At 71.9% G+C, this 111109-nt stretch carries 107 protein-coding genes and 1 pseudogene (1 of these 108 cut by a window edge); 65 read left to right on the top strand and 43 right to left on the bottom strand.

Going from position 1 to position 111109, the window contains the following annotated elements:
- The 4 genes in view from ACFQQI_RS12945 to ACFQQI_RS12930 are tightly spaced (at most 31 nt apart) and all read left to right on the top strand, a layout consistent with a single transcriptional unit that may run on beyond the window.
- A protein-coding gene (locus ACFQQI_RS12945; protein ID WP_378563630.1) for a carboxymuconolactone decarboxylase family protein crosses the window boundary here: on the top strand, nt 1-191 show its 3' portion. The gene continues 379 nt to the left of window position 1, outside the view; 191 of the gene's 570 nt are visible here — the last part of the coding sequence; the start codon falls outside the window, past its left edge; it ends in the stop codon at nt 189-191.
- Nucleotides 188-529, top strand: a complete 342-nt coding sequence (locus ACFQQI_RS12940) for a DUF6285 domain-containing protein (RefSeq protein ID WP_378563627.1) — start codon at nt 188-190, stop codon at nt 527-529. Before ACFQQI_RS12945 ends, ACFQQI_RS12940 begins: the two co-directional genes overlap by 4 nt.
- Nucleotides 526-1695, top strand: a complete 1170-nt coding sequence (locus ACFQQI_RS12935) for an acyl-CoA dehydrogenase family protein (protein ID WP_378563624.1) — start codon at nt 526-528, stop codon at nt 1693-1695. Before ACFQQI_RS12940 ends, ACFQQI_RS12935 begins: the two co-directional genes overlap by 4 nt.
- Nucleotides 1696-1726: 31 nt before the next feature.
- The gene (locus tag ACFQQI_RS12930) at nt 1727-2626 is read left to right on the top strand and encodes a transglycosylase SLT domain-containing protein (RefSeq protein ID WP_378563621.1); all 900 of its coding nucleotides are present in this window, start codon (nt 1727-1729) and stop codon (nt 2624-2626) included.
- Here ACFQQI_RS12930 and ACFQQI_RS12925 read toward each other — a convergent pair.
- On the bottom strand, nt 2610-3869 hold the full coding sequence (locus ACFQQI_RS12925; RefSeq protein ID WP_378563618.1) for a DUF222 domain-containing protein: 1260 nt from the start codon (nt 3867-3869) through the stop codon (nt 2610-2612). The two genes, ACFQQI_RS12930 and ACFQQI_RS12925, sit on opposite strands and share 17 nt — an antisense overlap.
- Nucleotides 3870-4194: 325 nt before the next feature.
- Nucleotides 4195-5160, bottom strand: a complete 966-nt coding sequence (locus tag ACFQQI_RS12920) for a phosphotransferase family protein (protein WP_378563615.1) — start codon at nt 5158-5160, stop codon at nt 4195-4197.
- A 63-nt stretch (nt 5161-5223) separates the two neighbouring features.
- On the opposite strand from ACFQQI_RS12920, the gene ACFQQI_RS12915 reads away from it, so the two are divergent.
- Nucleotides 5224-6456 carry an MFS transporter gene (locus ACFQQI_RS12915; RefSeq protein WP_378563612.1) on the top strand — a complete coding sequence of 411 codons (1233 nt, stop codon included), beginning with the start codon at nt 5224-5226 and terminating at the stop codon, nt 6454-6456.
- Here the strand turns inward: ACFQQI_RS12915 and ACFQQI_RS12910 are convergent.
- On the bottom strand, nt 6339-6980 hold the full coding sequence (locus ACFQQI_RS12910) for a GNAT family N-acetyltransferase (RefSeq protein ID WP_378563609.1): 642 nt from the start codon (nt 6978-6980) through the stop codon (nt 6339-6341). The genes ACFQQI_RS12915 and ACFQQI_RS12910 overlap by 118 nt on opposite strands.
- Before the next feature lie 60 nt (nt 6981-7040).
- Between ACFQQI_RS12910 and trpS the strand changes: the two genes are divergently transcribed.
- The 4 genes from trpS to ACFQQI_RS12890 are packed head-to-tail and all read left to right on the top strand — an operon-like array spanning nt 7041 to nt 9881.
- Nucleotides 7041-8099: a tryptophan--tRNA ligase gene (gene trpS / locus ACFQQI_RS12905; protein ID WP_378563606.1), complete on the top strand. Its 1059-nt coding sequence runs from the start codon at nt 7041-7043 to the stop codon at nt 8097-8099.
- Between the two features lie 9 nt (nt 8100-8108).
- Entirely contained in the window at nt 8109-8630 is a 522-nt protein-coding gene (locus ACFQQI_RS12900; protein ID WP_378563603.1) for a 2'-5' RNA ligase family protein, read from the top strand.
- Nucleotide 8631: 1 nt separating this feature from the next.
- Nucleotides 8632-9663 (top strand): YihY/virulence factor BrkB family protein, encoded by a 1032-nt coding sequence (locus ACFQQI_RS12895; RefSeq protein ID WP_378563600.1) that lies wholly within the window; start codon nt 8632-8634, stop codon nt 9661-9663.
- Between the two features lie 2 nt (nt 9664-9665).
- A complete protein-coding gene (locus ACFQQI_RS12890) occupies nt 9666-9881 on the top strand; it encodes an SCO4848 family membrane protein (RefSeq protein ID WP_378563597.1) in 216 nt (71 codons plus the stop codon).
- 185 nt (nt 9882-10066) lie between these two features.
- On the opposite strand, the gene ACFQQI_RS12885 is transcribed toward ACFQQI_RS12890, so the two are convergent.
- Genes ACFQQI_RS12885 through ACFQQI_RS12870 form a run of 4 tightly spaced genes read right to left on the bottom strand, consistent with a single transcriptional unit; the run spans nt 10067 to nt 14692 of the window.
- Complete coding sequence (locus ACFQQI_RS12885) at nt 10067-10810, bottom strand: succinate dehydrogenase/fumarate reductase iron-sulfur subunit (protein ID WP_378563594.1); 744 nt, start codon at nt 10808-10810, stop codon at nt 10067-10069.
- Nucleotides 10810-12846: a fumarate reductase/succinate dehydrogenase flavoprotein subunit gene (locus tag ACFQQI_RS12880; protein WP_378563736.1), complete on the bottom strand. Its 2037-nt coding sequence runs from the start codon at nt 12844-12846 to the stop codon at nt 10810-10812. Before ACFQQI_RS12880 ends, ACFQQI_RS12885 begins: the two co-directional genes overlap by 1 nt.
- Before the next feature lie 19 nt (nt 12847-12865).
- Nucleotides 12866-13567: a succinate dehydrogenase cytochrome b subunit gene (locus ACFQQI_RS12875; RefSeq protein WP_378563591.1), complete on the bottom strand. Its 702-nt coding sequence runs from the start codon at nt 13565-13567 to the stop codon at nt 12866-12868.
- A gap of 54 nt (nt 13568-13621) precedes the next feature.
- The gene (locus ACFQQI_RS12870) at nt 13622-14692 is read right to left on the bottom strand and encodes a glycosyltransferase (protein WP_378563588.1); all 1071 of its coding nucleotides are present in this window, start codon (nt 14690-14692) and stop codon (nt 13622-13624) included.
- 115 nt (nt 14693-14807) lie between these two features.
- Here ACFQQI_RS12870 and ACFQQI_RS12865 point away from each other — a divergent pair, with 115 nt between their 5' ends.
- The 5 genes from ACFQQI_RS12865 to ACFQQI_RS12845 all read left to right on the top strand — a co-directional run bounded on the left by ACFQQI_RS12865 (nt 14808) and on the right by ACFQQI_RS12845 (nt 20704).
- Nucleotides 14808-16304: a family 16 glycosylhydrolase gene (locus tag ACFQQI_RS12865; protein WP_378563586.1), complete on the top strand. Its 1497-nt coding sequence runs from the start codon at nt 14808-14810 to the stop codon at nt 16302-16304.
- A 160-nt stretch (nt 16305-16464) separates the two neighbouring features.
- On the top strand, nt 16465-17265 hold the full coding sequence (locus ACFQQI_RS12860; RefSeq protein ID WP_378563583.1) for a hypothetical protein: 801 nt from the start codon (nt 16465-16467) through the stop codon (nt 17263-17265).
- Entirely contained in the window at nt 17266-19116 is a 1851-nt protein-coding gene (locus ACFQQI_RS12855) for a fumarate reductase/succinate dehydrogenase flavoprotein subunit (protein WP_378563581.1), read from the top strand.
- 11 nt (nt 19117-19127) lie between these two features.
- Complete coding sequence (locus ACFQQI_RS12850; RefSeq protein WP_378563579.1) at nt 19128-19904, top strand: succinate dehydrogenase/fumarate reductase iron-sulfur subunit; 777 nt, start codon at nt 19128-19130, stop codon at nt 19902-19904.
- A 548-nt stretch (nt 19905-20452) separates the two neighbouring features.
- Nucleotides 20453-20704 (top strand): hypothetical protein, encoded by a 252-nt coding sequence (locus ACFQQI_RS12845; RefSeq protein ID WP_378563576.1) that lies wholly within the window; start codon nt 20453-20455, stop codon nt 20702-20704.
- A 391-nt stretch (nt 20705-21095) separates the two neighbouring features.
- On the opposite strand, the gene ACFQQI_RS12840 is transcribed toward ACFQQI_RS12845, so the two are convergent.
- The 3 genes from ACFQQI_RS12840 to ACFQQI_RS12830 all read right to left on the bottom strand — a co-directional run bounded on the left by ACFQQI_RS12840 (nt 21096) and on the right by ACFQQI_RS12830 (nt 25876).
- Nucleotides 21096-23873, bottom strand: coding sequence for a putative Ig domain-containing protein (locus tag ACFQQI_RS12840; RefSeq protein WP_378563574.1), 2778 nt, complete (start codon nt 23871-23873; stop codon nt 21096-21098).
- A gap of 315 nt (nt 23874-24188) precedes the next feature.
- Nucleotides 24189-25283 carry a DUF222 domain-containing protein gene (locus ACFQQI_RS12835; RefSeq protein WP_378563572.1) on the bottom strand — a complete coding sequence of 365 codons (1095 nt, stop codon included), beginning with the start codon at nt 25281-25283 and terminating at the stop codon, nt 24189-24191.
- 119 nt (nt 25284-25402) lie between these two features.
- Entirely contained in the window at nt 25403-25876 is a 474-nt protein-coding gene (locus ACFQQI_RS12830; RefSeq protein ID WP_378563569.1) for an SRPBCC family protein, read from the bottom strand.
- 181 nt (nt 25877-26057) lie between these two features.
- Between ACFQQI_RS12830 and ACFQQI_RS12825 the strand changes: the two genes are divergently transcribed.
- On the top strand, nt 26058-26417 hold the full coding sequence (locus tag ACFQQI_RS12825; protein WP_378563565.1) for a metalloregulator ArsR/SmtB family transcription factor: 360 nt from the start codon (nt 26058-26060) through the stop codon (nt 26415-26417).
- A 9-nt stretch (nt 26418-26426) separates the two neighbouring features.
- On the opposite strand, the gene ACFQQI_RS12820 is transcribed toward ACFQQI_RS12825, so the two are convergent.
- On the bottom strand, nt 26427-26600 hold the full coding sequence (locus tag ACFQQI_RS12820; RefSeq protein ID WP_378563561.1) for a hypothetical protein: 174 nt from the start codon (nt 26598-26600) through the stop codon (nt 26427-26429).
- A gap of 219 nt (nt 26601-26819) precedes the next feature.
- Here ACFQQI_RS12820 and ACFQQI_RS12815 point away from each other — a divergent pair, with 219 nt between their 5' ends.
- The 15 genes from ACFQQI_RS12815 (at nt 26820) to ACFQQI_RS12745 (ending at nt 45445) form a co-directional block, all read left to right on the top strand.
- Entirely contained in the window at nt 26820-28379 is a 1560-nt protein-coding gene (locus ACFQQI_RS12815) for a sulfatase (RefSeq protein WP_378563558.1), read from the top strand.
- The gene (locus ACFQQI_RS12810; protein ID WP_378563555.1) at nt 28372-28833 is read left to right on the top strand and encodes a DUF1707 domain-containing protein; all 462 of its coding nucleotides are present in this window, start codon (nt 28372-28374) and stop codon (nt 28831-28833) included. Before ACFQQI_RS12815 ends, ACFQQI_RS12810 begins: the two co-directional genes overlap by 8 nt.
- A gap of 33 nt (nt 28834-28866) precedes the next feature.
- Nucleotides 28867-30513: a methylmalonyl-CoA mutase family protein gene (locus ACFQQI_RS12805; RefSeq protein ID WP_378563552.1), complete on the top strand. Its 1647-nt coding sequence runs from the start codon at nt 28867-28869 to the stop codon at nt 30511-30513.
- A complete protein-coding gene (scpA, locus tag ACFQQI_RS12800) occupies nt 30510-32651 on the top strand; it encodes a methylmalonyl-CoA mutase (RefSeq protein WP_378563549.1) in 2142 nt (713 codons plus the stop codon). Before ACFQQI_RS12805 ends, scpA begins: the two co-directional genes overlap by 4 nt.
- Nucleotides 32651-33625, top strand: a complete 975-nt coding sequence (gene meaB, locus ACFQQI_RS12795) for a methylmalonyl Co-A mutase-associated GTPase MeaB (protein ID WP_378563546.1) — start codon at nt 32651-32653, stop codon at nt 33623-33625. Before scpA ends, meaB begins: the two co-directional genes overlap by 1 nt.
- A gap of 135 nt (nt 33626-33760) precedes the next feature.
- Nucleotides 33761-34864 (top strand): ScyD/ScyE family protein, encoded by a 1104-nt coding sequence (locus tag ACFQQI_RS12790; protein WP_378563543.1) that lies wholly within the window; start codon nt 33761-33763, stop codon nt 34862-34864.
- 144 nt (nt 34865-35008) lie between these two features.
- The gene (locus ACFQQI_RS12785; RefSeq protein WP_378563540.1) at nt 35009-36103 is read left to right on the top strand and encodes a ScyD/ScyE family protein; all 1095 of its coding nucleotides are present in this window, start codon (nt 35009-35011) and stop codon (nt 36101-36103) included.
- 83 nt (nt 36104-36186) lie between these two features.
- On the top strand, nt 36187-37392 hold the full coding sequence (locus ACFQQI_RS12780) for an amidohydrolase (protein ID WP_378563537.1): 1206 nt from the start codon (nt 36187-36189) through the stop codon (nt 37390-37392).
- 133 nt (nt 37393-37525) lie between these two features.
- Nucleotides 37526-38578, top strand: coding sequence for a BMP family protein (locus ACFQQI_RS12775; protein WP_378563534.1), 1053 nt, complete (start codon nt 37526-37528; stop codon nt 38576-38578).
- A gap of 124 nt (nt 38579-38702) precedes the next feature.
- Nucleotides 38703-40244: an ABC transporter ATP-binding protein gene (locus tag ACFQQI_RS12770; protein ID WP_378563531.1), complete on the top strand. Its 1542-nt coding sequence runs from the start codon at nt 38703-38705 to the stop codon at nt 40242-40244.
- Nucleotides 40241-41344: an ABC transporter permease gene (locus ACFQQI_RS12765; RefSeq protein WP_378563528.1), complete on the top strand. Its 1104-nt coding sequence runs from the start codon at nt 40241-40243 to the stop codon at nt 41342-41344. Before ACFQQI_RS12770 ends, ACFQQI_RS12765 begins: the two co-directional genes overlap by 4 nt.
- Entirely contained in the window at nt 41341-42603 is a 1263-nt protein-coding gene (locus ACFQQI_RS12760) for an ABC transporter permease (RefSeq protein ID WP_378563525.1), read from the top strand. The genes ACFQQI_RS12765 and ACFQQI_RS12760 overlap by 4 nt, the downstream gene beginning before the upstream one ends.
- Nucleotides 42603-43016: a cytidine deaminase gene (locus ACFQQI_RS12755; RefSeq protein ID WP_378563522.1), complete on the top strand. Its 414-nt coding sequence runs from the start codon at nt 42603-42605 to the stop codon at nt 43014-43016. Before ACFQQI_RS12760 ends, ACFQQI_RS12755 begins: the two co-directional genes overlap by 1 nt.
- Entirely contained in the window at nt 42988-44163 is a 1176-nt protein-coding gene (locus ACFQQI_RS12750) for a cytochrome P450 (protein ID WP_378563519.1), read from the top strand. Before ACFQQI_RS12755 ends, ACFQQI_RS12750 begins: the two co-directional genes overlap by 29 nt.
- Nucleotides 44156-45445: a thymidine phosphorylase gene (locus tag ACFQQI_RS12745; RefSeq protein ID WP_378563516.1), complete on the top strand. Its 1290-nt coding sequence runs from the start codon at nt 44156-44158 to the stop codon at nt 45443-45445. Before ACFQQI_RS12750 ends, ACFQQI_RS12745 begins: the two co-directional genes overlap by 8 nt.
- 3 nt (nt 45446-45448) lie before the next feature.
- Here the strand turns inward: ACFQQI_RS12745 and ACFQQI_RS12740 are convergent, their stop codons facing one another.
- Nucleotides 45449-45901, bottom strand: coding sequence for a MaoC family dehydratase (locus ACFQQI_RS12740; RefSeq protein WP_378563513.1), 453 nt, complete (start codon nt 45899-45901; stop codon nt 45449-45451).
- A 35-nt stretch (nt 45902-45936) separates the two neighbouring features.
- On the opposite strand from ACFQQI_RS12740, the gene ACFQQI_RS12735 reads away from it, so the two are divergent.
- From ACFQQI_RS12735 to ACFQQI_RS12720, 4 genes are all read left to right on the top strand, one after another.
- Nucleotides 45937-47040, top strand: coding sequence for an adenosine deaminase (locus ACFQQI_RS12735; RefSeq protein ID WP_378563510.1), 1104 nt, complete (start codon nt 45937-45939; stop codon nt 47038-47040).
- Entirely contained in the window at nt 47037-47513 is a 477-nt protein-coding gene (locus tag ACFQQI_RS12730) for a DUF3592 domain-containing protein (RefSeq protein WP_378563507.1), read from the top strand. Before ACFQQI_RS12735 ends, ACFQQI_RS12730 begins: the two co-directional genes overlap by 4 nt.
- A complete protein-coding gene (locus ACFQQI_RS12725) occupies nt 47513-48703 on the top strand; it encodes a cation:proton antiporter (protein WP_378563504.1) in 1191 nt (396 codons plus the stop codon). The genes ACFQQI_RS12730 and ACFQQI_RS12725 overlap by 1 nt, the downstream gene beginning before the upstream one ends.
- 83 nt (nt 48704-48786) lie before the next feature.
- A complete protein-coding gene (locus ACFQQI_RS12720) occupies nt 48787-49170 on the top strand; it encodes a PLDc N-terminal domain-containing protein (protein WP_378563501.1) in 384 nt (127 codons plus the stop codon).
- A gap of 6 nt (nt 49171-49176) precedes the next feature.
- On the opposite strand, the gene ACFQQI_RS12715 is transcribed toward ACFQQI_RS12720, so the two are convergent.
- Genes ACFQQI_RS12715 through deoC form a run of 5 tightly spaced genes read right to left on the bottom strand, consistent with a single transcriptional unit; the run spans nt 49177 to nt 53469 of the window.
- A complete protein-coding gene (locus ACFQQI_RS12715) occupies nt 49177-49578 on the bottom strand; it encodes a hypothetical protein (RefSeq protein WP_378563498.1) in 402 nt (133 codons plus the stop codon).
- The gene (locus ACFQQI_RS12710) at nt 49575-50174 is read right to left on the bottom strand and encodes an ATP-binding protein (protein WP_378563495.1); all 600 of its coding nucleotides are present in this window, start codon (nt 50172-50174) and stop codon (nt 49575-49577) included. The genes ACFQQI_RS12715 and ACFQQI_RS12710 overlap by 4 nt, the downstream gene beginning before the upstream one ends.
- A 17-nt stretch (nt 50175-50191) precedes the next feature.
- Nucleotides 50192-51061, bottom strand: coding sequence for an aldehyde dehydrogenase family protein (locus ACFQQI_RS12705; protein WP_378563492.1), 870 nt, complete (start codon nt 51059-51061; stop codon nt 50192-50194).
- Nucleotides 51058-52488 carry an aldehyde dehydrogenase family protein gene (locus ACFQQI_RS12700; RefSeq protein ID WP_378563489.1) on the bottom strand — a complete coding sequence of 477 codons (1431 nt, stop codon included), beginning with the start codon at nt 52486-52488 and terminating at the stop codon, nt 51058-51060. The genes ACFQQI_RS12705 and ACFQQI_RS12700 overlap by 4 nt, the downstream gene beginning before the upstream one ends.
- Before the next feature lie 6 nt (nt 52489-52494).
- Nucleotides 52495-53469: a deoxyribose-phosphate aldolase gene (gene deoC, locus ACFQQI_RS12695; protein ID WP_378563486.1), complete on the bottom strand. Its 975-nt coding sequence runs from the start codon at nt 53467-53469 to the stop codon at nt 52495-52497.
- 53 nt (nt 53470-53522) lie between these two features.
- Here deoC and ACFQQI_RS12690 point away from each other — a divergent pair, with 53 nt between their 5' ends.
- Entirely contained in the window at nt 53523-54155 is a 633-nt protein-coding gene (locus ACFQQI_RS12690; RefSeq protein WP_378563483.1) for a hypothetical protein, read from the top strand.
- A 9-nt stretch (nt 54156-54164) separates the two neighbouring features.
- Here the strand turns inward: ACFQQI_RS12690 and ACFQQI_RS12685 are convergent, their stop codons facing one another.
- Nucleotides 54165-55805 carry a phospho-sugar mutase gene (locus ACFQQI_RS12685; protein WP_378563479.1) on the bottom strand — a complete coding sequence of 547 codons (1641 nt, stop codon included), beginning with the start codon at nt 55803-55805 and terminating at the stop codon, nt 54165-54167.
- 18 nt (nt 55806-55823) lie between these two features.
- Here ACFQQI_RS12685 and ACFQQI_RS12680 point away from each other — a divergent pair, with 18 nt between their 5' ends.
- Nucleotides 55824-56252, top strand: coding sequence for an SRPBCC family protein (locus ACFQQI_RS12680; RefSeq protein ID WP_378563476.1), 429 nt, complete (start codon nt 55824-55826; stop codon nt 56250-56252).
- On the opposite strand, the gene ACFQQI_RS12675 is transcribed toward ACFQQI_RS12680, so the two are convergent.
- Genes ACFQQI_RS12675 through ACFQQI_RS12655 form a run of 5 tightly spaced genes read right to left on the bottom strand, consistent with a single transcriptional unit; the run spans nt 56137 to nt 59671 of the window.
- Nucleotides 56137-56886, bottom strand: a complete 750-nt coding sequence (locus ACFQQI_RS12675; protein WP_378563473.1) for a lysoplasmalogenase — start codon at nt 56884-56886, stop codon at nt 56137-56139. The genes ACFQQI_RS12680 and ACFQQI_RS12675 overlap by 116 nt on opposite strands.
- Nucleotides 56887-56913: 27 nt before the next feature.
- The gene (locus tag ACFQQI_RS12670) at nt 56914-57369 is read right to left on the bottom strand and encodes a VOC family protein (RefSeq protein ID WP_378563470.1); all 456 of its coding nucleotides are present in this window, start codon (nt 57367-57369) and stop codon (nt 56914-56916) included.
- 42 nt (nt 57370-57411) lie between these two features.
- Complete coding sequence (locus tag ACFQQI_RS12665) at nt 57412-58212, bottom strand: NAD-dependent epimerase/dehydratase family protein (protein ID WP_378563467.1); 801 nt, start codon at nt 58210-58212, stop codon at nt 57412-57414.
- A 2-nt stretch (nt 58213-58214) separates the two neighbouring features.
- On the bottom strand, nt 58215-58859 hold the full coding sequence (locus ACFQQI_RS12660) for a heme oxygenase (biliverdin-producing) (protein ID WP_378563464.1): 645 nt from the start codon (nt 58857-58859) through the stop codon (nt 58215-58217).
- Nucleotides 58859-59671 carry a purine-nucleoside phosphorylase gene (locus tag ACFQQI_RS12655; RefSeq protein WP_378563461.1) on the bottom strand — a complete coding sequence of 271 codons (813 nt, stop codon included), beginning with the start codon at nt 59669-59671 and terminating at the stop codon, nt 58859-58861. The genes ACFQQI_RS12660 and ACFQQI_RS12655 overlap by 1 nt, the downstream gene beginning before the upstream one ends.
- A 55-nt stretch (nt 59672-59726) precedes the next feature.
- Here ACFQQI_RS12655 and ACFQQI_RS12650 point away from each other — a divergent pair, with 55 nt between their 5' ends.
- On the top strand, nt 59727-60116 hold the full coding sequence (locus tag ACFQQI_RS12650; RefSeq protein ID WP_378563458.1) for a VOC family protein: 390 nt from the start codon (nt 59727-59729) through the stop codon (nt 60114-60116).
- Between the two features lie 2 nt (nt 60117-60118).
- Here the strand turns inward: ACFQQI_RS12650 and ACFQQI_RS12645 are convergent, their stop codons facing one another.
- Complete coding sequence (locus ACFQQI_RS12645; protein WP_378563455.1) at nt 60119-60571, bottom strand: gamma-glutamylcyclotransferase; 453 nt, start codon at nt 60569-60571, stop codon at nt 60119-60121.
- 59 nt (nt 60572-60630) lie between these two features.
- Between ACFQQI_RS12645 and lpdA the strand changes: the two genes are divergently transcribed.
- From lpdA to ACFQQI_RS12625, 4 genes are all read left to right on the top strand, one after another.
- Nucleotides 60631-62028: a dihydrolipoyl dehydrogenase gene (gene lpdA / locus ACFQQI_RS12640; protein WP_378563452.1), complete on the top strand. Its 1398-nt coding sequence runs from the start codon at nt 60631-60633 to the stop codon at nt 62026-62028.
- The gene (locus ACFQQI_RS12635; RefSeq protein WP_378563449.1) at nt 62028-63425 is read left to right on the top strand and encodes an NAD(P)H-quinone dehydrogenase; all 1398 of its coding nucleotides are present in this window, start codon (nt 62028-62030) and stop codon (nt 63423-63425) included. The genes lpdA and ACFQQI_RS12635 overlap by 1 nt, the downstream gene beginning before the upstream one ends.
- Nucleotides 63426-63498: 73 nt before the next feature.
- Nucleotides 63499-64683 (top strand): SpoIID/LytB domain-containing protein, encoded by a 1185-nt coding sequence (locus ACFQQI_RS12630; protein ID WP_378563446.1) that lies wholly within the window; start codon nt 63499-63501, stop codon nt 64681-64683.
- Nucleotides 64684-64779: 96 nt separating this feature from the next.
- A complete protein-coding gene (locus tag ACFQQI_RS12625) occupies nt 64780-65997 on the top strand; it encodes a SpoIID/LytB domain-containing protein (RefSeq protein WP_378563443.1) in 1218 nt (405 codons plus the stop codon).
- On the opposite strand, the gene ACFQQI_RS12620 is transcribed toward ACFQQI_RS12625, so the two are convergent.
- From ACFQQI_RS12620 to ACFQQI_RS12605, 4 genes are read right to left on the bottom strand one after another with little or no spacing between them, the layout of a single operon-like run.
- A complete protein-coding gene (locus ACFQQI_RS12620; protein ID WP_378563440.1) occupies nt 65978-67147 on the bottom strand; it encodes a benzoate/H(+) symporter BenE family transporter in 1170 nt (389 codons plus the stop codon). The two genes, ACFQQI_RS12625 and ACFQQI_RS12620, sit on opposite strands and share 20 nt — an antisense overlap.
- A 7-nt stretch (nt 67148-67154) precedes the next feature.
- Nucleotides 67155-70553, bottom strand: coding sequence for a pyruvate carboxylase (locus ACFQQI_RS12615; protein ID WP_378563437.1), 3399 nt, complete (start codon nt 70551-70553; stop codon nt 67155-67157).
- A 19-nt stretch (nt 70554-70572) separates the two neighbouring features.
- Nucleotides 70573-72072, bottom strand: coding sequence for a PH domain-containing protein (locus ACFQQI_RS12610; protein ID WP_378563434.1), 1500 nt, complete (start codon nt 72070-72072; stop codon nt 70573-70575).
- Nucleotides 72069-72569, bottom strand: a complete 501-nt coding sequence (locus tag ACFQQI_RS12605) for a PH domain-containing protein (protein ID WP_378563431.1) — start codon at nt 72567-72569, stop codon at nt 72069-72071. Before ACFQQI_RS12605 ends, ACFQQI_RS12610 begins: the two co-directional genes overlap by 4 nt.
- Before the next feature lie 43 nt (nt 72570-72612).
- On the opposite strand from ACFQQI_RS12605, the gene ACFQQI_RS12600 reads away from it, so the two are divergent.
- Nucleotides 72613-73293 carry a response regulator gene (locus tag ACFQQI_RS12600; protein WP_378563428.1) on the top strand — a complete coding sequence of 227 codons (681 nt, stop codon included), beginning with the start codon at nt 72613-72615 and terminating at the stop codon, nt 73291-73293.
- A gap of 86 nt (nt 73294-73379) precedes the next feature.
- On the top strand, nt 73380-73775 hold the full coding sequence (locus ACFQQI_RS12595; protein ID WP_378563425.1) for a response regulator transcription factor: 396 nt from the start codon (nt 73380-73382) through the stop codon (nt 73773-73775).
- Here ACFQQI_RS12595 and ACFQQI_RS12590 read toward each other — a convergent pair.
- Complete coding sequence (locus ACFQQI_RS12590; RefSeq protein ID WP_378563422.1) at nt 73728-75785, bottom strand: GAF domain-containing protein; 2058 nt, start codon at nt 75783-75785, stop codon at nt 73728-73730. The two genes, ACFQQI_RS12595 and ACFQQI_RS12590, sit on opposite strands and share 48 nt — an antisense overlap.
- 1 nt (nt 75786) lies before the next feature.
- Nucleotides 75787-77094 (bottom strand): ATP-binding protein, encoded by a 1308-nt coding sequence (locus tag ACFQQI_RS12585; protein WP_378563419.1) that lies wholly within the window; start codon nt 77092-77094, stop codon nt 75787-75789.
- A 205-nt stretch (nt 77095-77299) separates the two neighbouring features.
- On the opposite strand from ACFQQI_RS12585, the gene ACFQQI_RS12580 reads away from it, so the two are divergent.
- Both ACFQQI_RS12580 and ACFQQI_RS12575 read left to right on the top strand, forming a co-directional pair.
- Complete coding sequence (locus ACFQQI_RS12580) at nt 77300-78073, top strand: ABC transporter ATP-binding protein (RefSeq protein ID WP_378563416.1); 774 nt, start codon at nt 77300-77302, stop codon at nt 78071-78073.
- A 1-nt stretch (nt 78074) separates the two neighbouring features.
- Nucleotides 78075-80621: an ABC transporter permease gene (locus tag ACFQQI_RS12575; protein ID WP_378563413.1), complete on the top strand. Its 2547-nt coding sequence runs from the start codon at nt 78075-78077 to the stop codon at nt 80619-80621.
- Nucleotides 80622-80775: 154 nt separating this feature from the next.
- Here ACFQQI_RS12575 and ACFQQI_RS12570 read toward each other — a convergent pair whose 3' ends face one another.
- Together ACFQQI_RS12570 and ACFQQI_RS12565 are read right to left on the bottom strand one after the other, a co-directional pair.
- A complete protein-coding gene (locus ACFQQI_RS12570) occupies nt 80776-82581 on the bottom strand; it encodes a biotin carboxylase N-terminal domain-containing protein (protein ID WP_378563410.1) in 1806 nt (601 codons plus the stop codon).
- 130 nt (nt 82582-82711) lie between these two features.
- Complete coding sequence (locus ACFQQI_RS12565) at nt 82712-83902, bottom strand: oxygenase MpaB family protein (protein ID WP_378563407.1); 1191 nt, start codon at nt 83900-83902, stop codon at nt 82712-82714.
- Between the two features lie 57 nt (nt 83903-83959).
- Here ACFQQI_RS12565 and ACFQQI_RS12560 point away from each other — a divergent pair, with 57 nt between their 5' ends.
- The 4 genes from ACFQQI_RS12560 (at nt 83960) to ACFQQI_RS12545 (ending at nt 87977) form a co-directional block, all read left to right on the top strand.
- The gene (locus ACFQQI_RS12560) at nt 83960-84562 is read left to right on the top strand and encodes a TetR/AcrR family transcriptional regulator (protein WP_378563404.1); all 603 of its coding nucleotides are present in this window, start codon (nt 83960-83962) and stop codon (nt 84560-84562) included.
- Nucleotides 84563-84608: 46 nt separating this feature from the next.
- The gene (locus ACFQQI_RS12555; RefSeq protein ID WP_378563401.1) at nt 84609-85781 is read left to right on the top strand and encodes an acyl-CoA dehydrogenase family protein; all 1173 of its coding nucleotides are present in this window, start codon (nt 84609-84611) and stop codon (nt 85779-85781) included.
- An 85-nt stretch (nt 85782-85866) separates the two neighbouring features.
- Nucleotides 85867-87267: an OFA family MFS transporter gene (locus tag ACFQQI_RS12550; protein WP_378563398.1), complete on the top strand. Its 1401-nt coding sequence runs from the start codon at nt 85867-85869 to the stop codon at nt 87265-87267.
- A 125-nt stretch (nt 87268-87392) separates the two neighbouring features.
- Nucleotides 87393-87977, top strand: coding sequence for a GtrA family protein (locus ACFQQI_RS12545; RefSeq protein WP_378563395.1), 585 nt, complete (start codon nt 87393-87395; stop codon nt 87975-87977).
- Here the strand turns inward: ACFQQI_RS12545 and ACFQQI_RS12540 are convergent.
- Both ACFQQI_RS12540 and ACFQQI_RS12535 read right to left on the bottom strand, forming a co-directional pair.
- The gene (locus ACFQQI_RS12540) at nt 87919-88521 is read right to left on the bottom strand and encodes a Maf family protein (RefSeq protein ID WP_378563392.1); all 603 of its coding nucleotides are present in this window, start codon (nt 88519-88521) and stop codon (nt 87919-87921) included. The genes ACFQQI_RS12545 and ACFQQI_RS12540 overlap by 59 nt on opposite strands.
- Nucleotides 88518-89087 (bottom strand): TetR/AcrR family transcriptional regulator, encoded by a 570-nt coding sequence (locus tag ACFQQI_RS12535; protein WP_378563389.1) that lies wholly within the window; start codon nt 89085-89087, stop codon nt 88518-88520. The genes ACFQQI_RS12540 and ACFQQI_RS12535 overlap by 4 nt, the downstream gene beginning before the upstream one ends.
- Before the next feature lie 98 nt (nt 89088-89185).
- Between ACFQQI_RS12535 and ACFQQI_RS12530 the strand changes: the two genes are divergently transcribed.
- The 3 genes from ACFQQI_RS12530 (at nt 89186) to ACFQQI_RS12520 (ending at nt 92744) form a co-directional block, all read left to right on the top strand.
- The gene (locus ACFQQI_RS12530; RefSeq protein WP_378563385.1) at nt 89186-90625 is read left to right on the top strand and encodes an MFS transporter; all 1440 of its coding nucleotides are present in this window, start codon (nt 89186-89188) and stop codon (nt 90623-90625) included.
- A 7-nt stretch (nt 90626-90632) separates the two neighbouring features.
- Nucleotides 90633-91604, top strand: coding sequence for a glycoside hydrolase family 6 protein (locus ACFQQI_RS12525; protein ID WP_378563382.1), 972 nt, complete (start codon nt 90633-90635; stop codon nt 91602-91604).
- A 78-nt stretch (nt 91605-91682) separates the two neighbouring features.
- Complete coding sequence (locus ACFQQI_RS12520) at nt 91683-92744, top strand: response regulator transcription factor (RefSeq protein ID WP_378563379.1); 1062 nt, start codon at nt 91683-91685, stop codon at nt 92742-92744.
- A gap of 123 nt (nt 92745-92867) precedes the next feature.
- Here the strand turns inward: ACFQQI_RS12520 and ACFQQI_RS12515 are convergent, their stop codons facing one another.
- The 4 genes from ACFQQI_RS12515 to ACFQQI_RS12500 form a co-directional block, all read right to left on the bottom strand.
- Nucleotides 92868-93605 carry a hypothetical protein gene (locus ACFQQI_RS12515; RefSeq protein ID WP_378563376.1) on the bottom strand — a complete coding sequence of 246 codons (738 nt, stop codon included), beginning with the start codon at nt 93603-93605 and terminating at the stop codon, nt 92868-92870.
- 32 nt (nt 93606-93637) lie between these two features.
- Complete coding sequence (locus ACFQQI_RS12510; protein WP_378563373.1) at nt 93638-95119, bottom strand: glycosyltransferase family 2 protein; 1482 nt, start codon at nt 95117-95119, stop codon at nt 93638-93640.
- 171 nt (nt 95120-95290) lie between these two features.
- Nucleotides 95291-95515, bottom strand: a complete 225-nt coding sequence (locus tag ACFQQI_RS12505; protein WP_378563370.1) for an acyl-CoA carboxylase subunit epsilon — start codon at nt 95513-95515, stop codon at nt 95291-95293.
- Nucleotides 95515-97158, bottom strand: a complete 1644-nt coding sequence (locus tag ACFQQI_RS12500) for an acyl-CoA carboxylase subunit beta (protein WP_378563367.1) — start codon at nt 97156-97158, stop codon at nt 95515-95517. The genes ACFQQI_RS12505 and ACFQQI_RS12500 overlap by 1 nt, the downstream gene beginning before the upstream one ends.
- A gap of 70 nt (nt 97159-97228) precedes the next feature.
- On the opposite strand from ACFQQI_RS12500, the gene ACFQQI_RS12495 reads away from it, so the two are divergent.
- From ACFQQI_RS12495 to ACFQQI_RS12460, 8 genes are all read left to right on the top strand, one after another.
- A complete protein-coding gene (locus ACFQQI_RS12495; protein WP_378563364.1) occupies nt 97229-98032 on the top strand; it encodes a biotin--[acetyl-CoA-carboxylase] ligase in 804 nt (267 codons plus the stop codon).
- Nucleotides 98033-98058: 26 nt separating this feature from the next.
- A complete protein-coding gene (locus tag ACFQQI_RS12490; RefSeq protein ID WP_378563361.1) occupies nt 98059-98559 on the top strand; it encodes a PH domain-containing protein in 501 nt (166 codons plus the stop codon).
- Complete coding sequence (locus tag ACFQQI_RS12485) at nt 98546-99541, top strand: adenylate/guanylate cyclase domain-containing protein (protein ID WP_378563358.1); 996 nt, start codon at nt 98546-98548, stop codon at nt 99539-99541. Before ACFQQI_RS12490 ends, ACFQQI_RS12485 begins: the two co-directional genes overlap by 14 nt.
- 64 nt (nt 99542-99605) lie before the next feature.
- The gene (locus ACFQQI_RS12480; RefSeq protein ID WP_378563355.1) at nt 99606-99923 is read left to right on the top strand and encodes a winged helix-turn-helix domain-containing protein; all 318 of its coding nucleotides are present in this window, start codon (nt 99606-99608) and stop codon (nt 99921-99923) included.
- 23 nt (nt 99924-99946) lie between these two features.
- Nucleotides 99947-101119 carry a 5-(carboxyamino)imidazole ribonucleotide synthase gene (locus ACFQQI_RS12475; RefSeq protein WP_378563352.1) on the top strand — a complete coding sequence of 391 codons (1173 nt, stop codon included), beginning with the start codon at nt 99947-99949 and terminating at the stop codon, nt 101117-101119.
- The gene (gene purE / locus ACFQQI_RS12470; protein WP_378563349.1) at nt 101028-101636 is read left to right on the top strand and encodes a 5-(carboxyamino)imidazole ribonucleotide mutase; all 609 of its coding nucleotides are present in this window, start codon (nt 101028-101030) and stop codon (nt 101634-101636) included. Before ACFQQI_RS12475 ends, purE begins: the two co-directional genes overlap by 92 nt.
- Before the next feature lie 157 nt (nt 101637-101793).
- Entirely contained in the window at nt 101794-102429 is a 636-nt protein-coding gene (locus ACFQQI_RS12465; RefSeq protein WP_378563346.1) for a DUF6758 family protein, read from the top strand.
- A 32-nt stretch (nt 102430-102461) separates the two neighbouring features.
- Entirely contained in the window at nt 102462-103358 is an 897-nt protein-coding gene (locus tag ACFQQI_RS12460) for a PHP domain-containing protein (protein ID WP_378563343.1), read from the top strand.
- Here ACFQQI_RS12460 and ACFQQI_RS12455 read toward each other — a convergent pair.
- Nucleotides 103327-104097 (bottom strand): SDR family NAD(P)-dependent oxidoreductase, encoded by a 771-nt coding sequence (locus ACFQQI_RS12455; RefSeq protein ID WP_378563340.1) that lies wholly within the window; start codon nt 104095-104097, stop codon nt 103327-103329. The genes ACFQQI_RS12460 and ACFQQI_RS12455 overlap by 32 nt on opposite strands.
- Before the next feature lie 62 nt (nt 104098-104159).
- On the opposite strand from ACFQQI_RS12455, the gene ACFQQI_RS12450 reads away from it, so the two are divergent.
- Complete coding sequence (locus ACFQQI_RS12450; protein WP_378563337.1) at nt 104160-104969, top strand: ParA family protein; 810 nt, start codon at nt 104160-104162, stop codon at nt 104967-104969.
- On the top strand, nt 104966-105640 hold the full coding sequence (locus ACFQQI_RS12445; RefSeq protein ID WP_378563334.1) for a L,D-transpeptidase: 675 nt from the start codon (nt 104966-104968) through the stop codon (nt 105638-105640). Before ACFQQI_RS12450 ends, ACFQQI_RS12445 begins: the two co-directional genes overlap by 4 nt.
- 15 nt (nt 105641-105655) lie before the next feature.
- Here ACFQQI_RS12445 and ACFQQI_RS12440 read toward each other — a convergent pair whose 3' ends face one another.
- Nucleotides 105656-107026: a DEAD/DEAH box helicase gene (locus ACFQQI_RS12440; RefSeq protein ID WP_378563331.1), complete on the bottom strand. Its 1371-nt coding sequence runs from the start codon at nt 107024-107026 to the stop codon at nt 105656-105658.
- Between the two features lie 239 nt (nt 107027-107265).
- Here ACFQQI_RS12440 and ACFQQI_RS12435 point away from each other — a divergent pair, with 239 nt between their 5' ends.
- Nucleotides 107266-107955, top strand: coding sequence for a ferritin-like fold-containing protein (locus ACFQQI_RS12435; RefSeq protein WP_378563328.1), 690 nt, complete (start codon nt 107266-107268; stop codon nt 107953-107955).
- On the opposite strand, the gene ACFQQI_RS12430 is transcribed toward ACFQQI_RS12435, so the two are convergent.
- Genes ACFQQI_RS12430 through ACFQQI_RS12420 form a run of 3 tightly spaced genes read right to left on the bottom strand, consistent with a single transcriptional unit; the run spans nt 107952 to nt 109125 of the window.
- On the bottom strand, nt 107952-108227 hold the full coding sequence (locus ACFQQI_RS12430; RefSeq protein WP_378563325.1) for a hypothetical protein: 276 nt from the start codon (nt 108225-108227) through the stop codon (nt 107952-107954). The two genes, ACFQQI_RS12435 and ACFQQI_RS12430, sit on opposite strands and share 4 nt — an antisense overlap.
- Before the next feature lie 41 nt (nt 108228-108268).
- On the bottom strand, nt 108269-108490 hold the full coding sequence (locus ACFQQI_RS12425) for a DUF3107 domain-containing protein (RefSeq protein ID WP_378563322.1): 222 nt from the start codon (nt 108488-108490) through the stop codon (nt 108269-108271).
- 50 nt (nt 108491-108540) lie between these two features.
- Nucleotides 108541-109125, bottom strand: a complete 585-nt coding sequence (locus ACFQQI_RS12420; protein WP_378563733.1) for a TetR/AcrR family transcriptional regulator — start codon at nt 109123-109125, stop codon at nt 108541-108543.
- A 199-nt stretch (nt 109126-109324) separates the two neighbouring features.
- Between ACFQQI_RS12420 and moeZ the strand changes: the two genes are divergently transcribed.
- On the top strand, nt 109325-110524 hold the full coding sequence (gene moeZ, locus ACFQQI_RS12415; RefSeq protein ID WP_378563319.1) for an adenylyltransferase/sulfurtransferase MoeZ: 1200 nt from the start codon (nt 109325-109327) through the stop codon (nt 110522-110524).
- A gap of 41 nt (nt 110525-110565) precedes the next feature.
- Nucleotides 110566-111109: pseudogene (locus ACFQQI_RS12410) on the top strand (hypothetical protein); the annotation flags it as partial.

The following is a 111109-nucleotide window of genomic DNA, read 5'->3' as shown; positions in this document are numbered from 1 at the left end:
CCGAGCGCGCCGTGCTCGCGTACGCCGACGCGCTGGTCCACGACGGGGGCCGGGTCGCCGACGAGGTCTTCGAGCGGCTGCGCCAGCACCTGACCGACGAGCAGGTCCTCGAGCTCACCTACATCACCGCGCTCTACCAGATGCACGCGGTGATGAGCCGCGCGCTGCGCACCGAGCTCGACGACTCGTGAGCGACGCGTACGACCGGCCGGACCCGGTCGAGCTCGTCGACGCCGTGCGCGAGTTCCTCGACGGTGCCGGCGACGGCGCCCGGGACCGGCTGCACCGGCGGGTGGCGAGCAACGTGCTGGCCACGGTGAGCCGCCAGCTCGCCGCCGCGCCCGCCGACGAGGCCGCGCACGCCGACCGGCTGGCGGCGCTCGGCGTACGCGACAACCGCGAGCTCGCCGTACTCGCAGCTCGGCTCGACGAGGACGCCCCCCTCTACGCAGAGCTCACGGCCGCCCTCGCCACCTGGGCACGGGCGAAGGTCGCCGTCAGCAACCCGCGCTACCTGGAGGAAGCATGAGCACCGAGCTGCGCGCCCGTGTCAAGGAGTTCATGGTCGACCTGGTCGAGCCGGCCGAGCCGGTGCTCGACGCCGGCGGCCCGGAGGCGGCCCGGGTGCTCGCGGACCTGCAGCAGCAGGCGAAGGACGCCGGCCTGTGGGCGATCGGCCATCCGGAGCACCTCGGGGGCGGCGGCCTGCCGTTCCTCGACTACGTGCACGTCAACGAGGTGCAGGGGCGCAGCGAGTACGGCCAGCTCGCGCTCGGCACGTTCACCCTCCAGGACTCGCTGATGCTCGACCGCCACGCCAGCGACGAGTGGCGCCACCGATACCTCGAGCCGATCGTGCGCGGTGAGTTCTGGCCGAGCTTCGCGATGACCGAGCCGGGCGTGGCCGGCTCCGACCCGACGCTGCTGCGGACGAGCGCGGTCGTCGACGGCGACGAGTGGGTCATCAACGGCCGCAAGTGGTTCACGACGGGCGCGCAGCAGGCGCGCTTCACCACCGTCATGGTGCGCACCGAGACCGAGGCGCCGGTGCACGAGTCGTTCTCGCTGATCATCGTGCCGACCGACCACCCCGGCTACCGGATCGTCCGCGACACTCCCGTGCTCGGCATGGCCTCCGACCACTGCGAGGTCGCGTACGACGACGTACGGGTGCCCCTCGGCAACACGCTCGGGCCGCGCGGAGCCGGCTTCCGGATCGCCCAGGAGCGCCTCGGCCCCGGCCGGATCTTCCACGCGATGCGCTGGCTCGGCCAGGCCCAGCGCGCCTTCGACCTGATGTGCCGGCGCCTCAACGAGCGCGAGGCGCACGGCTCGCGCCTGGCCGACAAGCAGCTGATGCAGCAGCACGTCTTCGACTCGTGGACCGACATCCAGTCCGCCCGCCTGATGACGCTGGCCGCCGCCCGCCGGATGGACGCCGGAGACCAGGCCCGCGTGGAGATCGGCGCCCTCAAGGTCGCCGGCGCACGCACCCTGCACCGCGTCGTCGACCGCGCCCTCCAGGTCCACGGCGCCGAGGGGCTCACCGACGACACCCCGCTCAGCCGGATGTACCGCAACGCCCGCCTCGCGCGCTTCTACGACGGCCCCGACGAGGTGCACGTGCAGTCCGTCGCCAAGCGCCTGCTGCGCAGCTACGACGGCGGCGAGGGGTGGGACTTCGGCGAGCGCTGACACGGCTTGGGCTCTGGTGCAGGATGGGCTGATGGCCCAGCTCGGTGACGCCAGCCGCGCGGCTCGACGAGCCGCGACGCTCGCGCTGGCCGCGTGCCTGCTCACGTCCTGCGCCGGCTCGGAGCCGCGGGAGGCGGAGCCCCGGTCGCGGGCGTCGGAGGCAACGCCGTCTACGCCGGCGTCCCCGACGCCGACGACGGACAAGGCCTCGACCCTCGCCGACCGGCTCGAGGGTGCCGCGGCGACCATCAGGGACCGTGAGGCGACGAGGGCCGACGTCCGGCGCGCGGCGGAGTTCCACCAGCTGGCCGTCCGTGCGCTGGTGACCGCCCGAACCGCCTTCGTCCGAAGGGTCGTCGCCCGCCTCGACCCGTCGACGGCCCGAGACGTCCGCAGCGACCTCCGGGCCGGCTCGCTCCTCTACTCGATGACCGAGCCGCAACCCCGCCTGCCGCGCTGGCGGATCGTCGCCCCACCGCCGCCGTCGGAGCTGCGCGGATACTACCGGCAGGCGCAGCGCCGTACCGGAGTGCCGTGGAACTACCTCGCCGCCATCCACCTGGTCGAGACCCGGATGGGCCGCATCCGCGGCACCAGCACGGCGGGTGCGCAGGGACCGATGCAGTTCCTGCCGTCGACGTGGAAGATCTACGGGGCCGGAGGCGACATCAACGACCCGCAGGACGCGATCCTCGCCGCCGCCCGGCTCCTGAGGAGCAACGGGGCTCCGGGCGACATGGCCGAGGCGCTGTGGCACTACAACCCGTCCGACAACTACGTCGGCGCGGTGTCGGCCTACGCGCGCACGATGCAGCGATCGGAGATCACCTATCGCGGCTACTGGCACTGGCGCGTGCTGTACCGCCACGTGCGCGCGACCTACGTGCTGCCTGTGGGGTATCCGGTGAAACGGCCTATTGCCGTCGAGTGAATCTGACGTCGCCGTTGGGGAGTCGTTCGGTCTGGTAGCGGTGGTCGTGGGCGGTGTGGTGGTGGCGGTTGCAGAGGAGTTGGGCGTTGTCGAGGTCGGTGGTGCCGCCGTGGGTCCAGGGGAGCCGGTGGTGGGCTTCGCACCAGGTGCCGGGGATGTCGCAGCCTTCCTCACGGCAGGTGACATCGCGGAGCAGCAGCGCCTTGCGTTGGGCGGGGCTGAACAGTCGGCGGGTGCGGCCGAGGTCGAGGACCTCGGAGTCGGCGCCGAGGACGGCGGGGATGAGCTGGGCGGTGCAGGCGAGGCGTCGGGCCTGGGCAGCGGTGATCCGGCTCGGCTGGTCGGCGCCGGGGACGTGGCCGGTGCCGAGGAGGTCCGCGGTGGCTAGTTCCTTGCGGAGGTCCTCGAGGTCGATGGTGACGATGAGGGTGGTGGCGTCCCCGCCGTGGATCGGGAGCCGGGTGGGGTCGAGGGCCTCGAGGAGCTGGCAGAACGCCTGCCCGAGCCGACGCGGGTACGACAGCCGCTCGACCGGGTCACCGTCTTGGGGGCGCTGGCTCTTGCGGGGGTTGGTGTGCGCCTGGAGGTAGGCGGCGAGCCGGTCGGCGGTGGCGTCGGGCACGATCGCGGCGAGGCGGGTGGTGCCGTCGCCGCGGCGACGCAGGCTGAGCCGAGTCCTGGGCTGGGCGTGGGCCTCGAGGTCGGCCAGCCGCCGGGCTTCGGCGGCCTCGGCGATCTCGGGGGCGATCACGTCGAGGATCCGGGCGCCGAGCCGGGCCAGCGGGCGGGGCCCGAAGTCCGCGGCGTGTCCGACCAGGGTCTCCTCGGCCGACGCGAGGATGTCGGCCGGCACGTCGCCGGGCAGGGCGGCCAGGGCGCGGGCGATGACCTGGGCCTGGGCGAGGGTGGCGTCCCCGGCGCGGAGCGCGCCGCCGAGGACCGACCAGCGCCGGTCGACCGCGACGGCGAGGGCGAGGTCGGCGCGGGCGTCCTCGTGCCGGAGATGGGTCTGGGTCGCGAGCCACTCCGCGGACGTGTGGGCGGCGGTGGTCTCGGCGACGTCGCCGGCGTCGGCGTCGGCGAGGATCCGCAGCCGCAGCTCGGCCACCCGGGACTCGGTGCGCACGAGCTCGCGCAGCGCGGCCGCCTTCTCCGTCGTGGTCATGAAGGTCGGGTTCACGTCCGCGACTGTCTTGAGCGCCTCCTCGATGGAGGCGACCGCGGCGAGGACCGGGTGGGTCATCGACGACCTCCTCGGAGTGGGCACGACCTGTCATGGACTGGTCGTCGCTCCTGGAGGCCCGGTCTGCCCGGACTATCACGTCACCCTCGCGACTGGCGCTCATCCCCGATGCCCTGGACCCCGATCCGGTGGTCGGCGTCGTGGATGTAACGCTTGCGCCGAGCCTAGCATCTCGTGCTTAAATAGGAAAGAGTGTTCGAAGACTTGCTCTACCTCGGGGTGCCGACCCGCAGCCTCGCCGGCAACGGCAACTCCGCGCCAGCCGTACCGCCTTTGCTGCAAGACCGCGTCGACGCGAGCGGGCCCGCAGGGTGCTGGCAAGAGCTCAGCCGAGCAGCAGCATCACGTCGTACTCCGCCTCGGCGACCCGGCGCCCGACGGCGGCGAGCTCGACCGACCGCTCGGCGCCGGTGAGGTGGCGGCTGCCCTGGAAGAGGCAGATGACGCCCCAGCGCAGGCAGCCCATCACCTGCCACCAGCGCAGCCGGTCGGCGTCGACGGGGTCGCCGCCGGCGTCGACGTACGACGAGAGGAGCGAGGAGACCGATCCGCAGCCGGCGACCTCGGGCGCGTGCCCGAAGCGCCAGGCGCGCAGCGTCAGCCAGGCGAGGTCCTCGACGGGGTCGCCGAGGTGGGCGAGCTCCCAGTCGAGCACGGCCTCGACACCGGACGAGGAGACGATCAGGTTGCCGAGCCGGAAGTCGCCGTGCACCAGGCGCGGCGGGACGGGGGAGGGCCGGTGCCGGCGGAGCCAGGCTGCTGCGTACTCCAGGATCGGGTGGGGGTCCGGCTGGTCGGCGAGGATCCCGGTCCAGGAGTCGAGCTGGTCCTCGGTGGGCAGGGTGGGCAGCGCGGCCGGGGAGACCGTGTGCACGGCGGCGAGGATGCGGCCGCACTCGGCGGCGAACCCGTCCCGCACCGAGGCGAGCGCGGGGTCGCGCAGGATGCGCTGCGGCACCGACTCGCCGGCGACGTGCGACATCAGCACGTAGCCGTCGGCCAGCGGGCCGGGGCCACGGCCGTGGGCCAGCACGGCCGGGCTGGGTACGCCGTGCGCGCCGGCCACCTCCATCAGCGCCGCCTCGCGGAGCAGGGCGTCGCCGTCGAGGGAGCCGGGGGTGTTGAGCCGGAGCACCAGCGGCGACGAGGAGGGACGTGACAGGAGCCACGTCTCCCGGGACGCGCCGGCGGGGAGCCGCTGCGCCTCGCTCACGTCGTCGACGAGGCCGCCGGTGGCCGATCGGACCGCGGCCAGCAGGTCAGTCGCCTGGTCGGTCGGAGCAGTCGGCACGACAAGCACACTAGGCCAGTCAGGAATAGGGCACGAGGGTCGACCGGTTGCAGACTCGTGCCCGTGACGACGACCGCCCCGACCCCTGCCGCCGCGGACCAGTCGCCGGTCGGAACCCGTCACTACACGCTGGCGGTCCTCGCGCTCGCCCTCGGCGGCTTCGCGATCGGGACCACCGAGTTCGTCACCATGGGCCTGCTCCCGCAGGTCGCGGAGGGCGTGGGCGTCTCGATCCCGCACGCCGGCTCCTTCATCTCCGCCTACGCGCTGGGCGCCGTGGTCGGCGCGCCCCTGATCGCGATCTTCGGCGCGCGGCTCCCGCGACGCGCGCTGCTGGTCGGCCTGATGGCGGCGTACGCCGCGTTCAACGCGCTCAGCGCGGCTGCCGACAGCTTCGGTGTGCTGTTCGTCGCACGGTTCCTCGACGGGCTCCCGCACGGTGCCTACTTCGGCGTCGCCTCCCTGGTCGCGGCCGACCTCGCCGCCCCCGGACGCCGCGGCCGCGCGGTGGCGAGCGTGATGCTCGGCCTCTCGGTCGCGAACGTCGTCGGCGTGCCCGCCGCGACGTGGCTGGGCCAGCAGGTCGGCTGGCGCGCGGCGTACCTCGCGGCGGCCGGCCTCGCGCTCCTCACCGTGGTGATGGTGCTCGCAGTGGTGCCGCGGGTGCCCGGCAACCCCGAGGCCACCGGGCGCCGCGAGATGACCTTCTTCCGCAACGGCCAGGCGATGCTCACCCTGCTCGCGGGCGCGGTCGGCTTCGGTGGCCTGTTCGCGGTCTACTCCTACATCGCGCCGATCGTCACCGAGGTGAGCGGCCTGCCCGAGTCGGCGGTGCCGGTCTTCACCGCGGCGTTCGGCGTGGGCATGGTCGCCGGCACCTGGGTCGCCGGCCGGCTCGGCGAGTGGTCGGTGTTCCGGACCCTGATCGGGTCGGGCGTCGCGTCCGGGATCGTGATGCTGGCGGTGTGGGCGGCCGCGCCGTACGGCTGGTGGCTGCTGCCGATGGTCTTCCTGACCACGGCGACCGGCTCGGTGCTGGTCGTCAACCTGCAGCTGCGGCTGATGGCGGTCTCCGGCGAGGCGCAGACGCTCGGTGCTGCGATGAACCACTCGTCGCTCAACATCGCCAACGCGCTCGGCGCGTGGCTGGGCGGCCTCGTGATCGCCGCCGGCTACGGCTACCGCGCGCCGGCCCTCGTCGGCGCGCTGCTCTCGGTGGCCGGTATCGCGGTGCTGCTGTGGTCGGCCGCGGCCCACCGCCGCAGCGAGGAGCGCTCCTCCGGCAGCAGGTCGTAACCGACCAGGTCGACGGTCCGCCCGTCCCCGGTGCGTGCGGCGCGCCGCTGGACGCCGGTGCGCCGCATCCCGAGCGACTCGAGCACCCGGAGCGACGCCGCGTTGCCGGTGGCGGCGTACGCCGAGAGCCGGGCCAGGCCGAGCGTGTCGAACGCGTGGTCGACGACCAGCGCGCCGGCACGGGTCGTGAGGCGCCGCCCGCGGGCGTCCGGATGGGTCCAGTAGCCGAGCTCCGGGTCGTCGAAGCGGAAGATCCCGACCGCCCCGAGCAGGACGTCGTCGTGCCGCAGCGTGAACGCCCAGGCGTCGCCACCGTCGGCCCAGCCCCGCAGCACTCCGGCGTACGAGAAGCCCAGGCGCCACGCCGTACGCCGTGCCGCCCAGTCGCCCACCGGGACCCACCAGCCGACGCTGGTCGCCGTGCCGTCGCGGAACGCGGCGTCCAGCGCGGCCGCGAGGGCCACCTCGTCAGGCGCGGGCCCGCGCTCGACCTCGGCCCGACCCGGGCCCACCACTCGGAGCATGGTCCGAACCCTCCCAACCCCGCGCCCGTCGCCGCAATCGGATAGGCGAGAATGACCGCCATGTCCACCACGACCGCTCCCGAGGTCGCCGCGTCGGCGCAGGGCACGTCCACGTCCCGCCCGCGCGTGCTCTCCGGCATCCAGCCGACGGCCGACTCGTTCCACTTCGGCAACTACCTCGGCGCCCTGCGGCAGTGGGTGGACCTGCAGGAGGAGTACCAGCCCTTCTTCTTCATCGCGGACCTGCACGCGATCACGGTCGAGCAGGACCCGAAGGTGCTGCGGGAGCGCACCCTGCGCGCGGCCGCGCAGCTGCTCGCGATGGGCATCGACCCCGACCGCTCCGCGATCTTCGTGCAGTCGCAGGTGCCCGAGCACGCCCAGCTCGGCTGGGTGCTCCAGTGCCTGACCGGCTTCGGCGAGGCGCGCCGGATGACCCAGTTCAAGGACAAGTCCGCGAAGGGCGGCGAGGGCGCCGCCAGCGTCGGCCTCTTCACCTACCCGGTGCTCCAGGCGGCCGACATCCTGCTCTACCGGCCCCACTACGTGCCGGTCGGCGAGGACCAGCGTCAGCACCTCGAGCTGACCCGCGACCTCGCCCAGCGCTTCAACAGCCGCTACAAGAAGACGTTCCGCCTCCCGGAGCCGTACATCCTCAAGGCGACCGCGAAGATCACCGACCTGCAGGACCCGACCGCGAAGATGTCGAAGTCGGCCTCCTCGCCGTCCGGCATCGTCGAGATGCTCGACGACCCCAAGGTCTCCGCGAAGAAGATCCGCTCGGCGGTCACCGACTCCGGCTCGGAGATCAGGTTCGACCCGGAGACCAAGCCGGGCGTGAGCAACCTGCTCACGATCTACTCCGCGCTCACCGCGAAGCCGATCGTCGACCTCGAGGCGGAGTACGCCGGCCGCGGCTACGGCGACCTGAAGAAGGACCTCGCCGAGGTGGTGGTCGACTTCGTCACGCCGTTCCGCTCCCGCACGCTGGAGCTGCTCGAGGACCAGACCTATCTCTCCGACGTGCTCCGCCGCGGGGCAGAGCAGGCCCGGGCTGTGGCCACCGGGACGCTGCGCGACGTGTACCAGCGGGTCGGCTTCGTGGCGGCGGGCCAGTAGGGTCCGAGGATGCCGACGATTGGAGTGGCGGTCGCGATCCCGGAGCCCTGGGCGACCGAGCTGCAGGACTACCGGACCGCGGTCGGTGACACCACGGCGGCCATGATCCCGACCCACATCACGCTGGTGCCGCCGACGGAGATCGCCGCCGACGACCTCGCCGGCATCGAGGACCACCTGGCGAAGGCCGCCGCCGGGTTCGGCAGCTTCCTGGTCCACCTGCGCGGCACCGGCACGTTCCGGCCGATCTCGCCGGTGGTCTTCGTGACGCTGGCGGAGGGCATCTCGCACTGCGAGCGACTCGCCGACGCCGTACGCAGCGGACCGCTCGACGTCGAGCTCGAGCACCCGTACCACCCGCACGTGACCATCGCCCACCACCTCGAGGACGCGCTGCTCGACCGGGCCTTCGCGGAGCTCGCCGACTTCGAGTGCGAGTTCCAGGTCGGCGAGTTCCACCTGTACGTGCACGACGAGGAGATCGGCTGGCAGCCGACCCGGCAGTTCGCGCTGGCGACCGCGGAGTCCTGAGGTGCCGGCTCTCGGGGAGCGGGTGGCACGGGTCCGGCGACGGAGCCCGCTGGTCGACCACGCCGTCCGGACGCAGGAGCACTACTCGGGCGTCAACGCGGGGCAGCAGGCAGGGGCCGTCACCTACTTCGCGTTCCTGTCGTTCTTCCCGATCCTGGCCCTCGCGTTCTTCGTGGTCGGCTGGCTCGCGAAGGTCTGGGACAACGCCGACGAGAACCTCACCAAGGCGCTCGACGCCGTGATCCCGGGACTGATCGGCACCGGCGAGAACCAGGTGCAGATCAGCGACATCGAGCGCGCCGCGAGCACCGTCGGGCTGATCGGTGCCCTCGTGCTGCTCTACTCCGGTCTCGGCTGGGTGGCCGCGATGCGCAGCGCGCTGGTGATCGTCTTCGAGGTCCCGGCCAAGGAGCAGCTCGGCTTCGTGCGCGGCAAGCTCCGCGACCTCCTGACGCTGGTGCTCATCGGCGTGATCCTGCTGGTCTCGGTGGGCGTGGCCGGCCTGGTCGGCGGCTTCTCCAGCGACCTGCTCGCCTGGCTCGACCTCGACGAGGAGCTCGGCGGCCTGGTCCGGGTCCTCACCGTCGTGCTCGGCTTCGGCGCGAACATGCTGCTGTTCTTCGCGATGTTCCGGCTGCTGGCCAAGCCGCACACCCCGCGTCGGTCGCTGTGGTCCGGAGCCCTGCTGGGCGCGATCGCGTTCGAGGTGCTCAAGCAGGTGTCGGGGCTGCTGATCCGGCTCACCCAGGGAAGCCCTGCCTTCCAGGCGTTCGGCATCGCGCTGATCGTGCTGGTGTGGATCAGCTACTTCTCCCAGGTGGTCCTGTACGCCGCCTCCTGGGCGCACACCTCCCGCGCCGCCCGTGCCGCCCGGCCCGTCCCCGTCGCGGCTCCCGTCGCCGGGCCGCCGTCGCCGCCGCTGCGTCGTACCGACGAGGTCGAGCACGCCTGGGCCGCGCCGTATGCCGCCGGCGCGGCCACCATGCTCGGCCTCGTGGCCGTGGTCCGCAGGCTCACCGGAAGGAGCAGCTGAGAGTGGGACGCAAGACGGGGTGGTTCCTGGTCGCGATGGCGGCGTGGAACTTCCTGACCTGGACGATGTTCGCGCGCAACCTGTACGACGCGCACGCCTCGGGCGAGGACCGCGCGCAGGGCTACTGGATCGCCCACACCGGCCTGATCGTCGTGAACATGTGCCTGGGCGTCGTCTTCGCGGTGCTGGGGGTCAGGGTCCTTCGACGTCGAGCTTGACCGGTGGTCGGGCTCGACCGGTGGTCGAGCTTGTCGAGACCCCCGAAGCATGCGCAGGGCGGTGACCCACAGGGGTCACCGCCCGTCTCGCACCTCACCGGGCCTCGACACGCGGGTCGCGACTTCGCAAGCTCAGTCGCGCCGCTCGCTCGACCACCATCAGCGGGTCCGCTGGCGCGTCCTCGCTAGTGCCCGTGGCGCAGGGCGGCGTGCAGGTCCCAGTTGAGGCGGGAGATCACGTCGAGCGGGATCTCCTTGGGGCAGGCCGCCGTGCACTCGCCGATGTTGGTGCAGCCGCCGAAGCCCTCGGCGTCGTGCTGGGCGACCATGCCGACGACGCGGGAGTCGCGCTCGGGCTGGCCCTGCGGCAGCTCGCCGAGGTGGGTGACCTTCGCGCCCATGAAGAGCGAGGCGGAGCCGTTCGGGCAGGCGGCGACGCACGCGCCGCAGCCGATGCAGGTCGCCACGTTGAACGCACGGAGCGCGTCGTCGCGGGGGACCGGCACGGAGTGCGCCTCCGGTGCGGAGCCGGTGTTGACCGAGATGAAGCCGCCCGCCTGGATGATCCGGTCGAACGCGCCGCGGTCGACGACGAGGTCCTTGATCACCGGGAACGCGTCGGCGCGCCACGGCTCGATGACGATCTCGTCGCCGTCCTTGAAGGAGCGCATGTGCAGCTGGCAGGTCGTGGTGACCTCCGGGCCGTGCGCCTGGCCGTTGATCATCAGGCCGCACATGCCGCAGATGCCCTCGCGGCAGTCGGAGTCGAACGCGACCGGGTCCTCGCCCCTGGCGATGAGGTCCTCGTTGAGGACGTCGAGCATCTCGAGGAAGGACATGTCCTCCGAGACACCGTCCAGCTCGTAGGTGTGCATCGCGCCCTTGGTCGCGGCATCCGGCTGGCGCCAGATCTTCAGGGTCACCTTCATTACTTGTAGCTCCGCTGCTTCATCTCGATGGCGGTGTAGACGAGGTCTTCCTTGTGCAGGACGGGCATGCCCATCCCGTCGTCGGAGTCGGGGTCGCCCGCGAACTCCCAGGCCGCGACGTACGCGAACTGGTCGTCGTGGCGCAGGGCCTCGCCGTCCTCGGTCTGCGACTCGCCGCGGAAGTGGCCGCCGCAGGACTCGCGGCGGTTGAGGGCGTCGATGCACATGAGCTCGCCGAGCTCGAGGAAGTCGGCCACCCGGCCGGCCTTCTCCAGGGACTGGTTGAGGCTCTCGGCGGTGCCGAGCACCTTCACGTTGCGCCAGAAGTCGTCGCGCAGGGTGCGGATCAGGTCGATGGCCTTCTTCAGGCCGTCCTCGGTCCGCTCCATGCCGCAGTACTCCCACATGATGTTGCCGAGCTCGCGGTGGTAGGAGTCGACGCTGCGGGTGCCGTTGGTGGACAGGAAGTGGTCGACGCGCGACTGCACCGACTGCCTGGCCTCGACGACGGCCGGGTGCGACTCGTCGATCTTCTCGAACGGCCCGTCCACGAGGTAGTCGCGGATAGTGTGCGGCAGCACGAAGTAGCCGTCGGCCAGGCCCTGCATCAGCGCGGAGGCGCCGAGGCGGTTGGCGCCGTGGTCGGAGAAGTTCGCCTCGCCGGTCACGAACAGGCCCGGGATCGAGGACTGCAGGTCGTAGTCGACCCACAGGCCGCCCATCACGTAGTGGACGGCGGGGTAGATCCGCATCGGCGTCTCGTAGGGGTTCTCGCCGGTGATGCGGGCGTACATGTCGAAGAGGTTGTCGTACTTCTCCTCGATGCCGTCCCGGCCCAGCCGCTCGATGGCGGCGCTGAAGTCGAGGTAGACACCGCGGCGTACGCCGTCGACCTCCGGGCCGACGCCGCGACCCTCGTCGCACACGTTCTTCGCGGCGCGCGAGGCGATGTCGCGGGGGACCAGGTTGCCGAAGGACGGGTAGATCCGCTCCAGGTAGTAGTCGCGGTCCGCCTCGGGGATCTCGCGCGGGTCCTTGTCGCAGTCCGCCCGGTTCTTCGGCACCCAGATCCGGCCGTCGTTGCGCAGCGACTCCGACATCAGCGTCAGCTTCGACTGGTGCGCGCCGGTGACCGGGATGCAGGTCGGGTGGATCTGCGTGTAGCAGGGGTTGGCCATGTAGGCGCCCTTGCGGTGCGCACGCCACGACGCGGTGACGTTGGAGCCCATCGCGTTGGTGGAGAGGAAGAAGACGTTGCCGTAGCCGCCGCTCGCCAGGACGACGACGTCGGCGAGGTGGGTCTGGATCTCCCCGGTGACCAGGTCGCGGGCGATGATGCCGCGGGCCTTGCCGTCGACCACGATCAGCTCGAGCATCTCGTGGCGGGTGTACTGCTTGACCGTGCCGGCCGCGACCTGTCGCTCCATGGCCTGGTAGGCGCCGATCAGCAGCTGCTGGCCCGTCTGGCCGCGGGCGTAGAACGTGCGGGACACCTGGACGCCGCCGAACGAGCGGTTGTCGAGGAGGCCGCCGTACTCGCGGGCGAAGGGGACGCCCTGCGCGACGCACTGGTCGATGATGTTCGTGCTGACCTCGGCCAGGCGGTAGACGTTCGACTCGCGCGAGCGGTAGTCGCCGCCCTTGACGGTGTCGTAGAAGAGCCGGTGGACGGAGTCGCCGTCCTCCTTGTAGTTCTTCGCGGCGTTGATGCCGCCCTGCGCCGCGATCGAGTGCGCGCGACGCGGGGAGTCCTGGTAGCAGAAGGACTTCACGTTGTAGCCGGCCTCGCCGAGCGTGGCGGCCGCGGAGCCGCCGGCCAGGCCGGTGCCGACGATGATGATGTCGAGCTTGCGGCGGTTGGCCGGGTTGACCAGGCGGGCCTCGAACTTGCGCGTCTGCCAGCGCTCGTCGATCGGGCCGTCGGGCGCCTTGGTGTCGAAGATCGGCTCGCCGGGGGTGTAGTAGCCGACCGCGTCGTCGCCGTGCTCGGCGGGTGCGTCGTGGGAGGGGTCACCCGTGAGGGTGGTGTCAGGCATGTCGGTCATCTGCGGGCCCTTACTTGGTGATGACGCCGGCGAGGACGAAGATCGGGACGAGGGAGAATCCGCCGGCGATCACGACCGCGAGGATCCAGCCGATCGACTTCGCGTTGCGCCGGGCGCGCGCGTTGTTGGTCAGGCCCAGGGTCTGGGCGGCGCTCCACGTGCCGTGGTGCAGGTGCATGCCGAGCGCGAACATCGCGAGCAGGTAGATGACGGTCATCCACCACGTGTCGAAGGTGTCGACGAGCAGGTTGTACGGGTCGTTGGTCTCGCCGCCGGCCACGTTGACCTTGACGATCGTGAAGTTCAGCAGGTGCCACACCAGGAACAGCAGGATGGTCAGGCCGCCCCAGCGCATCCAGCGCGAGGAGAACGACGAGGCGATGTTCTTCTTCACGACGTACTTCTGCCGGCGGGCGCTGTTGGCGCGGCGCCACAGCTTCGCCGCGGCGTAGACGTGCACGACCAGCGCGAGGATCAGCGCGGCGCGCATGATCCAGAGGAAGCCCTCGTAGGGGAGCATCGGCTCGCCGAGCGTGCGCAGGTGGTGGGCGTACTCGTTGTAGGCATCGTGGCCCGCGAAGGCCTTCAGGTTGCCGTACATGTGCGCGAGCACGTACAGGATGAAGAGAAGGCCGCTCGCGGCCATCAGGAGCTTGAGTGTGATGGTCGAGCGCGACGCCCGCGCACCCGTCACCAAGGTCGTCGTTGCCACAAGGGGCCACGCTACCCCCGGTTCACCGGCACCTACCCGGCAGGCCGGTGTGACTTATAGCGCGTTACCGGCCGGTGTTGGCCGGCCGCCGAGGCCTTGCGGGTAGTGGAGGTCGACGAGCTCGTCGACGGCGTCGCTCCACGAGCGCGTCGCCAGCTCGCGGCCGCGGGCGCCGAGCAGTCCCCGGCTGCGGTCGGCGGCGAGCGCCTCGACCGCGCGGCGGAAGCCGCGCTGGTCGGCCGGGTCGTGGAGCAGCCCGGTCTCGAGATGGCGTACGACGTCCGGAGCGCCGCCCGCGCGGGGTGCGACGACGGGGACGCCGGCGGCGGACGCCTCCCGCAGCGCGTGGCAGCAGGTCTCGCGGGTCTCCGGGTGCACGAGAAGGTCGAAGGTCGGCAGCACCGCGGCGAGGTCGCCGGTGCCGAGCTCCCCGGTGAACTTCGCGTCGGGCAGCCGGCGCTCCAGCCAGCCGCGCTGAGGCCCGTCGCCGACCACCACCGGCCGGATGCCGGGGACGTCGGCGAGTCCCGCCAGGCGGCGTACGTCGTGCCGGTTGCGGAGGCTGCCGACGTAGCCCACGACGACCAGCGGGCGCGGTCGCGACCGCGCCTTCGACCAGCGCTCGTGCAGCCAGGCGTCGCGCAGGGCGGGGGTGAACGCCGCGGTGTCGACGCCCGGCTCCCAGAGGGTCGCGCTGCTGCCGAGCTCGGCGACCCGGTCGAGCATCCACCGGGAGGTGACGACGACGCCGGACGCGCGCTGGGCGACGCGCGAGCGCCAGTGGTCGGCGGTGACGTCGAGCAGGGGCGACTGCTCGACCACCAGCGCCGGGACGCCGAGCCGCTCGGCGTACTTGAGCGCCTTGGTGCCGAGCGTGCGCGGGGACGTGACGTGCACGACGTCGGGCCGGAACGCCTCGAGCGCGTCCCGCACCTGGCGGCCAGGCTTGTCGAGCCCGCGCACCCGGGCGACCGGGCAGCCCCGGTACGTCGTGAGGCCGGGCCCCGGCGCGATCAGCTGGACCCGGTGCCCCGTGTCGACGAGGCGGTCGGCGACGGCCTTGACCGTCGTGGTGGTGCCGTCGACGGCCGGGAAGAACGTCTCGGTCACGATGGAGATCCGCATGGAACCAGCGTGACCGGGCAGGGTGTCCGGACCGCTGCGTCGAGGTTGATGTCGCGTGAACCCGATTTCGCCCGGTCGGCACAATGGCGAGGACCGGCCTTCCCGAGAGGACCTCATGCAACGTTGGATCGTGGTGATCGCCGCGGCTGCCGTCGTGGTCGCCGCGGCCGTGCTCAGCGTGGTCACGATCGTGGCGGACGGGTCACCTCCCACGGGCGCCGGACCGGAGGCGACGCACACCCAGGTGCGGGTGGCGGTGCCGCAGACGCGGATGCCGGGCGAGGTCTTCCGCGTCCGGGGGGTCGCCAGCGTCGAAGGAGCGTCGCTCTCCGGCCTGACGGTGCACCTGCAGCGCCAGGACGAGACCGGCGCGTGGTCGGACGTGGGCGAGGTGCAGACGGGGCCGCAGGGGCGCTACGCCTTCCCGGAGGCGACGCTGGACGAGTTCGGGGGCACCTCGACCTTCCGCACGTACGTCGACCCCGGACTCAGCGCCGAGCCGGTCAACTCCTCGTCGGTCCAGGTGCGGTTCGTCCCGCAGACGGTCCGCATCGACGTGCAGCCCCGGCTGATCGCGCCGGGCGTCGACCCGGAGCCGCTGTCGGTGGCCGCCGCGCGCGCGCTGGTGACCGTCACGCCGGCGCGTGCCAACCGGCCGATCGACGTCTACGTGCGTGCCGCCGGGACCCAGGACGCCTGGCAGCCGATGACGTCGCTCAAGACCGACGACTCCGGCCAGGCCTTCTTCCGGGCCTGGGGCGCGCAGGAGTTCCGCGCGGTCGCGCCGGCCTGGCACGGCGTGGCGGAGGCGGCCAGCCTGTCGGCGGGGCTGGCCGACACGCCCGCCGCCGTACCGACGTTCGTCGACGAGTTCGACGCCTTCGACCCGGCGAAGTGGGTCGACCGGCCCGGCCAGGACGTGTACGGCGCCGGGACCGACACCATGTGCGCCAAGGCGTCGCCGGCGGCCAGGAGCGTCGCGAACGGCGTCCTCGCCCTCGGCGTGCTGCCCGACCCGGAGGAGACGAAGCCGTGCACGATCGGCGACCCCGCCTACGGTGAGCTCCGGCACCTCCTCCAGGGACACGTCCAGACGACGACGTTCACGCAGTCCCGCGGGTGGTTCGTCGCCCGGGCGAAGTTCCAGGCGGCGCCGGCCGGGAGCTATGCGGCGTTCTGGCTCAGTGCCGAGGGCTACGGCCGCGGCCAGGCCGAGACGGACATCGCGGAGTTCACCGGCAGCACCATCTGGGGCGACAGCATCACGGCGGACTGGGACGCCGCCGACGGCACGTTCCGGTCCAGCCCGCAGCGGTTCGCCTACCCCGAGCCCCTGGCGGGGGCGGAGTACCCGATCCCGCCCGACCTCCAGAGCCCCAACGGCGCCTTCCACGTGTACGCCGTGCACTGGACCCACCTCGGCTACGACTTCTACTACGACGGCAACCTGGTCGCCTCGCTGCAGGACCAGAGCGCGTACAAGCCGAGCCGTGTGGTGCTGAGCAACCTCGTGCGGGACTGGAACCAGGACCGCCTCCGCGACGTGTCGGACCCGGAGAAGCAGGCGGAGCAGGTCGCCTACTTCGACTGGGTGGCCGTCTACCAGGACTGACCGGTCCGGGAGCCCGGTCCGCTGGAACCTGTTCTCGAAATCTTCGGTGTGGCCCCTTTCACTGTGGGCAGGGACTGTGCAGACTGCACAGGCACCCGACCCACCGGAGGTGGCGATGGCGTCGACCGACGCGCGAGAGACAGCAGCAGGATCGACAGGTGTGGCAGCTCCGTCAGGGGTGAACGGGCCGACCCGGGCCCGGATCGGGGTGAAGACCCTCCGCACCGACCGGTGGTGGCTCTACCCGTCGGCGACGTTCGTGGTCTTCGCCGCGTTCATCGTCTACGCGACCTGGCGGGCCTTCGCGGGGGACAACTACTTCTCGGAGCCGTACCTCTCGCCGTTCTACTCGCCGTGCCTGACCGACTCGTGCGTCGAGGGCTCGTCGGACTTCGGGCAGCCGTTCAGCTGGTGGAACCTCTCGCCGGCGCTGCTCATCCTGATCTTCCCGCTCGGCTTCCGGCTGACCTGCTACTACTACCGGAAGGCCTACTACCGGGCGTTCTGGCTCTCCCCGCCGGCCTGCGCGGTCGCGGAGCCGCACACGAAGTACACCGGCGAGACCCGCTTCCCGCTGATCCTCCAGAACATCCACCGCTGGTTCTGGTACTTCGCCGTCGTGGTCGCGTGCGTCCTCACCTTCGACGTGGTGCTGGCGTTCCGGCCGGCCGAGGGCGAGCCCGACGGCATCCACATGGGCCTCGGCACCGTGCTGATGCTCATCAACGTGGTGCTGATCTGGCTCTACACGCTCTCGTGCCACTCGTGCCGCCACATCACCGGCGGTCGGCTGAGGCACTTCTCGAAGCATCCCGTGCGCTACCGGATGTGGACGTTCGTCTCCCGGCTCAACGCCCGGCACGCGGCGTACGCCTGGTACTCCCTGTTCTCCGTCGCGCTGGTCGACCTCTACATCTACCTGCTCGCGACCGGCGCCTTCGACGACCCGAGGTTCTTCTAGATGACGAGTGACTCCCGGCACCCGATGACCGGCAACGAGATGTCCGGCAGCAGCGAGGGCGGCATGGAGCGCCACCAGTACGACGTGGTCGTGGTCGGCGCGGGCGGCGCGGGCCTCCGGGCCGCGATCGCCGCCCACGAGGCGGGCGCGCGCACCGCCGTCGTCTGCAAGTCCCTGCTCGGCAAGGCCCACACGGTCATGGCCGAGGGCGGCATCGCCGCCGCGATGGGCAACCGCTGGCCCGAGGACAACTGGGAGGTGCACTTCCGCGACACCATGCGTGGCGGGAAGATGCTCAACAACTGGCGGATGGCCCAGCTCCACGCGCAGGAGGCGCCCGAGCGGGTGCAGGAGCTCGAGGACTGGGGCGCGCTCTTCGACCGCACCGACGACGGGCTGATCTCGCAGCGCGACTTCGGCGGCCACAGGTACGCCAGACTCGCGCACGTCGGCGACCGCACCGGCCTCGAGATGATCCGGACCCTCCAGCAGCGCACGGTCCAGCTCGGCATCGACGTGTTCATGGAGTGCACGGTCACCGAGCTGCTGAAGGACAGCGACCGGATCTCCGGTGCCTTCGGCTACTGGCGTGAGACCGGCCGCTTCATCACCTTCGAGGCGCCGACCGTCATCCTCGCGACCGGCGGCATCGGCAAGTCCTTCAAGGTCACGTCGAACTCGTGGGAGTACACCGGCGACGGCCACGCGCTCGCGCTGCGCGCCGGTGCGGCGCTGATCAACATGGAGTTCGTCCAGTTCCACCCGACCGGCATGGTGTGGCCGCCGTCGGTGAAGGGGCTGCTGGTCACCGAGTCGGTGCGCGGCGACGGCGGGATCCTGCGCAACTCCGAGGGCAAGCGGTTCATGTTCGACTACATCCCGGAGTTCTTCCGGGCGGAGACGGCCGACACCGAGGAGGAGGCCGACCGCTGGTACGACGACAAGAAGAACAACCGCCGGCCTCCCGAGCTGCTGCCGCGTGACGAGGTCGCCCGGGCCATCAACTCCGAGATCAAGGCCGGCCGCGGCTCACCGCACGGCGGCATCTTCCTCGACATCGCGTCCCGGCGTACGCCGGAGTTCATCCGCAAGCGGCTGCCGTCGATGTACCACCAGTTCAAGGAGCTGGCCGACGTCGACATCACCCAGGAGCCGATGGAGATCGGCCCGACCTGCCACTACGTGATGGGCGGGGTCGAGGTGGACGCCGACACCCAGGAGAGCGCGGTCACCGGCTTGTACGCCGTGGGGGAGTGCTCGGGCGGGATGCACGGCTCCAACCGGCTCGGCGGCAACTCGCTCGGCGACCTGCTGGTCTTCGGCAAGCGCGCGGGCGAGGCGGCCGCGACGTACGCCGCCGGACTCCCGGCGCGGCCGGTGATCCGTGAGGACGACGTGAAGACCGCCCAGGCCAGTGCGCTGGCACCTTTCGAGGTGGAGGGCGGCGAGAACCCCTACACGATCCAGCAGGACCTGCAGCAGTCGATGAACGACCTGGTCGGCATCATCCGCACCGGCGCCGAGCTCGAGGAGTCGCTGCGCGAGATCGAGGCCCTCAAGGTGCGGGCGACGGCGATGGTCGTGGAGGGGCACCGGCAGTACAACCCGGGCTGGCACCTCTCGATCGACCTGCGCAACATGCTGCTCGTCTCGGAGGCGATCGCGAAGGCGGCGCTGGCCCGCGAGGAGTCGCGGGGCGGCCACACCCGCGACGACTTCCCGAAGACCGACAACGAGGTCTGGGGCACGAAGAACCTCGTCGTCACCCTCGACGGCGACGGCACCGGCGTGGACCTGTCCGAGAAGCCGCTCCCGGTGATGCCGGACGAGCTCAAGAAGTACTTCGACTGAGAGGCACTGACGTGGGCTACACGCTGAAGATGCGGATCTGGCGCGGCGACCAGTCGGGCGGCGACCTCGGTGACTACGACGTCGAGGTGTCCGAGGGCGAGGTCGTGCTCGACGCCCTGCACCGGGTGCAGGCCACCCAGGCCGGCGACCTCGCGATCCGGTGGAACTGCAAAGCCGGCAAGTGCGGGTCCTGCTCCGCCGAGGTCAACGGCCGACCGAAGCTGCTGTGCATGACCCGGCTGTCGGACTTCGACCCGAGCGAGACGATCACGGTCACCCCGATGCGCACGTTCCCGGTGATCCGCGACCTCGTCACCGACGTGTCGTACAACTACGAGAAGGCCAAGGAGCTCCCGTACGCCGAGCTCGGCCCCCGCGACGCCGACGGCAAGCGCAGGATGGCGCAGATCGACGTCGAGCGCGGGCAGGAGTTCCGCAAGTGCATCGAGTGCTTCCTGTGCCAGAACACCTGCCACGTCGTCCGTGACCACGAGGAGAACAAGCCGGCCTTCGCCGGACCCCGCTTCTTCCTGCGGTACGCCGAGCTCGACATGCACCCGCTCGACACCCACGACCGCCGCAAGCTCGCGCAGGAGGCCGCGGGCATCGGGATGTGCAACATCACCAAGTGCTGCACGGAGGTCTGCCCGGAGGGCATCAAGATCACCGACAACGCGATCATCCCGATGAAGGAGCGGGTCGCGGACCGCAAGTACGACCCGCTCGTCTGGCTCGGCAACAAGATCGGCCTCCGCAACAAGGACAACGACGGGCGGTCCGAGCCGTAGGCCGAGCCGGGGTCCGAGCTCGGCAGTGAAGGTACGAGCTCCGCGATCAGGCCGCGGAGCGTCGCGGCTCCGCGCCTCGTCCCCGTGCTCCCCACGCCGGCGCGGAGGCCCGTTCGAGACTGCCGACGGGCAGCAGCAACCAGTGCCGGCCGGCGCAGACCACCTTCGCGATCTCCACGGGCCCGTCGGTGCTCTCGACGACATCGCGCCAGTGCACCTCTGCCAACGCACCGCACTCCGGACACCAGGTCATGTCCATCTCGCACCCCCGAGGTCTCGTTCACAGGAAGAGCAGGGCACGTCGCCTCAGATACGGAGTCCCCGGTGAGCGAGGATCTCGTCATGGCACCGCTGGGCGCTCTCTGCCTGGTCATCCAGTTCACCTTCGACGGGATCGGAGCCGTTGCGGCTGCCCCGCGGGCGTCAGTAGATTCGAGGCCCGAAATCCATTGCTGCGCCGGTGTGCGCGTGCCCGGGGGCTCGGCCGACCCCGACCCTCGTCGTTTCCAAGCGCAGGACGGCGTCGCCATCCAGTCAGGGGCACCACGATGACCGACACCCTCAATCGCCCGGGTTCCACGCGCCGGGTGGCGCCCGTCCAGTACGTCTCACTGGCCGTCGGCGGCGTCGCCCTGGTGTTGAGCGCCTTCACCTTCGCCTCGGTGCAGGCTCAGGCCGACGACAGCGAGGAGTTCGAGAAGGAGATCCGGGCCCGGCTGCTGTGCCTGGAGCTTGACGGACCCAATGACTGCGGGGTCGACGGACTCGACTACCAACGCCTGCTCCGGGAGCAGGAGTGATCGGCGGGCGCTGACGCGCCTGCCCGCTCCGCGACCGAGCTCCACCCCGGCGGCGCCCGGCCGACTCGGTCGGGATCGGACGGCCGAGCCCGTGCTCGGCGCTGCGGATCCACCACTCGTCACAGGTCGAGCCGGGGGTACTCCTCAAGGTAGAACGCCTCGAACTCCTCCTCGCGCGACCGACGTGCCGGCGACCCGGCCTCCACGGTGTCGAGGGGAGGAACACTGCTCACAACATGTACCTCGCAGCGGCGTTGCCCAAGGATGACATCGCGGCCCACCTCATCGGAAGCGGGTACATGCAAGAGCGGTGGTCGCGCGCAGTGCAAGTCAGTCGGGAGATGGCAGGACTCCCGAGACCCGAACGCGGCCGACTCTGAGGTCGCAGCAGTCAGGGGTGAAGGCGCTTGACCCGGATCGTGAACGGCGCGCTGACGGGTGCGGCCGGGTTGCCGAGGTAGCGAACGACGGCGCGCACCTGCCGGTACTTCGGCCTCGGCTGCGCCGCGGGCGTGGGCGTGCCCGTGGTCGGAGGCTTCGGCGGGGTGGCGCCCGGCGCCTTCGGCTTCACGACGAGCTTGGTGATCTGCGCCGGCGTGAGTCGCACGATGCCGTCGACCGCGTGGGCGCTGACCCTGCGGTCGCCGACCTGGACCCGGACGGTTCCCGTCACTGCGGCGCCGTCGACGAGGATGCGAAGGCGCACCCGGTGCTCGGGGCGCCGGTCGACCGGCTCCATCCGGATGTCCACGTCCGGCTTGACGGGGGCCGGCTTGACGGGGGCCGGGGTGGCCGGGGCCGGGGTGACCGGGGTCGGGGTGACCGGGGTCGGCTGCGGGCCGCCGGGGCCGGGACCAGGGCCGCCAGTGCTGGGAGCCGCGTCGACGGTGACGCTGAACGTGGTCGAGCCGGTGTTGTCGTCGGCGTCGGTGGCGGTGACCTCGACGTTCGACGCCGAGGACGCGGCGGTCGGGGTGCCCGAGACCTGACCGGTGTCCCGGTCCAGGGTGACGCCGGTGGGCAGCGCACCGGTGGTGACCACGTAGGTGTACGGGGCGACACCGCCCGAGGCGTTCAGCGTGAACGGCGTCACCGGGACGCCGACGGTGAAGCGCTTCGCGCCGGGACTGGCCACGGTGACCGGGACGACGACGGCGGAGGTCGGGTCCGAGACGGCGGAGGCGGACCGGTACGCCGCCTTGGTGCCGGTGACGCGAACCGAGAGGTCGGCGCCGACGAGGTCGCCGGTCACGTCGAGCGAAGCGCCGATGGCGTCCTCGATCTCGTCACCGTCGGCGAGCCACTGGTAGGCCAGGTCGACCGGGGCGGGACCCCAGGTGCCGGCGTCCGCGGTCAGGGTGTCGCCGACGACCGGGGTGGTGTCGTCGATCGTGGGGACCGCGGTGGTCAGGCTGCTGAGGTCGGCACGGATCGCGAACGTCGTCGAGCCGGTGTTGCCGTCGGCGTCGGTGACGGTGATCGTGACGTTCGACGCCGTGGTCTCGGCGACCGGGGTGCCGGAGATCTCACCGGTGTCGGGGTCGAGGCCGACCCCGTCGGGGAGCGCGCCGCTGGCGATGTCGTAGCTGTACGGGGCCCGGCCGCCGGAGGCGGCGATGGTGAAGGACGTGAACCGCACCCCGACGTAGAGGTTCTGGTCGCCGGGGTTGGTCACGGTGACGGGGGCGACGACGTCGGCGGTCTGCGCCGACTCGGTCGACGCCTCGTCGTATCCCGCCTTGTGGCCGGTGACGCGCACCGAGATCTTCGTGCCGACCAGCACCGGGGTCACCTCGAGGTCGTTGCTCGTCTCCAGCGCGATCTCCTCGCCGTCGGCGAGCCACTGGTAGCTCAGCGCGACGGGATCAGGACCCCACGGGTCCACGGTCGCGGTCAGGATCTGGCCGACGACGGGCGTGGTGTCGTCGATGGTGGCGGCCCGGGTAGCCAGCGTCCCGAGGTCGACGTCGACGGCGAACGAAGCTGTCGCCGTCGCACTCGCGGAGTCGGTCACCGTCACGTCGACCACGAACGAACCGCCGGAGGCCGGCGTACCGCTCACCTCGCCCGTGCCGCGGTCGAGCGTGATCCCGTCCGGGAATGACCCAGCCGTGACGGCGTACGTGTACGGGCCGACACCGCCGGACGCGGAGATCGTGAACGGCGTGATGGGCGTGTCGAAGACGAAGGTCTTGCTGCCCGGGCTTGCCAGCGTCAGTGGTGCGGCACCGCCGTCGACGACGGCGACGGAGAACGTCGAGTACACGGGGTCGCCGTTGCCGTCGGTTGCTCGGACGGTGACGTTCTCGGCCGCGCGGGTCGAGGTCGGCGTACCGCTGATCTCACCGGTCGATGAGCCGAGCGTGAGCCCGGCGGGCAGACTCCCCGAGCTGATCGCGTACGTGTACGGGGACCGGCCGCCCGCAGCGGTCACCGCCACCGGTTCGATCGGCTGGTCGACCGGGTAGACCTGGGTGCCGGGGTTGCTGAGGGTCACCGCGTCGTTCTGCGCCGAGCTGCGCGGGGACCGGACGGCACGCTGGGTGAAGTCGACGCTGTTGTTGTCGGTGTCGACGCCGTTGGTGCGGCTCAGGGAGCCGCCCGCGGGCGGGTGGCTCGGCGCCGCGGTGGTCTCCGGCACGTTGGCGGTGCCCCAACCGACCAGGTCGACGCGGAGCGGGTCGTTGGTCGGCGACGTACCCGCCGCCGTCGCACCGGTCAGGGCGATGTGGCCGCCGGCCGTGGTCGAGGCCGACATGTCGAAGGTGTACCGCGCGTCCGGCGCAGCGGCGCCGGAGTAGTTCACGCCGGCGACCAGGTAGTAGCCGTGCGTCGGGACCACCGCCGTGAACACCGGGGAGCTCACGGCGTACGTGGCGCCGGTGGCCGACTTGTACTGCACCGTCCCGGTGAAGGTGATCGTCGCATCGGTGGGGTTGTAGAGCTCGACGTACTCGTCGGTCGCCGCCGTGCCGGTGCCGTTGCCGCCCGAGATCTCGTTGATGACGAGGTGCCCGGGCGCCGGATCCGCCGCGGCCGGCGGCGGCGCGGTGACCTGCGCGCCGGTGAACACCAGCGCGAGGCCGAGCGAGACCATGAGCGGGCCGCGGCCCGTGGCGTGATGGGCGCGGGTCACGAGCTCGCGCAGCGAAACGGCAGAGATGTTCACGGGCACACCGCCTCAGACGTGGATGAAGGGAGCCTGCCGAAGATAGGCAAGATGCCGACATCCGATGACCGAATTGCGAGGTCTTGCGCAAACCGTGCAGAACGGCGGGTCCGACCGGTGGGCCGGCCCCGGAACCTCCGAGACTGTGAGGGCGCTACCGTCAGGTTGCGCCTCGACGACGACAGGCTCCGGTACTACTTCGAAGCAGACGAGGGCGGCTACCCCACCTCGGCCGTGCTCACCCGGGAATAGTCCGGCCCACGGGCGCGTCGGGGCTCTCCTCGTTGGTGTTGCCATACCGCGCAGCTCTGTCCGTCACGTGCGTCGGTGGAACCTGACCTTGCCGTGGGGGAGGTGGGTGGTCTGGTAGTCGGGGTGGTGGGCGAGGCCGTGGTGGTAGGGGCAGTTGGGCTTGCCGTCCTCGAGGTTTGTCAGGCCGCCGTGGGCCCATGGGGTGGTTTGGTGGGCGTGCAGTCCGGTGGTGTGGTCGCATGCCTCTGCGGCGCAGCCGCGGTACTGCACGAACATCGCGAGGCGTTGGTGGTCGGTGAACGTACGACGCTTGCGGCCGAGGTCGAGGGGGACGGAGTCGCGGCCGAGGACGACGGGGATGATCCCGGCCTCGCAGGCGAGCCGTCGGGCCATCCCGGGGCTGATCTTGTCGCCGGTGTCGAGGGCGCCGGCCTTCTCCAGGCGTCCCGTCAGGGAGTCTTCGTCGATGAGGACCAGGAGGGTGGCGTTGATGCCGCCGGTGCGCGGGAGCCGCTTGACCGGGTAGCGGGCGGTGTACTCGCAGAACGCCTGCCCCATGGCTTGCGGGGCGGGCCGGCGTTCGACGCCGGCGCCTCGGGTGGCGGCCTGGTGCTTCGGCGCCATGATCGCCATCAGCGCCTTCCGCAGTGCCGCGCCGTGGAAGCGGGGGACGGTGAACGTGCCGCGCGTGCGGCCGCGGTCGTCGTCGCGGAGGGTGAGCTCGCAGGCCTGGGCCGCGGCGGCCTCCTCTTCGGCGAGCAGCCTTGCTTCGTGGGCGTCGGCCTGCTCGGGCGCGATGACCTCGTAGAGGTGTCGGCCGAGGTTGTTCAGGTCCCGGGCGTCGTGGTCACGTGCTTGCTCGAGCAGGTGCCGCTCGGCCTTCTCGAGGACGTCGGCGCCGAGGGTGTCGGGGAGCTTGTCGACCCAGCGGACGATCACCCGGGCCTGCTCGGCGAGCACCTGTCCGGCGGCGAGCGCGTCCCGGGTCAGCGGGTGCTGCTCGAGGGCGTGACCGAACCGCACCGTCGCGTGCGCGGCCGGACGCGTGCTCCTGGTCTGGTGGGCCAGCCAGTTGCCCGCGTTGGAGGCGTCGAGCTCGGCGCGGACATGCGCGACCGCAGCACTGACCCGGTGTCGGGGTGTCGCGATCGCTGTCATGCCATCCAGCCAACGCACCCCCACCGACAACCAGCCCGACCCGCCGGACCGCCTGTGCAAACATCGGTGGGAAGCCGGCCTGTGGACGGAAAGCGGTCCGCGGTCACAGCCGTGGACCGTCAGTCGCCCTTCAGGATGGTCTCGAGTTCGACGAGTGCGCGGTCGGCGTACCCCTTCCACATGCGGCCGAGGACGTGCGTGGTGAGGAGTGCCCGCGCGGCCTTCGTGTGGAAGGTCCAGGCCCACCTGATGCGTGCGCGATCGCCGTCCGGGTCGATCATCCACACGCCGTCGATGGTCGTCACGAACTGCCGGAGCGGGCCTTCGATCTCGTCGAGGACGTAGGCGAACCTGTGGGGTCGCTCGACCGAGGTGAGGGTCTCCCGGAACCGGCCGCTGTCGGCGAGCACGATCGTGCGCGTCTGGCCGACCTTCCCCCAGTCGTCCGGCTCGTCGACCACCTCCGTGACCGGCGGGAACGCGGCGTAGCGGCGGCTGAAGATGTCCTGCAACCGAGCGCCCATCAGCCGATCGAACGCAGCGACCGGCTCGACGGCAACCACCCGCGACGCCTCGACCCGCTGACCGGACACGACAGCAGGCTACGCGTCCGGCTGCCCGACGTCCTCACCCCGGCGCGCGGGTGCACCGGTCAGCCCACGCAGCACCCCTCGGCGTCGGCGCTGTCGGCGACCTCGACGCCGAGGTGGTTGATCGAGTCGCCCCGGCCGGGGGTTCTCGATGAGCACCAGGGCAGTCTGTCAATATCGACGCATGTCGAAGTCTCTGCTCGAGCTGACGCCGGTCCAGGCCGTCGCGTGCTGCTCGCCGGTCACCCGCGAGCCCCTCTCGGCGGAGGCGGCGGAGCGCATCGCGCCGCTGGTCAAGGCGATCGCCGACCCGGTGCGGCTCCGGCTGCTGTCGCTGGTGGCCTCGCATGCCGACGGCGAGGCATGCGTGTGCGACCTCAACGACGCCTTCGAGCTGTCCCAGCCGACGATCAGCCACCACCTCAAGCTCCTGCACGAGGCGGGGCTGCTCGACCGGGAGAAGCGCGGCGTGTGGGTCTACTACCGGATCAACGCCGCCGCGCTCGGCGACCTGGCCGCGCTGCTCGGCGGCGTCAGGTCGTGACCGGCCGGCTCAGTCGAGCAGCGCCACGATCCCCCTCGAGACGACGTACGTCGCGGCGCCCAGTGCGGCCGCCACGACCGCCGTCACGAGCAGGATCGTGACGACCGCGCGCAGCACGGCCCGCCAGCGATTCGGCTCTCCCTCCAGGTCCCGGCCGTGAGGCCGGTGAACGATGCTCGCCATCTTGATCTCTCCCTCCCCGAGTCGAGGATCGATCCGGGATCCAGCGTGTTCCTCGGTTGCTCGCCTGTCTTCGCCTGCTCCGGGTGAGACGCTGGGACGGGCCGGCCGGTTGCCGGTCGACACCCGCGACGACCCCGGCCGGTTCGGCTATGTCGATCGAGTAACCTCACTTCGAATTCGAGTGGCGGTCGAGCGGGAGCCGAGAGGGGGGACGAGCGCGTGGTCACGGGACGTCCGGCGCGGGCGCTGCTGGCGACCCTCGCCGTCAGCGCGCTGGCCGTCGTCGGCATCGACGACCCGTCCCGGGTGCCCGAGTCGGCCCGGGAGGCGCTCACCCCGACGCCGACGCCGGCCTTCACGATGCCGGTGGACGAGCCGAACGTCCTGATGGTCACCGTCGACGACCTCGCCGTCGACGACATGCGCTACCTGCCCCACGTGCGCGAGCTGATGGGGACCGGCGGGGTGGAGTTCGCCGACGGGCTGGCGCCGTCGCCGATGTGCGTGCCGGCCCGCGCCTCGCTGCTCACCGGACAGTACGCCCACAACCACGGCGCGAAGACCGTGCGCGGGCCGTCCGGCGGCTACCAGGCCTTCCACGACCAGGACCAGACGATCGCCAAGGCGCTGAAGGACAGGGGCTACGCGACCCTCTTCGCCGGCAAGTACCTCAACGGCTACGGCAAGAACAAGACCGCGCGCGACGTTCCGCCCGGCTGGACCGACTGGCGGGCGACGCCGGACCCGTCGACGTACCGCTTCTTCGACCAGCGCCTCAACGTCAACGGGACCGTGCAGCGCCAGCAGGGCTACACGACCGACGTGATGACCGACCAGGCCGCGGACATGATCACAGGCGTCCGCCGGGGCAAGCCGTGGTTCGCGTGGGTCAACTACGTCGCGCCCCACGTGGGCTCGCCCGTGCTGCCCGACGACCCCAAGAAGAAGTACGCCGGCACGTCGGCGGCCCGCTTCAAGACGACGGTGCCCGACCCGCAGGACCGGGGTCACTACCGGGACGTCCCGTTGCCGACGACGCTCAGCTCCTTCCAGGACGGGGCACCGGACCTGCCGCCGTGGGCGCCGGCGAACGTCCGCACGTTCGACGACCTGCAGCAGAAGGTGCTCGCGGAGGTCCACCAGCGCCGCATCGAGGCGGCGCGCGGGCTCGACCGGGCGTTCGCCAAGCTTGTCGGGCTGCTCGAGCGGACCAACCAGCTGGACCGGACGCTGGTGATCTTCACGTCCGACAACGGCTACGCGATCGGCAACCACAACCTCAACGGCAAGCTCTACCACTACGAGGAGTCGGTGGGGATCCCGATCTACATGCGCGGGCCGGGGCTGCCGGCGGGCGTGACCGTGCCGACGGCGGTCACCAACCCCGACATCGCCGCCACCATCCTGGCCGCGACCAGGACGGAGCCGCCGCGGCCGCTCGACGGCGTCGACATCCTGCCGTGGATCGACGCGCCCGCGCAGGTGCGCGTGGTGCCGATCGAGGGCTACGAGGTCAGCGGCAGCAGGCGCATCTACTGGGGTGTGCGGGTGGGCGACTGGACCTACGTCCGGTACCGCAAGGGCGGCGCGGAGCTCTACAACCGCACGAGCGACCAGGACGAGGTCTACAACCTGGCACGTGTGAAGGAGTACGCCCCCGTGCGCAAGGCGCTCGCCTCGCTCGCCATGCGCTACCGCGGCTGCGCCGGCGAGAGCTGCCCGAAGGAGTTCTACCCGGCCGACGAGCTGGCCGAGCTGGTGGAGGCGAGCGATGCCTGAGTGCCTCTGGACAGGGTTCCACCTCGACCCGCGCCGGCCCGAGCACGCGCGGATCCGGGCGACCGACGCCGACCGCGGGCACGCGCGCGACCTGCTCGCCGAGGCGTACGCCGACGGTCGGCTCGACCGTGACGAGCTCGACGCGCGCGTCGCGAAGGTCGACGGCCCGGTCACCCTCGGCGCGCTGCTGCACCTGCTCTCCGACCTCGAGCCGGTCCGCTCGGGCGGGCCGGGCGGGCCGGCCGCGCGGACGAGGAGGCCGCAGGCCCGGGAGCTCCTCACGTTCGTGCTGTGCAGCGCGGTGTGCGTGCTGCTGTGGGGGCTGACCGGTCGCGGGTTCTTCTGGCCGCTGTGGGTCGTCGTCTTCACGGGCCTCCCGCCGCTGGCGACGATCGTGCGGGGCCGCCCGGTCGGGGGCGACCGCACCGGGCGCGGGAAAGGTCACACTCAGTAGCAGACGTCCGGGACCGCTCCTATCGTTCGCCCCATGACCGAACGCGTCGAGGGCGGCTTGCACGAGCCCGAGGAGCTGGAGCCCGAGCAGGGCTCGCTGGACCTGGCGGACCCCGACGACACCTGGACGGTGGCCGACTGGGAGGCCCAGGCGGCCGCCGTGCTGCGCAAGTCCCGTCGCCTCGGGGAGGACGACGCCGACGAGCAGGTCTGGGCGAAGCTGACGCGCCGCACCCTGGACGGCATCGAGGTCAGCCCGCTCGGGACGCCGGCGCTGCTCGACGACCTGGAGACCAGCGGCCGGCCCACGCGGCAGGGCGACTGGGACGTCCGGGCGTACGTCGGCGCGCGGGACGCCGCGCGCGCCAACGAGGAGGCGCTCGTCGACCTCGACGGGGGAGTGACGAGCCTCTGGGTGCACGGCCCGGCCGACTACGCGGTCGCCCTCGAAGGCGTGCTGCTCGACCTCGCGCCCGTCATCCTCGACGGCGGCGACCCCGCCGCGTTCCTCTCCTACGTCGCCGACCGGGAGCTCCACCCGGGCACCAACCTCGGCGTACCGGCCGCCGACGCCACCGCCGAGCTGGGCCGGGCCGCGCAGGAGCGCGGCATCCGTGCGTTCGTCGTCGACGCGACCACCGTCCACGACCGCGGCGCGAGCGACGTGCAGGAGCTCGCGTGGTCGATGGCCGAGGCCGCGGCGTACCTGCGCCGGCTGACGGGGGCCGGGCTGACCGTTGACCACGCCGCGGGCCTGGTCGAGTTCCGGTACGCCGCGACCGACGAGCAGTTCCCGACGATCGCCAAGCTCCGTGCGGCCCGACGCCTCTGGGCGCGGGTGCTCGAGCTCAGCGCCGGCTCCGGCGAGCAGGTGCAGCACGCGGTGACCAGCCGCCCGATGATGAGCAAGTACGACCCCTGGGTGAACATGCTCCGCACCACCGTCGCGGCCTTCGCCGCCGGCGTCGGCGGTGCCGACAGCGTGACGGTGCTGCCCTTCGACAGCCCGCTGGGCCGGCCCGACGCGTTCGGGCGCCGGATCGCGCGCAACACCTCGCACCTGCTCATCGACGAGTCGCACGTCGCCCACGTGGCCGACCCCGCGGGCGGGTCGTACGCCGTCGAGAAGCTCACCGACGACCTCGCCCGCGCCGCGTGGGAGCTCTTCGTGCGCCTCGACGAGGGTGCCGACCTCGATGCCGAGATCGCGAGGACCGTCGCGGAGCGCGAGCGCCAGATCGCCACGCGCAAGCGGCCGATCACCGGTCTCACCGAGTTCCCGAACCTCGACGAGGTGCTCCCCGAGCGCGACGGCGAGCCCGACGACGTACGCCGCTACGGCGCGAGCTTCGAGGCGCTGCGCGACGAGCCGGCCGCGACCCCCGTCCACCTCGCCACCATCGGCACCGTCGCCCAGCACACCGCCCGCGCGACGTTCGCGACCAACCTCCTCGCCGCAGGAGGCATCGCGGTCACGACGGCGGGCGGCCGCGTGGTCTGCGTCGCCGGCACCGACGCGGCGTACGACGAGCACGGTGCCGAGACCGCAGCCGAGCTGCGGAGGAACGGCGCCGATTGGGTGATCGTCGCCGGCAAGCCGCGCGACTGGGCCGACGACTCGTGCGCGATGGGCGTGGACGCCCTGGACTTCCTGACCCGGACGAGGGAGAAGCTCGCATGACCGTCCCGAAGAGCACCGTGCCCACGAGCTTCGGCGGCGAGCCATGGATGTCCCCCGAGGGCATCGAGATCAAGCCGATGTACGGCCCCGAGGACATCGCGGGCCTCGACGCCCTCGGCACGCTCCCGGGGCTCAGCCCGTTCCTGCGCGGGCCCTACCCGACGATGTACACGACGCAGCCGTGGACGATCCGGCAGTACGCCGGCTTCTCGACCGCCGAGGAGTCCAACGCCTTCTACCGCCGCAACCTCGCGGCCGGCCAGAAGGGCCTCAGCGTCGCGTTCGACCTCGCGACCCACCGCGGCTACGACTCCGACCACCCGCGGGTGCGCGGCGACGTCGGGATGGCGGGCGTGGCGATCGACTCCATCTACGACGCGCGCACGCTCTTCGACGGCATCCCGCTCGACCAGATGTCGGTGTCGATGACCATGAACGGCGCGGTGCTGCCGGTGCTCGCCCTCTACATCGCGGCGGCCGAGGAGCAGGGGGTGAAGCCGGAGCAGCTCGCGGGGACCATCCAGAACGACATCCTCAAGGAGTTCATGGTCCGCAACACCTACATCTACCCGCCGGCGCCGAGCATGCGGATCATCAGCGACATCTTCCAGTTCACGTCGCAGAAGATGCCGCGGTTCAACTCCATCTCGATCTCCGGGTACCACATCCAGGAGGCCGGGGCGACCAACGACCTCGAGCTCGCCTACACGCTGGCCGACGGCGTCGAGTACATCCGCGCCGGCCTCGACGCCGGCCTGACCATCGACCAGTTCGCGCCCCGGCTCTCCTTCTTCTGGGCGATCGGCATGAACTTCTTCATGGAGGTCGCCAAGATGCGCGCGGCCCGGGCGCTGTGGGCCCGGCTGGTGCGCCAGTTCGACCCGCAGAACCCCAAGTCGCTCTCGCTGCGGACCCACTCCCAGACCTCCGGCTGGTCGCTCACCGCGCAGGACGTCTTCAACAACGTGCAGCGCACGTGCATCGAGGCGATGGCCGCGACGCAGGGCCACACCCAGAGCCTGCACACCAACGCCCTCGACGAGGCGATCGCGCTGCCGACCGACTTCTCGGCGCGGATCGCCCGCAACACCCAGCTGCTCCTGCAGCAGGAGAGCGGCACCACCGGCACCATCGACCCCTGGGCCGGCAGCTACTACGTCGAACGCCTCACCCACGACCTCGCCGAGCGCGCGTGGGCGCACATCCTCGAGGCCGAGCAGGCCGGCGGCATGGCCGCGGCGATCGAGCAGGGCATCCCGAAGATGCGCATCGAGGAGGCCGCCGCCCGCACCCAGGCCCGCATCGACTCGGGCGCGCAGAAGGTCATCGGCGTCAACACCCACCGGCTCGCCGAGGAGGACAAGCTCGACGTCCTCAAGGTCGACAACGACGACGTCTACCGCCAGCAGGTCGCCAAGCTCGAGCGGCTGCGCGCCGAACGCGACGACGACGACGTACGCCGTGCGCTCGAGGCTCTCACCCGGTCGGCAGAGCAGGGGTCGAGCGCCGGGTCGCTCGATGGCAACCTGCTCGCGCTGGCCGTCGACGCCGCCCGCGCGAAGGCGACCGTCGGGGAGATCTCGGAGGCGCTCGAGAAGGTCTACGGCCGGCACCAGGCGGTGATCCGTACGATCAGCGGCGTGTACAGGGACGAGTCGGCCACCGGCGAGGGCGGGACGCTCGTGCAGCAGGTGCTCGACGCGACCGCCGAGTTCGAGGAGGCGGAGGGCCGCCGCCCGCGCATCCTGGTCGCGAAGATGGGCCAGGACGGCCACGACCGCGGCCAGAAGGTCGTGGTCACCGCGTTCGCCGACATGGGCTTCGACGTCGACGTGGGGCCGCTGTTCTCGACCCCCGAGGAGGTCGCGCAGCAGGCGATCGACGCCGACGTGCACATCGTGGGCGTCTCGTCGCTGGCTGCGGGTCACCTCACGCTGCTGCCCGCGCTGCGGAAGGCGCTGGAGGAGCAGGGGCGCCCCGACATCATGGTCGTCATCGGCGGCGTGATCCCGCCCGACGACGTACCGACGCTCCGCGAGATGGGGGCGGCGGCGGTGTTCCTGCCCGGCACGGTCATCGCCGAGTCCGCGCTCGACCTCCTGGCCCGGCTGCGGGAGCAGCTGGACCACGGAGCCTGATGCCCGACGTCGAGTCGCTCCTCGCGGGCATCCGCGAGGGCCGACGCGCCGCCGTCTCGCAGGCGATCACGCTCGTCGAGTCGACCAGCCCGAGGCACCGGGAGCTCGCGCGCGAGCTGCTCACCGCACTGGCGGCCGACGCGCCGACCGACGTCGTGCGGGTCGGCATCTCGGGCGTGCCCGGCGTCGGCAAGTCGACCTTCATCGAGGCGCTCGGCACGAGGCTGACCGCGACGGGGCACCGGGTCGGCGTGCTCGCGGTCGACCCGTCGAGCGTGCGCACCGGTGGCTCGGTGCTCGGCGACAAGACCCGGATGGCACGGCTCGCCAACGACCCGGACGCGTTCGTGCGCCCGTCGCCCAGCGCGGGCACCCTCGGCGGCGTCGCGCGGGCGACCGTGCAGGCGATGGCGGTGCTCGAGGCGTCGGCGTACGACGTGGTGCTCGTCGAGACGGTCGGCGTCGGCCAGTCCGAGGTGACCGTCGCGGGCATGGTCGACACGTTCCTCTTCCTGACCCTCGCCCGCACCGGCGACCAGCTGCAGGGCATCAAGAAGGGCATCCTCGAGCTCGCCGACGTGATCGCGGTCAACAAGGCCGACGGCGACCGCGAGCAGGAGGCGCGGGTCGCGGCGCGCGACCTCTCCGGGGCGCTGCGGCTGGTGCGCGGCCGGGGGGAGTGGGTGCCGCCGGTGGTGACCTGCTCAGCGCTCGAGGGCTCCGGCGTCGACGACGTCTGGCAGCGGGTGCACGGCCACCGCGACCACCTCGGCCCGCAGGGCCTGGCCGACAAGCGGGCGCAGCAGCAGCTCGAGTTCGTGTGGGCGCTGGTCCGCGACGAGCTCGACCAGCGGCTGCGGCACTCGGCCCCGGTCCGCGCGGTGCGCGACGAGGTGCGGGCGGCCGTGCTCGCGGGCGAGCTGCCGGCGACCGTCGCCGCCGACCGGATCCTCGCGGCGTACGACGGCAGCTGACCTCTCCCCGGACGCGGGACACCTCGGGGACGCGATGTCCCGAGGGATCAGGACACCCGGCTCATGCGCCCGGGACTCGCGGACCGGGAGTCTCTCCCACACGAGATCCCACCCGCTCTGGAGAGGCAACACACCATGCGCAAGACCCGCATCCTCGCCGCCACCGCCGTGGCCGGCGCGCTCGCCGCCGGTGGCCTGGCCACGGCACCGTCGGGCGCCGTCACCTCGGCCAAGCCGGCCAAGCCGGAGGTCCTGGCCAAGGGCCTGCTGAGCCCGCTGAGCATCGCCGTCGACAGCACCGACGTCTACGTCACCCAGAACTTCGGCGGCACCCTCCAGCTGCTCCAGCCCGGCGAGAGGCCCGAGACCCTCTACGCCGCCAAGGGTGGCGCCGAGGTCGGCGCCGTCTCGGCCCGGCGCGGCACCGTCACCTTCGCCGTCAGCGAGGCCGACAAGGACGGCAACTACACGGCGACCCGGCTGATGAGGATCGGCGGCAGCGGCAAGGCGCAGCCGGTCGCCAACCTGCTCGCCCACGAGCGGAAGACCAATCCCGACGGCGAGATCACCTACGGCGCCCGCGGCATCACCCCGGACTGCGCCGCCCTGTGGCCGTCCGACGGTCCGCCCGCGACGTACCCCGGCATCGTCGACTCGCACCCGTACGCGACGACCACGCACAAGAGGACGACGTACGTCGCGGACGCGGCGATGAACGCGATCCTCGCGGTCTCCCCGAAGGGCAAGGTCAGCACGGTCGCGGTGCTGCCGGGCGTGCCGACCGAGATCACGGCCGAGCTCGCCGAGGCCCAGAAGCTGCCGCAGTGCGCGGTCGGCCTGGACTACTTCTTCGAGGCGGTCCCGACCGACGTCGAGGTCGGCCCCGACGGCAAGCTCTACGTGACCGCCCTCCCCGGCGGCCCGGAGGACCCGAGCCTCGGTGCGCGTGGCCGGCTCGTCAAGGTCAACCCGAAGAGTGGCAAGGTGACCACCGTGGCCGGTGGCCTCGTCAGCCCGGTGGGCGTGGCCGTCGCCGACAACGGCGACGCGTTCGTCTCGCAGCTGTTCAGCGGCGCGATCGCGCGGATCAAGAAGGGCTCCGGCAAGGCGAAGACCGTCCGTCAGCTCTCGATGACCGGTGACGTCGAGGTCCGGGGCAAGAGGATCTTCGCCACGACCGACGTCCTCCCGCCGGAGGGCAAGAAGCCCAACGGCAAGGTGGTCAGCTTCAAGCGCTGACCCCTCGTGAGCCGAGTGCGGGCCCCGGATGATCGGCCGGGGCCTGCACTACTGCGTCCGCGTGTATATAGCCCATTCGGGCGTTGCGCACTACCTCTGGGCGTAGCCACTGTGGGCCTCTCATCACCGCTCAGGGAGGCATTCATGCGTAGAACCCGGATCGTCGCCGCCTCGGCGACGCTCGCTCTCGCGGCCACGACTGCCGTGCTCATGCCGGCGAGCCAGGCTGCAGCACCCAAGCCGACGACCCTTGCGAAGAAGCTCGTCGCCCCGCTCAGCGCGGCGGTCGACGACGACGGCACGGCGTACGTGACGCAGAACTTCGCGGGCATGCTGACGCGGGTGGCCCCCGGCGAGAAGCCCGAGACCGTCTACGCCAGCAAGGGTGGCAACGAGGTCGGCGGCGTCTCGGTCTTCCACGGCAAGCTCGTGTTCACGGAGACCAAGAGCGACGCCGAGGGCAACCCGCAGAAGTCGTGGGTCAAGTGGATCACCGCGAAGGGCAAGGTCAAGACGCTCGCCAACATCCGCGCCTACGAGAACAAGAAGAACCCCGACAAGGACGTCATCTACGGCGCTCGCGGCATCAGCCCCGAGTGCGAGGCTCAGTGGCCGGTCGAGGAGATCGGTCCCGCGACGTACCCGGGCATCAAGGACTCGCACCCGTACGCGACGTACCAGGTCGACGAGGGGACCGTCTTCGTCGCCGACGCCGGCATGAACGCCGTGCTCGCCATCTCCCCGAAGGGCAAGATCCGCACGGTCGCGGTGAGCCCGCCGGTGGCGGTCAAGATCACGCCCGAGATGGCCGCGGGCTTCGGCGTCCCGGACTGCGCGGTGGGTCTGACCTACTACGGCGAGTCGGTGCCGACCGACGTCCAGAAGGGCGGCAAGGGCAAGCTCGTCTTCACCACCCTGGGTGGCGGCCTCGGCGAGCAGATGCCGCTGGGCGCGGTCTACCGCGTCAAGATGGACGGCGGCAAGGCGAAGCTGGTCGCCGGTGGCATCTTCGGCCCGACGGGCGTGGCGACCGCCGCGAACGGCGACATCTACGTCGCGCAGCTCTTCGGCGGCGAGATCTCGCGGATCAAGAAGGGCACGTCGAAGGTGAAGACCTACGCCAAGGCGAAGATGCCCGCGACGGTCGAGTGGACGCCGGACGGCATCTACGCGACGACCAACGTGCTCGGCCCCGAGGACGCGCCGCCGGCGGGCAAGCTCGTCCGCTACGGCAGCTGAGCCACGCAGCACCGCACGGTGCGGGTCCCGGCCGCTGGTCGGGGCCCGCACCGGCCTGCCCGGTGGACTAACCTCGTGCTGACATGTCCTCTGTCAGTCCGATCCCCGGCGCGCCCTCCGGCGCGGTCATCGACGACGCCGTCTCGGCAGCCGAGGACGAGCTCGTCGTGCTGCGCCGCGACATCCACGCGCACCCCGAGCTGTCCTGGCGCGAGCTGCGCACGACCGCCCTGGTCGCCGAACGGATCCGGCGGGCCGGGTGGCGGGTCACCGAGCTGCCGCGCACGGGCCTCGTCGCCGAGATCGGGGACGCCGGTCCGGTGGTCGCCCTCCGCGCCGACCTCGACGCGCTGCCGGTCCCGGACCTGACCGGTGACCCCTGGGCGAGCACCGTCGAGGGCGTCACCCACGCCTGCGGCCACGACGTGCACACGGCCGCCCTGGTCGGCGCGGCCGTCGCACTCGGCCGCGTGCACGACCTCGGCGGTCTCCCGGGGCGCGTGCGGCTGCTCTTCCAGCCCGCCGAGGAGGTCATGCCCGGCGGGGCACTGTCGCTGATCGAGCTCGGCGCCCTCGACGACGTCGACCGCATCTTCGGCCTGCACTGCGACCCCACGCTCGACGTGGGCAAGGTCGGGCTGCGAGAGGGGCCGATCACCGGCGCCGCCGACCACCTCGACGTGACGCTCACCGGCTCCGGGGGCCACACCTCGCGCCCGCACCTGACCGAGGACCTCACGTTCGCGCTCGGCAAGGTCGTCACCGAGCTCCCGGCGATCCTGTCCCGCCGGCTCGACCCCCGGGCGGGCGTCAGCGTCGTCTGGGGCGTGGTCCGGGCCGGCTCGGCGCACAACGTCATCCCGGCGACCGGCCGGCTCGGCGGAACCGTCCGGATGCTCGACGCGATCGCCTGGTCCGAGGCCGAGAAGCTGGTGCCGCTCCTCGTGGAGCAGATCGTCGCGCCGTACGGCGTGCACGCGCAGGTCGACTACCAGCGGGGCGTGCCCCCGGTGGTCAACGAGCTCAGCTCGATCACGCAGCTCGCGTGGGCCGTGGAGGCGGTGCTGGGACCGGAGGGACACGTGCCGACCCAGCAGAGCCTCGGTGGCGAGGACTTCGGCTGGTACCTCGACCGGGTTCCCGGCGCGATGGGCCGCCTCGGCACGCGTACGCCGGGAGGTCCGACGTACGACCTCCACCAGGGCAACCTCCGCGTCGACGACCGTGCGGTGGGGGTCGGCGCGCGGGTGCTGGCCCAGGTCGCGGTGTCGTCGCTGGCGCGGTCCTGACGCAAAATTGACGCCACGCGGGCATCGACTCGATAACAACTTCGTCAATGCCGTGCTGGAACCGCATCGCGGGCCCTAGTGTCTGACTGTTTTCGCGCCCTGACGGGCGTCCACAGCACACGAAGGAGGCGTCTTGCGGCGCACCACGAAGTTTGCGGCAGTGCTCGCGGCCGGAATCCTGGCCCTGACTGCCTGCGGCAGTGACGACAGCGACAACGGCTCGGCGTCTGACGACGAGAGCGCGGCGCCCACGTCCGACGTGAAGGTCGGCATGGCCTACGACGTCGGCGGTCGCGGCGACCAGTCCTTCAACGACTCCGCGGCGGCCGGTCTCGACCAGGCCAAGGAAGAGTTCGGCATGGAGGCCCAGGAGTCCGAGGCCGAGGACGGCGAGGCCGAGACCGCCCGCGAGGAGCGCCTGCGCACCTTCGCCGACGCCGGCTACGACCCGATCATCGCCGTGGGCTTCGCCTACGCCGCGTCGGTCGCCAAGGTCGCCGAGGAGTACCCCGACGTCCACTTCGCGATCATCGACGACGAGAGCCTCGCCGACGTCCCGAACGTCGCCAGCCTGGTCTTCGCCGAGGAGCAGGGCTCGTTCCTGGTCGGCGCCGCTGCGGCGCTGAAGACCGAGTCCGACCACATCGGCTTCGTCGGTGGCGTCGAGACCCCGCTGATCCAGAAGTTCGAGGCCGGTTACATCGCCGGGGCCGAGGCGGTCAACCCGGACATCAAGGTCGACGTCAAGTACCTCACCCAGGTCCCGGACTTCTCCGGCTTCGCCGACCCGGCCAAGGGCAAGACGGCCGCGCAGGGCATGTACGACAACGGCGCGGACGTCGTCTACCACGCCGCCGGTGGCTCCGGTGGCGGTGTCTTCGAGGCGGCCTCCGAGGCCGGCGCGAAGGCGATCGGTGTCGACTCCGACCAGTTCAACACGGCCGACCCGTCCGTGCAGGACGTCATCATCACGTCGATGCTCAAGAACGTGAACGTCGCGGTCCACGAGTACCTCACGGCCGTGAACGACGGTGACTTCCCCGCGGGCGTCACCCGGTACGACCTCGCGGTCGACGGTGTCGGCTACTCGACCAGCGGTGGTCAGATCGACGACATCACCGACCAGCTCGACGAGTTCAAGCAGCAGATCATCGACGGCGAGATCACGGTCCCGACCGCTCCCTGATCGAGAGCACAACCACGCATCACCTGGCAACGGGTCCGCGGGGCACCAGCCCCGCGGGCCCGTTCCGCGTGCGCGACCTGAGAAGGTAGCGTCACGCCCGAACCTGACAAGGAGGTCAGAGATCGTGCCAACCGAGGCCCCCCTCAGCGCAGCCACCGGCGATCTCGCGGTGCGACTGCGCGGCATCGGCAAGAGATTTCCGGGTGTCATCGCCAACGACGACATCAACATCGACGTGCGCCGGGGCACGATCCACGCCATCGTCGGAGAGAACGGCGCCGGCAAGTCCACGCTGATGAAGATCCTGTACGGCGTCCAGCCGCCCGACTCGGGCACGATCGAGATCAACGGCGCGCAGGTCTCCCTGCACTCTCCGGCCGACGCCATCAAGGCCGGCGTCGGCATGGTGTTCCAGCACTTCATGCTGGCCGACAACCTCACGGTCCTCGAGAACGTCGTCCTCGGCGCCGAGAAGCTCCACGGCATCGGCGCGAAGGCGCGGGCCGAGGTGAAGCGGATCTCCGACGCCTACGGCCTCGGCATCCAGCCCGACCGCCTGGTCGAGGAGCTCGGCGTCGGCGCCCGCCAGCGGGTCGAGATCCTCAAGGTCCTCTACCGCGGCGCACGCATCGTCATCCTCGACGAGCCGACCGCGGTGCTCGTCCCCCAGGAGGTCGACGAGCTGTTCGGCAACCTGCGCGGCCTCAAGGCCGAGGGTCTCAGCGTCATCTTCATCTCCCACAAGCTCGACGAGGTGCTCTCGGTCGCCGACGAGATCACCGTGATCCGGCGCGGCACGACCGTGCAGACCGTCGAGCCGCAGGGCGTCACCGCCCGCCAGCTCGCCGAGCTGATGGTCGGCTCCGAGCTGCCGTCCCCGAGCACCGAGGCGTCCACCGTGACCGACCAGGTGCTGCTCCGCGTCCGCGACCTCGCGCTGCCGAGCGACGAGGGCCGCCCGCTGATCGACTCGATCTCCTTCGAGATCCACCGCGGCGAGGTGCTCGGCATCGCCGGCGTCGAGGGCAACGGCCAGGCCGAGCTCGTCGAGGCGATCATGGGCATGCGCCCGGCCGCGACCGGCCTCATCGAGCTCGCCGGCAACGACCTCTCGAGCCGCTCGACCCGCGAGCGGCGCGAGGACGGCGTCGGCTACATCCCCGAGGACCGCCACCGGCACGGCCTGCTGCTCGACGCCCCCCTGTGGGAGAACCGCATCCTCGGCCACCAGTCCCGTCCGCCGAGCGTCAAGCGCGGCCTGATCGACAAGCGCGGTGCGCGCGCCGACACGCTGCGCATCATCGAGGAGTACGACGTACGCACCCCCGGCCCCGACGTGCTGGCCCGGGCGCTGTCCGGCGGCAACCAGCAGAAGCTGATCGTCGGCCGGGAGATGAGCAGCGAACCGACGCTGCTGATCGCCGCGCACCCGACCCGCGGCGTCGACGTGGGTGCGCAGGCCGCGATCTGGAAGCACATCAAGGACGCGCGCCGCAACGGCCTCGCCGTCCTGCTGATCTCTGCCGACCTCGACGAGCTGATCGGTCTCTCCGACCGCATCGAGGTGATCCTGCGGGGTCGCTTCGTCGGCAGCTTCGACCCGAACGACGTGACCCCCGAGCGGCTCGGCTCCGCGATGACCGGAGCAGGGGAGGAATCCGCATGACCAAGGCACGCCTGACGAGCCTCGGCCTCGGCATCGCGGCCGCGGTGCTCGCGCTGCTGGCCGCCTTCGTGATCACCAGCCTGGTGCTGATCGCCGCCGGCGACCCGGTCGGCGACGTGTGGGGCCAGCTGCTCTCGTGGCCCGAGATGCGCAACTGGGCCAACATCATCAACAACGCCTCGGTGCTGTACCTGTCCGCGCTCGCGGTCGCGGTCGGCTTCCGGATGAACCTGTTCAACATCGGCGTCGACGGCCAGTACCGCGTGGCGGCGTTCACCGCCGCGGTCGTCGCGGGCGAGGCCTGGCTGCCGGGCTACCTCAACACCGCGCTGGCGATCGTCTGCGCGATGGCCGTCGGCGCGATCTGGGCGGGCATCGCGGGTGTCCTGCGTGCCACCCGAGGCGTCAGCGAGGTCATCTCGACGATCATGCTGAACCTCATCGCGACCAGCCTGGTGGCCTACCTCCTGCGCCAGGTCTCCGTGCGCGAGGAGGGCAGCAACGAGATCGGCACCCGCGAGATCCCCGAGGGCAGCCGCATCGGCGGCATCCCGTTCGGCGACTTCGAGATCTACGGCTTCGTCGTCATCGCCGCGCTCGCCGGCCTGGCGTTCTGGTTCGTGCTCAACCGCACCCGCTTCGGCTTCGACCTGCGGGCCACCGGCCGGTCAACGACGGCCGCCGTCGCGAGCGGCATCAGCGTCAAGCGGATGACGATCGCCGCGATGATGATCTCGGGCGCGCTCGCCGGGCTCGTGGGCCTCCCGATCCTCTTCGGAGACTCCTACACCTACGGCTCGACGTTCCAGTCGGGCCTGGGCTTCGCCGGCATCGCGATCGCGCTGCTCGGCCGCAACAACCCGATCGGCATCGCGTTGGGCGCCCTGCTCTGGGCCTACCTCGACGAGCAGTCGAACCCGCTGCAGATCCTCGTCGGCGTCTCGCCCGACATCGTCGCCATCACCCAGGGCGTGATCGTGCTGACCGTCGTCATCTCCTACGAGCTCGTGCGGCGGTACGGCGTGCGGCTCGAGCAGCGGGAGGTCGCGAAGGCCTTGGCTGCCGCCCGCAACGACAAGTCCGAGGGGGTCCCGGCATGACCACCTCGGGCTACACCGAGTCGATCACCGCGGCTCCGCGCGAGCGCCGCCGGCTGCCGCGCTGGTGGTTCGCCGCCGCGCTCGCCGCGGTCCTGCTCGCCCTGTCGATCCTGGAGTCCGTGACCGGCGCCAACGACCTGGTCTCGCGCGGCACCGTCGCCGCGACCCTGATCGCGATCGTCCCGATCATGCTCGCCGGCCTCGGTGGCCTGTGGTCGGAGCGGGCCGGCGTCGTCAACATCGGCCTCGAGGGCATGATGATCCTCGGCACCTGGGGCGCCGGCTACTTCGGCTACCACTACGGCGCCTGGGCCGGTGTCGCCGGGGCCATCGTCATGGGCATGCTCGGCGGCCTCGTGCACGCCGTCGCGACCGTCATCTTCGGCGTCGACCACATCATCTCCGGCGTCGCGATCAACATCATCGCGCTGGGTGCGGTGCAGTACCTCGCCTCGCTGACCTTCGTCGGCCTGCCCGGCGGTGGCCAGACCCAGTCACCGAAGATCCCCGACGTCCAGACGATCAACATCGACTGGATCGGGGATCCACTCGGCGAGCTCGCTGCCAAGGACATCTTCTTCATCTCGCAGCTCGCCGCCACGGCGCAGGCGCTGGTGACCAACCTGTCGCTGCTCGTGGTGCTGGCCATGCTGCTCCTGGTCCTGACCTGGTGGGTGCTGTGGCGCACGTCGTTCGGCCTGCGCCTGCGCTCCTGCGGCGAGAGCCCGTCGGCGGCCGAGTCCCTCGGCGTCCACGTGCTGCGCTACAAGTTCGCGGCTGTGCTCATCTCCGGTGGTCTCGCGGGCCTCGCCGGCGGCTTCCTCGCGATGGTGGCGTCCAGCAACTACCGCGACGGCCAGACCGGTGGTCGCGGCTACATCGGCCTCGCGGCGATGATCTTCGGCAACTGGCGCCCCGGCGGCCTGCTGGCCGGCTCCGGCCTGTTCGGCTACACCGAGACCCTCGGCCTGCGGCAGGGCGGTGACTCCGTGCACGCGCTGCTCCTGGCGCTCGCGGTGCTCGCGATCGCCGCGGCGGTCTGGCAGGCCCGCCAGCAGCAGCAGCAGCGCGCGGCCGTCATCACCGGCCTCGTCGCCGTCGGCCTCGGTGTCCTCTACTTCGTGATCGACGAGGTGCCGGGTGACTTCACGAGCATGACGCCGTACGTCGTGACGCTGCTCGTCCTCGCGTTCGCCTCGCAACGATTGCGGATGCCGGCCGCCGACGGGCAGATCTACCGGAAGGGCAGTGCCGGGTAGTGGGCGCCTCCGCTCCGGACAGCGCCGACGGCTTCGACTGGGATGCGCTCAAGGTGGCCGCCGAGGAGGCGGCCACCCACGCGTACGCGCCGTACTCCCACTTCGCGGTGGGTGCGGCCGCCATGGTCGACGACGGCCGGGTCGTCACGGGCTGCAACGTCGAGAACGCGGCGTACGGCGTGGCGCTGTGCGCGGAGTGCGGGCTCGTCGGCCAGCTGCACATCACCGGTGGCGGGCGACTGACCCACTTCGTCTGCGTCAACGGTGACCGCGAGATCATCATGCCGTGCGGCCGGTGCCGCCAGCTCCTGTTCGAGAACGGTGGTCCCGGGCTGCTCCTGTGGACGGTCTCGGGGCTCAAGACGATGGACGAGGTACTTCCAGATGCGTTCGGTCCCGACGACCTCGATTGACCTGACCGACCCCGACGTCGTCGCCGATCCCTACCCGCACTTCGCCCGCGAGCGGGAGGAGCACGCCGCCACCGGCGGCGTGGCCTGGCACGAGCCGTCGGGCAGCTACCTCACCTTCGCCCACGCGTCGGTCGGCCAGGTGCAGCGCGATCGACGGCTCGGCCGGATCTGGAGGGACAAGGAGCCGCTCGAAAGGCTCGAGCCCTTCAACCTGCTGCACCGCAACCAGATGATGGAGAACGAGCCACCCGAGCACACCCGGCTGCGACGTCCCGTCGCGTCGGCGTTCGCGCGCGGGCACGTCGAGCGGCTGCGGCCGCGCGTCCGCGAGCTCGCGACGTCGCTGCTCGCCGACGTGGACCCCGCCGGCTTCGACGTCATCGCGGCGTACGCCGAGCCGCTGCCCGTGCTCGTCATCGCGGACCTGCTGGGCGTGCCGCGCTCCTACGCGCACGACCTGCGGGACTGGTCGCAGGCGATCGTCCGGATGTACGAGGTCGCGCCGACGCAGCAGACCGTCGACGACGCGGTGCGGGCGGCCACCGACTTCGCCGGCCTCGTGCGCGAACTGGTCGCCGAGCGCCGGGCCGCGCCGGCCGACGACCTGATCACCGACCTGGTCGCGACCGAGCTCACCGAGGACGAGGTCGTCGCCGCGGTGGTGCTGCTGCTCAACGCCGGGCACGAGGCCTCCGTCAACGTCTTCGGCAACGGGCTCGTCGCGATGCTGCGACGCGGGCTGCGCCCCGGGGCCGACGTACCCGCCACCGTCGAGGAGATGCTGCGCTTCGACGCCGCCCTCCAGCTCTTCGATCGCACCGCGACGGAGGACGTCCAGGTCGGTGGCATCGTGGTCGAGCAGGGGCAGAAGATCGCGGCGCTCCTCGGCGCCGCCAACCGCGACCCGGCCGTCTTCGACCAGCCCGACGAGTTCCGCGTCGACCGGACCCCCAACAACCACCTGGCCTTCGGCGTCGGCGTGCACTTCTGCCTCGGGGCCCCGCTCGCACGCATGGAGCTGGCCGAGTCCGTGCCCGTCCTGTTCGACGCCTTCCCAGACCTGGAGCTCTCCGGTGAGCCGGAGAGCCGAGGAACCTTCGTGCTGCGGGGATTCCGCAGCGTGCTCGTGAGAGGAACCCATGCCTGAGAACCACGACGCCGTCGAGGTCATCGCGGCTAAGCGCGACCGTCTCGAGCTGAGCGACAGCCAGATCGACTGGGTGATCGACGCCTACACCCGCGGTGACGTCGCCGACGAGCAGATGGCCGCGCTGGCGATGGCGATCCTGCTCAACGGCATGGACCGGCGCGAGATCTCCCGCTGGACGGCCGCGATGATCGCCTCGGGCGAGCGGATGGACTTCTCGACGCTGTCGCGCCCGACCGCCGACAAGCACTCGACCGGCGGCGTCGGCGACAAGATCACGCTGCCGCTGGCGCCGCTCGTGGCGGCGTGCGGCGTCGCCGTACCCCAGCTGTCCGGGCGCGGCCTCGGCCACACCGGCGGCACGCTCGACAAGCTCGAGTCGATCCCGGGCTGGCGGGCGCTGCTGTCGAACGACGAGATGTTCGCGCAGCTCGAGTCGATCGGTGCGGTGATCTGCGCGGCCGGCGACGGCCTCGCCCCGGCCGACAAGAAGCTCTACGCGCTGCGTGACGTGACCGGCACCGTCGAGGCGATCCCGCTGATCGCGTCGTCGATCATGTCGAAGAAGATCGCCGAGGGCACCGGCGCGCTGGTGCTCGACGTCAAGGTCGGCACCGGCGCCTTCATGAAGTCCGTCGACGCCGCCCGCGAGCTCGCCGAGACCATGGTCGCGCTCGGCCAGGACGCCGGCCTGCACACGGTCGCGCTGCTGACCGACATGTCCACGCCGCTCGGACTCACCGCCGGCAACGCCATCGAGGTGCAGGAGTCGGTCGACGTGCTCGCCGGCGGCGGCCCCGCCGACGTGGTCGAGCTGACCGTGGCGCTGGCCCGCGAGATGCTCGCGGGCGCCGGCCGCGACGACGTCGACCCGGCCGACGCGCTGGCCTCCGGCCGGGCGATGGACGCATGGCGCTCGATGATCTCCGCCCAGGGCGGCGACCCGTCGGCCCCGCTGCCGGTCGCGCGCGAGTCGCACGTCGTCGCCGCGCCCGCCTCGGGCGTGCTGACCCGCCTCGACGCGATGGCGGTCGGCGTGGCCGCGTGGCGCCTCGGCGCGGGCCGGGCCCGCAAGGAGGACCCGGTGCAGGCCGGTGCCGGCGTCGTGTGGCACGCGCGCCCCGGCGACACGGTGACCGAGGGGCAGCCGCTCTTCACGATGCTCACCGACGACGAGCCCCGCTTCGACCGCGCCCTCGCCTCGCTCGACGGCGGCTACGACATCGAGCCAGCGGGTACGCCGTACGAGCCGTTCCCGCTGGTCATCGACCGCATCTCCTGAAGGTCAGGTGAGCAGCAGGACGACGGTCTCGGCGACGCAGGCGGGCTTGTCGACGTCCTCGATCTCGATCGTGTAGCGGATCGTCGCCTGCTTGCCGCTGGGCAGGTCGGCCACGTCGGCGAGGGCGACGTGGGCGCGGATGCGCTTGCCGACCAGCACGGGGTGCGGGAAGCGGACCTTGTTGGTGCCGTAGTTGAGCTTGGCGCCCGGCGTCTCGAAGCTCACCACCTGGCTGCCGAGGTAGGGGACCAGCGACAGGGTCAGGTAGCCGTGGGCGATCGTGCCGCCGAACGGACCCGTCGCGGCCCGCGCGGGATCGACGTGGATCCACTGGTGGTCACCGGTGGCCTCGGCGAACCGGTCCACGCGGTCCTGGTCGATGGTCAGCCAGTCGGACGTGCCGAGCTCGTCGCCCGTGGCGGCCGAGACCTCGTCGAGAGTCGTGAAGACGCGCATGCCCGCCAACGTAGCGGGTCTGGTTGGATTTGCTCATGACGCCCTCCCTCGACCAGGTGCGCCGGGCACCGAAGGTGCTGCTGCACGACCACCTCGACGGCGGACTGCGGCCCCAGACGATCATCGAGCTCGCGGCGGACTGTGGGCACCAGCTGCCCGACGTCGGCGGCGAGATGACCGCGGAGTCGCTGGGACGCTGGTTCGCCGAGGCTGCGGACTCCGGTTCGCTCGAGCGCTATCTCGAGACGTTCGACCACACCGTCGGCGTGATGCAGACCGGTCCGGCGCTCACCCGGGTCGCGCGGGAGTGCGTCGAGGACCTCGCCGCCGACGGTGTGGTGTACGCCGAGATCCGCTACGCGCCCGAGCAGCACGTCGGCACCGGCCTGACGCTCGACGAGGTCGTCGAGGCCGTGCAGACCGGCTTCGACCAGGGCGTCGCCGCCGTGACGTCGGCCGGCGGGCGGATCCTGGTCCGCCAGCTGCTCACCGCGATGCGGCACCAGGCCCGGTCGATGGAGATCGCCGAGCTCGCCGTGGCGTGGCGCGACCGGGGTGTCGCGGGCTTCGACATCGCCGGCGCGGAGGCGGGCTACCCGCCCACCCGGCACCTCGACGCGTTCGAGTACCTCCAGCGGGAGAACTCCCACTTCACGATCCACGCTGGCGAGGCGTTCGGGCTCCCGTCGATCTGGCAGGCCATCCAGTGGTGCGGGGCGGACCGCCTCGGCCACGGCGTACGCATCATCGACGACATCACCGTCGGCGACGACGGATCGGTGGAGCTCGGCCGGCTCGCTGCGTACGTCCGCGACAAGCGCATCCCGCTGGAGATGTGCCCGTGGTCCAACGTGCAGACGGGCGCGGCGGCGTCGATCGCCGAGCACCCGATCGGGCTGCTGAAGAAGCTGCGGTTCCGGGTCACGGTCAACACCGACAACCGGTTGATGAGCAAGACCTCGATGACGCACGAGATGTGGTCGCTCGTCGAGGCCTTCGGCTACGGCCTGCGCGACCTCGAGTGGTTCACCGTCAACGCGATGAAGTCGTCGTTCCTGCCGTTCGACGAGCGGTTCGCGCTGATCCAGGACCACATCAAGCCGGCGTACGCCGCCCTGCGGGAGGAGCCGGTCGCGTGAGGATCCACGAGGTCCCGACCGCCCTGCTGCTCGGCACCGCCGCCGTGCTGCTGGTGGTCGCGGCCGTGCTGGTCCTCAAGGGCCGGGCGGTACGCCGCAGCGCCGAGCGGTTCCGCGGCCGCGCCGTGTCGGCCCGGGCCACCGTCGTCGGGCTCGAGGCCAAGGACCTCAGCCTGGGGACCAGTCCCGACACCCACTACTTCCCGCGCGTCCGCTTCGTGCCCGCCGGCGCGGCCGAGCCGGTCGAGGTGCAGACGCTGACGGCGGTGCCGGCGCCGCCACCGCGGGTGGGCGAGCAGCTCGACGTCGCCTACGACCCCGAGCAGCCCCATCGGGTCGACGTGGCCGCAACGGAGCAGACTGTCGAGGGTGCGGGCCGGACCTGGCTCCTCCTCGCGCGGGCCGTGCTGCTGCTGGCTCTCGGCGTCGCCGCCGCGTGGCTGGTGCTGGTCCTCATCGTCTGGACGTCGTGATGCCGGGCGCGGCCGAGTCGCTCTTCTGGATCGCACTCTGCGCCGTGCTCGCTCCACTGCTGGCCGGGCTGCTGCTCCGCGGCCGGGTGCCCGAGGTCGTGCTGCTGCTCGTGCTCGGCGTGCTGATCGGACCGAACGTGCTCGAGCTCGCCGTCGCCGGCGAGGGCGTCACGATGCTGCGCGAGCTCGGTCTCGGGATGCTCTTCCTGCTAGCCGGCTACGAGATCCAGCTCGGGGAGCTGGTCGGCAGGGGCGGCCGGCGCGCACTCGTCACGTGGCTGGGGTGCTTCGCGGTCGCGCTGCTCCTGATCTTCCTGGTCGGCCTGACCGAGGCCGTCCACGCGGAGGTCGCGGTCGCGATCGCCCTCACCTCGACCGCGCTCGGCACGCTGCTCCCCATCCTCAAGGACGGCGGCCTGCTCGGCACCCGCTTCGGCCGGACGCTGATGAACCACGGCGCCTACGGGGAGCTCGCCCCCGTCGTGGCGATGTCCCTGCTTCTCGGCAGCCGTGGGCTGGTGGCGTCCTCGCTGATCCTCGGCGCGTTCTTCGCGCTCGCGATCGTGCTGCACAGGTTCTCGGCGCGGATCAGCCGGGAGGGCTCGGCCCTGCTCGCCGCCGTACGCCGTGGGGCCGAGTCGTCCGGGCAGACCCAGGTGCGGCTGGTGGTGCTGCTGCTGGTCACGCTCGGCGCGGCCGCCGAGCTGTTCGACCTCGACGTCGTGCTCGGGGCGTTCGCCGCCGGCTTCGTGCTGCGCGGGCTGCTGCCGGAGGGGCACCAGAGCCTGGAGCACAAGCTGGAGGGGCTGGCCTTCGGGTTGCTGATCCCGGTCTTCTTCATCACGTCCGGCATGGCGATCGACCCGCAGGCGGTCGCCGAGGAGCCGGTCGCGCTGGTCGCCTTCGTGGCGCTGATCCTGCTCGTGCGCGGCGGCGGCGTCCTGGTGGCGACCCGCACGCAGCGCGAGGACGGCCGACCGGTGTTCACGGGTCGCGAGAGCACGGCCATGGCGCTCTTCGCCGCGACCGGCCTGCCCATCATCGTCGCCGTCACCTCGGTGGCGGTCAACGCCGGGCAGATGACGACGACCAACGCGTCCGTCCTGGTCGCCGGTGGCGCGCTGACGGTGCTGGTCTGCCCGCTCCTCGGGCAGCGACTGCTGTCGACCGCAGTCACCCGGAACAGGTGAGCCCCCCACCGTCCCGCCAGGTCTAGCGTCGGCGCGACGCCGGGATCAGACCTCGGCAGCGACGCACGTGAGAGAGGACAGCTGTGGACAGCTTCTGGGACTTCTTCTGGTTCACCATCTCCTTCTTCCTGCTCATGGCCTACCTGGTCGTGCTGTTCCAGATCCTCACGGACCTGTTCCGCGACAAGAGCACCAGCGGCTGGATGAAGGCGGTGTGGGTGTTCTTCCTGATCATCTTCCCGCTGATCACCTCGCTGGTGTACCTGATCGCCCGGGGCAAGGACATGACCGAGCGCAACATCCAGTACGCGCGCGCAGCCCAGGCCGACACCGACGCCTACATCCGCTCGGTCTCCGCGGGATCGGGCTCGCCGTCCGACGAGATCGCCCGGGCGAAGGCGCTGCTCGACGCCGGCACCATCGACCAGGCGGAGTACGAGTCGCTCAAGGCGAAGGCGCTCGCCTGACGCCGCTCAGCGCGGCAGCACCGCGAACCAGCGGTGCTTCCAGCCCGACGTGCTGATGGGTGCGAGCACCCCGCGCGCCGGGTCGTAGACCAGCGGCTCCCCGTCGCGCTCGTCGAGGACCAGGACGACGTGGCGGGGCAGCCACCGGCTGCCGAGGTAGACCGGCACCGGCCGGGGCAGCGCGGCGAGGACCTGCGCACGCCGGTAGCGACGCACGCGCCCGCCGAGTCGCCCGGCGATCGCCCACGGCGTCATCCCGAGCGCTCGGGGCCACACGCGGTTGAGCCGGCGGTGCATCGCGAGCACGTCCCGCTCGAAGTTCGGCCACGGCCCCGGCAGCCCCTCCGCCACCACGACGCACGACGGACCGCAGGTGCGGTTGTCGGGCTGCCGTGGCCAGGTGGTCATCGCGAGGCGTCCCGTTCCCGCAGTCTGCTGAGCTCGGCGAAGGCGACGTCGGGCGTCACCGGGCGACAGCCGCGCTCCACCGCGTGCGCCACGACCCGCCGCTGGTCGCGCAGCAGCGCGAGGCCGCGGCGCACCAGCACGAGCGGGGGCTTGCGGCGCTCGCGCAGGTCGCGGGTCAGCCGCCGCCAGAAGGTCACCATCGGGTGCTGGCGCACGCAGTACGCCGCGGCCAGCAGCCCGATGTCGTCGCAGGGGCGGACCACCTCCTGCGCGAAGATCCCCTCGGCCACGAACAGGTCGTGGCCGCCGAGGTCCAGCGTCTGCCAGCCGCAGCGGCCGTTGCGGGGGATGTCGTAGATCGGGACCTCGGCACGTCCGGTCCGGCAGAGCTGGTCGAGCGCGGCCATCGCGTCGTCGAGCAGCCACGACTCCGGGTCGTCCCAGTCGACGATGCCGGAGTTCGCGCCCTCGGTGATGAGCGGGAGGGTGGGGTCGCCGGCGCTCTTGTAGAAGTCGTCGAGCCGGAGCACCGGGAGGCCGATCCGCTCGGCGAGGCGGGACTTGCCTGCCCCCGAGGGGCCGGCAAGGACGATCACACGGGCAGCCAAGGCACCTAGACCCCGATCGGGTGCCAGACGGTCTTGATCTCGAGGAACGCCGTGATCGGCTCGAGACCGGGGTCGAGCGACCAGTCCGGCTCTGCGGCCGGCGCGCGGCGTACCCGCTTGAGGTTGTCGGCCGCCGCGACCTCGAGCTCGGTGGCCAGCGTGGTCTCGCCCGCGATGCCGGTGAGGTCGATGGCGTTGACGTCCATGTGCGCCGCCAGCCACGGAGCGATCGTCGCCGCCGAGCCGGTGAGGATGTTGACCACGCCGCCGGGCACGTCGGAGGTCGCGAGCACCTCGGAGAACGTGACCGCCGGGAGCGGGCGCTCGTACGACGACACGACGACGACGGTGTTGCCGGTGACGATGGCCGGCGCGACGACGCTGACCAGGCCGAGCAGCGAGGAGTGCTGCGGCGCGAGCACCCCGACGACACCGGTCGGCTCGGGCGTCGACAGGTTGAAGAACGGGCCGGCCACCGGGTTGGCGTTGCCGACGACCTGCGTGATCTTGTCGGCCCAGCCGGCGTACCAGACCAGCCGGTCGATGGCCTCGTCGACGACCTTGTCGGCCTTGCCGGCGGCGAGGCCCTCGGACTGGACGACGGCCTGCACGAACTGCGGGCGCCGGTCCTCCATCACCTCGGCGATCCGGTAGAGGATCTGCGCGCGGTTGTACGCCGTGCGGCCGGACCAGCCGACGTACGCCTTGCGCGCGGCCACGACGGCGTCGCGCGCGTCCTTGCGGGAGGCGAGGGAGGCGTTGGCCACGAACTTCCCCTTGCTGTCGGCGACCTCGTAGGAGTGCCCGGACTCCGAGCGCGGGAACGCGCCGCCGATGTAGAGCTTGTAGGTCTTGCGGACGTCGATGCGGCTCATCGCAGGTAGGCCTCCAGACCGTGCCGGCCACCCTCGCGGCCGTAGCCCGACTCCTTGAACCCGCCGAAGGGGCTCGTCGGGTCGAACTTGTTGAACGTGTTGGCCCAGACGACCCCGGCGCGCAGCTGGTTGGCCATGGACAGGATCAGGGAGCCCTTCTCGGTCCAGACGCCGGCCGAGAGGCCGTACGGCGTGTTGTTCGCCTTCTCGACGGCCTCGGACGGCGTGCGGAAGGTCAGCACCGACAGCACCGGTCCGAAGATCTCCTCGCGGGCGATCCGGTGGGCCTGCGAGACGCCGGTGAACAGCGTCGGCGGGAACCAGAAGCCGGTGGTCGGCAGGTCGCAGGCGGGGGACCAGCGGCCGGCGCCCTCGGACTCGCCGATCTCCGACAGCTCACGGATCTTTGCGAGCTGCTCGGCGGAGTTGATGGCGCCGATGTCGGTGTTCTTGTCCAGCGGGTCGCCCACGCGCAGCGTGGACATCCGGCGCTTGAGCTTGGCGAGCAGCTCGTCGGCGACCGACTCCTGGACGAGCAGGCGGGAGCCGGCGCAGCAGACGTGGCCCTGGTTGAAGAAGATGCCGTTGACGATGCCCTCGACGGCCTGGTCGAGCGGCGCGTCGTCGAAGACGACGTTGGCGGCCTTGCCGCCGAGCTCGAGCGTCACCTTCTTGTCGGTGCCGGCGACCGCGCGGGCGATCGCCTTGCCGACGTCGGTGGAGCCGGTGAAGGCGACCTTGTCGACGCCCGCGTGGCCGACCAGCGCCTGGCCGGTCGCACCCGCACCGGTGATGATGTTGACGACGCCCGGCGGGAGGTCGGCCTGCTGGCAGATCTCGGCGAAGAGCAGCGCGGTCAGCGGCGTGGTCTCGGCCGGCTTGAGGACGACCGTGTTGCCGCAGGCGAGGGCCGGGGCGATCTTCCACGCCAGCATCAGCAGCGGGAAGTTCCACGGGATCACCTGGCCGGCGACACCCAGCGGCTGCGGGTCGGCCCCGCGCCCGGCGTACTCGAGCTTGTCGGCCCAGCCGGCGTAGTAGAAGAAGTGCGCGGCGACGGTCGGGACGTCGACGTCGCGCGACTCCTTGATCGGCTTGCCGTTGTCGAGCGACTCCAGCACGGCCAGCTCGCGGCTGCGCTCCTGGATGATGCGGGCGATCCGGTAGAGGTACTTGGCGCGCTCGCGGCCCGGCATCGGCCCCCAGACCTTCTCGTAGGCCTTGCGGGCGGCCTTCACGGCCGTGTCGACGTCGGACTCGTCGGCCTCGGCGACCTCGGCCAGGACCTCCTCGGTCGCCGGGCTGATCGTCTTGAAGCTCTTGCCGTGGCCGTCGACGAACTCGCCGTTGATGAAGAGGCCGTACGACGGCTTGATGTCGACGATGCTCCGGGACTCGGGAGCGGGTGCGTACTCGAATGCGCTCATCAGGGATCAGTCCAGCGTGAAGTAGTCGGGGCCGCTGTAGCGGCCGGTCCTCATCTTGGTGCGCTGCATCAGCAGGTCGTTGAGCAGCGTGGAGGCGCCGAAGCGGAACCAGTCGGGGTCGAGCCAGTCCGGGCCGGCGACCTCGTTGACCATCACGAGGTACTTGATGGCGTCCTTGGCCGTGCGGATGCCGCCCGCGGGCTTCACGCCGATCATGGTGCCGGTCTGCTCGCGGTAGTCGCGGACCGCCTCGAGCATGATCATCGTGACCGGCAGCGTCGCGGCCGGCTGCACCTTGCCCGTGGAGGTCTTGATGAAGTCGGCGCCGGCCATCATGGCGAGCCAGCTCGCCCGGCGTACGTTGTCGTAGGTCTGGAGCTCGCCGGTCTCGAAGATGACCTTCAGGTGCGCGTCGTTGCCGTCGGGCCGCGCGCAGGCCTGCTTGGTCGCGACGATCTCGTCGAAGACCTGCTGGTAGCGGCCGGACAGGAAGGCGCCGCGGTCGATGACCATGTCGATCTCGTCGGCCCCCGCCTCGACCGCGTCGCGGGTGTCGGCCAGCTTGATGTCGAGCGCGGCGCGCCCGCTGGGGAACGCCGTCGCGACCGCGGCGACGTGGACGCCGGAGTCGCCCAGGGTGTCCTTCACGGTCGCGACCATGTCGGGGTAGACGCAGACGGCCGCGACGGACGGGCAGGTCGGGTCGGCCGGGTCGGGGCGCATCGCCTTCGACGCCAGCGCGCGCACCTTGCCGGGCGTGTCCTGGCCCTCCAGCGTGGTCAGGTCGACCATGCGGATCGCGAGGTCGAGCGCGAACTCCTTCGCGCTGGTCTTGATCGAACGCGTCCCGAGGCCGGCCGCGCGGGCCTCGGCGCCGACCTGGTCGACGCCGGGCAGTCCGTGCAGGAACCGCCGCAGCGAGGCCTCCGACCGAGTCGCGTCCTCGAGACCTGGGTCGGGGATGGTGGAAGTACCGCTCACCGACCCAGCATAGGGTTGGCCGAGCCCAGCGACACAACCGGGAAGAGCAGGCGATGACCGAGCAGGACGACGACGCGGTCGTCGAGCGCTTCCAGCCCACCAGCGGGCGCCTCAGCGGCTTCCTCGGGCTGCTTCTCGCGGGCGTCGTGCTCGTCCTCGCGGTCTACGCCTGGGACGGCGGCACGCCGCTCGGCATCGCGATCGCCGCCCTCCTCGGGGGTGTGCTGGTGTGGGCCGCGCTGCTGCGCCCGGCGCTCTGGGCGACCCGGCGCGACCTCGTCATGCGGGGCATGTTCCACACCGACCGGGTGCCGCTCGCTGCCATCGACCGGGTGGTCGTCACGCAGGTGCTGACGGTCGTCGTGGGCGAGCGCAAGCTGATCTCGCCGGTCGTCGGCTACTCGCTGCGCCAGCTCACCAAGGGCCGCGCCCGCATCCGGGCCGCGGCCGAGGAGGCACCGGACCCGCAGTCCGCCGCCCCGCCCGAGACCCGCTTCCAGCAGGCGTTCGCCGAGTCGCGGATCACCCACCTGGCCGGGGCCGCCCGCGAGAGCGCCGGCATCCGCCAGGGCTCACCCGAGCAACAGGCCCTGGCGGCCGACGTGCGCCGCACCTGGGCCGTCCCCGAGCTCACCGCCGCCGCTCTCCTGGTGGTGGCGTTCGTGGTCTGGCTGTTCGTGCACTGAGCGCGATGGTCAGATCCCGGCGGCGGCCTTGATGCCGGCGCGCAGAGCGTCGAGGCGGCCGGCGGCGGCGATCCGGGCGGCGTCGACCCCGTCCTCCGGGTCGACCGGCACGACCACCTCGAGGTAGCACTTGAGCTTGGGCTCGGTGCCGCTCGGGCGCACGATGACGCGCGCGCCGTCGGCGAGCCGGTAGCGCAGCCCGTCGGTCGGCGGCAGGTCGGCGCTGCCCTCGATGAGGTCGTCGATGCGCTCGACCGCGAGGCCGCCGAGCTCGGTCGGGGGGTGCTTGCGGAGGCGGGACATGGCGGCCGCGATCTCGTCGAGGTCGGTGACCCGCACCGAGAGCTGGTCGGTCGCGTGCAGGCCGTGGGCGAGCGCGATGTCGTCGAGGAGGTCGACGAGCGTGCGTCCGGCGGCCTTCGCGCCGGCGGCGAGCTCGCAGAGCAGCAGCAGCGCGGAGACGCCGTCCTTGTCCTTCACGTGCTCGGGGTCGACGCAGTAGCCGAGCGCCTCCTCGTAGCCGAACGCCAGGCCCTCGACCCTGCTGATCCACTTGAAGCCGGTCAGGGTCTCGGCGTACGGCCGGCCTGCCGCGGCGGCGAGCTTCCCGAGCAGGCTGGACGAGACGATGCTGCACGCGTAGGTGCCGTGCTTGCCCTTCTGCAGCAGCGCGTGCGCCAGGAGCGCGCCGACCTCGTCGCCGTGGAGCATCCGCCAGCCGTGCGGCCCCGGCACCGCGGCCGCGCAGCGGTCGGCGTCGGGGTCGTTGGCGACGATCAGGTCGGCGCCGCGGCGCTCGGCGAGCGCCATCGCGAGGTCCATCGCCCCGGCCTCCTCCGGGTTGGGGAAGGCCACGGTCGGGAACTCCGGGTCGGGGTGCTCCTGCTGCTCGACCACCGCCGGCGCGCTGAAGCCCGCGGCCTCCAGGACCCGCTCGACCGTCGTGCCCCCGACGCCGTGCAGCGGCGTGTAGACGATGTCGAGGTCGCGTGGCCCGTCGTCGGCGAGCGCGGCTGTCGTGTCGAGGTAGCTGTCGACGATCTCCTCGCCGAGCACGATGCCGGCGTTGCCACGCGGAACGTCAGCGACGCGACCGACGGCGGCGATCCGCTCGGCGATCCCGGTGTCGGCGGGCGGCACGATCTGGCTGCCGTCGCCGAGGTAGACCTTGTAGCCGTTGTCGCGCGGCGGGTTGTGGCTCGCCGTGACCATGACGCCCGCGGCGCAGCCGAGCTCGCGGATCGCGAACGCGAGGACCGGCGTGGGCAGCGGACGAGGGAGGACGTACGCCGTGAAGCCCGCGCCCGTCATCACCTCCGCGGTGTCGCGCGCGAAGACGTCGGAGTTGTGCCGCGCGTCGTACCCGATCACGACGGAGCCGTGCGAGTGCCCCGTGTCGCGCAGGTAGGCGGCCAGCCCGGCCGCGGCCCGGGTCACGACGACGCGGTTCATCCGGTTGGGTCCGGCGCCGAGCTCGCCGCGGAGCCCCGCGGTGCCGAACTCGAGCGTGCCGTCGAAGCGGTCGGCCAGGTCGGCGGCGTCCCCGCCGGCCTCGACGTCGGCGAGCACCGCCTCGAGCTCGGCACGGGTCTGCGGGTCGGGATCGTCGGCGGCCCAGGCCCGAGCGGCGGCGAGGAGGTCGTCGGTCATGGAAGGCACCATACGAGGGTGAGAGCCACCTTCCGCTTCCGGGACAGCTGGGAGATCGCCGCGTCGCCGGAGGAGGTGCACGCCGTGCTCGTCGACCTCGAGCACTACCCCTCGTGGTGGCCGCAGGTCGTGGCCGTCGCGTCGCTGGGGCCCGACGACGCGCGCGTGCTCTGCCGTTCGGTGCTGCCGTACACGCTCGACCTGGTGCTGCACGCCGTCTCGCGCGCAGGCGACCGGCTCGAGGTCGGCGTCTCGGGCGACCTCACCGGGTCGGTGTGCTTCGCGCTCACGCCCCTGGCGCGGGGCACGCGTCTGGACTTCGACCAGGAGGTCAGCGTGCGGGGGTGGCTGGCGGCTGCGTCGCACCCGATGGGTCCGCTGCTGCGCTGGAACCACGAGCGGATGATGCGGGGCTGCCGCGAGGGACTTCGCGCTCGTCTCGCCTGATCACGCCCAGCACGAGGAGCCCCTGTGCGACGACGTACGTCGCCATCACCCACACGCTGTGGGCAGGCAGCTCCAGGCTCGAGAACGCCTCGATCGCGATCAGTCCGTCGGAGACCAGGAAGAACGCACCGCCGACCCAGGCCAGCGGGTGCACGCCGGTCGCGAGCACGGCCATCGTGCCGAGCGCCGCGCCGTAGACCACGACGGCGGGGGCGAGGCCGCCCGCCTCCGGCAGGCAGGCGCCGACCAGGGCGAGCGTCACGACGACGTACGCCGCGAGCCATCCCGGCCGCCCGCGCAGGATGCTCTCGTCGCGGTACGGGCGGAACGCCGCGATGTAGCAACCCTGCGCGACGAGGAAGAACGCGACCATCACGATGAACGCGGCGTCGCCGTCGAGGAGGCGCGGCGCGGAGTCGCCCAGCCACGAGGCGCCGAGCGCCGCCGCCGTCAGGCGCACCAGCCGGGAACGCTCGGCGGGCCGTTCGACCAGCAGCGCCCCCGCCAGAACCGGCATCAGCAGCACCTGCAGGGCTCCGGCCAGCACGTCGGCGTCGACGCCGACCGCGGTCACCTGGACGATGCCGACGGCGGCGTAGGCGCCGAGCACGGCGCGGGTGCGGGGCTGCGTCACGTCGCGCACCCTAGCCGCCGGCGCCGGTCAGCTGATGCAGAACTCGTTGCCCTCCGGGTCCTGCATCACGGCGGAGTACGAGTTGTCGTCGATGGTGGTGCGCAGCACGGTCGCGCCCTGCTGGACCACCCGGTCGATGGTCTCCTGGACGGCGCGCTTGCGCTCCTCCGTCGGGGGTCGCGTCCGGTCGGGGCCAGCGGGGTAGACGTCGAGGTGCAGACGGTTCTTGGTGACGGTCTTGCCCTCCGGCACGATCTGGAACCAGATCGTCGGGCCCTCGCCCGTCGGGTCGTGGAGGCGGTCGCAGTAGTCGGGCCCGATGTCGGCGAGCTCCTCCTCGGGCACCCCGACCGAGAGGTACCAGTCGCGCCAGGACCCATGGCCCGCGGGCGGCGGCTGCGGCTCGTAGCCGAGGAGCGGCGCCCAGAACTGGGCGAGCCGTTCGGGGTCGTTGGCGTCGATGGTGAGGTTCCAGGTGACCATGCCCGTCACCGTAGGCGCCGCCGCCGACAGTCGGCCGAGGAGTCAGTCGGCGCGTCGGTCGAAGGCCGGGCGGAGGGCGGTGGTGGCCCAGCTGCCGCCGACGTACGCCGCCTCCTCGTCGTCGCCCGGCCGCCCCGCGATCGCGGTGGCGAACGACTCGGCGTCGTCCTGCGGCTCGAAGCCGAGCGCGCGGCCGGGCGCCAGGTCCCACCAGCCGCGCGTGTTGACCGAGATGCCGTAGACGATCGCGAAGCCGGGCGTGGCCGCGGTGAGCGCGGCCTCGACCATCCGCACGCAGTCGTCGGGGGAGAGCCAGGTGGCCAGGTGGCGCTGCGTCTCGGGCCGCTCGCGGAAGGAGCCGATCCGGCACGCGATCGCGTCGATCCCGTGGCGGTCGGCGTACAGGCTCAGCAGCGTCTCGGCCGCGACCTTCGCGACGCCGTAGAAGGAGTCGGGGCGCGGCCGCGTGTCCGCGTCGACGACGTCGTGGCGTGGCGTCAGGCCCACGGCGTGGTTGGAGGAGGCGTAGACGATGCGTCGTACGTCGTGCTCGACCATCGCGTCGAGGAGCGCGGCGGTCGTGACGGTGTGCGAGGTGAGCGCGGTGCCGAGGTCGCTCGAGCCCGCGTAGCCGGCCAGGTGGACGACGGCGTCGAGCCGCTCCTGCGCGAACGCGGCGCCGACTGCGTCGGGGTCGGCGCAGTCGAGCGTGTGCCAGGTGCCGTCCCACCCGTCGGGGACGGGACGCCGATCGAGCCCGACGACGTCGTGGCCGCGGGTGGTCAGGCCGGCGGTGACGACCCGGCCGATGTTGCCGGCGGCTCCGGTGACGAGGACCTTCACGCTCAGGGAGCGTACGCCTCGAGGTTCTCGCCCAGCTCGGCGAACAGGTCCTGGTTGAGGCGGAAGGCGTGCTTGACCTCGGCGACGATCAGGCTCTGCTGTGCGGCGTCCATGCCGAGCCCGTCGAGGCGGGCGCGGTACCCGTCCTTGTAGACCTTCGGCTTGGCGATGTCGGGGAAGTCGTAGAAGGCGATCCCGCTGCCGTCGAGCTCGAAGGTGCGGTCGAGGATCCGCCCGATGGCCTGGCCGCCGGAGAGGTCGCCGAGGTAGCGCGTGTAGTGGTGGGCGACGAGCAGCGCGGGCCACTCGGCGGCGGCCGCGGCGAGCCGCTGCCGGTAGGCGTCCGCGGCGGGGGAGTCGACCGTGCGCGGACGCTCGGGGGCCCAGTGGTCGAGGTCGGCGTCGATCGCGTCGAGCCGCTCGAGGGCGGTGTCGTGCACGGCGGCGACGGCCGGGTCGTCGCGGTGCGTGCGGACCTGCTCCTCCATCGTCGCGTAGACGCCGCGCAGGCGGAGCAGGTAGTCGGCGTACCCATGCTCGCTCACGCGGCCGGCGAGCAGCTCGGACATGAACGTCGAGTCCTCCGCCGCTTGGTGCTCCGCGGCGGAGCCCTCCCGCATGGCGGTCGACAGTCGCACGTCGGTCATCAGATGCGCGGGACGACCCGTCCGAGCAGGTCGCCCATCCGCGACGCGGCGGCCCGACCGGCCTCGAGGACCTCCTCGTGGTTGAGCGGCTGGTCGCTGATGCCGGCGGCGAGGTTGGTGACCAGGCTGATGCCGAGCACCTCCATGCCGGCCTCGCGGGCGGCGATGGCCTCGAGGGTGGTGCTCATGCCGACCAGGTGGCCGCCGAGGACGCCGGCCATCCGGACCTCGGCCGGGGTCTCGTAGTGGGGGCCGGGGAACTGGACGTAGACGCCCTCGTCGAGGCTCGGGTCCACCTCGCGGCACAGCGCGCGCAGCCGCGAGCTGTAGAGGTCGGTGAGGTCGACGAACGTCGCGCCGACGATGGGGCTCCGGCCGGTGAGGTTGATGTGGTCGGAGATCAGCACCGGGGTGCCCGGCGTCCACGTCTCCTTGAGACCACCGCAGCCGTTGGTGAGCACGATCGCGCGGCACCCGGCCCGCGCCGCCGTACGCACGCCGTGCACGACGGCCTCGACGCCCTTGCCCTCGTAGAAGTGCGTGCGGCTCAGGAATACCAGCAGGTTCTTGTCGCCGGCGCGGATCGACCGGATCTTGCCGGAGTGCCCGGCGACGGCGGCCGCGCCGAACCCGGGCAGGTCCGTGGTGGCGATCTCGGCGGTGGCCTCGCCGAGCGCGTCGACGGCCGGCAGCCAGCCCGAGCCCAGCACGAGTGCCACGTCGTGGCGCTCGACGCCGGTCAGCTCGGCGAGGCGCAGGGCGGCCTCGCCGGCGAGGTCGTAGGGGGACTCGGGTGCAGCAGCGTGGGTCACGCGGGCGACTCTAATGGCGACCCCGCGCGGGGTCGGAATCCGGCACGATGACGTCATGATCGACCACCTCGGCATCAACTGCTCCGACCTCGAGGCCGCTGCGGCCTTCTACGACCGGGTCCTCGGCACGCTCGGGTTCCGGCGGATCCTCGACTACGAGGTCGCGATCGGGTACGGCGCGGACAAACCGGACTTCTGGATCGGCCGCCAGCCGCCCGAGGGCCCGGCCTCCGGCCCCAACCGCGAGATCCACGTCGCCTTCCAGGCCGAGAGCGCCGACGCCGTACGCGCGTTCTTCGACGCCGCCGTCTCGCTCGGCGCCGAGGTGCTCCACGAGCCGCGCCACTGGCCGGAGTACCACGACCACTACTTCGGCGCCTTCGTGCGCGACCCCGACGGCAACAACGTCGAGGCGGTCTGCCACACGGTGCCGCCTGCGGCGTAGCCCTACAACCCGGTCGAGCGGCAGGGGCGGTTGCGGAGGGCGGCGACGTAGTCGGCGGGGGCGTCGGCGGCCTCGGCGGCGTCGGCGAGGACGCCGAGGTACGACGCGGACGGCAGCCCGCCCTCGTAGGCGTCGAGGACGTAGGTCCAGGCGACGACCGACCCGGTCATCGTGGCGACGCGCACCTTCATCTTCCGGTAGAGGCCCAGGTCCGCGGCCTCCCAGCCGTCGAGGTCCGCCTCGTCCTCGCGGGTGACGTCGTAGACGGCGACGAAGACCTGCTCGAGCGGGTCCTCGACCAGGGTGGAGAGCGCGCCGTCCCAGCCGTGCTCCTCGCCGCCGAACGTGAGCCGCCATCCCTGCAGCCAGCCGACGGTCGACAGCGGGGAGTGGGGGCAGCGCTCGCCCATCCGTGCGGGATCGAGGTTCGTCCCGTAGGCGGCGTAGAGCGTCACGGCTGCAGACTAGTGGAGCGATTGAGGGTGGCCTGCCTCACGTCAGTAGGCTGGCGGCCGTGAGCACCCACTTCGACACCCTCGTCCTCGGCGCCGGACCCGGTGGGTACGTCGCCGCGATCCGCGCCGCCCAGCTCGGCCAGTCCGTCGCCGTCATCGAGGAGAAGTACTGGGGAGGTGTCTGCCTCAACGTCGGCTGCATCCCGTCGAAGGCGCTGCTGCGCAACGCGGAGATCGCCCACATCATCACGAAGGAGAAGGACACCTTCGGGATCAGTGGCGACGCGAGCATGGACTTCGGCATCACGCACAAGCGCAGCCGCGGCGTCGCCGAGGCCAGCGCCAAGGGCGTGCACTACCTGATGAAGAAGAACAAGATCACCGAGATCGACGGCTGGGGCACCATCAAGGGCGCCAACGAGGTCGAGGTCGACAAGGACGGCAACAAGACGTCCTACACGTTCGACAACCTCATCGTCGCGACCGGCGCGAAGGTCCGGATGCTGCCGGGCATGAGCGCGAGCGAGAACGTCGTGACCTACGAGGAGCAGATCCTCGACAGCAACCTCCCGAGCAGCGTCATCATCGGCGGCTCCGGCGCGATCGGCGTCGAGTTCGCCTACGTGCTCACGAACTTCGGCGTCGACGTCACCATCGTCGAGTTCCTCGACCGGATGGTCCCGACCGAGGACGCCGACGTCTCCAAGGAGCTGCTCAAGCAGTACAAGAAGCTCGGCGTGAAGGTGCTGCTCTCGACCCGGGTCGACCAGGTCGAGGACACCGGTAGCGGCGTCCGGGTCACGGTCACCGACCTCAAGAACGACTCGCAGCAGGTGCTCGAGGCCGACCGCATGCTCGCGGCCTTCGGCTTCGCCCCGCGGGTCGAGGGCTACGGCCTCGAGAACGCCGGCGTCCAGCTCACCGACCGCGGCGCGATCGGCGTCGACGCCCGCGGCCGCACCAACGTGCCGAACATCTACGCGATCGGCGACGTCACCGGCAAGCTCATGCTCGCCCACACCGCCGAGGCCATGGGCGTCGTCGCGGCCGAGACCATCGCCGGCGCCGAGACCGTCGAGATCAACTTCGACATGATCCCGCGCGCGACGTTCTGCCAGCCGCAGATCGCGTCGTTCGGCTACTCCGAGGCCCAGGCCAAGGAGAAGGGGTACGACGTGAAGGTGGCGACGTTCCCGTTCTCCGCCAACGGCAAGGCCCGCGGCATGGCCGAGGGCGTCGGGTTCGTGAAGATCGTCGCGGACGCGGAGTACAACGAGATCGTCGGAGCCCACATGATCGGCCCCGAGGTCACGGAGCTGCTGCCGGCACTCACCCTGGCCCAGCAGTGGGACCTCACCGCCGACGAGGTCGCGCGCAACATCTTCGCCCACCCGACGCTGTCGGAGGCGATGAAGGAGGCCGTCGAGGGCATCGCCGGCCACATGATCAACCTCTGATGAGCAGCGAACGCGTCGTCATCATCGGGGGCGGCCCCGGAGGCTACGAGGCCGCTCACGTGGCCGCGCAGCTCGGCGCCGAGGTCACGATCGTCGACACCGACGGCCTGGGCGGCTCGGCGGTCCTCACCGACTGCGTGCCGAGCAAGACGCTCATCGCCACGGCCGAGGTGATGAGCGAGCTCGGCGAGGCGGCCGAGCTCGGCGTGAACTTCCACGACGCCGAGGGCGACGCGGCCACGTCGATCCGGGTCGACCTGGCCCGGGTCAACACCCGGGTCAAGCAGCTCGCGGCCGACCAGTCCGCCGACATCGAGCGCCGGCTCACCCGCGACGGCGTCACCGTCGTCAAGGGGCGCGGCAGCCTGGCCGGGCCCGACCGCGTCGTCGCGCAGCTCGACGACGGCACCGAGCAGATGCTGCGCGCCGACGCCGTGCTCATCGCGACCGGGGCCGCGCCGCGCACCTTGCCGGGCGCCCAGCCCGACGGCGAGCGGATCCTCACCTGGGAGCAGGTCTACGACCTGACCGAGACGCCGACCGAGCTCATCGTCGTGGGCTCCGGCGTCACCGGCGCCGAGTTCGCCAGCGCCTACCTCAACCTCGGCATCCCGGTCACGCTGGTCTCCAGCCGCGACCGCGTACTGCCCGGGGAGGACGCCGACGCCGCCAAGGTGCTCGAGGACGTGCTCACCCGCCGCGGCATGAACGTGCTGTCGAAGTCGCGCATGGAGTCGGTCTCCCGCGACGGCGACGTCGTGACGGTGACCCTCACCGACGGCCGGACGGTGCAGGGATCCCACTGCATCCTCGCCCTCGGCTCGGTGCCCAACACCGCCGACATGGGCCTCGAGGAGGCCGGCGTCATCCTCAAGGACGGCGGCTTCGTCAACGTCGACCGGGTCTCCCGCACCTCCGCACGGGGCGTGTACGCCGCCGGCGACTGCACCGGCGTGCTCATGCTCGCCAGCGTCGCGGCCATGCAGGGCCGCATCGCGATGTGGCACTTCCTCGGCGACGCCGTGCACCCGCTCGACCTGAAGAAGGTCTCGTCGAACGTCTTCACCGCGCCCGAGATCGCCACCGTCGGCTGGTCGCAGCAGGCCGTCGACGCGGGGGAGATCCACGCCGAGGTCGTGATCCTCCCGCTGTCGGGCAACCCGCGCGCGAAGATGCAGGGCGTTCGCGACGGCTTCGTGAAGCTGCTCTGCCGGCCCGGCACCGGCGGCATCGTCGGCGGCGTCGTCGTCGGACCGCGGGCGAGCGAGCTGATCCACCCCGTCTCGATCGCGGTCGCCGAGTCGCTGACGGCCGACCAGCTGGCCCAGGCGTTCACGGTCTACCCGTCGATGAGTGGATCGCTCGCGGAAGCCGCGCGTCGACTGCACCGCGTCTGAGCACCCGAACTCAGGCGGCTGCTTGCGGCCCTCGGCTAGCCTGACCGCTCCGTCCGCTTCCTCGGGAGGTTCGATGCCGATCCGGCGCGCAGTCGTCGCCCTGTCCGTCTCGGTGGCCCTGGCCGCCACCGCCGCACCGGCCACCGCCGACCCGGCGAAGCCCGACCGGCGCAAGCTCGACAGCGTCACGATCACGACGGTCGGCAACGGCCACGGCAAGGGCCTCTCGCAGTACGGCGCCCGCAACCGTGCCAACGCCGGGCAGGGCTGGCGCGAGATCGTGCGCCACTACTACCCGGGCACGAAGTGGGGCACCGCGGGCGGCAAGATCCGGATCCAGATCACGGGCGACACGTCCCGCGACGTGGTCGTGATCGCACGGCCCGGCCTGAAGCTGCACTCCCTCGGCAACGGCCGCACCTGGCGGCTGCCGGCGAAGGTCCGCGGCAAGCAGGTGAAGGCCTGGAAGATCCAGCCCGCAGGGCACCGCTCGAAGGTCTCGTTCAAGACCGGCGGCTGGCACGGCTGGCGCACCGCGCGCGGCGACGCCGAGTTCACCGCGGGCGGCCAGCCGATCGAGCTGAATACCCCGGGCGGCCGGGCGTCGTACCGCGGCAGCCTGCGCTCGACGTCGATGAACGACTCCGGCAGCAGCCGCGACACCGTCAACGTCCTCTCGCTCGAGGCCTACCTGCGCGGCGTCGTCGCCCAGGAGGTGCCGGCCGAGTGGCCGCGCCACGCCGTGCGCTCCCAGGCGGTCGCGGCCCGCACGTACGCCGCCTTCGAGCGCCGTGACAACAGGCACGACGCCTACGACCTGTGCGACACCGACGCCTGCCAGGTCTACGGCGGCGTCGACGAGGAGCACTCGCTCTCCGACCAGGCCATCAGGGCCACGGCGCGCAAGGTCGTGACGTACGACGGCCGCCCGGCCTTCGCCCAGTTCTCCGCGAGCAACGGCGGCTGGAGCGTGGACGGCGGCCGCCCGTACCTCCGCGCGGAGGAGGACACCTTCGACCAGGGCGTGCCCGGCGAGGACCCGGAGGCCACGACGTTCAGCGCCTCCGACATCACCCGGAACTGGCCCGACATCGGTGACCTCGTGTCGATCGAGGTCACGGGTCGCGACGGCCGGGGCGCCTTCGGCGGCCGGGCCCTGGAGCTCACGGTGACCGGCACCGGCGCCACCCACACGGTCTCCGGCGACGACTTCCGGGACTGGATGGGCCTGCGGTCGACCCTGCTGCAAATTACATAAGTGTAGTTCGCAGGTTCACATTACGGGGCCGATCTGGCCGTGGTGCGATGTGTCGTCACATTCGCACCACGAGTCACTTCGAGCCACGGGGAACCCATGCGTCGCACCTCCGCGCCCGCGCGCGCCGGCCTGCTGATCGGCGCGCTGACGGCCACACTCGCCATCGTCCCGACCGCGCCTGCGGGTGCCGCCGAGCGGCGCGAGGCCAGCGCCTGGGACGTGACCCCCGCGGCCCGGATCACGATCACCGGGCAGGGCTACGGGCACGGCCACGGGATGTCGCAGTACGGCGCCGAGGGCGCCGCCCGGCAGGGCCTGACCTACCAGCAGATCGCCGAGTTCTACTACGCCGGCACGCAGTGGGGTATCGCCGCCGGCCGGGTGACCGTGCAGCTGACCGTCGACTCGACCCCGAGCGACCTCGTGGTCCGCGCCCGCAGCGGCCTGACGCTGCGCGACAGCAAGGTCCGCGGCCGCACGCCCCTGCCCGAGAACGGCGCCACCGCGTGGCGCGTCGTCACCGGCAGGTCCGGCGTCGGCCAGGTCTCCTACCTGACCGACCAGTGGTACCCGTACACGACCCTGCAGGGCACCGGCGAGTTCTTCGCCGCCGGCCGGCCGGTCACGCTGGTGACGCCGTCGGGTGACCGCGCGTACCGCGGTCGGCTGCGCACCGCGCTGACCTCCAGCGGCGCCCGCGCCACCGTCAACGAGCTGCGGCTCGAGAAGTACCTGCGCGGCGTCGTCCCGCTCGAGATGCCGGCGTCGTGGAGCACCGAGGCGGTCCGCGCCCAGGCGGTCGCCGCGCGCACCTACGCGGCGTACGAGCGCGCCCACCCGCGGTCCTCGGCGTACCCAATCTGCGACACCACCTCGTGCCAGGTGTACGGCGGGGTCGCTGCCGAGCACCCCGCCGCCAGCCTGGCGATCCGGGACACCCGGACCCAGATCCTGACCAGCGACGGCGAGCCGGCGTTCACGCAGTTCGGGTCGAGCAGCGGCGGCTGGACCTCCGCCGGCTCGGTGCCCTACCTCGCCGCGCGCGAGGACCCGTACGACGGCTGGGCCGGCAACCCGGTCCACGAGTGGAAGGTCGTGCTCACCGACACCCGCCTGGAGCAGGCGTGGCCGAAGGTCGGCGACCTCAGCCGGATCGACGTCACCTCGCGCGACGGCAACGGCACGTGGGGCGGCCGGGTCGGCTCGATCACGCTCGCCGGCACCGGCGGTCAGGTGACCGTCAGCGGTGACACCTTCCGCTCCGTGCTCGGCCTGCGGTCCACCTGGCTGACGTTCACGATCTCGCCCGGCTGAGCCCGCGCGCGAGGAGCGGGCGCAGCACCAGGCCCGCGACCAGGGCCCAGAACGCGGCGCCGATGCCGAGCACGGTCACGCCCGACGCCGCGACGAGGAAGCACACCGCCGCGGCCTCGCGGCCGTCCTCCTCGGCGAGGGCGCCGGCCAGCGACGACGCGAGGGTGCCGAGCAGGGCTAGGCCGGCCGCCGCCTGCATGACGCCGCCCGGAGCCGCTGCCACGAGTGCGGTCAGCGCGCCGCAGCACAGCGCGAGCACGACGTACGTCGCCGCCGCGCTCACCGCCGCGATCCACCGCCGGCTCCGGTCGGGTCCGGCCATCGGGCCTGCCGTCATCGCGGCGGTGATCGCCGCGAGGTTGATGGCGTGCCCGCCGAACGGCGCACCGACGATCGTGCCGATGCCGGTCACGCTCATCGACTCGCGCCACGGCACGACCCACCCGTAGCTCGCGGCGATCGCCACGCCCGGCACGTTCTGCGACGCCATCGTCACGACGTAGAGGGGCACGGCGATGCTCACCACCGCGGGCACGCTCCAGTGGGGCGTCGTCCAGGCGACCGACGGGACGAGATCGGCCGGCGTGACCGACGAGCCGGCCGAGACGAGCACGACGACGAGGGCGACGACGAGCGACACCGGCACCGCCCAGCGCCGCGAGACGCGGTGCATGACCAGCCAGGCGACGACGACCGGCGCGACGTACTCGGGGGAGTCCGCGAGCCCGGTGACCGGCTCCAGGCAGATCGGCACGAGCACGCCGGCGAGCATCGCCCGGGCGAGCGAGGTCGGGATGCGCGCGATCAGGTCGCCGAGGGCGGGCACCAGGCCGGTGAGGACGATGAGCACGCCCGCGACGACGAACGCCCCGACCGCGGCCGGCCAGCCGCCGGCCACGACGCCGGTCGAGATCAGCAGGGCGGCGCCCGGCGTCGACCACGCCAGCGTGATCGGGGTGCGGTGCCTCAGCGCGAGCCAGAGCATGCCCAGGGCCGGCGTCACGCAGACGACGAGCAGCCCCGACGCGGCCTGCGCCGGGCTCGCGCCGACCGCCGTCAGGCCGGCCAGCACGACCACGAAGGCGCTGCTGAAGCCGACCACTCCCGTGACGACCCCGGCGACGACCGGGGTGCCCTCGTGGTCGGTCATCCCGAGCTCAGGACAGCACGAGCACCAGGTCGCCGCCGTCGACGGCCTGGGTGCCGGCGAGCGCGATCCGGTCGACGGTGCCGCCCACGGGTGCGGTGATCGAGGCCTCCATCTTCATCGCCTCGATGGTCGCCACGGTGTCGCCGGCGGCCACCTTGTCGCCCTCGGCCACGACGACCGTCACCACGCCCTGGAACGGCGCCGCGACGTGGCCGGGCCGCGAGGTGTCCGCCTTCTCGGCGGCGGCGACCTCGGCCGCGATCGACCGGTCCCGGATGTTGACCGGACGCAGCTGGCCGTTGACGGTGGCGAGCACCGTGCGGATGCCGCGCTCGTCGGGCTCGCTGATCGCCTGGATGCCGAAGATCAGCGTCTTGCCCTCCTCGAGCTCGACCTCGTGCTCGACACCCTGGCGCAGGCCGTAGAGGTACTCGCGGGTCGGCACGACCGACAGGTCGCCGTACGTCGCGCGCGACTCGGTGAACTCCTTCGTCGGGCCGGGGAAGAGCAGCTCGTTGAGCATCCGGCGGCGTCCCGGGACGCTGACGCCGGCGGGACCGGCGAGCTCCTCCTGCTGCTCGGCGGTGAGGTGCTCGACCGGCGGCTTGTGCTTGCGGCCCGCGAGCGCCTTCGTGCGGAACGGCTCCGGCCAGCCGCCCGGCGGGTCGCCGAGCTCGCCGTTGAGGAAGCCGATGACGGAGTCGGGGATGTCGAACTGGCCGGGGTTCTCGGCGAACTCCGCGGGGTCGGCGCCGACCGCGACGAGGTGGAGGGCGAGGTCGCCGATGACCTTCGACGACGGCGTCACCTTCGGGACGTTGCCGACGATGTCGTTGGCGGCGGCGTACATGTCCTCGATCTGCTCGAACTTCTCACCGAGGCCGAGCGCGATCGCCTGCTGGCGCAGGTTGGAGAGCTGGCCGCCGGGGATCTCGTGGCGGTAGACGCGACCGGTCGGCGACGGCAGCGCGGACTCGAACGGCGCGTAGACCCGGCGGGTCGCCTCCCAGTAGGGCTCGAGCGCGTTGACCGCGGCCAGCGACAGGCCGGTCTCGCGGGGGCCGTGGTCGGTGGCGGAGACCAACGCCGAGAGCGACGGCTGCGAGGTGGTGCCGGCCATCGAGGCGGTGGCCGCGTCGACGGCGTCGACGCCCGCGTCGATGGCCGTCAGCAGGGTCGCGAGCTGGCCGCCGGCGGTGTCGTGGGTGTGCAGGTGCACCGGCAGGTCGAAGCGCTCGCGCAGCGCCGTGACGAGCGTCCGCGCGGCCGGAGCCCGCAGCAGGCCGGCCATGTCCTTGATCGAGAGCACGTGCGCGCCGGCCTCGACCATCCGGTCGGCGAGCCGCAGGTAGTAGTCGAGCGTGTAGAGCTTCTCGTCGGGATCGGACAGGTCGCCGGTGTAGCAGAGCGCGACCTCGGCGACGGCCGTGCCGGTGGCCCGGACGGCCTCGATCGCGGGGCGCATCTGCTCGACGTCGTTGAGGGCGTCGAAGATGCGGAAGACGTCGATGCCGGTCGCGGCCGCCTCCTCGACGAACGCGTGCGTGACCTCGGTCGGGTACGGCGTGTAGCCGACCGTGTTGCGGCCGCGCAGCAGCATCTGGAGGCAGATGTTCGGCACCGCCTGGCGCAACGACGCGAGGCGCTCCCACGGGTCCTCGGAGAGGAAGCGCAGGGCGACGTCGTACGTCGCGCCGCCCCAGCACTCCACGGACCACAGCTCGGGCGTGGTGCGGGCGACGTGGCCGGCGACGGCGAGCAGGTCGCGGGTGCGGACCCGGGTCGCCAGCAGCGACTGGTGGGCGTCGCGGAAGGTCGTGTCGGTGACGGCGACGTCCTTCTGCGCCCGCAGCCGGCGCGCGAACTCCTCGGGGCCGACCTCGAGCAGCAGCTGCCGCGTGCCGTCGGGCGCGGGCACGTCGAGGTCGACGGCGGGCAGCTTCGCGGTCGGGTCGAGGCTGACCGGCGTCGCGCCGTACGGCTGGTTGACGGTGACGTCGGCGAGGTAGGTGAGCAGCTTGCTGCCGCGGTCGCCCGAGCCGCGCGCCTGCAGCAGCTGCGGGTGGGTCTCGATGAACGACGTCGTCACCCGGCCGCCCGCGAAGTCGGGGTCGGCGAGCACGGCCTGGAGGAACGGGATGTTCGTCGAGACGCCGCGGATGCGGAACTCCGCCACGGCCCGGCGGGCCTTCTCGACCGCCTTGTCGAACGTGCGGCCGCGGCAGGTGAGCTTGGCCAGCATCGAGTCGAAGTGCGCGGAGACCTCCGCGCCGGTGTACGTCGTACCGCCGTCGACGCGGACGCCGCCACCGCCGGGGGAGCGGTACGTCGTGATCACGCCGGTGTCGGGGCGGAAGTTGTTGGCCGGGTCCTCGGTCGTGATGCGGCACTGCAGCGCGGCGCCGCGCAGCTGCACGGTGTCCTGCGCGAGCTGGAGGTCGGCCAGCGTCTCGCCCGAGGCGATCCGCATCTGCGACTGCACCAGGTCGACGTCGGTGACCTCCTCGGTCACGGTGTGCTCGACCTGGATGCGGGGGTTCATCTCGATGAAGACGTAGTTGCCCTCCGGGTCGAGCAGGAACTCGACCGTGCCCGCGTTGCGGTAGCCGATCTCCCGCGCGAACCGCACCGCGTCGGCACAGATCCGGTCCCGCAGGTCCGGGTCGAGGTTGGGAGCCGGCGCGATCTCGACGACCTTCTGGTGGCGCCGCTGCACCGAGCAGTCGCGCTCGAAGAGGTGGATGACCTCACCCTCGCCGTCGGCGAGGATCTGCACCTCGATGTGCCGCGGGTCGACCACGGCCTGCTCGATGAAGACCGTCGGGTCGCCGAAGGCGCCGTCGGCCTCGCGCATGCAGGTCTCGACCGCGTCCCTCAGGTCCTGGGGGTCGTCGACGCGCCGCATGCCGCGACCACCACCGCCGGCGACGGCCTTGACGAAGAGCGGGTAGGGCAGCGCGCTCGCCGCCTCGACCAGCGCGTCCACGTCCGTGGACGGATCGACGGAGGCCAGCGTCGGCACCCCGGCGGCCTTCGCCGCGGCGATCGCGCGGGCCTTGTTGCCGGTCAGCTCGAGCACGTCGGACGTGGGGCCGATGAACGTGATGCCCGCCCGGGCGCACGCCTCGGCGAGCGCCGGGTTCTCGGACAGGAAGCCGTAGCCCGGATAGACGGCGTCCGCGCCCGCACGCACGGCCACGGCCACGATCGCCTCGGGGTCGAGGTAGGCGCGCACCGGGTGGCCGCGCTCGCCGATCTCGTAGGCTTCGTCGGCCTTCAGCCGGTGCTCGGACCAGCGGTCCTCGTAGGGGAAGACGGCCACGGTCCGCGCGCCGAGCTCGTAGGCCGCGCGGAACGCCCGGATCGCGATCTCGCCACGGTTGGCCACCAGCACCTTGGAGAACATGGCGGACACGGTATAAGCCCTACCCCGGGTGTGGCGCCGCCCCCGCGTCTCGCGAGACGAGGAACTGCCCGACGAGGTCCGGCATGGCGTCGTGGGCGAGCGCCACCGCCGTGTCGAGGGGTACGTCGAGCACGGTGACCGCCTGGCGGCCGCCGGCCGTGGTCGCGACGAGCGTCGTGAGGCCGGCGCGGCGCTGGAACCACGAGGACCGCAGGTTCCAGCCGATCACGCCGCGGACGGCGAGCGCGTCGCGGTGCCGGTTGAGGCTGCCCGAGCGCGCGACCAGGTGGTCGTCGACGAGCGCGTGGCCGAGCGCGGCCGTCCGGTCGCGGGCGAGGAGGAGCGCGGCCGGCAGCGCGACCAGCGTCAGCAGCCACCACGGCGAGAGCACGTCGGCGGCGACCAGCACCGCCACGACGGCCAGCACGACGAGCGTCGGCACGGTCGCGCGGGTGTAGCGGCGGGTCCGGGCGCGCGGGCCGTGTGCGGTCAGCAGCGCCGTCAGCGGCGTCGCGGTGCCGAGCACCTCGGTCGCCACGAGGTCGACGACGGGGCGTGGGCAGGGCGGCGCCAGCAGCGAGCTGCCGGACTCGCTGCGGTCGAGGCCGGTCACGATTGCGGAGACCCGGCCGCCGCCGGCCAGGCGCAGCCCGAGCGGGTCGGCGACGCTCACGCCGCTGACCCGCTCGTCGTCGAGCGTCGTGTCGCGGGTGGTGAGCAGCCCGCGGCGCAGGTGCCAGGCGCCGCGGCGGGAGGGCCCGGTGTGGGTGAGCGTGAAGCCCCAGTTCGTCACGACGTACCCGCCGATGGCGAGGGTGGAGACCGCCACCAGCAGACCGACGAGCGCGATCGGCACCGCCAGCCACACCGACCAGCCGGCGGGCCCGTCCACGAGCCCGGCGGCGTCGACGTCCTCGAAGCCGCCGACCGAGTTGATCGCCTGGGCCGCGAGGCCGAGGGCGGCACCCGCCAGCGCCAGCCCGGTCGTCGTCAGCGGCGCGAAGCGCACCCACGCGGGGTCGAACCGCACCACCACGTGATCGGTCCCGGCGGTCTCGACCGCGCCCGGGTGGAGCCGGAGCAGCTCGGTGCGCAGCCGCCGGGCCTGGTCGACGGGCAGGCCGTCGAGGTCGAGGTGGTCCTCGTCGTCGGTCGAGGCGGTGCCGGTGCCGATCCGCACCGTGGTCACCCCGAGCAGGCGGTGGGTGAGGGGCGCGGTGACGTCGACGGTGCGGACCCGGTCGAGCGGGGTCGACAGCAGGTGCCGGTTCACCAGCCCGCGGCGCAGCTCGACGCGGGTCTCGGTGATGCGGAAGTACGTCGTGAAGTAGCGCAGCACGCCGAGCGCGACCGGGATCGCGATGCCCAGCCCGTGCCACCAGTCGGTCCGTCCGGCAGCGGTGCCGGCGATGTAGACGGCGAGCAGGGCCGGTAGGAAGCGCATCAGCTCGCGGACCGGGTGGACGAGCAGCATCCGCGGGTCGAGCCGGCGCCAACCCTGATCGGGTGCAGCGCTCATGTCGCGTCGCCGGGCACGGTGTCGGCCTGCACCGCGAGCTGGTCGGCGAGCGCCAGCGCCCGGTCGCGCTCGAGGCCGACGATCTCGAGCGCACCGGCGGCCGAGGCGGTCGTGACGGTGACCGTGGCCAGCCCGAAGAGCCGCGCGACCGCGCCCTCGGCGTGGTCGACGGTCTGGATGCGCGACATCGGCGCGATCCGCCGCTCGCGCACCCACCAGCCGGTCTGGGTGTAGACCGCCGTGCCCGTGACCTCCCAGCGGTGCACCTGGTAGCGCCACAGCGGCACCACCACGACGTACGCCACCGCGGCGAGGCCGACCAGCACCGTCAGCCAGACGGGGATCGGCAACCAGCCGGTGACGGGGCCGACCACGGCGACGATCGTGACCAGCACGAGCGCCTCGATCCCGGCGGACGTCGCCCACATCAGGCGGGCCCGGGGGCTCACCCGCTGCCTGGGCTCCCGGAGCCGGAGCCCGACACCCAGTTCGGTCATGCGACGAACCCTACGGTCCGCCCGCGAGCCCTACAGTGAGCACATGACGGTGCGCGTCGTCTTCGCGGACGACAACTACCTCGTGAGGGAGGGTGTGGCGGGGCTGCTCGCCGAGACGGCCGAGGTCGAGCTGCTCGAGACGGCCGCCGACACCGACGCGCTCCTGCGTGCCGTCGCCGCGCACCGTCCGGACGCCGTGCTCACCGACATCCGGATGCCGCCGACGTTCACCACCGAGGGCATCGACGCGGCCAAGCGCATCCGCGCGAGCTTCCCGGGCACGGGTGTCGTCGTGCTCTCCCAGTACGTCGAGGAGGACTACGCCCTCGACCTGCTCTCGGACGGGGTGGAGGGCCTCGGCTACCTGCTCAAGGAGCGGGTCGCCGAGGTCGACGAGCTGGTGCGGGCGCTGCACGACGTCGCCCGGGGCGGCTCGGCCCTCGACCCCAAGGTCGTGGAGGGCCTGCTGCAGCGGAAGAACCAGGACACCGGGTCCGCGCTGCGCGGGCTCACCGACCGCGAGCTCGAGGTGCTGCGAGAGCTCGCCAGCGGCCGCAGCAACGCAGCGACGGCGAAGGTGCTCTACATGAGCGAGCGGGCCGTCGAGAAGCACGTCGGCTCGGTCTTCCAGAAGCTCGGCCTCTCCAACGAGGCCGACACCAACCGCCGGGTGATGGCCGTGCTGGCCTATCTCGAGGCGACCGGCGGCAACTCCTCGGGGTGAGTGGGCGGTCAACCCCCGCCGGTGTGTGGCCAGCCTCCCTGACGCCGCGCCTCCAGCCGCGCACGATGGAGTCGAGGAGGTGTGACGTGGACCGTGACGATGACCAGATCCGGGTGCTGATCGTCGACGACCAGGAGCTCTACCGCCGGGCGATGGCATCCGTGGTCGCGGCGACCGACGGCTTCACGGTCGTCGGCACGGCCACGACCGGCGAGGAGTCGCTGGATGTGGCGGTCGAGCTGGGTCCCGACCTCGTCCTGATGGACGTCAACCTGCCCGGCATCGACGGCGTCGAGGCCACCCGCCGGCTGACCGCTGATCCTGCGGGTCCCGTCGTGTTCCTGCTCTCGACGTACGACGTCGACCAGGTCAACCTCGCGGACAGCGGCGCGGCGGCGTACGTCGCCAAGGCGGAGCTCGGCCCGGACAGCCTCTCAGCCGCGTGGCGTGCCGCCCGCGACGGCCTCCCCGATCGGGGATGAGGCCGCGACCGCGGGTGCCGCCGGGACCGACACCACCAGGGTGTCGCCGTCGACGGCGACGGTTCCGCCCGCCGCTCCGAGCCGGTCGGTGATCGCCCGGAGGTCGAGGGCGCGGGCGTCGACCCGTTCGATGCGCAGGTGCACCCGGGCGTCCGCCACCTCCAGCCGCAGCGCGGTCACGTCGCCGCCCGAGCGCGTGGCCTCCACGCAGCAGAAGTAGAGCGCTGCCTCGACGCGCGCGGCGAACCTGGTGCCCGCGACGCCGTCGACGGTCAGCGTGGTGCCGGCCGCCGTCCGCGTCAGCAACGACCGCAGCGCAGGCTCGAGCCCGGCCCGCTCGAGCTGGGACGGGAAGACGCCCCGGCTGAGGTCGCGCAGCGCCTCCAGCGCGGTGTTCGCGTCGGTCACGAGCGGGTCGATGCCGGTCGCCGGCTCACCGGCCGCCACCGCGGTCCGGACCCGGCGGATCCGGGCCGGCAGCTCGGCGATCGCCGGCAGCACGTCCCGCCCGATGGCCGCCTCGAGGCCCCGCCGGGCGGCGTCGTCGGCCTCGACGAGCCGGAGCCGGGACTCCGCGATCTGCCGGGTCGTCCGCTCGAGCTCGTCGACGTGCGCCGCGAGCTGGCTCGCCAGCACCGTGTTGCGGAACGCCACCGCCGCCTGCTCGGCGACCGCCTCCAGCAGTCGTCGGTCGGGCTCGTCGAGCACCCGGCCGCGGGGGAGGGCGACACCGATCGTCCCGAGCACGCGGTCGTCGAGGCGCACCGGGACGGTGTGGCCGAAGGACGCGGCGCTCTCGCCCCAGGTGCCGTGCAGCGGCTCGCCACCCGGTACGTCGAGCCAGGCGACCGCGCCGGGTGCCGACACCGCTCGCGCTGCCGTCTCCGCCACGGCCGGCAGTAGCGTGCCCGGCGGTGGCGCGTCGGCCAGTCGTCGGCTGAAGTCGGCGAGCGCCTCGTACGGCTGGGCCCGCTGCCCGTAGGCGAGCCGGTTCGCCAGGCCGACCACGAGGCGGCGCAGCGGCTGGAACGCGAGTGCGACGACCGCCGTGCCGAGGAGCGACAGCCAGAAGCCGCGTCCGGTGCCCTCCACGACCCGGCCGAGCGTCACGACGACCACCGTGTAGCCGATCGCGGCGAACGCGACGCCGGCGATCACCACGGCGGTGCGGTTGATGATCACGTCGAGCTCGTAGAGCTGGTGCCGCAGCGCGGCGATCGCGAACAGGATCGGCATCAGGAAGTAGGCGACGAAGAGCGGCATCGAGGCCGTCCAGGTCTGCTCGCCTCCGTTGAACGACTGCACGACCACCAGCCAGATCACGCCGAACGTGGGCAGCGCCGCCGCCAGCACGACCGGCCGGAGCTGCCGACGCTGCTCGCCCCGGCTGCGGTGCAGCCGGACGAACATGGACACGACCGCGGTGAGCAGTGCCACGATGACCGCGACGAAGCCGATGGACAGGCCGATCCGGTGGGCCAGGCCGATGTCCGCCTCGCTCATGTAGAGCCGGAAGCTCGTGGGCGGGATCGTGAGCACGGCGACCGTGTTGGCCAGGGAGCCGAGCCCGGCGAGCCAGGCGGCCCACCGCCACCGCCGGGAGAGCAGGTGCCCGTCGGGCGCGAGCAGGAACATCAGCGCGAGCCCGCCGATGATCAGCTGGCCCCCGCAGAGTGCGGCGATCCAGGCGGAGACGCCGCCGAGGGACGCCGAGCCCGGCCCGTCGTCCTCCTGGACCCAGTACGCGTACGCCTCGGCGACCAGGGAGACGGAGCCGATCGCCCCGATCACGCTCAGCAGCCAGCCGATCGGGTGCCGTGGGTAGCGGGAGACGATCAGCGCGCCCACGAGCGCCGAGCCGACGACGGCGCCGTCGATGAACGGGAAGCCGTGCACGGCCACCGCCGTCTCGGACGTCAGCCGGATGGCCTGCGCCCCGATGACGACGTCGATCGCGACCATCGCGATCGTGAACCAGGCGAGGGCGCGGGCGGCGGTGGGCGCGCGCACGTCAGGCCACCGATCCGGCGGGGACCGCCGCGGGGAGCACGGCCTGGATCCGGGTCCCCTGGCCCGGGGTCGAGGTGACCGTGAGCTCGCCACCCACGGACTCGACCCGCTCGCGGAGGTTGGTCAGCCCGGCGCCGGTCGCTCCGACGCGGGGGTCGAAGCCGCGACCGTCGTCCACGATCGCGAGCTCCAGCGTGTCCGGCGTACCGACGAGCTCGACCCGGGTGGTGGTGGCGTGCGCGTGCTTGGCGGCGTTCTGGAGCGCCTCCAGGCAGCAGAAGTACGCCGTCGCCTCGATCGAGGGTGGGTAGCGCCCGACGCCGGTCGCGTGCAGCTCGACCGACACGTCGGCGGCGGCGATGACGGCTCGGAGGGCCTCGGCGATCCCGGCCGACTCGAGGCGCGGCGGGAAGATGCCGCGGGCGAGCCGGACCAGCGTCGCGATCGCGTCCTCCGCGGCCCGCTCCTGGTCCGCCAGCAGCTCGTCGGCGCGCTCGGGGGAGCGGGCGGCGAGGGTGCCCGCCAGCCGCAGGTTCACCGCGAGCGCCACGAGGTGCTGCTGCGCGCCGTCGTGGATGTCGCGCTCCAGCCGGCGGCGCTCGGCGTCGTGGGCGTCGACGAGCCGCTCGCGGGAGACCCGCAGCTCCTCGGCGCGCGTCGACAGCGTGGCGAGCCGTTGCTCGAGCTCGGCGCGCAGCCGGGCGCCGCGCAGGACCAGTGCGGCCTGGTCGGCGAGCCCGGCGAACAGGCGCTCCTCGACCGGTGTGAGCGGGACCCCCGGATGCTCGAAGACGACGAGGGCGCCGAGGTTCTCGCCGCCGTGCAGCACCGGCATCCGCCGGGCGACCGTCCCGGTCCCGGGCACGTGCCCGGGTGGCCAGGTGGCGGCCAGGACGCCGCGGTCCACCATGTCCACCCACACCTGCGCGGACTCGGCTCCGGTGCCGTCCGCGAGCACCCGCGCCATCCGCTCGGGCAGCTCGCGGTCGGGGTACTGGCCGGCCAGCGTGGTCGTGAACCTGCGCACCACGTCGTACGGCGACGCCCGGCCGCCGAGGACGACCCGGCCCACCCAGCGCTCCAGCCGCGTCTGCACCGGGTCGAACGCCACCGCGACGACCGCGGTCGCGAGCACCGACAGGACCAGGCTGGGGCTCGACGTCCGGCCGAGCAACGCGCCCCCGCCGAGCACGACCACGACGTACACGAGCACGACGAACGCCGTCAGCCCGGCCCAGACCAGGCCGGTCGCGAGCAGCTCGCGCCGGGGGCGGTGCCACCCCTGCATCGGGTGCAGCAGCGGGGTCATGCCAGCAGTCTGCGCGCTCGGCGGCCCGCGGGGGAGGGAGGAAGCCGTACGGCGGGGGTGGGGTCAGCCGCACGGCCAGCACGGGGGAGCGCACGGCCAGCGCCCGAGACGCTGCGCCCAGCCCGATCCCGCCGGGGCACCGCCGCGCGATGTCCTCGATGGACGCCCTCCGAGCGGAGGGCGACCCGACAAGGAGATCACCACCATGACGACGACCACCATCACGACCGCTCCCTTTCACCCCGGCACTGCCGCCGGCCTCGCCGCACGCGCCGACCACCTCTCCAAGGTGTACGGCACCGGCGAGGCCGCCGTCGCCGCGCTCGACGACGTCAGCGTCGGACTCGACCGTGGTCGCTTCACCGCGATCATGGGCCCGTCCGGCTCCGGCAAGTCGACCCTGCTGCACCTGCTCGCCGGCCTCGACCGGCCGACCTCGGGCACCGTGCACATCGGCGACACCGACATCACCTCGCTCCGCGACAAGGCGCTCACCAAGCTGCGTCGCGACCGGATCGGCTTCATCTTCCAGTCGTTCAACCTGCTGCCGACGATGACGGCGGCCGAGAACATCGTGCTGCCGATGAAGATCGCCGGCCGCAGGCCGGACAAGCACTGGGTGGCGTCGATCGTCGAGACCATCGGCCTCACCGGTCGACTCGGGCACCGCCCGTCGCAGCTGTCCGGCGGACAGCAGCAGCGGGTGGCGGCGGCACGCGCCCTCGCCTCGCGTCCCGAGATCGTGTTCGCCGACGAGCCGACGGGTGCCCTGGACTCCCGGTCCGGCACCGAGCTCCTCCGCTTCCTGCGCAAGGCCGTCGACGACCTCGGACAGACCGTCGTCATGGTCACCCACGACCCGGCGGCCGCCTCCTACGCCGACCGCGTCCTCTTCCTCGCCGACGGCCGCGTGGTCGACGAGATGCTGGCGCCGTCGGCCGACGACGTCCTCGACTACATGAAGCGGCTGGGAGGCTGACATGCTCACCGCGACCGTCCGCAGCATGGTGGCGCACAAGCTCCGCCTGCTGCTCACGACTGCGTCGATCGCGCTGGGTGTCGCGCTCCTGGCCGGCACCCTGATCCTCACCCACACGATGGGGATCGCCTTCGACATGCTGTTCGGCAAGATCTCGTCCGGCACCGACGCCGTGGTGCGCGCCGAGGCGCCGTACGCCGCGACCGAGGGCGTCGGCACCAACCGCGGGCCGATCCCCGCCTCGGTGCTCGACCAGATCCGCCACGTCGACGGCGTCCGCGCGGCCGAGGGCTCGGTCCAGGGCTACGCCCTGCTGACCGACAACGACGGCCGGGCGGTCACCGCCCAGGGTGGCGCCCCGACGAACGGCTACTCCATGCCGGCCGACGAGGAGCTCCGCGGCGACGTCGAGCTGCTCTCCGGTCACGCCCCGGAGGGCGCGCACGAGGTCGCCATCGACGCCACCAGCGCCGAGGACCACGACATCGCGCTCGGGTCGACGATCAAGGTGCTCTTCCAGGGCCCGACCCAGGAGTTCACCGTCGTGGGCACCGTCGGCTACGGCGACGGCATCGAGGACCTCGGCGGCACGACGTCGGCGTACTTCGACACCGCGACCGCGCAGCGGGTGCTCGGTGCACCCGACCAGTTCGACGCCATCGACGTCAGCGCCGAGCCCGGCGTCTCCCAGGCCGAGCTGGCCGACCGGCTGTCCGCGGTGATCCCGCAGGGCACCGAGGCCGTCACCGGTGACGCCGTCGCGGCGGAGAACGCCGACGCGACCAAGGAGAACTTCAAGATCGTCGGCATCCTCTTCGGGATCTTCGCCGGCATCGCGCTGTTCGTCGGCTCGTTCATCATCTGGAACACCTTCACGATGACCGTCACCCAGCGCTCGCGGGAGATCGCGCTGCTGCGGGCGATCGGCGCCCGCCGGCGCCAGGTCCTCGGCAGCCTGCTGCTCGAGGCGGTCGTCCTCGGCCTGGCGGCGTCCGCGGCCGGCATCGGTCTCGGCATCGCCGTCGCGAAGGGCCTGAAGGCGCTCATGGACGCCGTGGGGCTCGCCCTGCCGTTCACCGCGCTGCAGATCCCGAGCACGGCGATCTGGGGCTCGCTCCTCGTCGGCACCGGCATCACGGTGGCCGCGGCGCTGGTGCCCGCCCGCCGCGCGACCAAGGTGCTGCCGATCGAGGCGCTGCGCGAGTCGACGCCGGGTGCCGAGAAGCCGTCCGTGGTCCGCGCGATCGCCGGCCTGACCGTCCTCGGCGCCGGTGCCGGGGGCATGCTGTGGTCGCTGTACGGCGGCGCGCCGTTCCTGGTGTTCGGCCTCGGGCTGCTCGCCGCCCTGGTGGGCGTCCTGGTCGCCCTGCCGCTCGCGGTCCGTCCGCTGGCCGCCGCCATCGCCGCCCCGCTGCGGCTGCGCGGCATGCCCGGTGAGCTGGCCCGGCAGAACGCGACGCGCAACCCGCGTCGCACCTCTGCCACCGCGGCCGCCCTGATGATCGGCCTCACCCTGGTCGTCAGCATGGGCGTCTTCGCCTCCTCGTTGAAGTCGTCCTTCGGCGAGGTGCTCTCGGACCGGACCGACGCGGACCTGTACGTCGCCACGTCCAGCACCCAGGCGCCCGGGTTCAGCCCGGCCGCCGTGGACGCGGTCGAGACGGTGGACGGCGTCGCCGAGGTCTCGGCCACCGGCTGGGGCGAGGCGCGCTTCGCCGGCGAGGAGTCGAGCTACTCGTCGGTCGACCCGGGCAACGCCGACGACGTCCTGAACCTCGACCTCTCGCAGGGCTCGTTCGCCGACCTGGGCAAGGACGGCGTGGTCGTGTCGAAGTCGGCCGCCACCGCGCACGACTGGAAGCTGGGCGACACCGTCAAGGCGCAGTTCGCCGAGAGCGGTGACCACACCCTGGAGGTCGTGGGCGTCTACGACACGAAGGGCTGGATCGGTGACGACTACGTCATCAGCATCGCCGAGCAGACGGCGTTCGCCGGACCGCAGCTGGTGTCGAACGCCCTGGTCACCCTCGACAGGGGCGCCGACGCCGGGCAGGTCCAGGACGCGATCGACGCGGCGCTGGCCGACCACCCGGACGCCCAGGTGCTCGACCAGGAGGGCTACCAGAAGGTCGCCACCGGGTTCATCGACAGCCTGTTGACCTTCGTCACGGTGATGCTGGCGCTGGCCGTGGTGATCGCGCTGCTGGGCATCGTCAACACCCTGGCGCTGTCGGTCTTCGAGCGCACCCGGGAGCTGGGCCTCCTGCGGGCGGTCGGCATGACCCGCGGTCAGGTCCGGGCGATGGTCCGCTGGGAGTCCGCCGTCATCTCGCTGATCGGCGCGGTGAGCGGTGCGGTCCTCGGCACCGGCATCGGGCTGGCGCTCTCGCAGGTCCTCAAGGACGAGGGCATCAAGTCGGTCTCCGTCCCGGTCGGCCAGATCGTCGTCTACCTCGCGGTGGCGGCGGCGGCCGGCGTGCTCGCCGCCGTCGGGCCGGCCCGCTCGGCCGCCAAGGTCGACGTGCTGAAGGCGGTGGTCACCGACTGACCTCCGCTCCGACGACACACGACGGCCCCCGGATCGCTCCGGGGGCCGTCGTACGTGTGTTCAGTCCTTCTTGGTTTCGACGTGCGGTCGCGGCTTCGCACGCTCAGCCGCGCGCGTGCTCAACCTGCGTGCGCCCACGCGGCGAGCTCGTGCCTCACTCGCCGCTGCGCACTTCGCAGATCACGGCGCCGTTGGAGACGGTCTGGCCGACCTCGGCCTGGAGGCCGGTGACGGTGCCGGCCTTGTGTGCCTTGAGCGGCTGCTCCATCTTCATCGCCTCGATGACCACGACGGTGTCGCCCTCGGCGACCTCCTGGCCCTCCTCGACGACGACCTTGACGACCGTGCCCTGCATCGGGCTCGTCACGGCGTCGCCGCTGGCCGCCGCTCCGGCCTTCTTGCCGGCAGCGCGCTTGGGCTTCCCTCTGCCACCACCGGGGCCGCCCGCCGGGGCCGCGCCGATGCCGGCGAGCCCGGCGGGGATGACGACCTCGACGCGCTTGCCGCCGACCTCGACCACGACGGTCTGCCGCTCAGCGGCCTCGTCGGCCTCGGCCACGTCGCCGCCGTACGGCGCGATCTGGTTGTCGAAGTCGGTCTCGATCCAGGTGGTGTAGACGGTGAACTCGCCGTCGCCGGAGGGGTTCGAGGCGCCGACGTACGCCGGGTCGTCGACGACCGTCCGGTGGAACGGGATGACGGTCGGCATGCCGTCGACCACGAACTCGTCGAGCGCGCGCCGCGAGCGCTCGAGCGCCTGGGTGCGGTCGCGGCCGGTGACGATCAGCTTCGCGATGAGCGAGTCGAACGAGCCCGGAACCGTCTCGCCGTTCTCGTAGCCGCCGTCGAGGCGGATGCCGGGGCCGTGCGGCGGGCTCCAGGCCGACAGCGTGCCGGGGGCGGGCATGAAGTTGCGGCCGGCGTCCTCGGCGTTGATGCGGAACTCGATCGAGTGGCCGCGGACCTCGGGGTCGTCGTACCCGAGCTCCTCGCCGGCGGCGATGCGGAACATCTCGCGCACCAGGTCGATGCCGGTGACCTCTTCGGACACGCAGTGCTCGACCTGGAGTCGGGTGTTGACCTCGAGGAAGGAGATGGTGCCGTCCTTGGCGACCAGGAACTCGCAGGTGCCGGCGCCGACGTAGCCGGCCTCGCGCAGGATCGCCTTCGACGACTCGTAGAGGCGCGCGACCTGGTCGTCGGAGAGGAACGGCGCAGGCGCCTCCTCGACCAGCTTCTGGTGCCGGCGCTGGAGGGAGCAGTCGCGCGTGGACACCACGACGACGTTGCCGTGCTGGTCGGCGAGGCACTGGGTCTCGACGTGGCGCGGCTGGTCGAGGAACTTCTCGACCAGGCACTCGCCGCGACCGAACGCCGTGACCGCCTCGCGCACCGCGGACTCGTAGGCGTCGGGGATCTCCTCGAGCGTCCGCGCGACCTTGAGGCCGCGGCCACCGCCGCCGAAGACGGCCTTGATCGCGACCGGCAGCCCGTTGGCCTCGGCGAACGCGACGACCTCGTCGGCGTCCTTGACCGGGTCCTGGGTGCCGGGGGCGAGGGGCGCGTCGGCCTTCTGCGCGATGTGCTTGGCCTTCGCCTTGTCGCCGAGGGCCTCGATGGCCGCGGGCGGCGGGCCGATCCAGACCAGCCCGGCGTCGATGACGGCCTGGGCGAAGTCGGCGTTCTCGGCGAGGAAGCCGTAGCCCGGGTGCACGGAGTCGGCACCGGCCTTCTCGGCGACCGCGATGATCTTGGCGATGTCGAGGTAGGAGTCCGCGGGCGTCGCGCCGCCCAGCGAGTGGGCCTCGTCGGCGAGGCGCACGAAGAGCGCGTCCCGGTCGGGCTCGGCGTAGACGGCGACGCTGCCGATCCCGGCGTCCTTGCACGCACGGATCACCCGCACCGCGATCTCTCCGCGGTTGGCGATCAGGACCTTCTGCAACGGCTTGGTGTCCGGCACCTGCGACTCCTGCTCCGTGTTGGGAACGACGGCATCTCCGCGGGGCAGGCTATCGCCAGCGGGCGCGCTGCGGAGTGTGGCTCTTGTCGCACCAAGCAGCTGCTCGGGTGATCCGGGGAGCCGAACGCGCTCAGGCGGCCGAGGGTACGCCGGGCGCGGCGCCGGCGTACCAGCGGGCGTTCTGGCGGGCGAAGGTGCGCTCGCCGCGCCGGACCAGCACGCCGGTGCCGCCGGGGAGCCGGCCGACGAGCTGGCTCCACCAGAGGTTGCTGAGGACCCGCGCCACGCCGTACCACGGGACCCGGCGGGGGAGGTCGAGGTCGCGCATCGCGGCCGGCCCGAGCAGCCAGGTGCCGGCGGCCAGGGCCCGCTCGCGCTCCCAGGCGCGGCGCCAGCGGCTCACGGGCGCGTGGTCGGCCATGTGCACGAGCGCGCGGGCGAGCGCGCGGCTGGCGTCGTCGGGCGCGGGGTCGTGGGAGAGGAAGTGGTAGAGCAGCCGGCGGCCGCGCCGCTCGGTGCGGGGCAGCCACTCCTCGTCGACGCCCATCAGCCAGCCGACGTACGACCACAGGTGCATGACGGCGGCGGCGTCGCCGCGGGAGATGCGTACGCCGAGCAGCCGGAGGTGGAGCAGGAAGCTGGTCGAGAAGACGCCGAGCGTGGAGGCCTGGTCGTACTGGTTGATCGGCACCCCCTTCTCCTCGTGCGGCCAGGTCGGGTCCTGCTCGAGGTGGTGGTTGACGAACGCGTGCATCACCCGCACGTGCAGGCAGAGCCGGTGGCCCTCCGCGCCGGGAGCGAGGCCGCCGGGGGCCGTCACCGCGCGCCACCACGTCGTGGTCTCGCCGATCCGCCGCAGCGTCTCCTCGCCGGTGAGCCGACCGGTGCGCACCAGCGGCTCGACGGCGGCCGAGGTGCGGTAGCCGCCGAGGAGGGAGCCGTAGGCCAGCACGATCCCGGCGTCCGCGCCGTACGACCGGCACGCGCGGGCGCCGCGCTCGAGCAGCGCGTCGTCGACCCAGGCGGGACGCCGGGCGACGAGGTCGAGCAGGTCCTGCAGCGGGCCGGGGCCCGGGGCGGTGCCGGTGGCGAGCGTCGCGTGCACCTCGCGCATCGTCAGCGTCCGGTCGTCGCGCACGGCCCGGGGGACCGCCGCCGCCGGCTCGTCGCGGCGGACCAGGCCCTCCTGGAGGGCCTCGATCTCGTCGGCGGACGGCGCCGCGCCCGGTCCGGCGGTGAGGCGCAGGGCCCGGGCGGCCCGCTCGGACCACGGCTTCGCCGAGCCGAAGCGGGTGGGGACGACGGTGGGTGCCTGGGTCATGGACACACGTTAAAGTGAGCAAATGCTCATGTTCTACTCGCGTTTCGAAATTTCTCGATGACCGGGCGGCGCGCCCCGGTGCAGGACCGCTCGCGCGAGATGGTCGACCGCATCCTGGCCGCCGCCACTCGCGTCCTGGCCGCGCGCGGGTACGCCGGGATGAGCACCAACCGCGTCGCCGCCGAGGCCGGGGTCAGCGTCGGCTCGCTCTACCGCTACTTCTCCGACAAGGACGAGATCATCGGCGAGCTGCGGGTGCGCAGCACCGCGGACATCATGGACGACCTCACCGACGCGATGAGCCGGGCGGTCGCGCTGCCGACCCGCGACGCCGTCCAGCGTGTGCTCGGCACCCTCGTCGCCGCCCTGCAGCGGCACCGGGCGCTGATGGCCGCGCTCGTCGACGAGGTGCCGCTCGGCGCGCAGAGCAACGTGCTGCCCGAGGTGGAGCGCCAGCTCGGCCAGTTCACGCGGATGTTCGTGGCCACCCACGCCCCGCACCTGGACCCGACCGAGGCCGACGCGCGCATCTACCTCGCGATGGGCGTTGCGCTCAGCACCTGCCTGCGGATCGCGCTCGACCCACCGCCCGGGATCGCCGAGGACCACCTCGTCGGGCTCACCGCCGACCTGCTCGGCCTGGGGCTCACGTTGCCCTGACCTCGTCGGTTAACAATCGCTAACCAACGCGACTAGCATGCGCAGCATGACCTTTGAGCTGTCCCGCGAGCACGAGGAGTTCCGCCGCAGCGTCCGCGAGTTCGCGGAGGCCGAGATCGCGCCGCACGCGGCGCAGTGGGACCGCGAGCACCACTTCCCGGTCGACGTCGTGCGCAAGATGGGCGCGCTGGGCCTCTTCGGCCTGACGGCGCCGGAGGAGTACGGCGGCGCCGGCGAGGACGGCGACTTCACCAGCCTGTGCGTGGCGATCGAGGAGATCGGCCGCGTCGACCAGTCGCTCGGCATCACCCTCGAGGCCGCGGTCGGCCTCGGCATCAACCCGATCCTCACCTACGGCACCGAGGAGCAGCGCTCGACCTGGCTGCCCGACCTCGTCGCGGGCGAGCGGCTCGCCGGCTTCGGGCTCACCGAGCCGGGTGCCGGCTCCGACGCCGGGGCGACGAAGACGCGCGCCGACCTCGAGAACGGCGAGTGGATCGTCAACGGCGCCAAGCAGTTCATCACCAACTCCGGCTCGGACATCACCAGCTGCGTGACGGTCACCGCCCGCACCGGCGTGAGCGAGTCGGGCAAGCCCGAGATCAGCACGATCATCGTGCCGAGCGGCACGCCCGGCTTCACGGCCGAGAAGGCCTACGACAAGCTCGGCTGGCACGCCTCGGACACCCACCCGCTGACGCTCCAGGACGTGCGGGTGCCGGAGGCGAACCTGCTCGGCGCCCGCGGTCGCGGCTACGCGCAGTTCCTCGCCACCCTCGACGACGGCCGGGTGGCGATCGCCGCGCTCGCCGTCGGCTGCATCCAGGCCTGCCTCGACATGAGCGTCGAGTACGCCGGCGACCGGCAGACCTTCGGCGGCCCGATCGGGCGCAAGCAGGGCGTCGCCTTCCAGGTCGCCGACCTCGAGGTGATGCTGCACGCCTCGCGGCTGCTGACCTACCGGGCGGCGGCGATGAAGGACTCCGGCGCCCCGATGAAGGACTTCAAGCAGGCCGCGGCGGTCGCGAAGCTCTACGCCACGGAGTCGGCCGTCACCGCCACGCGGATCGCCACGCAGGTCTTCGGCGGCTACGGCTTCATGGAGGAGTACCCCGTCGCCCGCTTCTACCGCGACGCCAAGGTGCTCGAGATCGGCGAGGGCACCTCGGAGGTCCAGCGGATGCTGATCGCGCGGGGGCTCGGCCTGCCGGTGGAGTGACACCGGGAGTGACACCGGGAGTGACGGGGCTCACTTCGGGGTACGGTCGCCCGGGGAGCGACCCGGCCCGACTCGGAGGTGTCCTGTGGTTCCGTCCTTCCTCGCCCGCGACCGCATCGTCGCCGGACCCGGATTCAGTCGCTGGCTGATCCCACCTGCCGCGCTCTGCGTCCACCTGTGCATCGGTCAGGCCTATGCGACCAGCGTCTACAAGACCGCGCTGGTCCAGCACTTCGACACCAGCCTCACCGCGATCGGCGTGATCTTCTCGATCGCGATCGTGATGCTCGGCCTCTCGGCGGCGGTCTGCGGCACGTGGGTGGACCGCAACGGGCCGCGGGCCGCGATGTTCACCGCCGCGTGCTTCTGGTCCACCGGCTTCCTCGTGGCGGCCCTCGGGATCGGCACCGAGCAGCTCTGGCTCGTCTACCTGGGCTACGGCGTGATCGGCGGCATCGGGCTCGGCATCGGCTACATCTCGCCGGTCTCGACGCTGATCAAGTGGTTCCCGGACCGGCCCGGGCTCGCCACCGGCCTCGCGATCATGGGCTTCGGCGGCGGCGCGCTCATCGCGAGCCCGCTGAGCTCCCGGCTGATGGAGCTCTACGACCAGAGCGGGTACGACGCGAGCGACCCCTCGTCGGTGGCCGACGGCCACGCGGTGATGCTGCTGTTCGTCACCCTCGGCATCGTCTACCTCGCATTCATGATGTTCGGCGCGTGGACGGTGCGCGTGCCTCCCGAGGGCTGGAGGCCCGAGGGCTGGAGCCCGAGCGAGGTGGCGCAGAAGAGCCTCGTCACCACCGCCAGCGTCTCCGCGAACAACGCGATCAGGACGCCGCAGTTCTGGCTGCTGTGGACGGTGCTGTTCTGCAACGTCACCGCGGGCATCGGCATCCTCGAGCAGGCGGCGCCGATGATCCAGGACTTCTTCCGCGGTCCCGACGGCGTCTCCACCGTGACCGCCACGGCCGCGGCGGGCTTCGTCGGGCTGCTGTCCCTGGCCAACATGGGCGGCCGGTTCGCGTGGTCGACGACGTCGGACGTCGTGGGCCGCAAGCCGATCTACGTGCTCTACCTGGGCGGCGGGATCGTGCTCTACCTGCTGCTCGCCACGATCGGCGACAGCACGGTCGCGCTCTTCGTGCTCCTCGCCGCGATCATCATCTCGTGGTACGGCGGCGGCTTCGCGACCGTCCCGGCGTACCTGCGTGACCTCTTCGGCACCTTCGAGGTCGGCGCGATCCACGGCCGGCTGCTGACGGCGTGGTCCGCGGCCGGTGTGGCCGGACCGCTCATCATCAACGGCTTCCTCGACGCCCAGGGCACCCCGGGCGAGCTCACCGCCGACGCCTACCGCCCCGCTCTGTTCACGATGGTCGGGGTGCTGGCGATCGGCCTCGTCGCCAACCTGCTGATCCGCGCCGTCGACCCACGGTTCCACGAGCCGGACGAGTCCGACTCCCTCGAGAGGAGCACCGCATGACCGCGCGCATCGTCGCTGCCTGGGCCCTCGTGGGCATCCCGCTGGCCTACGGTCTCGTCGAGACACTGCGCAAGGCCGCCGACCTGTTCACGGGATGAGACGTTTGAGCAGTTAGCCTTGGGGGCATGGCTGGCCGGGGGCATCGGATCTTCACCGAGGCCTACCGGTTTCTAGCCGTCGGTGGTCTCGCGACGATCGTCGCGTTGATCCTCTTCAACTTCCTGCTGCACGGCTTCAGCACCGGGTGGGACGCGCCGCTCAAGGGCCATCCCTACCTGGCGTTCGTGATCGCCAACATCGTCGGCATGACGATCAGCTATCGGGGCAGCCGGTCGTGGGTGTTCCGCGACCGTCCGCCGCGCACCGCCGACGGCGGCCGGCTGATGTTCATCCTGATCAACTTCGTCACGATGCTGATCCCGATCGCCTGCCTGCTGCTCAGCCGCAAGGTGCTCGGCCTGGACGACCCGTACTCCGACAACATCTCGGCGAACATGATCGGCCTGTTCCTCGGCATGGTGGCGCGGTTCTACCTGTTTCGCACGCTCGTCTTCCGGCGCCCGGTCCACCTGGTCGACCTCAAGCACCACCCGCTCCAGGTCTTCGAGCTGTCCGAGCTCGACCTCGAGCCGCTCGACGTGCCCTACGACCTCACCGACCGGACCACAGATCCGTCCACGAGTGACCGAGCTCCGCGACGAGGTCCCTGAGCAGCGGCAGGCTGACCCCGACCACGTTGTGGTGGTCGCCCTCGATCCCGGTCACGAACGCGCCACCGAGACCGTCGACCGTGAACGCGCCGGCGACGTGGAGCGGCTCGCCCGTCTCGACGTACGCCGTGATCTCGGCGTCGTCGAGGTCGGCGAAGTGCACCGTCGTCGACGCCGTGGCGGCGGCCACCCGGCCGCTCGTGGTGTCCCGCAGGCAGTGCCCGGTGAGCAGCACGCCGGAGCGGCCGCGCATCTGCTGCCAGCGGAGCACCGCCTCGGCGGCGTCGGCGGGCTTGCCGAGCGCCAGGCCGTCGAGCTCGAGCACCGAGTCGCAGCCGAGCACCAGCGCACCCTCGGGAAGGCCGTCGCGACCGGCGACCGCGGCGCACTTGAGCTCCGCCAGCTGGAGGGCCAGCTCGGTCGGCGGCAGTCCGTCGAGCTGTGACTCGTCGACCCCGGAGACGATCACGGTGGGTTCGACGCCCGCGTTGCGCAGGGTCTGCAGCCGGGCGGGGGACGCGGAGCCGAGAACGAGTGCCGTCACGCCGGAGATTCAAGCATCTCGATCGCATCGCCGAACGCGCACGTCGTGAGCGCGGTCAGCGGGTCCCCGTCCTCCAGGTGCTCGTGGGCGCGCATCGAGATCATCACGTTGAGGAGCATCCCGTAGGCGATGAAGTCGCGGGTCTCCTCGTCGTCCCAGCCGGTGCGCTTGATGGTCGCGAACACCTCGCCCATGCAGCGTCGCGCTGCCGCACCGATCTCGGGCACACCGCCTGCGGAGAAGCCGTGCATCATCACCTGTAGGAAGTCCTGGTCCTGCAGCAGCTCGGTGTAGGCGATCCCCATGCGGGCTCGGTCCTCCTCGCTCGCGGGGTCGAACGGACCCTCGTCGAGCACCGCCGCGAACGCGTCGCGGATCCGACCGACCGCGCGCTCGAAGACCTCGAGGAACAGCTCGAGCTTGGTGCCGAACATCCGGACGACGTACGGCTGCGAGACCCCGGACTCCCTTGCGACGGCGTCGGTGCTGGTGCCGGCGTACCCGCCGCGGGCGAAGGCGCGCGTGGCCGCCTCGATGATCAGCTCGCGGCGGTCATCGGCGCTCATCCGGACAGCTTTCTCGGCACCCATGCTTGACATGTTATCAGTTGATTACTTAACGTCGAGCTCTAAGTAATCATTCAATGCCTACAACTGGAGTCCCGATGACCGCAGTCGACACCGCCGCCCCCGCGGCGGAGGCCGTCGCCACCGCCCGCACCCGGCGCTCGCCGGTGTGGCTCGCGGTCGTGGCCGCCTCGCTCCCGATGTTCATGGCCACCCTCGACAACCTCGTGATGACCAGCGCGCTGCCGGTCATCCGCACCGACCTCGACTCGTCGGTCAGCCAGCTGTCGTGGTTCGTCAACGCGTACACCCTCGCGTTCGCGACGTTCATGCTCCCGGCCGCGACGCTGGGGGATCGCCTCGGCCGCCGTCGAGTGATGCTGACCGGCATCGGCGTCTTCACGCTCGCCTCCATCGCCGCGGCACTGAGCACCAGCTCGGAGGCCCTGATCGTCGCCCGCGCCGTGCAGGGCATCGGCGCCGCCGCGATCATGCCGCTCTCGCTGACGCTGCTCGCAGCGGCGGTGCCGCCGTCGATGCGCGCGGCCGCCATCGGCATCTGGGGCGGTGTCAGCGGCCTCGGCGTCGCGCTCGGCCCGGTGATCGGCGGCGCGGTCGTCGAGGGTGTGAGCTGGCAGGCGATCTTCTGGCTCAACGTGCCGGTGGCGCTCGTCGCCGTACCGCTGCTGCTCGCGGCGATCCCGGAGTCGCGCGGTGCCTGGCAACGCCTTGACCTGGTCGGCGTGCTGATGCTCGGCGGTGCGGTGTTCCTCGGCGTGTGGGGGATCGTGCACGGCAACGACGACGGCTGGACCGACCCGCAGGTGCTGCTGCCGCTCGTCCTGGCGGCGCTGCTCGTGCCGGCGTACGTCCTCCGGGCGCGCGGCCGGTCGTACGCCGTGCTGCCGTTGCGCCTGTTCTCGTCGCGCACCTTCTCGGTGGCCAACGTGATCGCGCTGTTCTTCACGCTCGGCATGTTCGGCACGGTCTTCCTGCTCTCGCAGTACCTGCAGATCGTGCAGGGCTACTCGCCGCTCGAGGCCGGGCTCCGGACCCTGCCCTGGACCGCGGCGCCGATGGTCGTCGCGCCGATCGCCGGGGCGCTCGCGTCCCGGGTCGGGCTGCGGTCCCTGCTGACGACCGGCCTGGTGCTGCAGTCGGCGTCGCTCGTCTGGTTCGCGTGGCTGACCGAGTCCGGTTCGGCGTACCCCGCCTTCGTGCCGGCGCTGCTGATGGCTGGTGTCGGCATGGGGTTGACGTTCGCGCCGATGGCGACGGCGGTGCTCGAGGGGCTGCCGGAGGGCGACTTCGCGGTGGCCAGCTCCGCGAACTCGACGATCCGCGAGTTCGGCGTCGCGCTCGGCATCGCGCTCCTGACGGCGGTGTTCCTCAGCAACGACGGCCAGCTCTCGCCGGAGGGGTACGACGGCGCGATCGGGCCGGCGCTGCTGACCGGTGCCGCCGCGGTGGCCGTCGCGGTGGTCGCGAGCCTGTTCGCGCCCGGTCGCTCGAGGGAGCAGTCATCTCCTCCGGCATGATGTCCCGGTGCCGTCCCGTCGCTCGTCCGCAGCACTCGCAGCACTGCTGGCCCTCGGGCTCGGGACGGTCGCCGCGTGCACCGAGGACGCCCCGGACGACGCGCAGGAGGTCAACCCCTACGACGGGCGGGAGGGGTTCGCCGACCCGCGTTCCCACACCGCGCAGGCGGCGGAGCAGGCGGCCGACGACCAGCAGGAGCGCGTGTTCACCCGGCTCGCGGAGACGCCGCAGGGCGTCTGGCTGACGCCGGAGGAGACGCCTGCCGGCGAGGTCGGTCCGTACGTCACGCGGGTGGTCGAGGCCGCCGAGGACGCCGGCCGGGTGCCGACACTCGTCGTCTACGGGATCCCCGACCGGGACTGCTCGGGCGGGTTCTCCGCCGGCGGGCTCTCCGCCGACCAGTACGGCCCGTGGGTCCAGGAGATCGCCGACGCGGCGAAGCCCGGCGAGCACGTGGCCGTCGTCGTCGAGCCCGACGCGCTGGCCTCGCTCCTCGAGTGCGGTAGCACGGAGAAGCGAGTCGAGCTGATCGCCGACGCCGTGGACCGCCTGGCCGCGGCCGGCCTCACGACGTACGTCGACGGTGGCCACTCCAACTGGATCGAGCCGAGCGAGCTCGCCCCCCTGCTCGAGCAGGTCGGTGTCGAGGACGTCCGCGGGTTCGCGACCAACGTCTCCAACTTCCAGTCCGACGACGACGAGGCGGCGTACGCCGAAGAGCTCAGCGACCTGCTCGACGGCGCCCACTACGTCATCGACACCGGGCGCAACGGGTTCGGTGCGACCGGCGAGTGGTGCAACCCGTCGGGGCGGGCGTTCGGCACCGCGCCGAGTGGCGTGAGTGACCAGGGGAGCCTCGACGCCTACGTGTGGGTGAAGCCGCCCGGCGAGAGCGACGGGGAGTGCAACGGAGGCCCGTCCGCCGGGGACTTCTGGCCCGAGCGGGCGCTGGAGATCGCCGCCGCGTCCGGATGGTGAGCGCCGTCCCGCGTCGCAGCGCTGCCTCGGCGCGCCGACGTCGTGGGTCGTGCCGCCGCCGTTGTTAGGCTGCGCCCCATGGAGTCGGGCAGCGGTTGGGTTGCGGTCATCATCGAGGACGACCCCGACGTTCGTGACCTCATCGACATCGTGCTCACCCAGTCGGGATTCACCACGGTCGTCACCGAGAACGGCCCCGACGGCGTCGACGCGGTGCGCGAGCACAACCCGCTGATCACGACGCTCGACGTGAACATGCCGGGCATGGACGGCTTCGCGGTCGCCAAGCGGCTGCGCGAGTTCAGCAACACCTACCTGATCATGATCACCGCGCTCGCCGACGAGATCGACGTCGTGCAGGGCTTCGAGGCCGGCGCCGACGACTACCTCGTCAAGCCGTTCCGGCCGCGCGAGCTGCGGGCCCGCGCCGACTCGATGCTGCGCCGCCCGCGCACCCGGATGGACAAGCCGCACGGCTGGGTCGAGTCCGAGGAGGGGGAGACCCCCGCCGCGCCGGCCGAGCCGGAGTCGTGGGCGGCCGCGGCCGCGCGCGACCTCACCGCCGCGCCGCCGCTCCCGCCGATCACGCCGCAGCAGCCCCAGCAGAAGCCGTTCGAGCCGGCGCACCCGCCGGCCCAGCCGCCGCAGCCCGTGCAGCCGGTCCAGCCGCCGCTGCAGCCGCTGTCGCCGCAGGAGCAGGCGCCCCAGCCTGTCCGGCCTCCGCAGCCGGCCCAGTCGGCCCAGCCGGCGACCGCGATGCAGCCGGTGCCGCCCGCCGGGCAGCACGGTGCGGTGGTCGCCGACCCGGCGACCGGGTGGATGCGCTTCAACGGGCTGGCGCTCAACCACGAGACCCGGGTGGTGACCGCCCACGGCGGCGCCGTCGACCTGACGCGCACCGAGTTCGACCTGCTGGCGTCCCTGATGAGCACGGGCCGCCGGGTCCGCAGCAAGGCCGACCTGGTGCTGACCATGCGGGGTCAGCAGTACGTCACGTCCTACTTCGTCAACGAGGCCGACAAGCGCTCCGTCGAGGTCCACATCGCCAACCTGCGCCGCAAGCTCGGCGACGACGCCGTGACCCCGCGCTACATCGAGACCGTGCGCGGCGTGGGCTACCGGCTCGCCGAGTCCGTCTGAGCGCGGGCCCGTGAGCCGGGTCGCCCTCCGCTTGTAACGGGGTGTTGTGGCATCTGCCGGGCCGTCATACCGGGGCGGAAGTTGCCACAACGCCCCGTTACAGCCAGGCGGCGACCCCGATGGTCAGTTCGCGTCGACGGGGATCGACTGCGCCTGGGTCGGCTGGTCGGACTCGAAGATCGCGATCGGGACCTTCTGGCTGATCTTCTTCTTCACGAAGTCGCCGCTGCCGGCCCGTCGCTCCATCCACACGGTCGCGGTGAAGAACAGGTCGATGCCCTTGGTGTCCGTCGAGGTCGGCCGGATCGGCTGGTTGCGGAGCTCGAAGGCGCCCTTGGGCGAGGTGACGAGCATGCCGCGCTCGGTCGAGAGCGGCTCGGGGTCGAAGGTGATCCTGCGGGCCTCGGCGTCGAGGGCGTAGGGCTCCTCGCCGGTCTTGCCCCCGTCGACGGACAGCACCTGCGAGGTGACCTGGATGCGGTCGAGGTACACCTTGCGCTTGGTGCGGAAGGGGTCGCGCAGGTCGCGGTCGAGGTCGTACGCCTGGAACGTGAACGAGAAGTACTTCTTGCCCTTCGGGTACCACTCGTTGGTGCGGGGCGTCGACTTGGTCGGGTACAGCGTGTACACGAAGTCGAGGTTGTCGATGTCGATGTGCGACTGGAACGTGCCGTCGCGGGTGAACTGCGAGTCGTACGGCGTCTCGGTCGCGCTCGGCGACGCGGAGGAGGCGCTCTCGGGGTCGTCGTCGCCGGTGAGGCCGTCGATCGCGGAGCAGCCGGACAGCGCCAGGGCCAGGGCGAGGACGGTCGTGACGGTGGCGCTCGCGCCGCGCCACCGGCGCGCACGGGTGCGGGACATGGGGAACTCCTGCGGTTCGAGGGACATGCGGATCAGGCCTTGAACCCGCGGTAGCGCCGCATGGCCTTGAGGATCATCCAGGCGGTCTGGAGGACGGTGATGACGCCGAGGATCGGCCAGCACACGGCCAGGACGTCCGAGCGCAGGCTGATCGGCAGCTGCAGCCAGATGGCCGCGCTCACGGCGAAGAGGAAGACGAAGGCGACGAACGGGTAGAGCCACGCGACGCCCTTGCCGCGCTCAGCCTTCGCCTGGGCCGCCCAGTTGTCGGTCTGCTGGCGGCTGAAGAACTTCAGCCACGCCCGGATGAAGTGCCCCATCCGGATCACCATGTAGCTCTCGGCCGGAACGATCAGCAGCGCGAAGAGGTAGTCGCGCCTGTTCACGAACTCCATCGACCGGGCGACCCGGAAGTTCAGCCAGACCGCGGCCAGCGGCGGGATCAGCCACCACGGGCTGAACACGAACGCGTCGATGTTGAGCGAGCCGGCGAGCAGCAGCACGAACATCACGCGGGTGGTGATGTTGATGACCATCGACATGTGCTCGAACCAGCGCAGTCGCAGGTTCGGGTGGAAGGGCTGGCCGCGGGTGTCGCCGCGCTGGCCCGGCCACATCAGGTCGATGGCACCGAAGTTCCACTTGACCTGCTGCGCGTCGAGCGACCGCATCGTGCCCATGCCGCCCACGTGGGCGCGCGCCCGGGCCGAGATCTTGGTGAGGTAGCCGGCGCTCTTGATCTGCAGCGAGAGCAGGGAGTCCTCGACCTCGCTGTCGTTGACCCACGGCGTGCGCTGGTGGCTGTCCTTGAGGACGTCGCGCAGCGCCTGCGTCGAGAAGATCGAGAACTGGCCGCCGAGCACCGCCATGTTGCGGCCCTTGAGGAGGTTCTGCATGTTGAACGCCGAGAACTGCGCGCGCTGCCCGGCGATCAGGAACTTCGCCATCGGCCCGTCGAGCGCGCTGTCGTCGATGGAGTAGATCGCGGAGATGCCGCCGATCCGGTCGTCGCTCGAGATCTCGTCGACCAGGTGCTGCACCGCGTCCGGCTCCGGCGTGGTGTCGCCGTCGACGCCCAGCAGGTAGTCCATCGTCTCGACGAGCGAGTAGCCGTAGTTGAGGGCGCCCACCTTCTTGTCGGGGTTCTTCCCGATGTCGTGGACGTAGATCACCGTCTCCTGCTCACCGGTCGGGGTCATCCGCGTGTGCGGCCCGGCGTAGTGGCTGGCGATCTCGACGGAGTCGTCGGAGGTGTTGTTGATGATGACGTGGATGACGTCGGGCAGGCGCGTCTGCTGGAGCAGCGAGTCGAGCACTCCGGCGATCGTCTCGGCCTCGTTGTACGCCGGGATCACGCAGCCGACGGTCGGCCGGTACGTCGGCAGCTCCTCGACCTCGCCCTGGTACTGGTCCTGGTAGGCGGTGAGGTCAGGGTCCGCGATCCGGACGTACTGGCTCTCGCCGGTGGAGGCGAGCTGCTGCGGCAGCGGCCCGCTCGCGTCGTTGACGTCCAACGTCGTCTCCGTCTTCCGTGCTTCCGCGTGTCGCCCCGATGCGGCACGCCCCCATGTCGTCGGCGTCCAGTCTGCTCAGCGAGCCTCAAGACGCCACACGGCAAAACTCAAAGATCACCTTAAGTATGGCTGGAGAGGCAGGTCTGGACCACGGGGCCGCGCGGAGGCGGGTCAGCGCGGGAGGGCGCTGGAGCGCCAGCCGCCGGGGCCGTGCGGGAGCGTACGGCGCACCTTGCGGTGGTGTGCGGACCACTCCGGCACCCGCCGCGGAGCGGCCGCCGGCGCGGTGCCGACCGCGCTCAGGACCGCCACGATCGCCGCGACCTCCTCCGGGGTCGCGTCACCGCTGATGATGCGGAGGACGGGGGGCTGCGCCGGGGCGTTCTCGGTGGCCATCAGAGGGGGATGTTCCCGTGCTTCTTGGCCGGCAGCGTCTCCCGCTTGCTGCGCAGCAGCCGCAGGGCGCGGACCACCTCGACGCGGGTCTCGTGGGGCGAGATGACCGCGTCGACGTACCCGCGCTCGGCGGCGATGTAGGGGTTGGCGAGCGTGGTCTCGTACTCGTCGATCAGCTCGGCCCGCCGGGCCTCGACGTCGCCACCCTCGTCGGAGATCTTCTTCAGGGTCTTGCGGTGCACGATGTTGGCGGCGCCCTGGGCGCCCATCACCGCGATCTGCGCGGTGGGCCAGGCGAGGTTGATGTCGGCGCCGAGGTGCTTGGAGCCCATGACGTCGTAGGCGCCGCCGTAGGCCTTGCGCGTGATGATCGTGACCAGCGGGACGGTGGCCTCGGCGTACGCGTAGATGAGCTTGGCGCCGCGCCGGATGATGCCGTTCCACTCCTGGTCGGTGCCCGGGAGGAACCCGGGGACGTCGACGAAGGTCAGCACCGGGATGTTGAACGCGTCGCAGAACCGCACGAAGCGGGCGGCCTTCTCGGAGGCGTCGATGTCGAGCGTGCCCGCGAACTGCATCGGCTGGTTGGCGACGACGCCGACCGGGTGGCCCTCGACCCGGCCGAAGCCGACGACGATGTTGGGCGCGAAGAGCTCCTGGACCTCGAGGAACTCCTCGTCGTCGACGACCGCCTTGATCACGTCGTGCATGTCGTAGGGCTGGTTCGGCGAGTCCGGGATGATCGTGTCCAGCGTCCGGTCGAGGTCGCTGAAGTCGGTGTCCGCACCATTCCGATATCCGGGGCTGTCGTACGTCGGCAGCTCGTCGAGGTTGTTCTGCGGCAGGTAGGAGAGCAGCGCCTTGACGTACTCGATCGCGTCCTCCTCGTCCGAGCCCATGTAGTGGGCGTTGCCGGACTTGGTGTTGTGCGTGCGCGCGCCGCCGAGGTCCTCCATCGAGACGTCCTCGCCGGTGACGGTCTTGATGACGTCGGGACCGGTGATGAACATGTTGGACGTGCCGTCGACCATGATCGTGAAGTCGGTGACGGCGGGGGAGTAGACGTGCCCGCCGGCGCAGGAGCCCATGATCATGCTGATCTGGGGGATCACGCCGGACGCGTGGACGTTGCGGCGGAAGATCTCGCCGTACAGCCCGAGCGAGACCACGCCCTCCTGGATGCGGGCGCCGGCGCCCTCGTTGATGCCGATGATCGGGCTGCCGGTCTTGATGGCGAGGTCCATCACCTTGGTGATCTTCTCGCCGTAGACCTCGCCCAGCGAGCCGCCGAACACGGTGAAGTCCTGGGAGAAGACGCACACCTGCCGGCCGTCGATCGTGCCGTAGCCGGTGACCACGCCGTCGCCGTAGGGGCGGTTCTTCTCCAGCCCGAACGCCGTGGATCGGTGCCGCGCCAGCTCGTCGAGCTCGACGAACGAGCCCGCGTCGAAGAGCATCTCGATCCGCTCGCGGGCCGTCTTGCGGCCCTTGGCGTGCTGCTTCTCGACCGCCTTCGCGGACCCGGCGTGCACCGCCTCGTCGAGGCGACGGTCCAGGTCGGCGAGCTTGCCCGCAGTCGTGTGGACGTCGATGCCGGAGTCTCCGGCCGGGACGTCGGTTCCTTCGCCGGGCTGTGCACTCATCGGGGTGGGGCTCCTCACTGGCACGGGACTTGGACCGTGGGCCAATCTAGTGCCCGTGAGTGCCGACGCCATGAGACGACCATCACTCGACGTCGCACGCCTGGGCGCTCTCGCCCCGCTCCTGAAGGTCGAGGTGCTGCCCGAGGCGACGTCGACCAACGCCGTCGCCGTCGAGCGCGCCCGGCAGGGCGCCCACGAGGGGCTGGTGGTCGTGGCCGAGCACCAGACCGGCGGTCGCGGCCGGCTCGACCGCACCTGGACGACCCCGCCGCGGGCGGCGCTGCTCTTCTCCAGCGTGCTGCGGCCGGTCGTGCCGGCGGTCGACTGGCCCTGGCTGCCGCTGCTGACCGGGCACACCGTGGCGAAGGCGCTGCGCGGCATGGGGTACGACGCGGGCGTGAAATGGCCCAACGACGTGCTGCTCGCCGATCCTGAAGGGGAGAGCCTGAAGGTCGCCGGCATCCTCGTCGAGCGGGTCGAGACCCCGGAGGGGGCGGCGGCGGTGGTCGGCATCGGGCTCAACGTCTCGCTGACCGCCGAGGAGCTGCCGGTCCCGACGGCGACGTCGCTCGCGATCGCGGCGGGCCGGGAGCCCGACCGCACCGAGGTGCTGGTCGGCCTCCTCGACGCGCTCGTCGAGGCCTACGACGCGTGGCAGGCGGGTGGCGAGGCGGGGCGCGACCACCTCGCGGCGTCGTACGCCGGCGCGTGTGTCACCGTCGGGCGCGACGTGCGGGTGGAGATCCCGTCCGGGGAGCCGCTGGTCGGCCGGGCGACCGGGGTCGACCGCAGCGGGCGCCTGGTCGTCGCGGGTCCGACGGGCCCCGTCGCCGTGGGCGCCGGTGACGTGGTGCACGTGCGCTCCGTCACGTAGGGGTCGATCGGTGACATGATCTGCCCGTGGCCATCTCACGGAGACTGCTGAACGAGGGCGAGACCGTCGTCCTCGACACGCGTACCCACATCAAGGCCCTGCTCTGGCCGCTGGTCCTGCTCGTGGTCCTGCTCGCGGTCGGCACCTACGTCCAGACGCAGTGGGACCAGACGGTCGCGTACGTCGTGTGGGCCCTCGTCGCGGTCGCCATCGTCTGGTGGGTGCTGCGGCCGGCGGCCGTCTGGGCCACCGCGTCGTACACCTTCACCGACCGGCGGCTGATCACCCGCAGCGGCGTGATCGTCCGCCGGGGCCACGACATGCCGCTGGCGCGGATCAGCGACATCGCCTACGAGTTCGGGCTGATCGACCGGATGCTCGGCTGCGGCACGCTGCTCATCTCCGACGCCAGCACCCACGGCACGATCAAGCTCCACGACATCCCGCGGGTCGAGGAGACCCAGCGAAAGGTCAACCAGATGCTCCAGCAGATCCACGACCGCTCGGGCGGACATGAGGGCACCTGACCAGCCCGGGGGCGACGACCTCGGCCCCGGTGACCTCGAGCGGGCGATCCTCGGCCAGGCACCCACCTTCAACGCGCAGGAGATCGCCGCACGCACCGGCGTGACGCTGGAGGAGGCCCGCCGCCTCTGGCGAGCGCTCGGGTTCCCGGAGCACGGCCTCGAGACGGCGTTCACCGACGCCGACGCCGAGGCCCTGTCGACGATGGTGGAGATCGTGCGGTCCGGCGCCGTCGACTTCGACCTGGCGCTCAACCTGACCCGGGCCGTCGGTCAGACCATGGCCCGGCTCGCCGACTGGGAGGTCTCGACGCTCGTCAGCCGGGTCGACGAGCTCGGGAGCGAGCCGGACTCCGAGGGCCGCACCGTCTCGGCGCTGCGGCTGGTCGAGGACCTCCGGGCGCCGTTCGAGGAGCTGCTCGTCTACGTCTGGCGCCGCCACCTCGCCGCCGCCGTCGCGCGGGTCGAGGCGCTGCGGGCCAACGAGGAGGACCTCAACACCGTCCAGCTCACGGTCGGCTTCGCCGACATCGTCAGCTTCACCGCGCTCTCGAACCGGCTGACCGAGGAGCGCATCGGCGACCTGGTGGAGCTCTTCGAGTCCCGGTGTGCCGACGTGGTCGCCGCGCACCGCGGTCGGGTCATCAAGAGCATCGGCGACTCGGTGCTGTTCGTCAGCGACGACCCGGTCCGGGCCTACGACATCGCCGAGGGGATCATCCACGTCGTGGGGCGCGACTCGCGCATGCCCGACGTGCGCCTGGGGTTGGCGAGCGGGTCGGTCGTGATGCGGCTCGGCGACGTCTTCGGGCCGCCGGTCAACCTGGCCGCGCGGCTGACCGCGGTCGCCCGGCGCAACCGGATCATCATCGACGCGACCACGGCCACGCTGCTGCCCGCCGACGAGTTCGAGACCCGGCCGCTGCCCGCCCGGCCGGTCCGCGGATTCGGCATCGTGGAGCCCGTTGCGGTGCGCAGGTCGTAACCAATACCCCAGAAATTTCCGCGAATCCGCTCCGAGAACGGGGGCACGTTCCTACGGTGGGCGGATGATCGAGGTGCAGGGGATCCGTCTTGACCCTGTGGCGCGGCGTGCTTGGCGCGGGAGCGAGGAGGTCGTCCTGTCCCGCAAGGAGTTCGACCTCCTGCACTGCCTGATGGCCCGCGCGGGGGACATCGTCAGCCGCGAGGAGCTGATGCGCGACGTCTGGGAGACGACGTTCTGGACGTCCTCGAAGACGATCGACGTGCACCTGGGATGGGTACGCCGCAAGCTCGGCGACGACCGCCAGCAGCCCTACCTGATCACCACGGTCCGCGGCCAGGGCCTGCGGTTCGAGACCGAGGACCACCGGGAGCTCGGCTGACCCCGAACCTCTAGAGTTCCGGTGTGCCCGAGCCCGCGCCGACCCACGCGCCCACCCTCGCCGTGATCGGCGGCGGGCAGCTCGCTCGGATGATGGCCGAGCCCGCCGCCGCGATGGGGCTGCCGCTGCGGCTGCTGGCCGAGGCGCCGGGCGTCTCGGCGGCCCAGGTGATCCCCGACCACACCGTCGGCGACTACCGGGACCTCGAGACGCTCCGCACGATCACCGCCGGCTGCCCGGTCGTCACGTTCGACCACGAGCACGTGCCCACCGAGCACCTGCACACCCTCGAGGACGACGGCATCGCGGTGCGGCCCGGGCCGGAGGCGCTCGTCCACGCCCAGGACAAGGGCGTGATGCGCGATCGGCTCGCCGAGCTCGGCGTACCCTGCCCGCGCAACGCGATCGTCACCACCCTCGACGAGGTCGAGGCGTTCGGGCTGCCGTGCGTGCTGAAGACGACCCGCGGTGGCTACGACGGCAAGGGCGTGTGGTTCGTGCGCACCGCCGACGAGGCCGCCCGGGCCCTCGCGGCCGGCAGGGAGAGTGGCGCGCGGATCCTCGCCGAGGAGCTGGTCGACTTCCGGCGCGAGCTGTCGGCGCTCGTCGCCCGGTCGCCGAGCGGGCAGGCCGCGGCGTACCCCGTCGTCGCCTCCACGCAGAAGGACGGCATCTGCCACGAGGTGATCGCGCCCGCGCCGGACCTCGACCCCGAGCTCGCCGGGCAGGCCCAGGAGATCGCGCTGCGCATCGCCGGCGCCCTCGGCGTCACCGGCGTGCTGGCCGTCGAGCTGTTCGAGACCACCGACGGCCGGATCCTCGTCAACGAGCTCGCGATGCGGCCGCACAACACCGGCCACTGGACGCAGGACGGGGCGGTGACCTCGCAGTTCGAGAACCACCTGCGCGCGGTGCTCGACCTGCCCCTCGGCTCGCCCGCACCACGGGCGCGGTGGACGGTGATGGTCAACATCCTCGGCGGTCCGGACCCCTCCGTCGGCCACCTGTACGACGGCTACCCGCACGCGCTGGCGCGCGACCCGTTCCTGCGGGTGCACCTCTACGGCAAGGACCTGCGGCCCGGCCGCAAGGTAGGCCACGTCAATGCGTACGGCGACGACCTCGACGACTGCCTCGAGCGCGCGCGGCACGCGGCCGCGTGGTTCCGGGGCGACCTGGGAGACGAGAGTGAGTAGTTCCATGACTGCACGTGTCGGCATCGTGATGGGCTCGGACTCCGACTGGCCGGTGATGAAGCTGGCGGCGGAGGCGCTGGGCGAGTTCGACATCGCCCACGAGGCGGACGTGAAGTCCGCCCACCGGATGCCCGAGGAGATGCTCGAGTACGGCCGCACCGCGGCCGAGCGCGGCCTGTCGGTGATCATCGCGGGCGCCGGTGGAGCCGCCCACCTGCCGGGCATGCTCGCCGCGGTCACGCCGCTGCCGGTGATCGGCGTGCCGGTGCCGCTGAAGTACCTCGACGGCATGGACTCGCTGCTCTCGATCGTGCAGATGCCCGCAGGGGTGCCGGTCGCGACGGTCGCGGTCGGCGGCGCCCGCAACGCCGGGCTGCTCGCCGTCCGCATCCTCGCCGCCACCGACCCGGCCCTGCAGGAGCGGATGCGCGCCTTCCAGGCCGAGCTCCGCGTGAGCGCCGAGGAGAAGGGCAAGGCCGTCCGCGGCGACGCCGGCGGACGCCGCGTGGGGTTCTGAGCACCGCTCGATCCGAGCTTGGGAGGACCGGGAGCCCGGTGCCAGGTCGAGGAGCGACGCGACCGAGGGAGGAGGTCGCGAGGAGCGTCTCGAGACCCGGTGAGCTGAAAGTCGGCGGTGACTTGACGAGCGGGCACTGGGTCCGCACCGTGGTCGCATGTCGCTGACGGCGAGCTGCGTGCTCTGCTCGGCGCCGGTGGTCGAGGCCGACGGCGCGTGGTCCTGCCCCGAGCACGGGGCGACCGGGCTGCTGTGGCGCCCGCCCGAGGTGTCATACGACGGGTTCGTCGAGCACCTGCGCATCGCGGGCGCGTTCCCGACGTACCTGCCGTGGCCGATGAGCCCGGGCTGGTCGGTGACCGACTTCGCCACCGTCGCCGCTGAGGAGGGTCGCGGGACCGCGTCGCTGACGTGCACGTCGGGCACCAGCGAGCTGGACGGCCCGGTGGACGTGCTCGTCGTCGCGGAGGAGGCCGGCACCGGCCTCGGCGCCCGCTGCGCCGGCACCCGCTACACCGACCCGGGCCACGAGATCGGCTACCGGTCGCCGTCGGCGCGGGTGCGGATCGGCAGCCAGGCGGTCAACCTCTGGGACATCTCGACCAGCGGCTCCGACGGCGAGTTCGACCGGTCGGTGCTGGCGGGGGAGGCCGCCGGCCGCTGGCTGTGGATCGTGCTCCGGCCGGCGTCGGCGCTGCTGCTCTTCCGCGACGACTGGATCCTGCGCGACGTCTCCAACGCCGGCCCGCAGCTGGTCGAGCTGCCGTTCGGGGGGCACCGCCCCGGCTGGTGATCAGCCGTAGGGCACGCCCTAAGGTGGCAGTCGTGCGCATCGACCTGCACACGCACTCACGCGCCAGCGACGGCACCGACACCCCGACCGAGCTGGTGCACGCGGCAGTGCGAGGCGGCCTCGACGTGCTCGCCATCACCGACCACGACACCGCCGCAGGCTGGGACGAGGCCGCGGTCGCCGCCGACGAGGTCGGGCTGACGCTCGTGCCGGGCATGGAGATCAGCACCGGCCACCGCGGCCACAGCGTGCACCTGCTGGCCTATCTCCCGGACCCCACCTACCCGCCGCTCGCCGACGAGCTCGCCAAGGTGCTCGACGGCCGCACCGCCCGGGTGCCGCGGATGGTGGCCCGGCTCAACGGGCTCGGCATCGACATCGACGAGGACGACGTACGCCGCGCGTCGGCCGACGCGGTCGCGTCCGGCCGACCGCACATCGCCGACGCGCTCGTCACGCTCGGCGTCGTCGCCGACCGCGGCGAGGCGTTCGACCGCTACCTGGCGTGGGGCCGGCCGGCGCACGTGAACCGCTACGCGATACCGCTGGAGACGGCGATCCGGGCAGTCGCCGACGCCGGCGGCGTCTCGGTCATCGCCCACCCGTGGGGGCGCAGCGGCCTGGGCCGGCCCGACGAGGAGATGCTCGGCTCGCTGCAGCAGATCGGGCTGACCGGCATCGAGGTCGACCACCAGGACCACGACACCGAGGCCCGCGACCTGCTGCGGGCGATGGCGCGCGACCTCGGGCTCGCGGCGACGGGGTCGAGCGACTACCACGGGGTCGGCAAGACCGACCACGACCTCGGCTGCAACACCACGGACCCGGGGGAGCTGGAGCGGCTGCTCGCCGCCGCGGACGAGGCGTCGGAGCGGAGCGGGCGGCAGACCCCGCGGGTCACTTCCGGCCGAGCGACTGGAACCGCTTGAGCAACGGCGTCGGCACGATCCGCGCGGCCCGCGCGATCGCCTTGTACTGAGCGCCCGGGATCGAGAAGACGCGGCCCTTGGCGTGGTCCTTCAGCGCCTCGGCGACCAGGTCGTCGGCATCGAGCCACAGGAAGGCGGGCGCCGAGCCCCGCGAGACCTTCATCCGCTCGTGGAACTCGGTCTTGGTGAAGCCGGGGCACAGGCAGGTGACGGTGACCCCGCGGTCGCGGTACTCGTACGCCGCCCACTCCGAGAAGGAGTTCACCCAGGCCTTCGCCGCGCTGTAGCTGCCGCGGGGGAGGAACGACGCGACGCTCGAGACGTTGATGATGCCGCCGCGACCGCGGTCGGCCATCGGGCCGAGGGCGGCGTGGCTGAGCCGCATCACGGCCGTCACCAGCACGTCGAGCATCGCCTGCTCGTCGTCGACCGGGTTGTCGAGGAAGCGCCGCTTGAGGCCGAACCCCGCGTTGTTGACCAGCAGGTCGACAGGGCGGTCCCGGTCGGCGAGCCGCGCCTCGACCATCGCCAGCTGCGCGCGGTCGACCAGGTCGGCCGCGAGCACCTCCACCTCCACCCCGTACGACGAGCGGAGCTCCTCGGCCTCGGCGTCCAGTCGCGCCCGGTCGCGTGCCACCAGCACGAGGTCGTGGCCCCCGGCGGCGAGCTGGTGGGCGAACGAGCGGCCGATCCCGGCAGTGGCGCCGGTCACGAGTGCGGTCTTCCTCGGGTCGGACATGGCGGAGAGTCAAGCAGGTGGTTGCGCGATCCGGCGAGGCCGGTCCGGCATGATGGGCACCGATGTCCACGACACTCGCGATCGCCAACCAGAAGGGTGGCGTCGCCAAGACGACGACGGTCGCGTCCGTCGGTGCGGCGCTGGCCGAGCTCGGCCACTCCGTGCTGCTCGTCGACCTCGACGCGCAGTCGTGCCTGACCTTCTCGCTCGGCATCGACCCGGAGGACCTCGAGGTCTCGGTGCATCACGTGTTCACGCAGGGTGTCGACCCGGCGGAGGTCGTCATCACCACCGACGACGGCGTCGACCTGATGCCGGCCACCATCGAGCTCGCGCGAGCCGAGGCCGAGCTGCTCACCCGCACCGGCCGCGAGCACGTGCTGAAGAGCATGATCGAGGCGCTCGAGGACGGCGGCACGACGTACGACTGGATCCTGCTGGACTGCCCGCCCTCGCTGGGCGTGATGACGGTCGCGGCGCTGACCGCCGCCGACGGCGTGCTGATCCCGCTGCAGTGCGAGACGCTCTCGCACCGCGGCGTCGGGCAGCTGCTCGACACCGTCCACGACGTACGCCGCTTCACCAACCGCGCGCTGGAGGTGTGGGGCGTGCTGCCGACGCTGTACGACGGCCGGACCCACCACGCGCGCACGGTGCTCGAGACGATCTCGGAGACCTACGACCTCGAGGTCGTCGAGCCCCCGATCCCGAAGACGATCCGGTTCGCCGAGGCGCCGGCAGCCGGCCGCTCGATCCTGGCGACGAGCCGCAGCAGCAAGGGCGCCCAGGCCTACCGCGAGGCGACGGCCGCGCTCGTCGCGCGGTCGCAGCGGCCGCGGACCGACGGCCGGAAGGCCGGGCGGGCGTCATGAGCCGGCACCGCGGATCTCCGGTCCGGCCGCGCTACGGCCGGCTGACCGCGCTGGGCTCCTCGCTCGCCGTGACGATGGTCGCGGTGCTCGGCTCGTTCGGCGTCCTGCCCGACTCCGGCGGCGGGGCCGCGGCCGAGCAGCAGCCCCCGGCCGCCGAGGGCGCGATCGACACGGTTGCCGACGAGGTCCTGCCCGAGACCGACAGCGAGCCGTCGCAGCGCACGTCCGCCGATGGCGCCGAGGCGGCCTCCGACCAGACGCGCGACACCGCGCTGCCGGACGACTCGGGCACGGGCAAGCGGGTCGTGTTCAGCGAGGGTCGCCAGCGGGTCTGGCTGGTGACCAAGGGCAAGAAGGTCGAGCGCACGTACCTCGTCTCGGGCAGCGTCTACGACAACCTCGAGCCCGGCACCTACCAGGTCTACTCGCGCTCCGAGCAGGCGTGGGGCATCGACGAGTCCGGCACCATGCGCTACTTCGTGCGCTTCGCCCAGGGCGACCGGGCCGCCATCGGCTTCCACGACATCCCCGTCGACGACGGCGAGCCGGTCCAGACGGAGGCCGAGCTGGGCACGCCGCAGTCGCATGGCTGCATCCGCCAGAAGGAGTCCGACGCGGTCGCGCTCTGGGACTTCGCGCCCCTCGGCACGACCGTGGTGGTCACGGACTGACGGGAGCCGGTGAGCTCAGCCCTCGGTGGCCGGAGCCGGCTTCTCGCCCGAGCCGGAGGAGCGACGACGGCGCCGCCGGTTGCGGTTGCCGCCGGCCGGCTTCTCGCCGTCGCCGGAGCCCTGCGTGGGCCCGGTGCCCTCGGTCGCCACGGTCTCGCCGTTGCGGGTGCGAGTGCGGGTGCGCTGCCGGTTGCGGTTGCGCGGCGGCCGGTCGCCCCCGCGACCCTCGCCCCGCTCCTCGCGCGGCTTGCGCTCGACCGGGGCGGGGTCGACGACCCGGCCCTTGGTGCCCGGCGGGATGCCCTGGTCGTGGAAGAGGTGCTCGGAGCTCGAGTAGGTCTCCAGGGGCTCGTCGAACGGCAGGTCGAGCGCCTTGTTGATCATCTTCCAGCGGTGCAGGTCGGCCCAGTCGACCATCGTGATCGCGATGCCGGACGCACCTGCGCGGCCGGTGCGGCCGATCCGGTGGACGTAGGTCTTGTCGTCCTCGGGGCACGTGTAGTTGATGACGTGCGAGACCCCGCGGACGTCGATGCCGCGCGCGGCGACGTCGGTCGCGACGAGGACCTGGATCTTGTCCTCGCGGAACTTCGTCAGCGCCTTCTCCCGCGCGACCTGCGCCATGTCGCCGTGCAGCGGGCTGGCCTTGAAGCCGCGCTCGACCAGGTCGTCGGCGACGCGCTGCGCCTGCCGCTTGGTGCGGGTGAAGACGATGATCTTCTCGACGTCCTCGGCCTGCAGGATCCGGCCGATGATCTCGGGCTTGTCGAGGTCGTGGCACTGGTAGATGAACTGCGCGGTGGCGGGCACCGTCGCGTTCTCGTACGACGACTCGGCGCGGATGTTCATCGGGTGCCGCATGTGCATGCGGGCGAGCGCGACGATCGCCGACGGCATCGTCGCGGAGAACAGCATCGTCTGCCGGGTCTCGGGCGTCTTGCGCAGCAGGGTCTCGACGTCGGGAAGGAAGCCCAGGTCGAGCATCTCGTCGGCCTCGTCGAGCACCAGCGCGTGCACGTGAGAGATGTCGAGGACCTTGCGGTTGCACAGGTCGATGAGGCGCCCGGGCGTGCCGACGACGATGTCGACGCCGGACTCGAGGGCCTCGATCTGCGTCTCGTAGCCGACGCCGCCGTAGACGGTGAGCACCCGCAGGCCGCGGTCGGAGCCGGCGAGCGCGAGGTCGCTCGAGACCTGGAGCGCGAGCTCACGGGTCGGGGCGACGATCAGCGCCTGCGGCTTGCCCTGCGGCAGCTCGGCGTAGTCGGGGTCCTTCGGCGCGACGCTGCGCTGCAGCACGGGGATGCCGAAGGCGAGGGTCTTGCCGGTGCCCGTGCGGGCCTGGCCGATCAGGTCGGTGCCCAGGAGCGCGACCGACAGGGTCATCTCCTGGATGGCGAAGGGGGTGGTGATGTTGGCGCGCTCGAGCGCGTCGCAAATCTCGGGGAGGACCCCGAGCTCTCGGAACGTGGTCAGGATCTTGTCGCTTTCGTGAGTCAGCCGGATTCAACCGAATGAGGGTCGGATGCGGCGGACACGTCAGCGGTCTGCCGCGCACATGCGTGGGTCGCAGCCAAGGTGAGGAGCGACCTCGATCACACCCATCCTATCGGTAGGGTGCGCACGTGACCGCATCGACGCCCGTCGCCTTCGAGGATCCGCAGTACCGCGAGGCGGTCGTCGACCTGCTGGGCGCGATCGCGTACGGCGAGATCTCCGCCTTCGAGCGGCTCGCGGAGGACGCCAAGCTCGCGCCGACGCTCGAGGACAAGGTCGCGATCGCGTCGATGGCGACGGCCGAGTTCGGCCACGTGGCGCGGCTCAACGAGCGGCTCACCGAGCTCGGCGCCGACCCGTTCGAGTCGATGGCGCCGTTCCGCAAGGCCATCGACCGCTTCCACGAGCACACGGCCCCCGCCGACTGGTTCGAGGGGCTGATCAAGGCGTACGTCGGCGACGGCCTCGCCAACGACTTCTACCGCGAGATCGCGGCCTACCTCGACGCCGACACCCGCGACCTGATCGTCGCCTCGCTGGAGGACTCCGGCCACTCGACGTTCGTCGTCGACCGGGTGCGGTCCGCGATCGCCGCAGACCCGCGGCTGGGCGGCCGGCTCGCGCTCTGGGGCCGCCGGCTGATGGGGGAGGCGCTCACCCAGGCGCAGCGGGTCGCGGCCGACCGGGACTCGCTGACCGCGCTGCTCGCGGGCGGCATCGACCGGCCCGGGCTCGACCTGGCCGCGATCGGCCGGATGTTCACGCGCATCACCGAGCGACACGCCGGCCGGATGGCCGAGCTCGGCCTCGACAGCTAGTGCCCGGCGTGCCGGCGCCCGGTCGCGGTGGCCGCCAGCAGCACGAGGACGGCGGCGGTCGCGGCCTGCCAGCCGTGCCGCCACCAGTCCACGCCGAGCGTCTGCCGGTCGAAGAACAGGCCGTAGAGGAAGTCGCCGACGAAGCAGCCGCCGATGCCGCAGAGGATCGTCAGCCACAGGGGGACCTCGTCGGTGTCCCCGGGAGCCATCAGCTTGCCGAGCAGGCCGAGCATGGTGCCGGCCAGGACGGCCCACAGGAGGGCGGAGACCATGCCCCGATCATGCTCCCCGACGCGCCGCCACTGAAAGCGAGTTAGGAGCGGAAGCCGACCTGGCCGGCCGTGCCGTGGCCGAGCTCGACGTACGCCAGCTTCGCGACCGGCACCAGCAGCTGCCGGCCCTTGCTGTCCCTGAGGGTGAGCACGCCGTCGTTCGCGACGGCCTCGGCGAGCTGCTTCTGGACGTCCTCGGCGGACTCGTCGACGTCGATGGTCAGCTCACGGGCGGCGTTCTGGACGCCGATCTTGACCTCCACGAGGTCCTCCTTAGCGATTGTCTGGGTGGTGCCGGGGTGTGGCCGGGGTGTCAGTCGTCGGACCGCGGGTAGCCGCGGATGCCGCGCCAGGCGAGCCCCGCGACGAGTGCGGTGGCGTCGGAGCGGCCGATCCCGCCCTGGTCCGAGAGCCAGAACCGGGCGCTCACCTGGGCCATTCCCACCAGGGAGACGGCGAGCAGCCGGGAGGCCGCGTCGGGCAGGCCGGTGTCGTCGTGGATGACGTTCGCGATCACGGCGGCGCAGTCGGTGGTGACGCGGTCGACGTGCTCGCGGACGGCGGGCTCGTTGGTGAGGTCGGACTCGAAGACCAGCCGGAACGCGCCCGTGTCGCTCGCGACGTACTCGTAGAACACGTCGATGGCGGCCTGGACGCGGAGCTTGTTGTCCTCGGTCGACTCGAGGGCGCGACGGCAGTTCTCGATGATCGCGTCGCAGGACTGGTCGAGCAGCGCGAGGTAGAGGTCGAGCTTGCCGGGGAAGTGCTGGTAGAGCACGGGCTTCGAGACCCCGGCCCGCTCGGCGATGTCGTCCATGGCCGCCGCGTGGTAGCCCTGGGCCACGAAGACCTCGAGGGCGGACTCCATCAACTGGGCGCGCCGCTCGCGCCGGGGCATCCGGGCTCCGCGGGGCCGCACCGATGCGTCGTACTGCTCTGCCGTCACGCCCCGAAGACTACCCATGGGTCACGTGCGTCCGGATGACGGGACGCGGCAGCCGGTGTGGCGCGGCGCCGGGGAACATGGCAGGACCGGCGGTTGTTCGCACCGTCAGACAACCGTGTGACCGCCAGTGTGACCCAGCAAGGAGTACGCCGTGTCCTTTCCCGCGCTCGTGGAGCCCGCGGACGAGCTGACCATCGACGAGGTGCGGCGCTACAGCCGGCACCTGATCATCCCCGACGTCGGCATGACCGGGCAGAAGCGGCTCAAGAACGCGAAGGTGCTCGTGATCGGCGCCGGCGGCCTCGGCAGCCCGGCCCTCCTGTACCTGGCTGCGGCGGGCGTCCACACGCTCGGCATCGCGGAGTTCGACGAGGTCGACGAGTCGAACCTGCAGCGCCAGATCATCCACGGCCAGTCCGACGTCGGGAAGTCGAAGGCGCTCTCGGCCAAGGAGTCGATCGCGGAGGCGAACCCCTACGTCAACGTGATCCTCCACGAGGGCCGGCTCGACAACGACAACGTCATGGACGTCTTCCGTGGCTACGACCTGATCGTCGACGGCACCGACAACTTCGCCACGCGCTACATGGTCAACGACGCGGCGTACTTCCTCGGGATCCCCTACGTCTGGGGCTCGATCTACCGCTTCGACGGCCAGGCCTCGGTGTTCGCCCCGTCGCTCGCCGACGACGCGCCCTGCTACCGCTGCCTCTACCCCGAGCCCCCGCCGCCGGGCATGGTCCCGAGCTGCGCCGAGGGCGGCGTGCTCGGCGTACTCTGCGCGTCGATCGGCTCGATCCAGGTCAACGAGGCCATCAAGCTGCTGACCGGCATCGGCGACCCGCTGGTCGGCAAGCTGATGATCTACGACGCCCTGGAGATGGAGTACCGCAAGCTCAAGGTGCGCAAGGACCCCAACTGCGCGCTGTGCGGCGACAACCCCACCGTCACCGGGCTCATCGACTACGAGACCTTCTGCGGCGCGGTGTCCGACGACGCGGCCGAGGCCGCTGTCGGCTCGACGATCTCGGTCGTCCAGCTCGAGCACATGCTCAAGGAGCGCGAGGAGGGCGCCCGCGACTTCGTGCTCGTCGACGTCCGCGAGCCCAACGAGTACGAGATCAACCGGATCCCCGGCTCGGTCCTCATCCCGAAGGGCGACTTCCTCAACGGCTCGGCGCTGGAGCAGCTGCCGGCGGACAAGCAGATCGTCATGCACTGCAAGTCCGGCGTCCGCTCGGCGGAGACGCTCGCGATCGTGAAGGGCGCCGGGTACGCCGACGCCGTGCACGTCGGCGGTGGCGTGGTGGCCTGGGTCAACCAGATCGACCCCTCCCAGCCGTCGTACTGACCGGTGCGTAACCCGGTTGGTGCGGGCGTCGTTGTGGGGGCATGAGCCTCACCCGATCGCAGCTGGCCGCCGGCATCGCGGCCGTGACCGTCACCCTGATGACCGCCCTGCTGATGGCGGTCTCCTCACCGGCGGGCGCGGCCCCGACGTGGGCACCCGCCGACGAGGCGGCCATCCACCCGGGCACCCAGATGTACACCGAGGGCGCCCAGTGCACCGGCAACTTCGTCTTCACCGACGGCGCGGGCAACGTCTACGTCGGGTACGCCGCGCACTGCGCCGGCACCGGTGAGGCGACCGACACGAACGGCTGCGACGTCGAGTCCCTGCCGCTCGGCACGCCCGTCACCTTCAACGAGGGTGGCAGCCTGGTGAGCGAGGGCACGCAGGTCGGCTCGGGCACGCTCGCCTACTCCTCGTGGGACACGATGAACCGGATCAACGAGTCCGACGGGAACACGTGCTCCTACAACGACTTCGCGCTGGTCAAGGTCAGCGCGGCCGACGCCGCGAAGGTGAACCCGTCGATCCCGTTCTGGGGCGGCCCGACCGGCATCGACACCGACGGCACCGCCGCCGGCGACC

The sequence above is a fragment of the Nocardioides sp. GCM10030259 genome (assembly GCF_042666375.1).
In the GTDB taxonomy this organism is placed as follows: domain Bacteria; phylum Actinomycetota; class Actinomycetes; order Propionibacteriales; family Nocardioidaceae; genus Nocardioides.
The sequence above is the reverse complement of the archived record's forward strand: the minus strand, read 5'-3'. Positions and strand labels throughout refer to the sequence as shown.

What these genes read in the sequence shown, in the direction of transcription:
- ACFQQI_RS12500 (WP_378563367.1), bottom strand. Translation starts at nt 97,158, where the DNA reads ATGAGTGCACAGCCCGGCGAAGGAACCGACGTCCCGGCCGGAGACTCC.
- ACFQQI_RS12560 (WP_378563404.1), top strand. Translation starts at nt 83,960, where the DNA reads ATGACCGGGCGGCGCGCCCCGGTGCAGGACCGCTCGCGCGAGATGGTC.
- ACFQQI_RS12615 (WP_378563437.1), bottom strand. Translation starts at nt 70,553, where the DNA reads ATGTTCTCCAAGGTGCTGGTGGCCAACCGTGGCGAGATCGCGATCCGG.
- ACFQQI_RS12910 (WP_378563609.1), bottom strand. Translation starts at nt 6,980, where the DNA reads ATGCTCCGAGTGGTGGGCCCGGGTCGGGCCGAGGTCGAGCGCGGGCCC.
- ACFQQI_RS12825 (WP_378563565.1), top strand. Translation starts at nt 26,058, where the DNA reads ATGTCGAAGTCTCTGCTCGAGCTGACGCCGGTCCAGGCCGTCGCGTGC.
- ACFQQI_RS12870 (WP_378563588.1), bottom strand. Translation starts at nt 14,692, where the DNA reads ATGCGGATCTCCATCGTGACCGAGACGTTCTTCCCGGCCGTCGACGGC.
- ACFQQI_RS12930 (WP_378563621.1), top strand. Translation starts at nt 1,727, where the DNA reads ATGGCCCAGCTCGGTGACGCCAGCCGCGCGGCTCGACGAGCCGCGACG.
- ACFQQI_RS12465 (WP_378563346.1), top strand. Translation starts at nt 101,794, where the DNA reads ATGTCGCTGACGGCGAGCTGCGTGCTCTGCTCGGCGCCGGTGGTCGAG.
- ACFQQI_RS12760 (WP_378563525.1), top strand. Translation starts at nt 41,341, where the DNA reads ATGACCACCTCGGGCTACACCGAGTCGATCACCGCGGCTCCGCGCGAG.
- ACFQQI_RS12780 (WP_378563537.1), top strand. Translation starts at nt 36,187, where the DNA reads ATGTCCTCTGTCAGTCCGATCCCCGGCGCGCCCTCCGGCGCGGTCATC.
- trpS (WP_378563606.1), top strand. Translation starts at nt 7,041, where the DNA reads ATGTCCACCACGACCGCTCCCGAGGTCGCCGCGTCGGCGCAGGGCACG.
- ACFQQI_RS12935 (WP_378563624.1), top strand. Translation starts at nt 526, where the DNA reads ATGAGCACCGAGCTGCGCGCCCGTGTCAAGGAGTTCATGGTCGACCTG.
- purE (WP_378563349.1), top strand. Translation starts at nt 101,028, where the DNA reads ATGCGTACGGCGACGACCTCGACGACTGCCTCGAGCGCGCGCGGCACG.
- ACFQQI_RS12765 (WP_378563528.1), top strand. Translation starts at nt 40,241, where the DNA reads ATGACCAAGGCACGCCTGACGAGCCTCGGCCTCGGCATCGCGGCCGCG.
- ACFQQI_RS12630 (WP_378563446.1), top strand. Translation starts at nt 63,499, where the DNA reads ATGCCGATCCGGCGCGCAGTCGTCGCCCTGTCCGTCTCGGTGGCCCTG.
- ACFQQI_RS12605 (WP_378563431.1), bottom strand. Translation starts at nt 72,569, where the DNA reads ATGACCGAACTGGGTGTCGGGCTCCGGCTCCGGGAGCCCAGGCAGCGG.
- ACFQQI_RS12485 (WP_378563358.1), top strand. Translation starts at nt 98,546, where the DNA reads ATGAGGGCACCTGACCAGCCCGGGGGCGACGACCTCGGCCCCGGTGAC.
- ACFQQI_RS12925 (WP_378563618.1), bottom strand. Translation starts at nt 3,869, where the DNA reads ATGACCCACCCGGTCCTCGCCGCGGTCGCCTCCATCGAGGAGGCGCTC.
- ACFQQI_RS12520 (WP_378563379.1), top strand. Translation starts at nt 91,683, where the DNA reads ATGGAGTCGGGCAGCGGTTGGGTTGCGGTCATCATCGAGGACGACCCC.
- ACFQQI_RS12600 (WP_378563428.1), top strand. Translation starts at nt 72,613, where the DNA reads ATGACGGTGCGCGTCGTCTTCGCGGACGACAACTACCTCGTGAGGGAG.
- ACFQQI_RS12430 (WP_378563325.1), bottom strand. Translation starts at nt 108,227, where the DNA reads ATGGTCTCCGCCCTCCTGTGGGCCGTCCTGGCCGGCACCATGCTCGGC.
- ACFQQI_RS12785 (WP_378563540.1), top strand. Translation starts at nt 35,009, where the DNA reads ATGCGTAGAACCCGGATCGTCGCCGCCTCGGCGACGCTCGCTCTCGCG.
- ACFQQI_RS12565 (WP_378563407.1), bottom strand. Translation starts at nt 83,902, where the DNA reads ATGACCCAGGCACCCACCGTCGTCCCCACCCGCTTCGGCTCGGCGAAG.
- ACFQQI_RS12670 (WP_378563470.1), bottom strand. Translation starts at nt 57,369, where the DNA reads ATGGTCACCTGGAACCTCACCATCGACGCCAACGACCCCGAACGGCTC.
- ACFQQI_RS12900 (WP_378563603.1), top strand. Translation starts at nt 8,109, where the DNA reads ATGCCGACGATTGGAGTGGCGGTCGCGATCCCGGAGCCCTGGGCGACC.
- ACFQQI_RS12690 (WP_378563483.1), top strand. Translation starts at nt 53,523, where the DNA reads ATGACCGAGCAGGACGACGACGCGGTCGTCGAGCGCTTCCAGCCCACC.
- ACFQQI_RS12880 (WP_378563736.1), bottom strand. Translation starts at nt 12,846, where the DNA reads ATGCCTGACACCACCCTCACGGGTGACCCCTCCCACGACGCACCCGCC.
- ACFQQI_RS12580 (WP_378563416.1), top strand. Translation starts at nt 77,300, where the DNA reads ATGACGACGACCACCATCACGACCGCTCCCTTTCACCCCGGCACTGCC.
- ACFQQI_RS12750 (WP_378563519.1), top strand. Translation starts at nt 42,988, where the DNA reads ATGCGTTCGGTCCCGACGACCTCGATTGACCTGACCGACCCCGACGTC.
- scpA (WP_378563549.1), top strand. Translation starts at nt 30,510, where the DNA reads ATGACCGTCCCGAAGAGCACCGTGCCCACGAGCTTCGGCGGCGAGCCA.
- ACFQQI_RS12450 (WP_378563337.1), top strand. Translation starts at nt 104,160, where the DNA reads ATGTCCACGACACTCGCGATCGCCAACCAGAAGGGTGGCGTCGCCAAG.
- ACFQQI_RS12835 (WP_378563572.1), bottom strand. Translation starts at nt 25,283, where the DNA reads ATGACAGCGATCGCGACACCCCGACACCGGGTCAGTGCTGCGGTCGCG.
- ACFQQI_RS12495 (WP_378563364.1), top strand. Translation starts at nt 97,229, where the DNA reads ATGAGACGACCATCACTCGACGTCGCACGCCTGGGCGCTCTCGCCCCG.
- ACFQQI_RS12820 (WP_378563561.1), bottom strand. Translation starts at nt 26,600, where the DNA reads ATGGCGAGCATCGTTCACCGGCCTCACGGCCGGGACCTGGAGGGAGAG.
- ACFQQI_RS12530 (WP_378563385.1), top strand. Translation starts at nt 89,186, where the DNA reads ATGACCGCAGTCGACACCGCCGCCCCCGCGGCGGAGGCCGTCGCCACC.
- ACFQQI_RS12585 (WP_378563419.1), bottom strand. Translation starts at nt 77,094, where the DNA reads ATGACCCCGCTGCTGCACCCGATGCAGGGGTGGCACCGCCCCCGGCGC.
- ACFQQI_RS12455 (WP_378563340.1), bottom strand. Translation starts at nt 104,097, where the DNA reads ATGTCCGACCCGAGGAAGACCGCACTCGTGACCGGCGCCACTGCCGGG.
- ACFQQI_RS12700 (WP_378563489.1), bottom strand. Translation starts at nt 52,488, where the DNA reads ATGAGCGCATTCGAGTACGCACCCGCTCCCGAGTCCCGGAGCATCGTC.
- ACFQQI_RS12535 (WP_378563389.1), bottom strand. Translation starts at nt 89,087, where the DNA reads ATGAGCGCCGATGACCGCCGCGAGCTGATCATCGAGGCGGCCACGCGC.
- ACFQQI_RS12625 (WP_378563443.1), top strand. Translation starts at nt 64,780, where the DNA reads ATGCGTCGCACCTCCGCGCCCGCGCGCGCCGGCCTGCTGATCGGCGCG.
- ACFQQI_RS12735 (WP_378563510.1), top strand. Translation starts at nt 45,937, where the DNA reads ATGACGCCCTCCCTCGACCAGGTGCGCCGGGCACCGAAGGTGCTGCTG.
- ACFQQI_RS12650 (WP_378563458.1), top strand. Translation starts at nt 59,727, where the DNA reads ATGATCGACCACCTCGGCATCAACTGCTCCGACCTCGAGGCCGCTGCG.
- ACFQQI_RS12620 (WP_378563440.1), bottom strand. Translation starts at nt 67,147, where the DNA reads ATGACCGACCACGAGGGCACCCCGGTCGTCGCCGGGGTCGTCACGGGA.
- ACFQQI_RS12480 (WP_378563355.1), top strand. Translation starts at nt 99,606, where the DNA reads ATGATCGAGGTGCAGGGGATCCGTCTTGACCCTGTGGCGCGGCGTGCT.
- ACFQQI_RS12445 (WP_378563334.1), top strand. Translation starts at nt 104,966, where the DNA reads ATGAGCCGGCACCGCGGATCTCCGGTCCGGCCGCGCTACGGCCGGCTG.
- ACFQQI_RS12685 (WP_378563479.1), bottom strand. Translation starts at nt 55,805, where the DNA reads ATGACCGACGACCTCCTCGCCGCCGCTCGGGCCTGGGCCGCCGACGAT.
- ACFQQI_RS12715 (WP_378563498.1), bottom strand. Translation starts at nt 49,578, where the DNA reads ATGACCACCTGGCCACGGCAGCCCGACAACCGCACCTGCGGTCCGTCG.
- ACFQQI_RS12420 (WP_378563733.1), bottom strand. Translation starts at nt 109,125, where the DNA reads ATGCCCCGGCGCGAGCGGCGCGCCCAGTTGATGGAGTCCGCCCTCGAG.
- meaB (WP_378563546.1), top strand. Translation starts at nt 32,651, where the DNA reads ATGCCCGACGTCGAGTCGCTCCTCGCGGGCATCCGCGAGGGCCGACGC.
- ACFQQI_RS12740 (WP_378563513.1), bottom strand. Translation starts at nt 45,901, where the DNA reads ATGCGCGTCTTCACGACTCTCGACGAGGTCTCGGCCGCCACGGGCGAC.
- ACFQQI_RS12505 (WP_378563370.1), bottom strand. Translation starts at nt 95,515, where the DNA reads ATGGCCACCGAGAACGCCCCGGCGCAGCCCCCCGTCCTCCGCATCATC.
- ACFQQI_RS12745 (WP_378563516.1), top strand. Translation starts at nt 44,156, where the DNA reads ATGCCTGAGAACCACGACGCCGTCGAGGTCATCGCGGCTAAGCGCGAC.
- ACFQQI_RS12705 (WP_378563492.1), bottom strand. Translation starts at nt 51,061, where the DNA reads ATGAGCCGCATCGACGTCCGCAAGACCTACAAGCTCTACATCGGCGGC.
- ACFQQI_RS12805 (WP_378563552.1), top strand. Translation starts at nt 28,867, where the DNA reads ATGACCGAACGCGTCGAGGGCGGCTTGCACGAGCCCGAGGAGCTGGAG.
- ACFQQI_RS12660 (WP_378563464.1), bottom strand. Translation starts at nt 58,859, where the DNA reads ATGACCGACGTGCGACTGTCGACCGCCATGCGGGAGGGCTCCGCCGCG.
- ACFQQI_RS12555 (WP_378563401.1), top strand. Translation starts at nt 84,609, where the DNA reads ATGACCTTTGAGCTGTCCCGCGAGCACGAGGAGTTCCGCCGCAGCGTC.
- ACFQQI_RS12610 (WP_378563434.1), bottom strand. Translation starts at nt 72,072, where the DNA reads ATGAGCGCTGCACCCGATCAGGGTTGGCGCCGGCTCGACCCGCGGATG.
- ACFQQI_RS12810 (WP_378563555.1), top strand. Translation starts at nt 28,372, where the DNA reads ATGCCTGAGTGCCTCTGGACAGGGTTCCACCTCGACCCGCGCCGGCCC.
- ACFQQI_RS12790 (WP_378563543.1), top strand. Translation starts at nt 33,761, where the DNA reads ATGCGCAAGACCCGCATCCTCGCCGCCACCGCCGTGGCCGGCGCGCTC.
- ACFQQI_RS12725 (WP_378563504.1), top strand. Translation starts at nt 47,513, where the DNA reads ATGCCGGGCGCGGCCGAGTCGCTCTTCTGGATCGCACTCTGCGCCGTG.
- ACFQQI_RS12865 (WP_378563586.1), top strand. Translation starts at nt 14,808, where the DNA reads ATGCAACGTTGGATCGTGGTGATCGCCGCGGCTGCCGTCGTGGTCGCC.
- ACFQQI_RS12545 (WP_378563395.1), top strand. Translation starts at nt 87,393, where the DNA reads ATGGCTGGCCGGGGGCATCGGATCTTCACCGAGGCCTACCGGTTTCTA.
- ACFQQI_RS12885 (WP_378563594.1), bottom strand. Translation starts at nt 10,810, where the DNA reads ATGAAGGTGACCCTGAAGATCTGGCGCCAGCCGGATGCCGCGACCAAG.
- ACFQQI_RS12515 (WP_378563376.1), bottom strand. Translation starts at nt 93,605, where the DNA reads ATGTCCCGCACCCGTGCGCGCCGGTGGCGCGGCGCGAGCGCCACCGTC.
- ACFQQI_RS12440 (WP_378563331.1), bottom strand. Translation starts at nt 107,026, where the DNA reads ATGACCCTGTCGGTCGCGCTCCTGGGCACCGACCTGATCGGCCAGGCC.
- ACFQQI_RS12845 (WP_378563576.1), top strand. Translation starts at nt 20,453, where the DNA reads ATGACCGACACCCTCAATCGCCCGGGTTCCACGCGCCGGGTGGCGCCC.
- ACFQQI_RS12635 (WP_378563449.1), top strand. Translation starts at nt 62,028, where the DNA reads ATGAGCAGCGAACGCGTCGTCATCATCGGGGGCGGCCCCGGAGGCTAC.
- ACFQQI_RS12855 (WP_378563581.1), top strand. Translation starts at nt 17,266, where the DNA reads ATGACGAGTGACTCCCGGCACCCGATGACCGGCAACGAGATGTCCGGC.
- ACFQQI_RS12575 (WP_378563413.1), top strand. Translation starts at nt 78,075, where the DNA reads ATGCTCACCGCGACCGTCCGCAGCATGGTGGCGCACAAGCTCCGCCTG.